General features: G+C 66.2%; 109 protein-coding genes and 1 riboswitch (1 of these 110 only partly in view). Of the genes, 42 read left to right on the forward strand and 67 right to left on the reverse strand.

Features of this window, described 5'->3' with window-relative positions; translation table 11 throughout:
• Positions 1–245 precede the first annotated feature (245 nt).
• Together KCG88_RS22980 and KCG88_RS22985 are read right to left on the reverse strand one after the other, a co-directional pair.
• Positions 246–548 carry a hypothetical protein gene (locus tag KCG88_RS22980; RefSeq protein WP_047336355.1) on the reverse strand — a complete coding sequence of 101 codons (303 nt, stop codon included), beginning with the start codon at positions 546–548 and terminating at the stop codon, positions 246–248.
• A gap of 193 nt (positions 549–741) precedes the next feature.
• A complete protein-coding gene (locus tag KCG88_RS22985; protein WP_047336354.1) occupies positions 742–1,686 on the reverse strand; it encodes a LysR family transcriptional regulator in 945 nt (314 codons plus the stop codon).
• A gap of 129 nt (positions 1,687–1,815) precedes the next feature.
• Here KCG88_RS22985 and lysA point away from each other — a divergent pair, with 129 nt between their 5' ends.
• Together lysA and KCG88_RS22995 are read left to right on the forward strand one after the other, a co-directional pair.
• Positions 1,816–3,048, forward strand: coding sequence for a diaminopimelate decarboxylase (lysA, locus tag KCG88_RS22990; protein ID WP_047336353.1), 1,233 nt, complete (start codon positions 1,816–1,818; stop codon positions 3,046–3,048).
• A 222-nt stretch (positions 3,049–3,270) separates the two neighbouring features.
• The gene (locus tag KCG88_RS22995) at positions 3,271–3,720 is read left to right on the forward strand and encodes a hypothetical protein (RefSeq protein WP_047285713.1); all 450 of its coding nucleotides are present in this window, start codon (positions 3,271–3,273) and stop codon (positions 3,718–3,720) included.
• Positions 3,721–3,794: 74 nt separating this feature from the next.
• Here KCG88_RS22995 and KCG88_RS23000 read toward each other — a convergent pair whose 3' ends face one another.
• The 9 genes from KCG88_RS23000 to KCG88_RS23045 form a co-directional block, all read right to left on the reverse strand.
• Positions 3,795–5,834 carry a methyl-accepting chemotaxis protein gene (locus KCG88_RS23000; RefSeq protein ID WP_241774827.1) on the reverse strand — a complete coding sequence of 680 codons (2,040 nt, stop codon included), beginning with the start codon at positions 5,832–5,834 and terminating at the stop codon, positions 3,795–3,797.
• Positions 5,835–6,091: 257 nt separating this feature from the next.
• The gene (locus KCG88_RS23005; RefSeq protein WP_047285711.1) at positions 6,092–6,508 is read right to left on the reverse strand and encodes a hypothetical protein; all 417 of its coding nucleotides are present in this window, start codon (positions 6,506–6,508) and stop codon (positions 6,092–6,094) included.
• 324 nt (positions 6,509–6,832) lie between these two features.
• A complete protein-coding gene (locus KCG88_RS23010; protein WP_047285710.1) occupies positions 6,833–7,126 on the reverse strand; it encodes a DUF3144 domain-containing protein in 294 nt (97 codons plus the stop codon).
• A gap of 425 nt (positions 7,127–7,551) precedes the next feature.
• A complete protein-coding gene (gene rtcA / locus KCG88_RS23020) occupies positions 7,552–8,580 on the reverse strand; it encodes an RNA 3'-terminal phosphate cyclase (protein WP_210713158.1) in 1,029 nt (342 codons plus the stop codon).
• A gap of 8 nt (positions 8,581–8,588) precedes the next feature.
• Positions 8,589–9,377 carry a nucleotidyltransferase domain-containing protein gene (locus KCG88_RS23025; protein WP_210713159.1) on the reverse strand — a complete coding sequence of 263 codons (789 nt, stop codon included), beginning with the start codon at positions 9,375–9,377 and terminating at the stop codon, positions 8,589–8,591.
• A gap of 16 nt (positions 9,378–9,393) precedes the next feature.
• Positions 9,394–10,023, reverse strand: a complete 630-nt coding sequence (locus tag KCG88_RS23030; RefSeq protein WP_210713160.1) for a hypothetical protein — start codon at positions 10,021–10,023, stop codon at positions 9,394–9,396.
• Between the two features lie 16 nt (positions 10,024–10,039).
• Positions 10,040–11,383 carry a HEAT repeat domain-containing protein gene (locus tag KCG88_RS23035; protein ID WP_210713161.1) on the reverse strand — a complete coding sequence of 448 codons (1,344 nt, stop codon included), beginning with the start codon at positions 11,381–11,383 and terminating at the stop codon, positions 10,040–10,042.
• Positions 11,384–11,387: 4 nt separating this feature from the next.
• Positions 11,388–12,614 (reverse strand): RtcB family protein, encoded by a 1,227-nt coding sequence (locus KCG88_RS23040; RefSeq protein ID WP_210713162.1) that lies wholly within the window; start codon positions 12,612–12,614, stop codon positions 11,388–11,390.
• A gap of 766 nt (positions 12,615–13,380) precedes the next feature.
• Positions 13,381–14,931, reverse strand: coding sequence for an RNA-binding protein (locus tag KCG88_RS23045; protein WP_210713163.1), 1,551 nt, complete (start codon positions 14,929–14,931; stop codon positions 13,381–13,383).
• Positions 14,932–15,135: 204 nt separating this feature from the next.
• On the opposite strand from KCG88_RS23045, the gene rtcR reads away from it, so the two are divergent.
• Positions 15,136–16,728 carry an RNA repair transcriptional activator RtcR gene (gene rtcR, locus KCG88_RS23050; RefSeq protein ID WP_047285696.1) on the forward strand — a complete coding sequence of 531 codons (1,593 nt, stop codon included), beginning with the start codon at positions 15,136–15,138 and terminating at the stop codon, positions 16,726–16,728.
• Between the two features lie 124 nt (positions 16,729–16,852).
• On the opposite strand, the gene KCG88_RS23055 is transcribed toward rtcR, so the two are convergent.
• Positions 16,853–17,272, reverse strand: a complete 420-nt coding sequence (locus KCG88_RS23055; protein WP_210713164.1) for a PaaI family thioesterase — start codon at positions 17,270–17,272, stop codon at positions 16,853–16,855.
• A gap of 195 nt (positions 17,273–17,467) precedes the next feature.
• On the opposite strand from KCG88_RS23055, the gene KCG88_RS23060 reads away from it, so the two are divergent.
• Positions 17,468–18,265 (forward strand): DUF4349 domain-containing protein, encoded by a 798-nt coding sequence (locus tag KCG88_RS23060; protein WP_047285690.1) that lies wholly within the window; start codon positions 17,468–17,470, stop codon positions 18,263–18,265.
• A 102-nt stretch (positions 18,266–18,367) separates the two neighbouring features.
• Here KCG88_RS23060 and KCG88_RS23065 read toward each other — a convergent pair whose 3' ends face one another.
• A complete protein-coding gene (locus KCG88_RS23065; protein WP_047285687.1) occupies positions 18,368–18,910 on the reverse strand; it encodes an ATP phosphoribosyltransferase regulatory subunit in 543 nt (180 codons plus the stop codon).
• A gap of 421 nt (positions 18,911–19,331) precedes the next feature.
• The gene (locus KCG88_RS23070; protein ID WP_047336343.1) at positions 19,332–20,423 is read right to left on the reverse strand and encodes a DUF1615 domain-containing protein; all 1,092 of its coding nucleotides are present in this window, start codon (positions 20,421–20,423) and stop codon (positions 19,332–19,334) included.
• A gap of 356 nt (positions 20,424–20,779) precedes the next feature.
• On the opposite strand from KCG88_RS23070, the gene KCG88_RS23075 reads away from it, so the two are divergent.
• Positions 20,780–21,394 (forward strand): LysE family translocator, encoded by a 615-nt coding sequence (locus KCG88_RS23075; protein ID WP_047285683.1) that lies wholly within the window; start codon positions 20,780–20,782, stop codon positions 21,392–21,394.
• Between the two features lie 51 nt (positions 21,395–21,445).
• On the forward strand, positions 21,446–22,996 hold the full coding sequence (locus KCG88_RS23080) for an FAD-dependent oxidoreductase (protein WP_210713165.1): 1,551 nt from the start codon (positions 21,446–21,448) through the stop codon (positions 22,994–22,996).
• Here KCG88_RS23080 and KCG88_RS23085 read toward each other — a convergent pair.
• On the reverse strand, positions 22,983–23,840 hold the full coding sequence (locus tag KCG88_RS23085) for an SDR family NAD(P)-dependent oxidoreductase (protein ID WP_210713166.1): 858 nt from the start codon (positions 23,838–23,840) through the stop codon (positions 22,983–22,985). The genes KCG88_RS23080 and KCG88_RS23085 overlap by 14 nt on opposite strands.
• A gap of 161 nt (positions 23,841–24,001) precedes the next feature.
• Here KCG88_RS23085 and KCG88_RS23090 point away from each other — a divergent pair, with 161 nt between their 5' ends.
• Complete coding sequence (locus tag KCG88_RS23090) at positions 24,002–24,907, forward strand: LysR substrate-binding domain-containing protein (RefSeq protein ID WP_210713167.1); 906 nt, start codon at positions 24,002–24,004, stop codon at positions 24,905–24,907.
• 39 nt (positions 24,908–24,946) lie between these two features.
• On the opposite strand, the gene KCG88_RS23095 is transcribed toward KCG88_RS23090, so the two are convergent.
• The 7 genes from KCG88_RS23095 to KCG88_RS23125 form a co-directional block, all read right to left on the reverse strand.
• Positions 24,947–27,421, reverse strand: a complete 2,475-nt coding sequence (locus KCG88_RS23095; protein WP_210713168.1) for a TonB-dependent siderophore receptor — start codon at positions 27,419–27,421, stop codon at positions 24,947–24,949.
• A 101-nt stretch (positions 27,422–27,522) separates the two neighbouring features.
• Positions 27,523–28,494: a FecR family protein gene (locus KCG88_RS23100; protein WP_210713169.1), complete on the reverse strand. Its 972-nt coding sequence runs from the start codon at positions 28,492–28,494 to the stop codon at positions 27,523–27,525.
• Entirely contained in the window at positions 28,491–29,012 is a 522-nt protein-coding gene (locus KCG88_RS23105) for a sigma-70 family RNA polymerase sigma factor (RefSeq protein ID WP_015635079.1), read from the reverse strand. The genes KCG88_RS23100 and KCG88_RS23105 overlap by 4 nt, the downstream gene beginning before the upstream one ends.
• Positions 29,013–29,123: 111 nt before the next feature.
• Positions 29,124–30,098 carry a porphobilinogen synthase gene (gene hemB, locus KCG88_RS23110; protein ID WP_047285672.1) on the reverse strand — a complete coding sequence of 325 codons (975 nt, stop codon included), beginning with the start codon at positions 30,096–30,098 and terminating at the stop codon, positions 29,124–29,126.
• Between the two features lie 280 nt (positions 30,099–30,378).
• Complete coding sequence (locus tag KCG88_RS23115; RefSeq protein WP_210713170.1) at positions 30,379–30,972, reverse strand: hypothetical protein; 594 nt, start codon at positions 30,970–30,972, stop codon at positions 30,379–30,381.
• Positions 30,969–31,871: a PhzF family phenazine biosynthesis protein gene (locus tag KCG88_RS23120; RefSeq protein ID WP_210713171.1), complete on the reverse strand. Its 903-nt coding sequence runs from the start codon at positions 31,869–31,871 to the stop codon at positions 30,969–30,971. The genes KCG88_RS23115 and KCG88_RS23120 overlap by 4 nt, the downstream gene beginning before the upstream one ends.
• Before the next feature lie 215 nt (positions 31,872–32,086).
• Entirely contained in the window at positions 32,087–32,791 is a 705-nt protein-coding gene (locus tag KCG88_RS23125; RefSeq protein ID WP_047285667.1) for a glutathione binding-like protein, read from the reverse strand.
• A gap of 226 nt (positions 32,792–33,017) precedes the next feature.
• Here KCG88_RS23125 and KCG88_RS23130 point away from each other — a divergent pair, with 226 nt between their 5' ends.
• Positions 33,018–33,692: a histidine phosphatase family protein gene (locus KCG88_RS23130; protein ID WP_210713172.1), complete on the forward strand. Its 675-nt coding sequence runs from the start codon at positions 33,018–33,020 to the stop codon at positions 33,690–33,692.
• On the opposite strand, the gene KCG88_RS23135 is transcribed toward KCG88_RS23130, so the two are convergent.
• From KCG88_RS23135 to KCG88_RS23150, 4 genes are read right to left on the reverse strand one after another with little or no spacing between them, the layout of a single operon-like run.
• The gene (locus tag KCG88_RS23135; protein WP_210713173.1) at positions 33,693–34,982 is read right to left on the reverse strand and encodes an FAD-binding oxidoreductase; all 1,290 of its coding nucleotides are present in this window, start codon (positions 34,980–34,982) and stop codon (positions 33,693–33,695) included.
• Positions 34,979–35,725 (reverse strand): amino acid ABC transporter ATP-binding protein, encoded by a 747-nt coding sequence (locus KCG88_RS23140; protein WP_011060582.1) that lies wholly within the window; start codon positions 35,723–35,725, stop codon positions 34,979–34,981. The genes KCG88_RS23135 and KCG88_RS23140 overlap by 4 nt, the downstream gene beginning before the upstream one ends.
• The gene (locus KCG88_RS23145) at positions 35,722–36,378 is read right to left on the reverse strand and encodes an amino acid ABC transporter permease (RefSeq protein ID WP_011060581.1); all 657 of its coding nucleotides are present in this window, start codon (positions 36,376–36,378) and stop codon (positions 35,722–35,724) included. Before KCG88_RS23145 ends, KCG88_RS23140 begins: the two co-directional genes overlap by 4 nt.
• A gap of 60 nt (positions 36,379–36,438) precedes the next feature.
• Positions 36,439–37,209 (reverse strand): ABC transporter substrate-binding protein, encoded by a 771-nt coding sequence (locus tag KCG88_RS23150; protein ID WP_183000119.1) that lies wholly within the window; start codon positions 37,207–37,209, stop codon positions 36,439–36,441.
• Between the two features lie 171 nt (positions 37,210–37,380).
• Between KCG88_RS23150 and KCG88_RS23155 the strand changes: the two genes are divergently transcribed.
• The 5 genes from KCG88_RS23155 to KCG88_RS23175 all read left to right on the forward strand — a co-directional run bounded on the left by KCG88_RS23155 (position 37,381) and on the right by KCG88_RS23175 (position 40,937).
• Entirely contained in the window at positions 37,381–38,157 is a 777-nt protein-coding gene (locus tag KCG88_RS23155; RefSeq protein WP_016964561.1) for an IclR family transcriptional regulator, read from the forward strand.
• Positions 38,158–38,397: 240 nt separating this feature from the next.
• Positions 38,398–39,453 carry a permease gene (locus tag KCG88_RS23160; protein ID WP_047336330.1) on the forward strand — a complete coding sequence of 352 codons (1,056 nt, stop codon included), beginning with the start codon at positions 38,398–38,400 and terminating at the stop codon, positions 39,451–39,453.
• An 87-nt stretch (positions 39,454–39,540) separates the two neighbouring features.
• Entirely contained in the window at positions 39,541–39,792 is a 252-nt protein-coding gene (locus KCG88_RS23165; protein ID WP_210713174.1) for a type II toxin-antitoxin system HicA family toxin, read from the forward strand.
• Positions 39,789–40,130 carry a type II toxin-antitoxin system HicB family antitoxin gene (locus KCG88_RS23170; protein ID WP_047285654.1) on the forward strand — a complete coding sequence of 114 codons (342 nt, stop codon included), beginning with the start codon at positions 39,789–39,791 and terminating at the stop codon, positions 40,128–40,130. The genes KCG88_RS23165 and KCG88_RS23170 overlap by 4 nt, the downstream gene beginning before the upstream one ends.
• A 465-nt stretch (positions 40,131–40,595) precedes the next feature.
• Positions 40,596–40,937 carry a DUF3077 domain-containing protein gene (locus tag KCG88_RS23175; protein WP_047336329.1) on the forward strand — a complete coding sequence of 114 codons (342 nt, stop codon included), beginning with the start codon at positions 40,596–40,598 and terminating at the stop codon, positions 40,935–40,937.
• Positions 40,938–40,990: 53 nt separating this feature from the next.
• Here KCG88_RS23175 and mnmH read toward each other — a convergent pair whose 3' ends face one another.
• Genes mnmH through KCG88_RS23190 form a run of 3 tightly spaced genes read right to left on the reverse strand, consistent with a single transcriptional unit; the run spans position 40,991 to position 43,573 of the window.
• On the reverse strand, positions 40,991–42,094 hold the full coding sequence (gene mnmH / locus KCG88_RS23180) for a tRNA 2-selenouridine(34) synthase MnmH (protein ID WP_047336328.1): 1,104 nt from the start codon (positions 42,092–42,094) through the stop codon (positions 40,991–40,993).
• A complete protein-coding gene (gene selD, locus KCG88_RS23185; protein ID WP_015635068.1) occupies positions 42,094–43,128 on the reverse strand; it encodes a selenide, water dikinase SelD in 1,035 nt (344 codons plus the stop codon). Before selD ends, mnmH begins: the two co-directional genes overlap by 1 nt.
• Before the next feature lie 43 nt (positions 43,129–43,171).
• On the reverse strand, positions 43,172–43,573 hold the full coding sequence (locus KCG88_RS23190; protein ID WP_241774824.1) for a nuclear transport factor 2 family protein: 402 nt from the start codon (positions 43,571–43,573) through the stop codon (positions 43,172–43,174).
• 261 nt (positions 43,574–43,834) lie between these two features.
• Between KCG88_RS23190 and KCG88_RS23195 the strand changes: the two genes are divergently transcribed.
• Both KCG88_RS23195 and KCG88_RS23200 read left to right on the forward strand, forming a co-directional pair.
• Positions 43,835–44,791: a nucleoside-specific channel-forming protein Tsx gene (locus KCG88_RS23195; protein ID WP_210713175.1), complete on the forward strand. Its 957-nt coding sequence runs from the start codon at positions 43,835–43,837 to the stop codon at positions 44,789–44,791.
• Between the two features lie 87 nt (positions 44,792–44,878).
• Positions 44,879–45,907 carry a purine nucleoside permease gene (locus KCG88_RS23200; RefSeq protein WP_210713176.1) on the forward strand — a complete coding sequence of 343 codons (1,029 nt, stop codon included), beginning with the start codon at positions 44,879–44,881 and terminating at the stop codon, positions 45,905–45,907.
• Between the two features lie 468 nt (positions 45,908–46,375).
• Here KCG88_RS23200 and KCG88_RS23205 read toward each other — a convergent pair whose 3' ends face one another.
• The 3 genes from KCG88_RS23205 to KCG88_RS23215 all read right to left on the reverse strand — a co-directional run bounded on the left by KCG88_RS23205 (position 46,376) and on the right by KCG88_RS23215 (position 48,730).
• The gene (locus KCG88_RS23205) at positions 46,376–47,332 is read right to left on the reverse strand and encodes a zinc-binding alcohol dehydrogenase family protein (protein WP_047285642.1); all 957 of its coding nucleotides are present in this window, start codon (positions 47,330–47,332) and stop codon (positions 46,376–46,378) included.
• A 41-nt stretch (positions 47,333–47,373) separates the two neighbouring features.
• Entirely contained in the window at positions 47,374–47,547 is a 174-nt protein-coding gene (locus tag KCG88_RS23210) for a DUF1427 family protein (protein WP_015635062.1), read from the reverse strand.
• Between the two features lie 409 nt (positions 47,548–47,956).
• Positions 47,957–48,730 (reverse strand): helix-turn-helix transcriptional regulator, encoded by a 774-nt coding sequence (locus KCG88_RS23215; RefSeq protein WP_041117284.1) that lies wholly within the window; start codon positions 48,728–48,730, stop codon positions 47,957–47,959.
• Positions 48,731–48,954: 224 nt separating this feature from the next.
• Here KCG88_RS23215 and KCG88_RS23220 point away from each other — a divergent pair, with 224 nt between their 5' ends.
• Positions 48,955–49,182: a DUF6555 family protein gene (locus KCG88_RS23220; protein ID WP_011060569.1), complete on the forward strand. Its 228-nt coding sequence runs from the start codon at positions 48,955–48,957 to the stop codon at positions 49,180–49,182.
• Positions 49,183–49,231: 49 nt separating this feature from the next.
• Here KCG88_RS23220 and KCG88_RS23225 read toward each other — a convergent pair whose 3' ends face one another.
• The gene (locus KCG88_RS23225) at positions 49,232–49,402 is read right to left on the reverse strand and encodes a metallothionein (RefSeq protein WP_041117282.1); all 171 of its coding nucleotides are present in this window, start codon (positions 49,400–49,402) and stop codon (positions 49,232–49,234) included.
• Between the two features lie 132 nt (positions 49,403–49,534).
• Positions 49,535–50,302: a transcriptional regulator GlcC gene (gene glcC, locus KCG88_RS23230; protein WP_210713177.1), complete on the reverse strand. Its 768-nt coding sequence runs from the start codon at positions 50,300–50,302 to the stop codon at positions 49,535–49,537.
• A 231-nt stretch (positions 50,303–50,533) separates the two neighbouring features.
• On the opposite strand from glcC, the gene glcD reads away from it, so the two are divergent.
• Genes glcD through KCG88_RS23250 form a run of 4 tightly spaced genes read left to right on the forward strand, consistent with a single transcriptional unit; the run spans position 50,534 to position 54,749 of the window.
• Positions 50,534–52,033: a glycolate oxidase subunit GlcD gene (gene glcD, locus KCG88_RS23235; RefSeq protein ID WP_210713178.1), complete on the forward strand. Its 1,500-nt coding sequence runs from the start codon at positions 50,534–50,536 to the stop codon at positions 52,031–52,033.
• The gene (glcE, locus tag KCG88_RS23240; RefSeq protein ID WP_210713179.1) at positions 52,033–53,097 is read left to right on the forward strand and encodes a glycolate oxidase subunit GlcE; all 1,065 of its coding nucleotides are present in this window, start codon (positions 52,033–52,035) and stop codon (positions 53,095–53,097) included. Before glcD ends, glcE begins: the two co-directional genes overlap by 1 nt.
• Positions 53,098–53,100: 3 nt before the next feature.
• Complete coding sequence (gene glcF / locus KCG88_RS23245) at positions 53,101–54,318, forward strand: glycolate oxidase subunit GlcF (RefSeq protein WP_210713180.1); 1,218 nt, start codon at positions 53,101–53,103, stop codon at positions 54,316–54,318.
• Positions 54,319–54,341: 23 nt separating this feature from the next.
• Positions 54,342–54,749 carry a heme-binding protein gene (locus KCG88_RS23250; protein ID WP_210713181.1) on the forward strand — a complete coding sequence of 136 codons (408 nt, stop codon included), beginning with the start codon at positions 54,342–54,344 and terminating at the stop codon, positions 54,747–54,749.
• A gap of 7 nt (positions 54,750–54,756) precedes the next feature.
• On the opposite strand, the gene KCG88_RS23255 is transcribed toward KCG88_RS23250, so the two are convergent.
• Both KCG88_RS23255 and KCG88_RS23260 read right to left on the reverse strand, forming a co-directional pair.
• Positions 54,757–55,209 carry a DMT family transporter gene (locus tag KCG88_RS23255; protein WP_210713182.1) on the reverse strand — a complete coding sequence of 151 codons (453 nt, stop codon included), beginning with the start codon at positions 55,207–55,209 and terminating at the stop codon, positions 54,757–54,759.
• A 2-nt stretch (positions 55,210–55,211) separates the two neighbouring features.
• Positions 55,212–55,637 (reverse strand): DMT family transporter, encoded by a 426-nt coding sequence (locus tag KCG88_RS23260; RefSeq protein ID WP_225368796.1) that lies wholly within the window; start codon positions 55,635–55,637, stop codon positions 55,212–55,214.
• 191 nt (positions 55,638–55,828) lie between these two features.
• Here KCG88_RS23260 and KCG88_RS23265 point away from each other — a divergent pair, with 191 nt between their 5' ends.
• Positions 55,829–56,773: a LysR family transcriptional regulator gene (locus tag KCG88_RS23265; protein WP_047336317.1), complete on the forward strand. Its 945-nt coding sequence runs from the start codon at positions 55,829–55,831 to the stop codon at positions 56,771–56,773.
• A 74-nt stretch (positions 56,774–56,847) separates the two neighbouring features.
• Here the strand turns inward: KCG88_RS23265 and KCG88_RS23270 are convergent, their stop codons facing one another.
• Positions 56,848–58,146 (reverse strand): Nramp family divalent metal transporter, encoded by a 1,299-nt coding sequence (locus KCG88_RS23270; protein WP_199521952.1) that lies wholly within the window; start codon positions 58,144–58,146, stop codon positions 56,848–56,850.
• A 178-nt stretch (positions 58,147–58,324) separates the two neighbouring features.
• Here KCG88_RS23270 and KCG88_RS23275 point away from each other — a divergent pair, with 178 nt between their 5' ends.
• Positions 58,325–58,780, forward strand: coding sequence for a thiol-disulfide oxidoreductase DCC family protein (locus KCG88_RS23275; RefSeq protein WP_047285722.1), 456 nt, complete (start codon positions 58,325–58,327; stop codon positions 58,778–58,780).
• An 18-nt stretch (positions 58,781–58,798) separates the two neighbouring features.
• On the opposite strand, the gene KCG88_RS23280 is transcribed toward KCG88_RS23275, so the two are convergent.
• Genes KCG88_RS23280 through folE form a run of 3 tightly spaced genes read right to left on the reverse strand, consistent with a single transcriptional unit; the run spans position 58,799 to position 60,439 of the window.
• Entirely contained in the window at positions 58,799–59,326 is a 528-nt protein-coding gene (locus tag KCG88_RS23280; protein ID WP_210713183.1) for a DUF3833 domain-containing protein, read from the reverse strand.
• 24 nt (positions 59,327–59,350) lie between these two features.
• Positions 59,351–59,878 carry a chalcone isomerase family protein gene (locus tag KCG88_RS23285; protein WP_210713184.1) on the reverse strand — a complete coding sequence of 176 codons (528 nt, stop codon included), beginning with the start codon at positions 59,876–59,878 and terminating at the stop codon, positions 59,351–59,353.
• The gene (gene folE, locus KCG88_RS23290; protein ID WP_015635048.1) at positions 59,879–60,439 is read right to left on the reverse strand and encodes a GTP cyclohydrolase I FolE; all 561 of its coding nucleotides are present in this window, start codon (positions 60,437–60,439) and stop codon (positions 59,879–59,881) included.
• 423 nt (positions 60,440–60,862) lie between these two features.
• Between folE and KCG88_RS23295 the strand changes: the two genes are divergently transcribed.
• Together KCG88_RS23295 and KCG88_RS23300 are read left to right on the forward strand one after the other, a co-directional pair.
• A complete protein-coding gene (locus KCG88_RS23295; protein WP_019093529.1) occupies positions 60,863–61,648 on the forward strand; it encodes a hypothetical protein in 786 nt (261 codons plus the stop codon).
• Between the two features lie 153 nt (positions 61,649–61,801).
• A complete protein-coding gene (locus tag KCG88_RS23300; protein ID WP_210713185.1) occupies positions 61,802–62,380 on the forward strand; it encodes a hypothetical protein in 579 nt (192 codons plus the stop codon).
• A 13-nt stretch (positions 62,381–62,393) separates the two neighbouring features.
• Here KCG88_RS23300 and KCG88_RS23305 read toward each other — a convergent pair whose 3' ends face one another.
• The 5 genes from KCG88_RS23305 to KCG88_RS23325 all read right to left on the reverse strand — a co-directional run bounded on the left by KCG88_RS23305 (position 62,394) and on the right by KCG88_RS23325 (position 66,370).
• Entirely contained in the window at positions 62,394–63,110 is a 717-nt protein-coding gene (locus tag KCG88_RS23305) for an alpha/beta fold hydrolase (protein WP_047285615.1), read from the reverse strand.
• Positions 63,111–63,172: 62 nt separating this feature from the next.
• Positions 63,173–63,547 (reverse strand): hypothetical protein, encoded by a 375-nt coding sequence (locus KCG88_RS23310; protein WP_199521950.1) that lies wholly within the window; start codon positions 63,545–63,547, stop codon positions 63,173–63,175.
• 118 nt (positions 63,548–63,665) lie between these two features.
• On the reverse strand, positions 63,666–64,778 hold the full coding sequence (locus tag KCG88_RS23315; protein ID WP_047336314.1) for a succinylglutamate desuccinylase/aspartoacylase family protein: 1,113 nt from the start codon (positions 64,776–64,778) through the stop codon (positions 63,666–63,668).
• Positions 64,779–64,881: 103 nt separating this feature from the next.
• On the reverse strand, positions 64,882–65,661 hold the full coding sequence (locus KCG88_RS23320) for an ABC transporter substrate-binding protein (RefSeq protein ID WP_011060550.1): 780 nt from the start codon (positions 65,659–65,661) through the stop codon (positions 64,882–64,884).
• Between the two features lie 274 nt (positions 65,662–65,935).
• Complete coding sequence (locus tag KCG88_RS23325) at positions 65,936–66,370, reverse strand: rhodanese-like domain-containing protein (protein ID WP_210713186.1); 435 nt, start codon at positions 66,368–66,370, stop codon at positions 65,936–65,938.
• Positions 66,371–66,473: 103 nt separating this feature from the next.
• Here KCG88_RS23325 and ftrA point away from each other — a divergent pair, with 103 nt between their 5' ends.
• On the forward strand, positions 66,474–67,460 hold the full coding sequence (gene ftrA / locus KCG88_RS23330) for a transcriptional regulator FtrA (RefSeq protein WP_210713187.1): 987 nt from the start codon (positions 66,474–66,476) through the stop codon (positions 67,458–67,460).
• A 232-nt stretch (positions 67,461–67,692) separates the two neighbouring features.
• Here the strand turns inward: ftrA and cobF are convergent, their stop codons facing one another.
• Positions 67,693–68,454, reverse strand: coding sequence for a precorrin-6A synthase (deacetylating) (gene cobF, locus KCG88_RS23335; protein ID WP_210713188.1), 762 nt, complete (start codon positions 68,452–68,454; stop codon positions 67,693–67,695).
• Between the two features lie 191 nt (positions 68,455–68,645).
• Positions 68,646–69,221 carry a histidine phosphatase family protein gene (locus tag KCG88_RS23340; RefSeq protein ID WP_047285602.1) on the reverse strand — a complete coding sequence of 192 codons (576 nt, stop codon included), beginning with the start codon at positions 69,219–69,221 and terminating at the stop codon, positions 68,646–68,648.
• A gap of 354 nt (positions 69,222–69,575) precedes the next feature.
• Here KCG88_RS23340 and KCG88_RS23345 point away from each other — a divergent pair, with 354 nt between their 5' ends.
• From KCG88_RS23345 to KCG88_RS23390, 10 genes are all read left to right on the forward strand, one after another.
• Complete coding sequence (locus KCG88_RS23345) at positions 69,576–70,430, forward strand: MurR/RpiR family transcriptional regulator (RefSeq protein ID WP_047285599.1); 855 nt, start codon at positions 69,576–69,578, stop codon at positions 70,428–70,430.
• Between the two features lie 2 nt (positions 70,431–70,432).
• A complete protein-coding gene (locus KCG88_RS23350) occupies positions 70,433–71,077 on the forward strand; it encodes an isochorismatase family cysteine hydrolase (RefSeq protein ID WP_011060544.1) in 645 nt (214 codons plus the stop codon).
• Positions 71,074–72,429: a glutamine synthetase family protein gene (locus KCG88_RS23355; protein ID WP_210713189.1), complete on the forward strand. Its 1,356-nt coding sequence runs from the start codon at positions 71,074–71,076 to the stop codon at positions 72,427–72,429. The genes KCG88_RS23350 and KCG88_RS23355 overlap by 4 nt, the downstream gene beginning before the upstream one ends.
• Positions 72,413–73,165 (forward strand): N-formylglutamate amidohydrolase, encoded by a 753-nt coding sequence (locus KCG88_RS23360; protein ID WP_011060542.1) that lies wholly within the window; start codon positions 72,413–72,415, stop codon positions 73,163–73,165. The genes KCG88_RS23355 and KCG88_RS23360 overlap by 17 nt, the downstream gene beginning before the upstream one ends.
• A 215-nt stretch (positions 73,166–73,380) precedes the next feature.
• Entirely contained in the window at positions 73,381–74,730 is a 1,350-nt protein-coding gene (locus KCG88_RS23365) for an APC family permease (protein ID WP_210713190.1), read from the forward strand.
• Between the two features lie 173 nt (positions 74,731–74,903).
• Positions 74,904–75,920 (forward strand): arginine N-succinyltransferase, encoded by a 1,017-nt coding sequence (locus tag KCG88_RS23370; protein ID WP_210713191.1) that lies wholly within the window; start codon positions 74,904–74,906, stop codon positions 75,918–75,920.
• A 49-nt stretch (positions 75,921–75,969) separates the two neighbouring features.
• Complete coding sequence (locus KCG88_RS23375) at positions 75,970–77,043, forward strand: arginine N-succinyltransferase (protein ID WP_210713192.1); 1,074 nt, start codon at positions 75,970–75,972, stop codon at positions 77,041–77,043.
• A gap of 210 nt (positions 77,044–77,253) precedes the next feature.
• A riboswitch (cobalamin riboswitch) is annotated at positions 77,254–77,458 on the forward strand.
• Between the two features lie 151 nt (positions 77,459–77,609).
• Complete coding sequence (locus KCG88_RS23380) at positions 77,610–79,532, forward strand: TonB-dependent receptor (protein WP_210713378.1); 1,923 nt, start codon at positions 77,610–77,612, stop codon at positions 79,530–79,532.
• 11 nt (positions 79,533–79,543) lie between these two features.
• On the forward strand, positions 79,544–80,296 hold the full coding sequence (locus tag KCG88_RS23385; RefSeq protein ID WP_210713193.1) for a (2Fe-2S) ferredoxin domain-containing protein: 753 nt from the start codon (positions 79,544–79,546) through the stop codon (positions 80,294–80,296).
• A complete protein-coding gene (locus KCG88_RS23390) occupies positions 80,289–81,206 on the forward strand; it encodes an ABC transporter substrate-binding protein (protein WP_210713194.1) in 918 nt (305 codons plus the stop codon). The genes KCG88_RS23385 and KCG88_RS23390 overlap by 8 nt, the downstream gene beginning before the upstream one ends.
• 409 nt (positions 81,207–81,615) lie before the next feature.
• Here the strand turns inward: KCG88_RS23390 and KCG88_RS23395 are convergent, their stop codons facing one another.
• Positions 81,616–82,698 (reverse strand): diguanylate cyclase, encoded by a 1,083-nt coding sequence (locus tag KCG88_RS23395; protein WP_047336357.1) that lies wholly within the window; start codon positions 82,696–82,698, stop codon positions 81,616–81,618.
• A gap of 236 nt (positions 82,699–82,934) precedes the next feature.
• On the opposite strand from KCG88_RS23395, the gene KCG88_RS23400 reads away from it, so the two are divergent.
• The 3 genes from KCG88_RS23400 (at position 82,935) to KCG88_RS23410 (ending at position 86,940) form a co-directional block, all read left to right on the forward strand.
• On the forward strand, positions 82,935–83,861 hold the full coding sequence (locus KCG88_RS23400) for an alpha/beta fold hydrolase (RefSeq protein WP_210713195.1): 927 nt from the start codon (positions 82,935–82,937) through the stop codon (positions 83,859–83,861).
• A gap of 134 nt (positions 83,862–83,995) precedes the next feature.
• Positions 83,996–85,390 (forward strand): VOC family protein, encoded by a 1,395-nt coding sequence (locus KCG88_RS23405; protein WP_210713196.1) that lies wholly within the window; start codon positions 83,996–83,998, stop codon positions 85,388–85,390.
• 128 nt (positions 85,391–85,518) lie between these two features.
• Entirely contained in the window at positions 85,519–86,940 is a 1,422-nt protein-coding gene (locus KCG88_RS23410) for an FAD-binding oxidoreductase (RefSeq protein ID WP_210713197.1), read from the forward strand.
• 12 nt (positions 86,941–86,952) lie between these two features.
• Here KCG88_RS23410 and KCG88_RS23415 read toward each other — a convergent pair whose 3' ends face one another.
• Positions 86,953–87,318 carry a hypothetical protein gene (locus tag KCG88_RS23415; RefSeq protein WP_047285580.1) on the reverse strand — a complete coding sequence of 122 codons (366 nt, stop codon included), beginning with the start codon at positions 87,316–87,318 and terminating at the stop codon, positions 86,953–86,955.
• Between the two features lie 182 nt (positions 87,319–87,500).
• On the opposite strand from KCG88_RS23415, the gene KCG88_RS23420 reads away from it, so the two are divergent.
• Positions 87,501–87,887 carry a hypothetical protein gene (locus tag KCG88_RS23420; protein ID WP_210713198.1) on the forward strand — a complete coding sequence of 129 codons (387 nt, stop codon included), beginning with the start codon at positions 87,501–87,503 and terminating at the stop codon, positions 87,885–87,887.
• Positions 87,888–88,155: 268 nt separating this feature from the next.
• On the opposite strand, the gene KCG88_RS23425 is transcribed toward KCG88_RS23420, so the two are convergent.
• The 4 genes from KCG88_RS23425 to KCG88_RS23440 all read right to left on the reverse strand — a co-directional run bounded on the left by KCG88_RS23425 (position 88,156) and on the right by KCG88_RS23440 (position 93,078).
• The gene (locus KCG88_RS23425; protein ID WP_047285577.1) at positions 88,156–88,743 is read right to left on the reverse strand and encodes a hypothetical protein; all 588 of its coding nucleotides are present in this window, start codon (positions 88,741–88,743) and stop codon (positions 88,156–88,158) included.
• A 109-nt stretch (positions 88,744–88,852) separates the two neighbouring features.
• Positions 88,853–89,938: a lipocalin-like domain-containing protein gene (locus KCG88_RS23430; protein WP_210713199.1), complete on the reverse strand. Its 1,086-nt coding sequence runs from the start codon at positions 89,936–89,938 to the stop codon at positions 88,853–88,855.
• The gene (locus KCG88_RS23435; protein ID WP_210713200.1) at positions 89,928–92,408 is read right to left on the reverse strand and encodes an FtsX-like permease family protein; all 2,481 of its coding nucleotides are present in this window, start codon (positions 92,406–92,408) and stop codon (positions 89,928–89,930) included. The genes KCG88_RS23430 and KCG88_RS23435 overlap by 11 nt, the downstream gene beginning before the upstream one ends.
• A gap of 1 nt (position 92,409) precedes the next feature.
• A complete protein-coding gene (locus tag KCG88_RS23440) occupies positions 92,410–93,078 on the reverse strand; it encodes an ABC transporter ATP-binding protein (RefSeq protein ID WP_047336301.1) in 669 nt (222 codons plus the stop codon).
• Positions 93,079–93,243: 165 nt separating this feature from the next.
• Between KCG88_RS23440 and KCG88_RS23445 the strand changes: the two genes are divergently transcribed.
• Positions 93,244–93,792, forward strand: coding sequence for a YniB family protein (locus tag KCG88_RS23445; RefSeq protein WP_041117234.1), 549 nt, complete (start codon positions 93,244–93,246; stop codon positions 93,790–93,792).
• A 43-nt stretch (positions 93,793–93,835) separates the two neighbouring features.
• Here the strand turns inward: KCG88_RS23445 and KCG88_RS23450 are convergent, their stop codons facing one another.
• From KCG88_RS23450 to pedF, 10 genes are all read right to left on the reverse strand, one after another.
• Positions 93,836–95,563, reverse strand: coding sequence for a NahK/ErcS family hybrid sensor histidine kinase/response regulator (locus tag KCG88_RS23450; protein WP_047285569.1), 1,728 nt, complete (start codon positions 95,561–95,563; stop codon positions 93,836–93,838).
• Positions 95,547–96,710, reverse strand: coding sequence for an alcohol dehydrogenase-like regulatory protein ErcA (ercA, locus tag KCG88_RS23455; RefSeq protein WP_047285567.1), 1,164 nt, complete (start codon positions 96,708–96,710; stop codon positions 95,547–95,549). Before ercA ends, KCG88_RS23450 begins: the two co-directional genes overlap by 17 nt.
• Before the next feature lie 260 nt (positions 96,711–96,970).
• The gene (pqqB, locus tag KCG88_RS23460) at positions 96,971–97,885 is read right to left on the reverse strand and encodes a pyrroloquinoline quinone biosynthesis protein PqqB (protein WP_210713201.1); all 915 of its coding nucleotides are present in this window, start codon (positions 97,883–97,885) and stop codon (positions 96,971–96,973) included.
• A gap of 61 nt (positions 97,886–97,946) precedes the next feature.
• On the reverse strand, positions 97,947–98,018 hold the full coding sequence (pqqA, locus tag KCG88_RS23465) for a pyrroloquinoline quinone precursor peptide PqqA (RefSeq protein ID WP_011060521.1): 72 nt from the start codon (positions 98,016–98,018) through the stop codon (positions 97,947–97,949).
• A gap of 275 nt (positions 98,019–98,293) precedes the next feature.
• A complete protein-coding gene (locus KCG88_RS23470) occupies positions 98,294–99,814 on the reverse strand; it encodes an aldehyde dehydrogenase family protein (RefSeq protein WP_210713202.1) in 1,521 nt (506 codons plus the stop codon).
• A 329-nt stretch (positions 99,815–100,143) separates the two neighbouring features.
• Positions 100,144–101,919, reverse strand: a complete 1,776-nt coding sequence (pedH, locus tag KCG88_RS23475; RefSeq protein WP_047285561.1) for a PQQ-dependent alcohol dehydrogenase PedH — start codon at positions 101,917–101,919, stop codon at positions 100,144–100,146.
• A gap of 323 nt (positions 101,920–102,242) precedes the next feature.
• Positions 102,243–103,172, reverse strand: a complete 930-nt coding sequence (locus tag KCG88_RS23480) for a quinoprotein relay system zinc metallohydrolase 1 (protein ID WP_210713203.1) — start codon at positions 103,170–103,172, stop codon at positions 102,243–102,245.
• A gap of 35 nt (positions 103,173–103,207) precedes the next feature.
• Positions 103,208–103,978 carry a quinoprotein dehydrogenase-associated SoxYZ-like carrier gene (locus KCG88_RS23485; protein ID WP_210713204.1) on the reverse strand — a complete coding sequence of 257 codons (771 nt, stop codon included), beginning with the start codon at positions 103,976–103,978 and terminating at the stop codon, positions 103,208–103,210.
• A gap of 8 nt (positions 103,979–103,986) precedes the next feature.
• Positions 103,987–104,862, reverse strand: a complete 876-nt coding sequence (locus KCG88_RS23490) for a transporter substrate-binding domain-containing protein (protein WP_210713205.1) — start codon at positions 104,860–104,862, stop codon at positions 103,987–103,989.
• Between the two features lie 5 nt (positions 104,863–104,867).
• A complete protein-coding gene (pedF, locus tag KCG88_RS23495; RefSeq protein WP_016967318.1) occupies positions 104,868–105,329 on the reverse strand; it encodes a cytochrome c-550 PedF in 462 nt (153 codons plus the stop codon).
• A gap of 254 nt (positions 105,330–105,583) precedes the next feature.
• On the opposite strand from pedF, the gene exaA reads away from it, so the two are divergent.
• Together exaA and KCG88_RS23505 are read left to right on the forward strand one after the other, a co-directional pair.
• Complete coding sequence (gene exaA / locus KCG88_RS23500; protein ID WP_210713206.1) at positions 105,584–107,479, forward strand: quinoprotein ethanol dehydrogenase; 1,896 nt, start codon at positions 105,584–105,586, stop codon at positions 107,477–107,479.
• 78 nt (positions 107,480–107,557) lie between these two features.
• Entirely contained in the window at positions 107,558–108,217 is a 660-nt protein-coding gene (locus tag KCG88_RS23505) for a pentapeptide repeat-containing protein (protein ID WP_210713207.1), read from the forward strand.
• Between the two features lie 662 nt (positions 108,218–108,879).
• On the opposite strand, the gene KCG88_RS23510 is transcribed toward KCG88_RS23505, so the two are convergent.
• The 4 genes from KCG88_RS23510 to KCG88_RS23525 form a co-directional block, all read right to left on the reverse strand.
• Positions 108,880–109,104 (reverse strand): type II toxin-antitoxin system RelE/ParE family toxin, encoded by a 225-nt coding sequence (locus KCG88_RS23510; protein ID WP_348984536.1) that lies wholly within the window; start codon positions 109,102–109,104, stop codon positions 108,880–108,882.
• A gap of 101 nt (positions 109,105–109,205) precedes the next feature.
• Positions 109,206–109,442: a type II toxin-antitoxin system ParD family antitoxin gene (locus tag KCG88_RS23515; protein ID WP_210713208.1), complete on the reverse strand. Its 237-nt coding sequence runs from the start codon at positions 109,440–109,442 to the stop codon at positions 109,206–109,208.
• A gap of 42 nt (positions 109,443–109,484) precedes the next feature.
• Positions 109,485–110,123 (reverse strand): response regulator transcription factor, encoded by a 639-nt coding sequence (locus tag KCG88_RS23520; protein ID WP_060838517.1) that lies wholly within the window; start codon positions 110,121–110,123, stop codon positions 109,485–109,487.
• Positions 110,123–110,364, reverse strand: partial view of a HAMP domain-containing sensor histidine kinase gene (locus tag KCG88_RS23525; protein WP_047336285.1) — the 3' portion only. 1,030 nt of this gene lie beyond the right edge of the window; 242 of the gene's 1,272 nt are visible here — the last part of the coding sequence; its start codon lies beyond the right edge, outside the window; the stop codon is at positions 110,123–110,125. Before KCG88_RS23525 ends, KCG88_RS23520 begins: the two co-directional genes overlap by 1 nt.

The following is a 110,364-nucleotide window of genomic DNA, read 5'->3' on the forward strand; positions in this document are numbered from 1 at the left end:
GGCCCTGGCGATCGAGCGCTAACCTCCCGAAACCGCCCCTTGTAGGAGCTGGCTTGCCAGCGAAGGCGCCCCTGAGAGCGCTTTCGCCAGCAAGCTGGCTCCTACAGGCAAGGCGTGCGCACGATCGCCTTCGCCAGCAAGCTGGCTCCTACAGGCAAGGCGCGTGCACGATCGCTTTCGCCAGCAAGCTGGCTCCTACGGGCAAGGCGTGCGCATGATCGTCTTTGCCAGCAAGTTCTCTCCCGCTACGCCAGGTCCAGCTGTACGCCATCCACGGCACCCTCCACCGTCCATTGGCGCGCCCAGTCGCTGTCTTGAACCACACTGCTATGGCCCTGGTAGACGACACTCAATTGGGCAGCCTGGGCAGCATTGGCATTGCAGATCAGATACAGGTCGGCACTGGCATCCGCTTGCAGGACATACAGAACCACGTTGCCTTGGGCAGGTATGTTGACGTTGGCCAGATTGTTGCCCTGGGCGGTATTCCTGATGGCAACTTGCTGCGCAGCGGCGGTGTTGTTGCGTGCGTGAATGGCAATAGGCATTTTATTTGACTCCAGAACTGGTCAGGGGGTTGAGTCGCTACGGTCCGGGCCTGCACCTGAGGCTTGCCACGAGATCAGCCGACCGCAGGGCTATCCTCGGTAACTGTCTGCCGCCATACGAGAGGGACATGTTTCCCTGAAACGCCGACACGCCCTCTTCACCAACAAGCTGAACATTGGGCCACGCCCCCCATCAGCCTGAGCAATTCACCCCTTGCCCTCCCTGGACTATCCGCCCGACCTGCTCTTGCAGTGCCTTGGCCTGGGTGCGCAGGGCTTCACTGAAACCCTCGACAAAACTCGACGAGGGCCGGTAATCCGGGCGGATCAGCATCACCCGATAGGGCACCGACAATTGCAACGGACGGATCGCCAGGCCGCGCCCGGCCTCTTCCATGGCACTCAAGGGATTGATGATCGCCACCCCGAGCCGCTGGCGCACCATGGCGCACACCGAAGCTGCGTTGGTGGTTTCCACCACTATCCGGCGATCCACCCCGGCCTGGCGAAAATGCTCGTCCAGGGTCTGCCGGTAGATATCCAGGCCCGAGAGGTTGATAAAGTCCTGGCCGCGAAAATCCGCAAGCGTCAGCCGTGGCCTGGCCAGCAGCGGATGGTCGTCCGCGAGGATACAGACCATGTCGGCGCAGAACAGCAGCTCGCCCTGGGTGCCCCGGGGCAAGTGCTCGCTTTCGGTCAGGCCCAGGTCATGGCGCTGGGCGCTGAGGGCCTCTTCCAGCAGCGGCGATTCCTGGGCGGTAATGCTCAGGCCGATCCCCGGGTGCTGCGCCTGGAACTGCTTGCACACCGGCGGCAGCAGCGTCTGGGAGAACAGCGGCAGGCAGCTCAGGCTCAACTGGCCATGCTCGAAACGGCGAATCGACTGGGCCACGCTGTTGATCCGCTCCAGCCCCACATAGGCCCGCTCGACTTCCTCCAGCAACAGCAGGGCCTGGGCCGTGGGCAGCAGGCGCCCGCCTTCACGATCGAACAGGCGCAAGCCGGACAGCGTTTCCAGCCGTGCCAGCTCGCGACTCACGGTGGGCTGCGAAGTCAACAGCAGGCGCGCGGCGCCGGTGACGCTGCCGGCCTGCATGATGGCGCGGAACACTTCGATGTGCCGCAGGGAGATGTCCATGGCGGGAAACTCGCTTAATCAACCAACCCATATCAGATATGAATATCTTGGCAAAGAATAGATATTTTCTTGAATAGCCGCCAACGGGCATGCTGCTTCCATTCCCACTGACCACAGATTGCATTCGCCATGGCCATTCCATTTTCCCCCGCTCAACTTGTCGCCGCCGCCCGCCAGTACGGCACTCCGCTGTGGTGCTATGACGCCGCCACCATCCAGGCGCGCATCGCCCAGTTGCAGGCGTTCGACGTGGTGCGCTACGCCCAGAAGGCCTCGTCCAACCTGCACCTGCTGCGCCTGATTCGCGAGGCCGGGGTACGGGTCGATGCGGTGTCCCTGGGGGAAATCGAACGCGCCCTGCTGGCCGGCTTCAGCCCGGTGGATGCCGGCATCGTCTTCACCTGCGACCTGTTCGACGAGGCCACCCTGGCCCGGGTGGTGGAACTGCAGGTGGAAGTCAACGCCGGCTCCATCGACATGCTCCGCCAGTTGGGGGAGAAATCCCCGGGGCACCGGGTCTGGCTGCGGATCAACCCGGGCTTCGGCCACGGCCATAGCCGCAAGACCAACACCGGTGGCGAAAACAGCAAGCACGGCATCTGGCACGACCAGATGAACGAAGCCCTGGCGGTGATCCGCCAGCATGGCCTGCACCTGGTGGGCCTGCACATGCACATCGGCTCCGGGGTCGACTACGACCACCTGGAACAGGTGGGCGCGGCCATGGTGGCGGCGGTGAAATCCCTGGACCACGACCTCGAGGCCTTCTCCATCGGCGGCGGCCTGTCCACCCCCTACCGCGAGGGCGACACCCCGGTGGACGTGCAGCGTTACGCCAATGCCTGGAAAGTGGCGCGCCAGGAGATCGAGGCCTACCTGGGCCACGGCGTGCGCATGGAGATCGAACCGGGGCGCTTCCTGGTGGCCGAGGCCGGCTGCCTGGTCAGCGAAGTACGGGTGGTGAAGACCGCCGGCCAGCATCACTTCGTACTGGTGGATACCGGGTTCAACGACCTGATGCGCCCGGCCATGTACGGCGCCTACCACGGCATGAGCCTGCTGGACGCCGCCGGCCACCCGGTGGAGCGCCCGCAACAGCTGACCGTGGTCGGCGGCCCGCTGTGCGAGTCCGGCGACATCTTCACCCAGGACGACGAATGCCTGACCCCGCGCCCCCTGCCCCAGGCTCGGGTCGGCGACCTGCTGGTACTGCACGACACCGGCGCCTATGGCGCCAGCATGTCCTCCAACTACAACAGCCGCCCGCTGCTGCCCGAGGTGCTGTTCGAGAACGGCCAGCCGAGACTGATCCGCCGCCGCCAGCCACTGGCGGACCTGCTGGCGCTGGAACTGGGGCTGTAAGCCGCCCCTGGGGACTGATTCGAAGGATGGCACAGGGCAGCAGCCTCCCTGTGTCGTCCAGCCAAGGGCTGCAACCGCCCTACGACACCGGCGTTGAAGCGCAGAAGAATCTCGCCCTGGCCAACTACTGGTTTCTAAGGGCGGCCGAGCTCTCCGTGCAACCCGCTCCCCTTCACAGCCGCGGTGACCGGCTGATCCCCGACTTCATTAGCGAGATCCTGCATGCCTTCCCGCTCCCTGCGCCTGCTCTCCCTGAATCACCTGCCCGCTGCCGCCGCGTTGCTCTGGGGGCTATCCCTGGCAATCGTCCGGGCCTGGCAACCGATGGATTATTTCTGGGAGAACTTCGCCGCCTACTGGCTGCCCCAGGGGCTGATTCTCGGCCTGCTGCTGTGCACCCGGCCCACGCCGGCGCTGTTCACCGGCGTGGCCCTGGCCCTGGCCGCGCACCTGCAACTGTTCTGCCTGTGGATCAGTTCCCCGGAGGGCGCCTTGGGCTGGCTGTTCTATCTGTTCGACTTTCCCGGCGCGCTGATCGGCGCCGCCACCGCCCGCTACCTGGCCACGCGCGTGGCTCCCGGCAAGCCGCTGATCAATGGTCTGCTGGGGCTCGGCTGGGTGTCGTTGGGGCTGTGGCTGAACTTCAAGCTGATGATGTACAGCCAGGTCTGAAACGGGCCGGCGAATGCGGCCCGGTGGGGGGCTGAAACCCGCCCAGGCCACCAACGGCCCGGGCAGGCAATGCCTCAGTGGTGGCCGTGACTGAGGTTCGACAAGCGCCCGGACAGGGCCTGCATGGCCTCGCTGACCTTGTCCAGGGCCTGGGCGTCCCGGGCGTTGTCCTCGCTGATGCCGTGGATGCGCACCGCCAGTTCGTTGATCTCCTGGGTCACGTGGCTCTGCTGCTGGGCCGCCACCGCAATCTGCTGCGCCCGCTGGGAAATATCGTCGAAGCTGGTTACCGTGCTGGACAGCGCATCCGACGCACCGGACGCCTCGCCCACCGCCTGGCGGGTTCGGGTTTCGCCAGCCTGGATCGCCTGCACCGCCTGACGTGAGGCCTGCTGCAAGTCGTTGATCATGCCGCTGATCTCGTTGGCCGAGGTCTGGGTGCGGCCGGCCAGGGTCCGCACTTCGTCCGCCACCACGGCAAAGCCCCGGCCCTGCTCCCCGGCCCGGGCCGCTTCGATGGCGGCGTTCAGCGCCAGCAGGTTGGTCTGCTCGGAGATCGCCTTGATCACATCCAGCACCGCGCCGACCTGCTGGCTGTCCTGCTCCAGGCGCTGGATCACTGCCGCCGCCTCGGCCATTTCCGCGGACAACTGCTGGATCGACTGGCTGTTGGCATCGACCTTGTACTGGCCCTCCTGCACCACCACCAGGGACTGGCGCGCGGTGTCGGCACAATTGTTGGTGTTCTGCGCCACTTCCAGGGCACTGGAGGACATCTCGGTGATGGCGGTGGCCAACTGGGTGTTTTCCTGGCGCTGCTGCTCGGCACGCTGGGCCAGGGTGCTGCTGAGTTGACCCAGGCGCCCGGCTTCGTTCTGCAACTGCCGGGCTTCACTGGCGATCTTCTGCAGCATTTGCCGCAACTGCCCGGCATAGCGGTTCACCGCGGCGCGCAGGGCGCCGATCTCGTCGGCCCGGGCGACGTGCAGCTCGGCGTTGTCGCTGGCCTGGCCACTGCCCAGGGCATCGATCTGCCGGGTGGTTTCTTCCAGCTGGGCAATCAGCTTGTGCCCGGCCAGCCAGGCAAAGAACAGCAGCAGCGCCAGCAACGGCAGGAGGAACAGCAGGATCTCGGTGGTCATGGCCCGGGCCAGGCCGGTGACCTTCCGCTCCGGGGTCACCAGGCCGATGGTCCAGCCACTGCCGGGCATGCTGAACAAGCTGACCCGCGCCGCTTCCTGCAAGCGCCCATCCTCGTCCAGGTCCAGGCTGCGCACCTGCCCGGCCGGTGCCGGCTTGGCCAGGGCCCCCGCCACCGGAAGCAACCAGGGTTGCTGCTTGCTCAGGGCGTCGAAGCTGAGCATCTGGCCCCCGCTACCGGCCTGGGCATCAGGGAAATACAGCACGTTGCCGGCCTGGTCCAGGGCGAAGGCATAGCCGCCGGTGACCGCCCCCTGCTCCTTGAGGAAGCGCGCCAGGTCGTCCAGGCGCAGGTCGATGGTGGCGACCCCGGCAAAGGCACCGTCCTGGCGATAGGGCACGCTGCAGGTGGTCATCGGCACCTGGGTCACCGGGTCCTGATAGGCCTCGGACCACAGGCAACGCCCCGGCGCGCTGTTGCGGGCGCCGGTGTACCAGGCTTCATGGTGATAACCGGCGCTGCCGGCGGCGTTGTAGTCATCGGAAAATGCCAAGGGCCCGGCATCGCTGCGGGCCCAGAAGAAACTGCGGCGTTCCACGCCCGGGGTGAAGGCATTGGGTTCTGGCCAGATGCCGCCCCCGGCGATCGCCTTGTCGCCTTCATGGTCGATCACCTTGGGCAGGGTGGCCATGACCAGCGCCTGCTCCTTGGGCAGCCCTTCCAGCAGGTGGGCCATGCTCGCGGTCACCCCTTCGATGCCCGCCAACTGCAACGCCAGCTGGCGAACGATGGCGCTGCCGGTCTGCTCGATCAGTGCCGAGCTTGCCTCCACCACTTTGGGCTGCCCCCGTAAGGTCATCACGGCAAATACCGCCAGCGCCGTGAACAGCAATAGCAACACACTGCCGAGGGTCAAACGATGAGACAGACGAACCGGTAGCAAGGCCATGACGAACTCCATATCAATAGGCATTCAGAGCTTATCGACCAGGGTCATGGATCACTTGAGAAAAGAGTGACGCCGATCACGTTTTGTGTGACCAGAATGTGTGTGTGTGTGTGAATACCCGCGACCGGCTCGGCAACGGCGCTGATGACAGCACAGGCGCTCGACAGAGCGTGTCCGGCCCTGCACCAAGGGTTCAATCGGTGGACGAATGCTCGCAGCTGCGAATGACCGTCACCGCCTTGCCCCGGCCGGCGCCAGGGAGCTACTCGATCACCCGGGCATCAACCTTCCAGAACCAGCATGAACTGGCTGAACCGGTCGATCCCGTCCTTGGACAACTGGAGCCCGGTCTCGCCCATCCGCGACATCCACTTGCCGTTGTCGCCGCGCAGGGAAACCTGCCCGCTGGCGGTATCGATGGCATAGGCGAATTGGCAATACTGGTCGATGCTGTCCTTGGACAACTCCAGCCCCGTCGCCCCCATGCGCGACATGAACTTGCCAGTGTCGCCCTGCAGCGCAAGTTTCTTGTCGGTGCCGATTTGCACCAGCACCACCCGGAACTTGCAGTATTGGTCGATGGAGCCCTTGGACAGCTCAAGCCCGGTTGCGCCCATCCGCGACATATAGTTGCCCGAGTCGCCGCGCAGCGAGATGACACTACCGTTTTCAATGACACGTTGTGGAATGACGATCATGGTTGGCACTCCTTGCTGATTGAATGTGTTCCTGTCTGTCGCGGGGCCTGAAGCCACCGTGCCATTGGCCTCCCTGAGGAGGAGGTACGACGACCGGCAAGACTTGCCGCAGGCGCAGTGTAGTTGAGCCCCTGGCGGCGCTCGGGATGGCCGCAAGACAACAGGACCAACGGTTGCCGTGGCCCTGGAACACTCAGATCAAAGAGTTATGCAAGGTGGGCGGCAGACAACCCGAAGCGATAAGTGCACCGATTGCAGCGGGGCAGCAAGCGACTGCCCGACAGTCTCACGAAAGCGGCCCAGGCAAGACCGCGTCGACTGTTTTCAATCCGGATTGGCGTTCATGTAGCGCGAGTAGTTCTCGACGTAGTCGGTGAGGTTCTCCTCCAGCATCAGGCGGAACTCCTCAAGGAAATAGTCCACCGCCTGCTGCTTGGACGCTGCCAGTTCCTCGGCATTACGGCAGCCGCAGGCGCTGACCCAGGCGCTGAAGCGCGCGTTGGCATACATCAGCGAGGCGCTGGCCTTGCCGCGGCTGCTGTCGGCGATGTGGGAGTTGGTCAACTCGATGATGGCGTCGGCGCGGTTGAAGAAATCCTGATCGGGTTCGTTGGCCACGGTGCGTTCCTCTGGCTGGCTAGGGAAAATAAAGCGCCGGAGTATAAGAGTTTTGCCCTCCCGCACCGACTACTTTCATCCCCAGGCCGCAGAAGCCGGGCTGCCGGCGAAGGGGCCCGCGAGCCTTGCACCCGGCTGGCGGCCGCTTTCGCTGGCAAGCCAGCTCCTACGACGCCGGGCAAAGTGCCCCGCTCCCATCAATATCAAAACCCACCGTAGGAGCCGGCTTGCCGGCGAAGGGGCCCTTGAGCCCTGCATACGGCTGGCGGTCGCTTTCGCTGGCAAGCCAGCTCCTACGAGAATGCGCGGTAGGCCAGTTGGCAGTACTCAAGGGCGATCTCGACGATGGTCGAGCCGGTGCCCTGGCTTCCATACAGGTGATACATGGCGACAACCTCCTTGATGACCCGGGCCCATTAGCCCTTTCACGACAGGGCGTGGCATTGCACCTGCAGCACTTGCTCGCTCAGTGGCCGCGCCTCGATCCGCACCGGTAAAAATGCCTCGATCACCCGGATATTGCTCTGCAGGTGCTCGGTCATGCGCGGCGTGGTGAAGCTGCCACCACCGGCCAGGGCCATGGGCAACAGCAGTTGATCGGCCAGGTGCTCGGCCACCGCCGCGCCGGAATCCAGCCAGTCCCGGGCCTGATCGATGGCAATGTCGGCGACCTTTTCCGCCCGCAGGCTGTTCTGGCCGAAACCGCTGAACAGCTCGGTCAGGTGTTCAAAGGTAAACTCCAGCAGCAGTACATTGCCCGGACCGTATTGTTCATCCAGCTGCACCGGGGTGAGGTGCTCCCGAGGCAGTTCCAGGCGATTGTGCACCCGGCGCAACTCGCGCTCGGCCACATGCTCGGGCAAGCCCGCGCTCAGCGCCCAGGCCCGACTCCCCAGCAGTGCGCCACGCGCCTCAAGGTGCAGGGGCTGCAGCACCGACGGTTGAACAAAGGCCTCCAGCTCGCCACCGCCGGCCGGGACAAAGCCGTGGCGCAGCAGTTGCAGCTCGACCCGCCCGCCCATGCGCCGCAGTTGCGGCAGCCAGGCCTGCTGGAGGAAATCCACCGGCGGCGCCAGGGGGTTGTGGGTGCCGCCGCTGATGCTCACGCGGCTCGGCTGCGGCGCGTGCATCAAGGCCGGCAGCAGGGTCTGCAGCACCAGGGTGCAACTGCCGGCGGTGCCGATGGCGAAGCGGTAGTCGCCGCCGCGGATCGGCCCCGGCTCGAAGCTCAGGACCCGGGAGCCAAGCTCGGCCCCAGTGACTCTGGCGCCACACACCTCGGCCGCCGCCAGCACCGCGGTCAGGTGCTGGCGCAACAGCCCCGGGCGGCTGCGCCGGGCGCGAATATTATGGATACGCAGGGTCTTGCCGCTGAGCATCGACAGGCTCAGGGCGCTGCGCAGTACCTGGCCGCCGCCGATGGCGCCGTCCAGTTCGATTACATCCTGTTTCATCACATTCCTCAGGCGTAGTGCCGGACGGTTTCCCGCAGGTAAGCGTCCAGCAACGCATTGTCTTCATGGGTACGCGCCAGTTTCGGCACCGGGCGTTCCAGCTCGGCGGCGATAAAGGCGTGCAGCGCCGGTAGTCGTGGCCCACAAGCGGCCTCGTCGGCATTGCGCTTGCGCGCCAGCAGCGCCTCGACTTCATCGAGCAATGGCCGATGCTCGACCGTGGTCAACAGATCGGCAAAGGTCATCGGTGGACGGCCGCGCCCCTGATCTATCCAGCGCACCGCCAACAGCGGCCGCAATGCATAAAAATACTTCTTGAAACGCAACGTCTCATCCTGCAGATGGGCCATAAAGGTCTTTCGAGCCATCGACAGATAATGATTGCGCGCCGCCGGCGGGCTGTAGAACGCCTCGGCCAGCTCGCGCAGGCGCGCGGCGGCGGTCGGTTCGCTGCGGTACACCAGGGGCGAGTCCAGCCATTCCAGCAGGGTCGGGTTGGACTTGCGCAACAGCCCCAGGGTCTTGCGCAGTTCCCAGCCGCTGATGTCCAGCTCGTCGTCCAGGGGCCGCTCGATCACGTCGCGCCCGGCATCCACCTGGATGAACCATTCGGGCTTTTCCACATAGATAAAACGCACGTCGTAATCGCTGTCGGTGGAGGCAAAGCCCCAGGCCCGACTGCCGGATTCGCAGGCATACAGCACCTGCACATTGCGCTCGCGCTCGATCCGCGCCAGCTCGGCCAATACCCGTTCGCGCATGGCGCTGCTCAGGGGATGGCGCTCCAGGTGTTCCATGATTCTTTTTCCTTGTTCAATCGGTGGCGCTGGCGGCCAGCACACTCAGGGTCCGGCGCACGGGGTTCCACACCGTCAGGCACCAGACGCCCCACCACTCCAGGCCTTCGTCGAAATAGTCACTCCAGGGCAGCAGATGCGGGCCCATGGCCGGGGCCTGACAATCCAGCTCCAGGTCGCCCACCCAGTTGATCACCTGGGGCTGCTGCTGGAGATCGAGCCCCAGCAGGTCCAGCCATTGGCCGTACACCTGCCGGGCCTGCTCGGCCCCACCCGGGAAATGCAGCCCGTACGGTGGCTGGCAAAACGCCCGGTACAAGGCCCAGTCCTGCTGCTCCGGGTCTTCGCAAACCAGTTGCCGGACCTGCTGCGGGCTGAGCCACTCAGGCAGTGCCCGCTCCGGTTCCCAGCGCATCTGCGGTTCACCAACGTCGGCGTAGCGCGGGTCCTGGCGCAGCTTTTTCCAGGCCTCACGGCGCCTGGCCATCAGGTGCTGATACAGGTGCTGCAAGCCCTGGCGATGCAAGGCCTGATTCACCTCGACACCCGGCTCCACCGCCAGCCGCACAAAATCGAACACGCAAAACGCCGCTTCCAGCTGTTGGCGCAGCGCCTGGCTGTGCTCATCTTCAACCAGGGTCAACATGGCGGTTCTCCTTTCCTCACAACAGCCGCTGGACCGAACCGACAGGTAATTCCCCGGCGGCTTCCATCGCCTGCAAGCGCTGCACCATGGCCTCGCGCAGGGGCTTGGGGGTCACCGGGTCGAACATCCCGTAGCGGCTGTCGCACCAGCGTGCCAGGGCCTCGCGCCAATAGGCGGCTTCGCTGCCGCCCTGCCCCAGGCGCCACAGCAGGTACTCCAACTGACGCCAACCCGGCTTGAGGGCCAGCATGGCCAAGCGTCGCGCCTTGGGCAGATCGTGCCAATGCTGGTCCAGACGCTGCTCCAGGGCCTCGTCGAATACCGCCCACGGCTGCTGGCGCAACAGGCCCAGGGCGCAGTCGAAGACTTTGTCCGAGGCATCGTCCAGGGCCGCCAGTTGCTCGGCCATGCCACGTTCGCCCAGGGTTTGCAGGGCCTGCAGGCGCACGCTCAGCGCCGGCGAAGCCAGGGCCTGGCGCACCATGGCATCGGCCTGTGGCTCCTGCAGCTCCCTGACCAACCCCAGTAGCCCCAGCCACTGGCGCTTGTTGCCCGGGGCCGGCTGCTGCAAGCGGGCCAGCAGCACTGCCCGCGGGTCCAGCCTATGGCGCGGCGCGGCCCAATGGGCCAGGCAACGCAAGGCCCCCGAAGGGTCGAGCAGGGCCTGCGCCAGATACTCGCGACAATCGGCCTGGCGCGACAGCAGCAGCCGCAGGGCCTTGACCCGCACACTGGCGCCGCAGCTGCGCATCACCTCTGCCAGCAAGGGCAGCGCCTGCTCATCGGGCAGTTCGGCGCAGGCGTCCACCGCCATCTGCCGCACGCTGACCTCCGGGTGGCGCAGGGCCATGGCCAGCAGCGCCGGTCGGTCCTCGACGCCCTTGAGCAACAGCTCGAAGACAAAGCGCGCAGCCTTGCCCCGGCAAGCGCCAAAGGCCCCTTGCACCTGGTCGCGCACCTGGGCCAGTTGCAACACGGCGCTGGCCCGCTCCAGGGTCGCGCCGTGGTCGGCGCGCTGCTTGCCGGCCAGGGCCAGCAGCGGTGCCAGGGTCTGCAACAGCAGCCCGGCATGCTCCGGCGCCCAATAGGCCTCGACCGCCGCGGCCGCCTCCTGGCGAACCTGGGGCACCCAGTCGTTGAGGCGCTCCAGCAAAGCCACCAGGGCCTCTGCCGAAGGCTGTGCGGCCAGCCCGCGCACCGCAGCCTGACGCACGAAGCCGTTGCCGAAGCGGCTCAGCTCCAGCCAGGCGCTGTGCCTGTCCAACTCGTCCATCACCTCCCGCACGCGGCGGGCTTCGTAGTCGCTCAGCTGGTACTGCCAGCCGGGCGGGGTTGCTATCAATGCATCCATGTCGTCCATTGTTCTACCCCTTAACGCACACCACCTGACGCAGGGTGTGCAGCACTTGCACCAGCTCGCGCTGGGCGTGCATCACTTGGTCGATGTCCTTGTAGGCCATCGGGATTTCGTCGATCACCGCTTCGTCCTTACGGCACTCCACATGGGCGGTCGCGCGGATCTGGTCGGCCAGGGTGAAGGTGTTCTTGGCCTTGGTGCGGCTCATGGTACGCCCCGCGCCGTGGCTGCAGGAGCAGAACGCCTCCTCGTTACCCAATCCGCGGACAATGAAGCTCTTGGCCCCCATTGAACCCGGAATGATCCCCAGCTCGCCCTTCTTCGCCGACACCGCCCCCTTGCGGGTCACCAGCACCTCTTCACCGAAGTGGCGCTCCTTCTGCACGTAGTTGTGGTGGCAGTTGACGGCCTCCAGCGCCACTTCGAAGGGTTTGCTGATCACCTGGCGGGTGGCCTGGATCACCAGTTGCATCATCAGCTCACGGTTCTGCCGGGCGAAATCCTGGGCCCAGGCCACGGCTTCCAAGTAATCGTTGAAGTGCTGGCTGCCTTCCTCGAAGTAGGCCAGGTCGCGGTCCGGCAGGTTGGCGATGTGCTGGCGCATATCGGCCTGGGCCAGGTGAATGAACAGGTTGCCGATGGCGTTACCTACGCCACGGGAACCGCTGTGGAGCATGAACCAGACCCGGTTGGCCTCATCCAGGCAGACCTCGATGAAGTGGTTACCCCCGCCGAGGGTTCCCAGGTGCTTGCGGTTGTTGCTGTTGGCCAGGGCCGGGTACTTATCGGTGATCGCCTTGAAGCGCGGCTGCAACGCCGCCCACGCCTGGTCGGCCTGATTCGGCACGTCGCCCCAGGCGCCCTTATCGCGACCGCTACGGGGCGAGGTACGACCGTGAGGCACCGCCGCCTCGATGGCGCTACGCAATCCGGCCAGGTTGTCCGGCAGGTCGGAGGCGGTCAGCGAGGTACGGGCGGCGATCATTCCGCAGCCGATATCCACCCCGACCGCCGCCGGGATGATCGCGCCCACCGTGGGGATCACGCTACCGATGGTCGAACCCTTACCCAGGTGCACGTCGGGCATCACCGCCAGGTGCTTGAAGATGAACGGCATCTTCGCGGTGTTAATCAATTGCTGGCGGGCTTCGTTTTCCACCGGCACGCCCTGGGTCCACATCTTGATCGGCTTGCCGTTGGCGACTTCCAGCAGTTGGTAGGTCTTGTGTTCCATGTCCTTGACTCTTTTTCCTGTGGCCGCTGATGCGGCCTTGTTCAATAGGGTGTGCAGGAGCCGGGTCGCAGAAGACGATCTCGATGGCCTCTTCGCTGGCAAGCCAGCTCCTACGCAATTGCGGTGTTCGGTGCAAACGGCGACAAGTGGAGGTGAAACATGCAGCGCGCTCTGCCTCTGAGCTAGCACCTTGCGGTGAGCGGGACTCGAACCCGCGACCACGCTGTCCTGTAGTTCCACCGGCATTCGCCGGGTCAATCGGTGCAGGCCGGGCCTGCGGGCAGCGACAAGGGAACGGGCACATTTGCTCTACCAACTGAGCTACAGCCTTGCGGCTGGCGGGGTTCGAACCCGCGACACGATGTAGTACCCGTGGCATTCGCTGCCATCCCGCCGAGGCGGGGGGAAAAGATGCGACGACAAGGAGTCGATGAAACGGTGCACTCGCGTTCTGACCATTGAACCACGGCGCCGTTTTCCGGCACCGGCGGGAATCGAACCCGCATCTCGAACCTTGGATGTAGTTCCATCAGCATTCGTCGCAAAAACTGCAAAAAAGGTGGCACGACAAAAGTAGTGACTGATCGCCGGATTCGAACCGGCTTAACCAATATGTACAGCCACTGGCATTCGTGCCGTCACCGGCCCTGACAAGAGTTGCTGAGACGCCTTTGGATGTAGTCACAGCGGCATTCAGGGCCAATGAGCAAAAAATCTGTGGTGTGCGCCGGCAGGCCGGCGCACGGTTTATCTCATGTTCCAGCGATCAGAGCGGCATCGCCTCAATCGCATTGACCCAGTGCTGCGCACCGTAGTTGCCCGCGGTGAACTGCTCGATCACATCGAACACCGCGTCACTGAAGCCGCCGACGTTGAGGATGTCCTCGCGGTCCGGTGCCTGGGTCGTGGCGCCGGGTTGCATATCGATGCACACCAGCTTCGCCTGCGGGTTGATGGCCCGGATCCGCTCCCACTGGCGCATGGTTTCCGTGGCGCCGTGGCGCCGCGCATCGATCCATGACTCGTTGTCCGAGACCAGGATCAGCGTGTCCACGCGGCTCTTGGCGTTGGCCAGTTGTGCCAGGGGCGCCGAGCAGTTGGTGCCGCCCCCGCCGATGTTCGCCAGCTTCTGTGCATTGCTCATCACGCTGTCTCGCGGGTTGAGGTGGATGTTCACCACCCCACGCTCGAACGGCATGACCCGCGCCGCCGGCTGCTTGCGCAACACCGCGGCCGCCACCAGTGCCGCCACATCGATGCAGCGCACCGCGGTGGTGGCGCCCTGGCGATAGCCAGTGACCGGGCTGTGCATCGAGCCCGAGACATCCGGGCAGACCACCACGTTGCCGGCCAGCGCCGGCACGTTGGCCAGGGACAGCTCCAGAGCATCCTGCAGCGCCTCGCGGACCGGCTGCGGTACCTCGTCACCGGCCATGCGGTAGGCCGCCAGCAACTGGTACGGATAGACCCGGGCCTTGGCCACCTCCCCCGCATCCGCCAGCCGCGCCGCCACGTACTCGGTGCAACCCGGCACCTGGAACGCGCCGTGGCGGGCCAGGGTATTGAGGTTCATGCGCAGCCCCTGCCAGCCCATGTTGCGGGCCTGCCCGGCCCATTGTTCGGCGCTCAGTGTCTCGTTGCCGAGCAACTGGAACGGCACCTGGGGCACTTCCCGGGTCGCTCCGCTGCGAAACGCCAACAGGTCCCGGGTCAGCTCAGGCAGCGCCTGCACATCCACCGGCTTGCCGATCAACCAGGCAAAGAAGGCTTCACGCCAGGCCTCGCTTGGCTTGGGGTGAACCATCTTCACCACGTCCGCCAGGGACGGCTGGTTGCCGACCGAGGCCTGCAACAGCTGGCGCTCGGTGGCGCTGTTCAACCAGTTCTGCACCAGGCGCTTGGGCTGCGACCCCAGGGATTTGCGCCCGGTCACGCCGCTGCGCAGGATCTGCACGAAGTTGCGCAGCATCTTGCCGTTGTCCACCACCTGGGCGAACAGCTCCGGCACCAGGGCCGAGCGTTGCGCGGTCAGCGCCGCCAGCAGCAGCGCCGGCATGTCCTTCATATGGCCTTGCTGGCGAGCGTAACGGGCGGCCTGGGCGACGAAGCGGCTGTCCAGCTCGCTCACCAGTTGCAGCACCGCTTCCAGCTGGCCTTCAGGCGAGGTGTAGAAGGTCGAGTTCAGGCAACCGGTAACCGCCAGCTGGGCCAGGCGATGCTTGGCGTTGTAGGCATAGGCCGGTGCCTTGGAAGCGTTCAGGGTGGTGCTCGCTGGCGCTTTTGCCTGTTGGGTGTTGAACAGCTGGAAGTTGGCCATCTTGGCGTCTCGCTCTGTTGTCTCGTTCGTTGCCAGACATATTGCAGCCGCTGTGCCAGGTTTTGTTTTTCTAACAAATTATTTTTTAACTTATTGATTTACAACGATTTTATTTTTTATCTCTTTTTCATCAAGTATTCGACAAGACAAACGCCTCGATAATTTTATATCTTCTCTTATCGTTTTTTATCTCCAGGTATAAACATGTCGAACAAGCCCACGGTCGCCATAGGTTTTGTCGGTTCCACCCTCGATCGCGTCGGCAAGGGTGCCAACCGCTGGAGCCATTGGCGCCCCACGGTCGGTCTGTGCCAGCAGCAGGATGTGCTGATCAACCGCCTGGAGCTGATCCATGGCCTGGACGCGCGGGATGTCAGCCTGGCCGAACGGGTGGCCAACGACGTGCGCCAGGTGTCGCCGGAAACCGAGGTGCGCCTGCACCCCATGGGCCTGAACAATCCCTGGGATTTCGAGGAGGTGTACGGCGCCCTGCACGACTTCACCAGCGCCTACCCGTTCGACACCGAGCGCGAGGACTACCTGGTGCACATCACCACCGGCACCCACGTGGCGCAGATCTGCTGGTTCCTGCTGACCGAGGCGCGCTACCTCCCTGCCCGGCTGATCCAGACCTCGCCGGCGCGGCGCCGCGACCCGGACCAGCACGCCACCGGCACCCACGCCCTGATCGACCTCGACCTGTCGCGCTACGACCGCATCGCCTCGCGTTTTGCCCACAAGCGCCTGGAAGGCCTGGCCTTCCTCAAGTCCGGGATCGCCACCCGCAACCCCGCATTCAACCGCTCCATCGAGCAGATCGAACGGGTCGCCGTGCGCTCCAGGGCACCGATGCTGCTGATCGGCCCCACCGGTGCCGGCAAGTCGTTCCTGGCCCGGCGCATCTATGAGCTCAAGCGTGGCCGGCACCAGGTGCAGGGGCGCTTTGTCGAGGTCAACTGCGCCACCCTGCGCGGCGACGGTGCCATGTCGGCACTGTTCGGCCATATCAAGGGCGCCTTCACCGGCGCCCAGAATGCCCGCGAAGGCCTGCTGCGGGCGGCCGATGGCGGCATGCTGTTTCTCGATGAGATCGGTGAACTGGGGCTGGACGAACAGGCCATGCTGCTCAAGGCCATCGAGGAGAAGCGCTTCTTTCCCATGGGTTCGGACCAGGAGGTGCAGAGCGACTTCCTGATCATCGCCGGCACCCACCGCGACCTGCGTGGCCGGGTGGCCCAGGGCCTGTTCCGCGAGGACCTGTATGCGCGGATCAACCTCTGGACCTTCAACCTGCCGGGGCTGGCGGGGCGCCGCGAAGACATCGAACCGAACATCGATTTCGAGCTGGAACGTCACGCCCGGGAACAAGGGCAACTGGTGCGCTTCAACCTTGAAGCGCGGCGCCGCTACCTGGCCTTTGCCAGCTCCAGCGAAGCGGCGTGGCTGGGCAACTTTCGCGAGCTGTCGGCATCCATCACCCGCATGGCCACCCTGGCCGACAGCGGGCGCATCGACCAGGCCCAGGCCGAGGAAGAGATCCAGCGCCTGCGTCACGCCTGGGGGCTGGAGAACCCAGAGGACGAACTGCAGAAACTGCTGGGCGACGATGTGGAGCTGGACCTGTTCGACCGCTTGCAACTCAAGGCAGTGATTGCCGAGTGCCGCCGCGCCGACAGCCTGTCGGAGGCCGGACGCCGGCTGTTCGGCGTGTCACGCCTGGGCAAGGCCAACCCCAACGACGCCGACCGCCTGCGCAAATACCTGGCGCGTTTCGGCCTGGATTGGAAACAGCTGTAGCCGCTGCCGCAGGCTGCGCACGGCCCGAAGGGACGCAGGGTTTTCAAGATCGATAGAGGTTCGGCTGGCGATCGCCAGGCAAGGTCCTGCGGACCTTCGCGCAGCTTCGCAGGCTCAGCAGCGGCTACAGGGCGGCGGTTGGGACGGCGAAGACGCCGCTGGCCCGGGCCACTTCCCGTTCGCCGACCCGCAGCACCACGGTGGCAAAGGCGATCTGCCGGCCACGCTTGGCATGCTCCAGGCGCACCTCGATCCAATCCCCGACCTGCACCGCGCCCAGGTAGTCGAGGGTCATGCTAGCGGTGATCAACGGCAAGGGCGGATCGCTGGAAAACGCCATGGCGTAGCCCATGCCGATGTCCGCCAGGGTGGCGATGATGCCGCCATGCACCGTGCCCCGGCCGTTGGCGTGCCGGGCATCGGCCCGCAGGCCGACGCGCAGTTCACTGCCACTGCCGCAGCCGTAGACCGGGCCGATCAGCTCCAACAGCGGGCTGCTGCGGGGCAAGGGGGCAAAGCCTGGGGGGATAGCCGACTCGCGCATGACGCGCTCCTTGATCTGCGCCGAAACACCGGCGTCCCGGCTGCCAAGATGTAGCCCTGAAAGCGCGCCGCGCCTATCAGCATCAGCCAGGAAAATTGTCGTCGATAAGCCAAGCCGGGATCGTGGTCTTTACCCGAACGACGGTAAGATGCGCACCTGCGACCCTGTCGCCGATTCATCCCTCAAGGAGCCCCCATGCAGCATCAGGACGATCACCCTGCGAAATTCCGTCGACTGGCCCTGGCCCTGTTCGGCGCCCTGGCCCTCAGCGCCTGCTCTCCCGCAGACCACAACAGCAGCGCCGAGGCCTTGGGCGGGGCCCAGGGCAAGGCCGGCGCACAATTGGCCTATGAGCATGAGCTGACCCTGTCACTGCCGGCCGCGCAGATCGGGCCGCGCCTGGCGCAAACCCGCGAAGCCTGCGAGAAAGCCCAGTTCGGCCCGTGCAATATCCTGCGCCTGGAACAGGGCAAGTACCGCGCCCAGGTCGTACTGCGCATCGTCCCGGACGGTGTGGAGCCCATCGTCCAGCAGGCCTCCCAGGGCGCGGAACTGGGCGAGCGCATCACCAGCGCCGAAGACCTGGCCGATGCCGTGGCCGACGTGCAGCGCCAGCAGCAGCGGCTCAAGGCCCAGCAGCAGCGCCTGGACGAACTGGCAGCGCGCAAGGACATCAGCGTCAGCGACCTGATTGCCCTGAGCCGGGAACAGGCCGGCATCGAGAATGACCTGCAGGCCCTGGCCCAGACCGCCGCCGGCCAGCAACGCCGCCTGGACACCAACCTCCTGACCCTGAAGTTCCTGCCCAGCGACGGCGTCCAGCGCGAATCCAACCTCAAGCGTGCCTTCAGCAACCTGCTGGACAACCTGGCCGACGGTACCGCCGAGGCCCTGGAGAAAGGCAGCTACGTACTGCCCTTCGTGATCCTGGCCTTCCCCCTGGTGCTGCTGTGGGTCTGGCTGTGGCGCAAATTCGTACGCCGGCGCCCCTGACCCCACCGTAGGAGCCGGCTTGCCGGCGAAGAGGCCCTCAAGCCTTGCACCGCCCTGGCGAACGCCTTCGCTGGCAAGCCAGCTCCTACCGCACGCAGGCGGTCAGGCTTGCAGCGCCAGTTGCAGGCGCTCCAGGCCAATGCCGAAGCCGGCTCCCTGGCGATAGGCGCCTGCCCCCACCACTTGCTGCTGCGCCCCCAGGCGCGGGCAGCGCACTTCGAAACCCTCGCCATTGAGGTAGTAGGTCAGGCCGCGCTTGACCCCGAGGTTGAGCTGGTACTCCAGGCCCAAGGCGTCGAGAAAGCCCACGCACAGCACCCGCGCCTGCTCCAGGGCGCGCTGCGGATCGGGGCCGAGAATCTCCAGGCCCAACTGGGTGAACTCGCGGTAGCGCCCGGCTTGCGGCCGCTCGTAGCGATAGCAGCGGGCAACGTAGAAAAAGGCCGCCTGCTCGCGCCCCGCCAGCAGCTCGCCGGCGGTTTCCTGGAACAGCGCGGTGGCTTCCGGGATCAGGCAGCAAGGCCGCCCGGCCTTGTCGTTGAAGGCCCACATCTGGCCGATGACTTCGCTGCCGCCGGCCTTCTCGATAAAGGTGTCCTGGCCCCACAGCGCCGGGACAATGACTTCTTCAGCGCCCGCTTCGATGAAGCCAGCTCCGGAAGCGTCCTTCCAGGGTGCGCAGGGTGGCGGCTTGTTCGCCGGTGATCATTCGAGTGCCACGTAACATGGTCATGGGTCATTCCTCTGGTTTTTTGACAGGCAATAAAAAAGGCGCCTTGTGGGGCGCCTTGGTCTTTTTCATCGAAGGTCAGTGATCGCGATTGCTCGATGACTGACGGCTCGACGCGCACAAGCGACCACCGCCCCGGAGATGAGGTCGATGGTGATGAAGGCGGGAGACGAGCCGGGAAAAATTCATGGCGCATCCTGCCACGCCGCCCCCGGGCCTGACAAGCAAGCACCTGCGCCCCGCACAACAATCCCCCCTGTGGGAGCCGGCTTGCCGGCGAAGAGGCCCTCAGGCCCTGCATCGCCCTGGCGGCCGCCTTCGCTGGCAAGCCAGCTCCTACAGTGGGCGTTGCAGGCAGCGCTGGTAGCGTTCGTCCACCCGTTTGGCGAACCAGGCGGTGGTCAGCTGGCGGGTGATCTTCGGGCTCTTGAGTTCGATGCCCGGCAGTTGCTGGCGCGGTACGGGCTTGCCCGCCGTGCGATCGGCCAGGGCGAACACCTGACGGTACAGCTCGGTTTCTTCGAAGTCCTGGCGGTCGCCCTTCTCCAACTGGGCGCGGATCTGCGGGTTGCGCAGCCCCAGCTGCTTGCCCAGGGTACGCACCGCCAGTTCGGTGCTGCCGGGCATGATGGAGCCGTAGCGGATCAGGTCGCCATCCAGCGCCAGCCGGATCCCGCTGGCCCGGCTCACAGCGCTCTGGAACGCCGCGTTGCGGCTGGCGTACCAGCCGGCGTTGAAATCGGCGAAACGGTACAACGGCTGCGGGTAGTCCACCGGGTAGCCCAACAGGTGGGCGATGCCGAAGTACAGGCCGCCGCGGCGGCTGAAGACCTCATGACGGATGGAGTCCTGCACCGGGTAGGGATAGCCCTGGGCATGCTGCTGGGCGAACTCGATGCTGACCTGCATCGGGCCCCCGGTGTGCACCGGGTTGAAGCCGCCGAACAGGGTCTTGCCCAGGGGCACCATGCCGATGAAGTCATCGAAGATCGCACTCAATTCCTTCTCGGTACGGGCCCTGGCCAGGCGCTGGCCGTAGGACTGGCCGTCAGCCCCGCGCACCTGCAGGGCCGCACTGACCAGCAGCGCCGGCACATGCACCTTGGCCGCGCGGCGGTCGATTTCCTCCCGGGCAATGCGCCCCAGGCCCGGCACCGTCGGGTCGACCTGGAAGGTGGATTCCTGCTCGGTCACCGCCAGCACCGCGCACAGGTTGCTCTGGCTCGGCTCAAGGCCCTGGGCGCTGAAGGCCACCTGGATGTCCCGGGCCCAGCCCGGGCGGTCCGCCACCTGGGCCGGCAGCAGGCGCAGGATGCGCGCTTGGGTCTGCTCCGGGGTCAGCGTCGGCGCCTGGGGGCCGCGCTGGCTGGCGCAACCGGCCAGCAGCGACAGGCCCAGGCAGCAACTGAGAAGACGAGAGGAAATCATGGGGCTCCGCGAAATGGCTGGGCGAGGGCCGTGCAAGTAAAGCAGCGGCTGGGGCGTTCGACCAAGGAATGCGAGCGCTGTTCCCGCCGCGACCCTTGTAGCCGCTGCCGCAGGCTGCGAACGGCTTGGGCGGCACTCCGTCGTAGCAGACGCCGCGATCCTGGGGCCTCTACACGTTCGGCGGGAGATCGCCAGGCAAGGTCCTGCGGACCTTTACGCAGCTTCGCGGGCTCAGCAGCGGCTACAGGCTAAAATCCTTCTATTGGCGGTGTGGCTGGGTGTATTTTGATGACCCCCGACTTCGGTGTGGCGCCCAGCCCTGAACCCGCGCCTGCCCTCAATGGAGTGATGCCCGGATGTTGACCCTGGATTTCCTGATCACCAGCCTGATCGTCGTGCTGATTCCCGGCAGCGGCGTGATCCTGACCATTTCCACCGCCCTGGTGGCCGGCAAGCGCGCCAGCCTGTTCACCGCCATCGGCTGCACCGCCGGGATTGTCCCGCACCTGCTGGCCTCGATCCTCGGCCTGTCGGCCATCCTGCACTCCAGCGCGCTGGCCTTCCAGGGCCTGAAGTTCGCCGGCGTCGCCTACCTGCTGTACCTGGCCTACGCCACCTGGCGCGACCGCTCGGCCTTCGCCGTGGACAGCAACGCCGTCAGCCATGGCGCCGGCACGCTGATGCTCAAGGCCTGCCTGCTGAATATCCTCAACCCCAAGCTGACCCTCTTCTTCCTGGCCTTCCTGCCCCAGTTCATCGCCCATGACGGCAGCGACCCGATCCCGCAGATGCTGCTCCTGAGCGGCGTGTTCATGGCCATGACCTTCTTCGTGTTCGTGCTCTATGGCCTGCTGGCCAACCTGTTCCGCACCGCGGTGATCGAATCGCCCCAGGTGCAGAACTGGCTGCGCCGCAGCTTTGCCGCAAGCTTCGCCGGGCTCGGCCTGAACCTGGCCTTCGCCCAGCGCTGAGCCCGGCGGCAGCCGCCTGCATGACCTTGATCGTCTACCGAGGGCAAGCCCATGAATTGCAGCGACGTACTGATCATCGGCGCCGGCCCCACCGGCCTGGTCCTGGCGCTCTGGCTGCGCCAGCAGGGGGTCAAGGTGCGGATCATCGACAAGACCCCGGGCCCGGGCACTACCTCCCGGGCCCTGGCAGTGCAGGCGCGAACCCTTGAGCTGTACCGCCAGTTGGACCTGACCCGGGCCATCGTCGAGCGCGGCCACCATGTGCCAGCGGTGAACCTCTGGGTCAAGGGCGAGCGCGCCGCCCACCTGCCGTTCAATGCCATCGGCGAAGACCTGACGCCCTACCCCTTCCTGCAGATCTTTCCTCAGGACGAACACGAACAACTGCTGATCGAACGCCTGGCGCTGCAGGGGGTGGAGGTCGAACGCAACACCGAGCTGCTGGCCTTCACCGACCACGGCCACCTGATCAACGCCCGCCTGCGCGGCCCCGACGGGCGCGAAGAACACTGCCAGGCGTTCTACCTGGCCGGCTGCGACGGCGCCCGCTCCACGGTGCGCAAGACCCTGGGCACCGGCTTTCCCGGCGGCACCTATCAGCAGGTGTTCTACGTCGCGGATGTGCAGGCCAGCGGCCCGAGCATCGACGGCCAGTTGCACGTGGACCTGGACGACGCCGACTTTCTCGCGGTGTTCCCCCTGGCCCAGAGCGGCCGCGCACGGCTGATCGGCACGGTGCGCGACGAACGTGCCGAGCACCCGGAGAACCTGCGCTTCGAGGATGTCAGCCAGCGCGCCATGCGCCAGCTCAAGGTCGAGGTGGCCCAGGTCAACTGGTTCTCCACCTACAAGGTGCATCACCGGGTGGCCGAGCAATTTCGCACCGGCCGGGTGTTCCTCCTCGGGGACGCCGCCCACGTGCACAGCCCGGCCGGCGGCCAGGGCATGAACACCGGGATCGGCGACGCCATCAACCTGGCCTGGAAACTGGCAGCGGTACTGAGCGGCAAGAGTGCCGAACGCCTGCTGGAAACCTACGCCACCGAACGCATGGAGTTCGCGCGGCGCCTGGTGGCCACCACCGACCGGGTGTTCAGCTTCGCCACCGCCGACGGCCCGGTGGCCTACCTGGCGCGCACCCGCCTGGCGCCCCTGCTGCTGCCGAAGATCGCCGCCTTCGACAGCGCCCGGGAGTTTCTCTTCCGTACCGTGTCGCAGATCACCCTGAACTACCGCGGCATGCCCCTGAGCGCTGGCGGCGTCGGCCCGGTGCACGGCGGCGACCGCCTGCCCTGGGTGCACGACGGTGAACACGACAACTTCGACAGCCTGGAGTACCTGGGCTGGCAGGTGCATGTCTACGGCGTCACCAGCGACGCCGTGCGCGACTGGTGCAGCGCGCACCGGATGCCGTTGCGCACCTTCGACTGGCGCCCGGCCCATGCCGCCGCGGGGCTGGCGCGCAACGCCTTCTACCTGCTGCGCCCGGACACCTACGTGGCCCTGGCCGAGCGCTCGGCCGACCCGCGCGTGCTGGAGCGCTACTTCCGCGAACGGGAGATTTCCCCGCAGAGCGCCGCCCCCTCCCTCATCCCCCGATGAAAGGCTGCTTGATCTGCCCCCAGCGCCGGGCGAACTGCTCCGGCGTGGCCGCCGTGATCCGCTTCAGGTCCCGGGGGTAATCCACACCGGGGGCCTCCTGGGGGCGCCAGGCACTGAACTGGCCATTGCTGGCCCGCAGGATGTAGCCGCTGTCCTGGCACTGCTCGCTGACCAGAAACAGCACCCCCGGCGTCACCCAGTCCGGCTTGAGCTCCGGCGGCTCCTCGCTGACGCCCCACATGCGGGTCTTGGCCACCGGCGACACCGCGTTGACCCGGATCCCGTGCTCCGCCCCTTCCTGGCCCAGGGCATTCATGATCCCGACCTGGGCCATCTTGCCCGCGCAGTAGGCCAGCAGCCCCGGCTGGGCATATTCCGGGTACAGCGCACGGTCAGAGGTGGTCAACAGCAGCCGCGGTGCGGCGGACTGCCGCAGATGGGGCCAGGCATGCCTGGCCAGCCAGATGGGCGCATACAGGTTGACCCCCAGCATGCGCTCGAGAAACCCGGCGTCGGTCTGCTCCAGCGCCTGGTAGCCAACCCAGCCGGCGTTGTGAATCAGGATATCCAGGCTGCCAAAGGCCTCCAGGGTGCGCTGCACCAGCCCCTGGCAACCGGCCTCGGTGCCCAGGTCGGCGGTGTCGGCCAGCGCCCTGGCACCGCTGGCCCGCAAGGCCCGCACCGCATCATGGGCGACACTGTCATCCGCCCCGCTACCGCTGCCGTCGCTGCCGCAATCGCTGATCACCACCTGGGCACCACGACGGGCCAGGGCCCGTGCATAACTCAAGCCCAGGCCGCGCCCTGCACCGGTGACAATCGCCGTTCTGCCGCTGAAATCCATGCTCTTCACTCCTGTGTGAATTCCAGGGTAACAGCATGAAAATCAGTGACTTAATACTAAATTCCAGGCTCTGTGAGAGGTTTTTGATATCAATGAATTCGCTGTGAAACCATGGGCCTTGGGGTTTACAGTCCCACAGCCCCCAGCCAGGAAGCATCGCCATGATCGAAACGCGCCTGTTGCGCCAGTTCATCGCCGTCGCCGAGGAACTGCACTTTCACAAGGCCGCCACGCGCCTGCACATGGCCCAGCCACCCCTGAGCCAGGCCATCGCCCGCCTGGAGGAAAAACTCGGTTTCAGCCTGCTGCGGCGCAATCGTCGAGGCGTAGCCCTGACGCCGGCCGGGGCGGACTTTCTGCACAGCGCCCGGCGCACCCTGGCCACCCTGGAACAGGGCATCGAGCAGGCGCGCCATATTGCCCAGGGCCTGGCCGGCAGCCTGCGCGTCAGTAGCCTGTCACTGGCCGGCTACCCCAGCTTGCTCGCCAGCCTGCGGGGCTTTCGCCAGGCCTTGCCCGAAGTGCGCCTGGAACTGCGGGAACTGCCTTCGGCCGAGCAGCTCAAGGGCTTGCTCGGCGGCGACATCGACCTGGCGTTCATGCGTGAGCTGCCGCTGCCCGAAGGGCAGATAGCCTCGCGCTTGATCCTCGATGAACCGATTCTCATCGCCCTGCCCCACGACCACCCCCAGGCCCAGGCGCCAGAGGTAGACCTGCGGGAGCTGGCCAACGACGACTTCGTGTTCACGCCCCAGGCCCTGGGCAGCGGCTATCACAACCAGCTGATGGCGCTGTGCAGCGCGGCCGGGTTCACCCCGAAGGTGGTCCAGGAAGTGGCCCGGGTCCACACCCAGCTGGGCCTGGTGGGCTGCGGTTTCGGCGTGGCCCTGGTGCCCCGCTCGATGGCCGATGCGGTACTGCAGGGCTGCGTCGCCTACCGCCCGCTGCGGGCCATGGGCACGCAGCCCAGGCCAAGCATCGGGCTGTACATGAACTGGCACCGGGACAACCCTTCGCCACAGCTGCAGCGTTTCATGGCCTTGCTCGACGCCGGGCCCGGGGCCTGAAGCGGCCGTGCAGAAGGCCTGAGCGGCCGCCACCGGGCCTTAGAAGTCGGCCTTGACCGACAGGGTGAAGTTGCGCGGATCACCGTAGAAATTGCCGAAGCCTTCGGTGCCGATGGTGGTGTAGTAGCGCTTGTCCAGCAGGTTGTTGCCGTTGAGCGCCAGGGACCAGGTGTCGTCGATGCGATAACCGATGCGCCCGTTCCAGATCGCATAGCCGGCCTGGCGGATGTGCTTGCCGCTGGTAGGCGAGACCCGGTAGTTGTCACTCTGGGCGTTGACCCCGGCCCCCACGGTGAAGCGCTCCAGGGCACCGCCCAGCTGGTAGTCGCCCCAGACCCGCAGCAGGTGCCGCGGCACGTAGCTGTTGTACGCCAGGCCGGTGTTGGCGCCGTCGGCATCCTCCAGGATCTTGGTCTGGGTGTAGGTGTAGCCAGCCAGCACTTGCAGGCGCTCGATCACCTCACCGCTGACTTCGGCTTCAACGCCCTGGGCGCGGACCTTGCCCGAGTTCAGCGAGCAGGTGCTGTCGGGGCACAACGGATCGTCCTGGGCAGCGTCTTGCTGAATCGTGCGGAACAGGCTCAAGGCGCTGTTGAGGCGGCCGTCGAACCACTCGCCCTTGATCCCCGCTTCGTAGCTCTTGCCTATCAGGGGCTTGAGGGAGGCGCCGTCCAGGGTCCGATAGCTGCCCTGGGGGGTGAAGATGCTGGAGTAGCTGGCGTAGGCCGTGAGGTTGTCGTTGAGGTCGTACAGCACCCCGGCGAACGGCGTGACCTCGCCGGTTTCCTTGGATCGGGCACTGCTGGGGGTGCGGGTATCGCGCCAGTAGGCCACCGAATCGTTCTGCGACTTGTACCAGCTCACCCGGCTGCCCATGACCAGGGTCAGCGGGTCGGCGAGCTTCAGGCGCAGGGTGGAATACAGCCCTTGCTGCTGGATCTGCAGATCAGTGGGGCCGCCCCGGGTGGAGTTGCTTTGGTAGTAGCTGTCATCGGGCTTGGGCAGGTGGTGATCGGGGTCCAGCACGTTCTGGCGCTGCGGCAACACGGCCACGGCGTAGAAGTCGTCCTTGATCGAGCGGCTGGCGTTGGCGCCGAAGGTCAGCTCGTGCTCCTGGCCAAAGGCCTGGAAGTGCCCGTCGACATAGGCGTCGAAGCCGTAGTCCACCTGGTCGTAGTCGTAGATGCTGCCCAGCATCAGGGTGCTGGAGCGGCTGGCGCCCACCGGCACCGAACCGCTGGGGAAGGCGTACTCGATGTCCTGGGTATTGCGGCTGTAGACCCCGGCCACCTTCAGCGCCCAGTCGTCGTTGAGTTGCTGGCGCAGGTCGGCGAAATAGGTCGCGCGCTTGCTGCGCGAGTTGTTCCAGGCGGTGTTCAGGCAGGTGGAACGGCCCAGCTTGAGGTCGCTGCCGTCGCTGTAGCGCGGCAGGCCGCCCCAGCACGGGCGCGAGTCGACGTCTTCATAGGCCATGCCCAGGCCCAGGGTGGTGGCGTCGCTGAGGTCGAAATCCAGGGCGCCGTAGTAGACCTGATCCTTGCGATCCCCCAGGTCGTAGAAGTACTGCCGGGTCTGCTGGGTCACCACGGCCCGGCCACGGACGGTACCGGCATCGTTCAACGGCCCGCCGGTGTCCACCTGGGCCCGGTAGTTGTCCCAGCTGCCGGCGGACATCGTCAGTTCGGTGTGGGGCGTGGCCTGGCCGCGCTTGCGCACGAAGTTCACCGAGCCGGCAGTGCCGCCCGCGCCCTTGAGCATGCCGGCAGCGCCGCGCAGGATCTCCACCCGGTCATAGAAGGCCATGTCGCTGCTGAAGCTGTCGGCCTGTACGTAGCTGCTCCCCATGTCCAGGGGCACGCCGTCGTACTGGTACTGGCCGGTCATGCGAAAGCCCCGGGAGTAGAAATACTTGCCACCCATGGGCGAGTCGTAAAGGGTGATGCCCGGGGTCTTCTCCATCACCTGGTCAATGGTGTTGAGGTTCTGGTCATCGAGCATCTTGCGGGTGATCACGGTCACCGACTGCGGGGTTTCCTTGAGCGAATGCTGGCCCTTGCCGATGGTGACCGCGCCGGTGGTGTAGGAACCGGAATACTCGGTGGTGGCCCCCAGCTCCTGGCCCTGCACCTGGGTGGTGCCCAGCTCCAGAGCGCCGCTGCCCTGGGGCACGGGGCGCAGCACGAAGCTGCCGTTGCTCTGGGGCTCGGCCTGCCAGCCGCTGCCGGCGAGAATCCGCGCAAAGCCTTCCTGTACCCCGTATTCACCCTTGAGCCCCGCCGAACGCAGGCCGGCGGTCTGCCGGGCATCGAAGGAAATGGCCGCGCCGGCCGCGCTGGCGTAACGGCTCAGCACCTCGGTCAGGTCACCGGCGGCAATATCGAAGCGGCGCACCGCGGTCTGTTCGCTGGCCGCCACCGCGGTCAACGGCAGCAGTGCCGCCCCGTAGACCGCCAGTGCCCCCCAGAGCCCGACCTTGATTGCCTGGGCCAACTTCGACTTGTGAACATCAGACATGCTTTGCCTTCCCCGCTAACGAAAATGAATCCACTGGGGGATAAGCCGGACCAGGAAGGGCAAACATGCAAAGACCCTTGAATTTTTTTCGCCCCGCGGATTCAACCCACGCGGCTATCGGAAACCCGTACCCAGTAGCGGGTGTAGCGCTTGATCTGCAGGGAGAAACCGCTTTCCAGCGCCGCCAGGGCGCGGTCGGTGTCATCGATGGGAAAAGCCCCGGAGATCTTCAGCCCGGCAATCTGCGGATCGCACTGCACAACCCCGCGGCGGTAGCGCGACAGGTCGGCCAGCAATTCCCCCAGGGGCCGGTCGATGGCGATGATGCTGCCCTGGCGCCAGGCACCCACCGCGGCATCGTTGGGCCGCAGCGCGGCAAAGCCCCTGGCGCTGAACGCCAGTTGCTGGCCGGCCTCGACCCGGCGCGGCGCGCTGCCTGCGCCCAGGCTGACCTGCACCGCGTGTTCCAGTACCGCCACCTGCTCCTCACGCTCATCGCTGCGCAACACGAAGCGAGTGCCCAGGGCCAGCACCTCGGCGTCCCGGGTGAAGACCCGGAACGGCCGCTGCAAGGGATCGGCAGCGGTGCTGACCAGCATCTCGCCCCACAACAGCTGCACCTCGCGTTGCTGGCTGTCGAACTGCACGTTGATCGAGGTGTTGGTATTGAGCAGCAGCGAAGTGCCGTCCGCCAGGCGCACTTGCCGGCGCTCGCCGATCTGGGTCCGATAATCGGCCAGCAGTTGCTGGGCACTGTCGCTGCGCCAGCCCAGCCAACCCAGGGAACCGGCCGAGGCCAGCACCACCAGGTTGCGCATCAGCTCGCGGCGCGAGCGCCCTGCCCCGCGCAAGGTGGAACCGGCCAGGCCACCGGGCAGCGCCGACATCTGCTCGCCCAGTTGCTGCATGCGCTCCCACGCCTGGCGGTGCAAGGGGTCGGCGGCCAGCCATTCGCGCCAGGCAGCCTGCTCCTGCTCGCTGGCGCTGCCGGAGCGCAATTGCGCGTACCAGCGTGCCGCGCCGCTGATGGCCTGGCGCTCGCCGACGCTCAGTTGCAGGCCGGCGAAACTCATGACAGCTGCATCCGCATCTGCATCAGGCAGCAATGCTCCATGGCCTTGGCCATGTAGTTGCTCACGCTGCGCACGGAAATCTGCAGGCGCTCGGCGATCTGTTCGTAGGTCAGGCCATCGCACTGGGATAGCAGGAAAGCCTGTTTCACCTTGGGCCCCAGGCCATCCAGCAGACGGTCGATTTCCATCAACGCCTGGAACAGCACGCTCTGCTCCTCCGGCGACGGGTGCTCGCCCTCGGGCACCAGGGCCAGGGCTTCGAGGTAGGCCTGCTCCAGGGAACGCCGGCGAAACAGATCGATCAGCAGGCCCCGGGCAATGCGCGACAGGTAGGGCCGCGGCTCACGGATCTCCACTGCGTTGCGCGCCTTGAGCACCCGCACGAAGGTGTCCTGGGCCAGGTCGGCGGCATCGAAGGCGTTGCCCAGGCGCTGGCGCAACCAGCCCTGCAACCAGCCATGGTGATGGGTGTAGAGGTCGGTGACGGCACAGCGCAGGGATAAGTCGTCGGCGGGCATGACAGTAAGGATTCATATTTGATAATGAATCGCATTGTCATGTAGAGACGGAAGTCTTGGCAATAGCCACGAACGCCGGGCGACGTTCGTGGCGGTACTGCGGGGGCCTGGTCAGATCCCGGCCAGGGCCAGGTCCATGGCGAAGTAGGTGAAGATCAGATCGGCGCCGGCGCGCTTGATCGAACCCAGGGTTTCGCGCACCACCCGCTGCTCGTCGATGGCGCCGGCCTGGGCGCCGAACTTGATCATCGCGTACTCGCCGCTGACCTGGTATGCCGCCACCGGCAGGCGCGAGGCCTCGCGGATGTCGCGGATGATGTCCAGGTAGGCCCCGGCGGGCTTGACCATCAGCGAGTCGGCGCCTTCCTGCTCGTCCAACAAGGACTCGCGCACCGCTTCGCGGCGGTTCATCGGGTTCATCTGGTAGCTCTTGCGATCGCCCTTGAGCGCGCTGCCGCCGGCTTCACGGAACGGGCCATAGAGCGCCGAAGCGAACTTGGTGGAATAGGCCATGATCGGCGTCTGGGTGAAGCCGGCGGCGTCCAGGGCGCGGCGGATGGCCTGGACCTGACCGTCCATGGCCGCCGACGGCGCGATCACATCGGCGCCAGCACGGGCCGCGGCCACCGCCTGCTTGCCGAGGTTGATCAGGGTCTGGTCGTTGTCCACTTCATGGCCGTGCATCACGCCACAGTGGCCGTGCTCGGTGTATTCGCAGAAGCAGGTGTCGGACATCACGATCATTTCCGGCACAGCGTCCTTGGCGATGCGCGACATGCGCGACACCAGGCCGTTTTCCTTCCAGGTGTCGCTGCCGTCGCAGTCCAGGTGGTGGGAGACACCGAAGGTCATCACCGACTTGATCCCGGCGCGGGCGTAGCGCTCGATCTCCCCGGCCAGCCTGGATTCGGGAATGCGCATCACCCCGGGCATGCTCTTGATCGGCACGAAATCGTCGATTTCTTCCTCGACGAAAATCGGCAGCACCAGGTCGTTGAGGGTGAATTCGGTTTCCTGGAACAGGCTGCGCAGTTGTTCGGAGCGACGCAGGCGGCGGGGACGGGCTTCTGGGAACTGGCTGGACATGATTTTTCCTAAGGCTGAGCGCGAAACAACACGAGCTATGGCGAAAAAAGGCTGAAAGCTTATGCCCAGAGACGCCCCGGTACAAACCCGCACGGCTCAAGAGAGTCTTGCCCAAGCCGTAACAATGCCCTTAAGGCCCGGCGATCCACGGGTGTCGGCCACGCGATGCGGCCAGCCTGCGACCATCTGACGCAACAGCAGCAGCCATTGAAAAACCTGCGCGCGACCACTCTTGCGGTGGGCCGCTGACAGCGGCGCTTGTTTCTCGCACGGTTGCGCACTACGGCTCGCTGCCCTGCAAATTGAGGGTGTAGTCCTTCAGAGGCGTTTTGAAGTAGGCCAGGCCGGTTTCGTCAACCTTTCCCCTGAGCACGATTTTCTTGACCGAGTCTGCAATTTCATCGGCAGCATTTTCGGACTGAATCGTCGCTTCGATGCACTCGCCAGGCCGGTAACCCACAGTTTTAACGATCAGATTGAGATCGACGTAATGGTCAGCCTCGCGGCCCACAACGCGACGATTTTCCGGGCCCTGGGTCCAATAAATTTCCACGACTTTGCCGGCCGATGGCTTGACTGGCAGGTTGCACGTGGCATTCACCGCCACGCCCTTGTTCCCTGGCGTGGCCGCCACGCTGGCAGATGCCGCGGATTCGCTCCCCGGTGCCTTGCCAGGCAAGGTTGCCGGGCCGGGCTGTTGTTTGACTGCCGTGGTTTCTGCGCTGCAAAGCAGGGGCTCAAGGGCCAGCAAACTCACCAGGCCGGCCCGCAGCAGCCCCCCCTTCCAGGGCCCAAACTGGGCCCAGGCGCACAGGCGCCGTGCCGGTTTGTGCGTGCCGGTGCCTGCAAAATCGCCAGGTGTCAGCGCGCTCATGGATGACTCGGTCCAGTGGGCGAAGGTGTGTTCTCGCACGTTTGCTCACTGCTTGGGGAAAGCCGTAGGTGCCCTTCGATGCAGGTTCGCGCCGTGCCGCCGATCCAGATTTCATCGCCGATCTGTTCCACGTCAATCCGCCCTGCCCGCCCCATGCTCAGGCCCTGGCTGACCCGGTAGCGCGCCGGTGCCAGCCCGGCGCCCAGCAACCACTGGGCGATGCCGGCATTGAGGCTGCCGGTGGCGGGGTCTTCGGGCATGCCATCACCGGCGATAAAGGCCCGTACCTCGAACTGCGCGTCGCTGTCATCGCGCTCGGGGTCACAGGGCGCGATCACCCCGACCGCCAGACCGATCAGCGCCGGGTAGTCAGGTTGCAGGTCCAGCACCTGCTGGCGTTCGCCGAGCATCACCGCTAGCCAGCCGGCGCCGTTGTCGACCCACTGCGCCTGCACGATGTCCCCGGGCGTAAGGCGCAGACCACGGCGCACCTGCTCCAGCACCTCGGGCTCCACAGGGCCGGCCTTGAGCAGCGGCGGCGCGAGAAAGGCCAGCTGATTGCCCTGGCGGCGGATGCGCACCAGGCCCACTTCGCACTCCTGGATGATCTCCTCGCCCCGGGGCACGCCGCCGGCTTCGAGCCAGGCGTGGCAACTGCCCAGGGTCGGGTGGCCGGCGAAGGGCAATTCCTGGTTGGTGGTGAAGATCCGCAGGCGGTAGTCGGCCCGGGGATCGCGGGGCTGGAGCAGAAAGGTGGTTTCGCTGAGGTTGGTCCAGGTGGCGAAGGTGGCCATGCGCTCGGTGCTGAGCTCGTCGGCGTTGAATACCACGGCCAAGGGGTTGCCTTTGAGGGGCGCCGAGCTGAAGACATCGACTTGCTTGAAACTTAAGGGGCGCATGCAACAATTCCTGTTTCTTGATAAGGCCCAGCGTTATAAGGCGCAACGTTGGCTGTAGCCGCAGCCGAGCCAGGGCCAGGCTGCGAAAGAGCGGGCTGCGTTCGGTATGCAGGCCCTGGCTTGGCGCCCCCAGACACACCCCTGGCGTTCTTGGGATAACCGCGACCGCTGCGCTTGTGCGCAGCCTGCGGCAGCGGCTACAGGGCGTGCGTGCGTCAAGAAACCTTGGGAATCTCCAACCCGCGGATCACCGCCGGGCGCGCCACGAATTTGGCCAGCACTCGCTTGACCTCGGGAAAGTTGTCGAAGCCCACCAACTCACCCGCCTCATAGAACCCGATCAGATTGCGAATCCACGGAAAGGTCGCGATATCGGCAATGGTGTAGCGCTCGCCCATGATCCACTCGCGCCCCCCCAGGTGCTTGTCCAGCACCCCCAGCAGACGCTTGGCCTCGTTCACGTAGCGCTCCAGCGGCCGCTTGTCCTCGTACTCCCTGCCGGCAAACTTGTTGAAGAACCCCACCTGCCCGAACATCGGGCCGATGCCACCCATCTGGAACATCAGCCACTGGATGGTTTCATAACGCGCCGCCGACTCCTGGGCCAGCAGTTGCCCGCTCTTGTCCGCCAGGTAGATCAGGATCGCTCCCGACTCGAACAGCGCCAGCGGCTGGTCCCCCGGGCCGTGGGGGTCGAGAATCGCCGGGATCTTGTTGTTCGGGCTGACACTGAGGAACTCCGGGGTCATCTGGTCCTGGGTCTCGAAGCTGACCCGGTGCGCCTCGTAGGGCAGGCCGATCTCTTCGAGCATGATCGAGACCTTGACCCCGTTGGGGGTCGGCAAGGAATACAACTGAATCCACTCAGGGAACTGCGCAGGCCATTTCTGGGTGACGGCAAAGGCGGAAAGATCGCTCATGACAGGCTTCCAGTCTCAATCAAAGGGGGCGGCGCCCCGGATGGGCAACGGCAGGGAATTATCCGCCGGGTTTTCTTAAATCGGCAACATGCAGCGCCTAAGCTGCCTGCAATCGAACCAAAAGCCGTTCAGGGACTCATAAGCCACGGCCCGATCAGGCCACGAGCAACGACAGGGAACATGGGTTTGTCAGCCTCACGCATTGCACTTGAAGAATGACCGCACCATGAACCTGCCCCGCCGCCTTGCCCGCCACTTCAAGCACCGCCGCTACCTGCCGTTGCCGGCCCTGTTGCTGGGCAGCGCCCTGTGCCTGTCCCTGGAATCCAGCGCCAGCCGCGCGCAACCGGTGGACGGCACCCAGACCCTGGTGTTCCTGCGCCACGCGGAAAAACCTGCCGGCGGCCTCGGCCAGCTCAACTGCCAGGGCCTGAACCGGGCCATCGACCTGGCCTCGCTGCTGCCGGAGAAATTCGGCAAGGCGCAGTACGTGTTCGCCGCCGACCCCACGCGCAACGTCGAGGAAGGCGAGCTGGACAACTCCTACAGCTACATCCGCCCGCTGATGACCATCAGCCCCAGCGCCATCAAGCTCGGCCTGCCGGTGAACATCGACTTTGCCGCCAATGACACCAGCGACCTGGCGGACGAGCTGCTGCATGACCGCTACCACAACGCGACCATCTACACCGCCTGGTCCCACGGCTACCTGCCGGAGCTGATCAACAAGGTCGCCGAAGAAGCCGTGGGCCAACAGCAGCCGATCACCGAAGACTGGGCCTCCAGCGACTTCGACTCGCTGTACGTGCTGACCCTGACCTGGCGCAACGGCAAGGCCAGCCTGCGCAGCCAGAGCTATAAGCAGGGCCTGGACGGCGGCGAGCAGGATTGTCCGAGCTGATCAGCCCAGGGCGTCGAGCAACCGGTACCAGGCAATCCCCGCCCCCAGGTAGAGGCGTTGCAGGCCGTGCAGCGGAATCGGCCGCAACGGCGTGACCGGGAACGGAAAACCCTGCCCCGCTCCCGTCAGCCGCGCCGCCAGGTGCCTGCCCAGCAGGGTCGACAAGGCAATGCCGCGCCCGTTGTAGCCCAGCAGGATCGACAGCCCCGGCGCCGGCTCGTGCAACTGCGGCAGAAAACTCGGGGTCAGGGCCACGCGCCCGCTCCAGCGATACTCGATGGGGACCCCCGCCAATTGCGGAAACAGGTTCAGCAACGAGCGCTCCAGGTGGTTCCAGTCGGCATCCCGGCGCGGCTCGGAAAACGGCCCGCGCCCGCCCAGCAGCAGGCGCCCCTGGGCGTCCTGCTTGAAATACAGCAGCAGGCGCCGGGCATCGGAACACACCTCGCCGCCCGGCAGGATGCTCTGGCGCAGCTCGGCCGGCAGCGGCCGGGTGGCGATGATGAAACTGTTGGCGGCGATCACCGTCTGGCGCAACCCCGGCCACAAGTCGTCGGTGTAGCCATTGGTGGCCAGCAGCACCTTCGAGGCGCGCACCCGCGCGCCGCGGTCGGTCTCCAGGGTCCAGCGCCCGCCGTCGCGCCGCAGTTGCCGCACCCGGCTCTGGCCGTGAATGCTCACCCCCAGCCCCATCGCCACCCGGGCCAGGCCCCGGGCGTAGTTCAGCGGGTGCAGGCTGCCGGCCCGCGGGTCGACCCAGCCGCCCAGGTATTGCGAGCTGCCGATGCGCTGGCTCACCGCCGCCTTGTCCAGCAACTCCACGGCCACGCCGCGCTGGCGCCACTGCTCGGCGCGCTGCTCCAGGGTGTGCATCGCGGCGCCGGAAAACGCCGGCTGGATCCAGCCCTTGCGGGTGGCGTCGCAGCGAATGCCGTGTTCCTTGATCAGCTCGAACACTTCATCGGCCGCGCCCCCCACGGCATCGACCAGCGCCTGGCCCTGCACCGGGCCGAACTTGGCCAGCAGTGGCTCGGGGTCGAACTTGAGCCCGGGGATCACCTGCCCACCGTTGCGCCCGGAGGCGCCCCAGCCGGGCTCGCCGGCATCCAGCACACAGACGCTGGCACCGCTCTGGGCCAGGCGCAGGGCACTCACCAACCCGGTGTAGCCGGCGCCGACAATCGCCACATCGACCTCCCGGTCCTCGGCCAGGGCCGGGGTGTGCTCGGCCGGCATGGCCGTGGCCGCCCACAGCGAGGGCGGCATGCGCAGGAGCTGGGACGCGCTCATGCCTGCACCTCCGCGCCCTGGTTGAGCAAGCGCCGCAGAAAATCCTGGGTGCGCGGGTGGCTCGGGGTGCTGAGCACGGTTCGGGCCGGGCCGGCCTCGACGATGCGCCCGCTGTGGAGGAAGCACACCTGATCCGCCACGTCCTGGGCAAAGCCCATTTCATGGGTGACCACAATCATGGTCATGCCCTCGTCGGCCAGCTTGCGCATCACCGCCAGCACCTCGCCCACCAGTTCCGGGTCCAGGGCCGAGGTCGGCTCGTCAAAGAGGATCGCCTCCGGGTCCATGGCCAGTGCCCGGGCGATGGCCACCCGCTGCTGCTGGCCGCCGGAGAGCTCGTCCGGGTAGGCGTGCATGCGATGGGCCAGGCCGACCTTTTCCAGCAGGGCCTCGGCCCGCAGGCGTGCTTGGCGGGGGTCCTGTTTCTTGACGTAGATCGGCCCCTCGGTGACGTTCTGCAAGGCCGTGCGATGGGGAAACAGGTTGAAGCGCTGGAACACCATGGCCACCCGGGTACGCAGTTCATGGATGCTCTTGGCCTGCCGGTCGACCCGCGCCCCGCTCACCAGGATGTCGCCCTGCTCGTAGCTTTCCAGGCCGTTGATGCAGCGCAGCAGGGTCGACTTGCCGGACCCGGAAGGCCCGATCAGGCACACCACTTCACCGCTGTGCACCTGTAGGTCGATGCCTTCGAGCACCGCCACGTTGCCAAAGCTCTTGTGTACGCCCTTGATCTGGATCATGGCTTTCTCCGGGTGCTGATGCGCGCCTCCAGGCGGCGCAGGGCAAAGGACAGCGGCAGGCTCAGGGCCAGGTAGAGCAAGGCCACCAGGGTGTAGACGGTCATGTTCTCGAAGGTCGAGGAAGCGATCAGTTGCCCGGCCCGGGTCATCTCGGCCACGGTGATGGTGGACACCAGGGACGAGTCCTTGAGCATCATCACCAGGGTGTTGCCATAGGGCGGCAAGGCGATGCGCAGGGCCTGGGGCAGCACCACCCGACGCATGATCATCGGCCCGCGCATGCCGATGGATTCGGCGGCCTCGATCTGCCCCTGGTGAATGGCCTGGATACCGGCGCGGAAGTTTTCCGCCTGGTACGCCGAGTAGGCGATGCCCAGGCCGATCACCCCGGCCTGCATGGCGGTGAGCTGGATGCCGAAATCCGGCAGCACGAAGTAGATGTAAAACAGCTGGACGATGATCGGCAGCCCGCGAATGACGTTGACCACGCCGATGGCGAACAACGCCACCGAGCGCACCTTGGACACCATCATCAAGGCGAAGACCAGGCCGATCAGCGAGCTGAGCACGAAGGAGCCAACGGTGACCTGCAGGGTGACCACTGCGCCTTTCAACAGAATGGGCAGGAAGTCCAGAGCGTTCTGGAGAAACATGGAGAGACCCGTTTAATCAGCTGGAAAGGGACCCGGGCCAGGCGCCGGGTCGCGACTGGATCAGTTGAGCTTCCAGTGCTCGATGATGCGCTCCAGGGTGCCGTCGGCCTTGATCGCGGCGATCCCGCGATTGACCTCGGCCAGGGTCTGGGCATCGCCCTTGCGCACGATCAGGCAGACATCGCCCATGACCACCGGCTGGTAGCCCTTGACCAGCCGCACCTTGTTCTGGGTGCCCTGGGCCAGTTGGTAGGCGAGGATCGGCCGGTCGGCGAAACCGGCCTTGATCCGTCCCAGGGCCAGGTCGCGCATCAGGTCGGGAATCGAGTCGTAGCCGCGCACTTCCTTGAAGATCCCGCGCTTGTTCAACTCGTCGATAAACACCGTGCCGACCTGGGCGCCGACGGTTTCCCCGGCCAGGTCCTCCATGCGGCGGTAGTCGCTGGCGTCATCGGCCTTGACGATCAGGCCCTCGCCGTAGCTGAACACCGGGTCGGAGTACTGCACCACTTTCTCGCGCACCGGGGTGCGCAGCATCGCCGCGGAGATGATGTCGATCTTGTTCGAGGTCAGGGACGGGATCAGTGCGGCGAAGGTGGTCTGCTGGATGTCCACAGCGAAACCACCGGCCTTGCCCACGGCCCGGGCGGCATCGATCATCATGCCCTCGATGCTCTGGCTCTTGACGTCAAGGAAGGTAAAGGGAATGCCGGTGGCGGTGGCCCCGACCTTGTACAGCGGCTCGGCCTGGGCCGACGCCGAAAGGCCCAGGCCAAGGGCGCAACAGAATGCGAAAACAGCGGGTGCAAGGACGCGAGTGCGGGTGTGCATGGCGGATCTCCCATTGGACGGTTTTATTGTTTGAAGTCCGTGATGGATAGCCTCTGGTGTGGAAGGCAGGAGGCATGAGCCCGACTATAAACAATTTACAAAAATCGTAAAGAGATTTATAAATATCGAATATCGATATTTAAAACACAAAATAGCCTGAAAGGACTGGTCATGAGCGATAACAACAACTCCCTTTTCAACCAGTCACTGGAGAAGGGCCTGGCAGTGCTGCGGGCCTTCAACGCCGCGCAACGGACCATGAACCTGGCGGAAATCGCCGCGGCCGCCGACATCAACAAAAGCTCGGCGCAGCGCATGATCCACACCCTGGAACAGCTGGGCTACGTGCGTAAGCACCCGCAGACCAAGCGCTTCCAGCTGACCCCGCGGGTGATGGAGATCGGCTACAACTACCTGGCCGCCGACACCCTGGTGGACGTGGCCAACCCCTTCCTCGCCGAGCTGGCTCAGGTCACCGGAGAAACCACCAACCTCACCGAGCCCGATGGCCTGGACATGGTCTATGTGGCGCGCTTCGTGGCGCCCAAGTTCATCCCCATCCACATGCCCATCGGCAGCCGTATCCCGATGTACTGCACCGGCTCGGGCCGCGCCTACCTCAGCGCCCTGCCCGCCGCCGAGGCCACCCAGATTCTCGAAGCCAGCGAGCGCAAGGCCCACACCCGGCACACCCTGACCGAACTGGCGGACATCCAGCGCGAGATCGACGCCACCCAACGCCGCGGCTACGCCCTGAACCCCGAGGAGCTGTTCCTGGGGGACATGAGCATTGCCGCGCCGATCCTCGGCAGCCAGGGCCTGCCGGTGGCCGCGGTGCACGTGGTGGTGCCCAGCAGCCGCTGGACCCTGGAAGAAGCCGAACGCAAGCTCGCGCCCTCGGTGATCGAATGCGCCCGGGCCATCCGTACCTCGATTCGCACCCTCTGAAAATCGCTCCCCGCTGACGCTCGGCAGCGGCTACAGGGCCAGTGCCGATCCGAAATTGGTGTAGCCGCTGCCGCAGGCTCGGGCCGCGTTCGGACGAATGGCCCGTAGGGACGCGGCGTTCTCAAGGCCGATGAGCTCCCGACGGGGTATCGCCAGGCAAGGCCGGACGAGATCGGTTCGCGGCGCGCCGGCGCCAACGGCTACAATTCGCGCTTATTGTCCTCGTGCGGAATACCTTTCATGTCCAACCTCGCCTCCACCCAGCCCAACCGCGGCTGGGCGTTCTGGTGCAAACCCCTGCTGTTCCTGCTGGTCGCCGCCATCGGCCTGTATTACGTGAAGTGGTCGCCCTACTACCTCAAGGCCTTTGTCGCCGCCGACAGCCACAGCATCGGCGCGTCGATCCTCAACGATCAGCAAAGCTCGCCCTGGAGCGCCGCCCTGGCCTATTCCCAGGTGTACTTCCTGGCCATCTGGAAAGCCGCGGTGCTGGCGGTGATCCTGGGTTCCCTGTTGCAGGTATTGATTCCCCGGGATTGGCTGCTGCGCCTGTTCGGCCGCGCCGGTTTCGGCTCGACCCTGCGCGGCGGGCTGTTCGCCCTGCCAGGCATGATGTGTTCCTGCTGCGCCGCGCCGGTGGCCGCTGGGTTGCGACGGCAGAAGGTTTCGGTAGGCGCGGCGCTGGCGTTCTGGATCGCCAACCCGGTGCTCAACCCGGCCACCCTGGTGTTCATGGGCTTTGTTTTGGGCTGGGGCTTTTCCGCCCTGCGCCTGGTGGCGGGCATTGTCCTGGTGCTCGGCGTGTCCCTGGTGGCGCAACGGGTCGCCGGCCCCGAGCAACTGCCCGAAGCCGCGGTGGATGCGGTGGTGGAAGCCAGCACGCTGAACGACCAGCCGTTCCTCAGCCGCTGGGGCAAGACCCTGTGGCAACTGTTCTGGAGCACCATTCCGATCTACGTGCTGGCGGTACTGGTGCTGGGCGCGGCGCGGGTCTGGCTGTTCCCCCATATCGACGGCGCCATGGGTGACAGCCTGTGGTGGCTGGTGCCGCTGGCGATTGCCGGGACCCTGTTCGTGATCCCCACGGCGGCAGAGATCCCCATCGTCCAGACCATGATGACCCTGGGCCTGGGCACCGGGCCGGCGGTGGCGCTACTGATGACCCTGCCGAGCATCAGCCTGCCGTCGCTGCTGATGCTGCGCAAAGACTTCGATGCCCGGGTGCTGGTGACCGTGGCCGTGCTGACCATGCTGGTGGGGATTGTTTGCGGGTTGATTGGTGCGGTGTTGTTGTAGAACCCTGGTGGTCGAAGCTTATAAGTGACTCACATTGACACTCTTGAATTATGCAACTAAATTTAGTCGCAAAAAAAAGAGGATGCCGTGTCCAAGAACGATAAGCTTCTCGCCAAGTTACTCAACGACCGAGGGACCTTTTCCTGGCAGGAACTGGTCACTCTCCTCAAGCGCCTGGGCTACACACCGTTGGAGGGCTCAGGCAGCCGGGTAAAATTCGACAATGGCGATCCAGGCGCAATAATCAACCTGCACAAACCGCACCCCGGTAATGAGCTTAAGGCCTACATACGCCGCCAAGTGATCGAGCAACTGAAATCGGGAGGTCTCATACCGTGAACAACTTACTGCAGTACAAGGGCTATTTCGGCTCTATCGAAGTCAGTACCGAGGACAATTGCCTCTTTGGCAAACTTCAGTTCATAAGGGCCCTGGTTAGCTATGAAGGGCAGACCGTGGCTGAACTCGAAGCGGCCTTCAAAGAGGCAGTAGACGACTATCTGGATACCTGTGAACAATCGGGTACAGCACCCGAAATCCCTTGCAAAGGCTCGTTCAACGTTCGGGTAGGCCACGACCTTCATCTAGCGGCTGCCGTGGCCGCCACCCGGCAGAATGTATCGTTGAACGATCTGACCCGTCAGGCCCTGAACGAATACCTGCAACATCACCACTGATCGGTATCTCGTGGAGGCTCTGGCGTTCGTTGAGTGCTGGCCTCCAATGGAAATTCCCGCACGCGCCCCCCCCCCGCATCGTCTTGAAACAAACAGGTCAGGGAATGCCGCTCCCGAAACAAGAATTTTCGCTTTGTTTTGTAAGGCTTGTCCGAGAGAATCGCCAACGCCTTTGAGCGGCTTGTGCCCTTGGTGTTCGTCAGGCAGTCTCCCCCGGTCGCTGCGCAATCAGCGACTCGGATGTGGAAGTCCGGAAGGGTCATAGGTACAACGCTTCAACGCGCCTGCCGACGCTTTGCGCCTGCGGATACGTGTTATGGCGGCCATGCGTGGGGCACCTTCGGGTGCGCCGGGTTTTGGGTACCAAAAGACTCCCCGGTCTTCCACACCCACGCACGGCTGCCACCCTCTCGTGTGGAAGCGAGACCGGCGGCTCTACTTAACCTTAGAGTCGTAGGTACCCCAATGAAAAAGCTCGTCCCCGCTCCACCCCGCCCACTGCGCGATCCCGAACTGGATCGCGCCAACGCCAACCTGCTCAGCGCACTGAAACCGACCCAGGCACGCCCGTTCGGCCTGCGCGATGCCCAGGGCAATACCCTGTTCAGCGTGCAAGCCGGGGTCAGCGCCGAAGAGGCCCTGAGGCACGTCGCCCTGCTGCTCAAATGCGCCGAGGAGGTGTCCGATGAAATCACCGAGCGCGCCAGCGGCATCGAACGCGGCCTGATCTGGTCCATGGTGCATTCCGTGGAAATGGCCAGGGCCGTGGTCGAGGCCTTGCTCGACCGTCCACGCCCTGCCGGCTGACGCCTGCGAACACCGCGCGCTCAGGTACTGCGAGCGCGCGGTTTTTTTGAGCGCTAGCGCGATGGCGGCTGGCGCTGGCGCAGGTAATCGAGCACGGCGCCGTGCTCGCCGCTGAACTCGATCCGCGCGCCCTTGCTCTCGCGCTGGAAGGCGTACATCGGGTCGTAGTATTCGCCCAGCAAGCCTTCGATCCAGGCTCGGTGCAGTTCCACGTCACCGCTGCGGGCCTGTTCGGCCAGGGCCGCTTCCATCAGCAGGAACAGGCGCTGGTGACGCTCGCCACCGAGGCGTTTGTGGATCTTGTTCAGGCTTTCCAGCAGGCGTTCGGCAAACAGGGCAAAACCTTCTTCGCCATGCACGGCTACGAACTCGGCGCTGAGGTTGACCACGTAATCGTCGAGGATGCGCTGCACCCGGCTGTCGAGGCGGTCCTCCAGCCAGACCATGGGCAGGCCCTGCATGCTCTGGTACAGCGGCAGCGGCAAGGCGCAGCTGCCGATCATGCGGTTCTCGTCTTCCAGGACAAAGCTCTGCACGCCGCGCTCACGCTTTTTCAGCAGGTCCACCGCCAGGCGGTTTTCGAAGTCGATGTTGCTCGGCTGGCCGGTGGCGCGGCGGCCGAAGCTGGAGCCGCGGTGGTTGGCGTGGCCTTCCAGGTCCAGGGCGTTGTCCAGCTGGCCCAGCACTTGGGTCTTGCCGGTGCCGGTCATGCCCCCCAGGAGGACGAAATCACACTGCTGCAGGGCCTGTTCAGTGGTGTCCAGGAGGAAGGTACGCATGGCCTTGTAGCCGCCGCCGACCCGCGGGTAAGCGATGCCTGCTTCGTCCTTGAGCCACTGCTGGACGATCTGCGAGCGCAGGCCGCCACGGAAGCAGTACAGCAGGCCGTCGGGGTGGGCCCGGGCGAAATCGGCCCAGGCCTGGATGCGCTGGGCCTTGATGTCGCCGGACACCAGTTGATGCCCGAGCACAATGGCCGCCTGCTGCCCCTGCTGCTTGTAGCAGGTGCCGACCCGTTGGCGCTCCTGGTCGGTCATCAGGGGCAGGTTGAGCACCCCGGGAAAGGCGCCCTTGGTGAATTCGATCGGCGCCCGGGTATCCATCATTGGCCGGTCGTTGAGGAAGATCTCGCGGTAGTCGGTGCAGTCCAGAGACATCAGAACACCTCGACCGCGTGGCTCTGTCGCTCCACCAGCTCGCCAATCGGCGCCAGTTCCAGGCCCAGTTCCGCCGCCAGGGCCAGGAATTCGGCATTGCCTTGCGGGGTCACCGCCACCAGCAGCCCGCCACTGGTCTGCGGGTCGCAGAGCACGCGCTTGTGCAGTTCCTGCACCCGACCGACCTTGTCGGCGTAGCTGCTGTAGTTGCGCAAGGTGCCGCCGGGCACGCAGCCCTGGTCCAGGTAGTACTCGACCCCCGGCAGGCGCGGTACGCGGTCGTAGTGAATGCGCGCGGTCAGGCCGCTGCCGTCGGCCATTTCCACCAGGTGCCCGAGCAGGCCGAAACCGGTGACGTCGGTCATCGCGGTCACCCCTTCGAGCTTGCCGAAACGGCTGCCGGGCTTGTTCAGGGTGCACATCCAGTCCCGGGCCAGGCCGATATCGGCGCTGCGCAGCTTGCCCTTTTTCTCGGCGGTGGTGAGCACGCCGATCCCCAGGGGCTTGGTCAGGTACAGCAGGCAGCCGGCGGTGGCGGTGTCGTTGCGTTTCATGAAGCGTTTTTCCACCAGCCCGGTGACCGCCAGGCCGAAGATCGGCTCCGGCGCGTCGATGGAGTGGCCGCCGGCCAGGGGAATGCCCGCCGCGTCGCACACGGCGCGGCCGCCGCGGATCACTTCCCGGGCGATTTCCGGGGCCAGCACGTTCACCGGCCAACCGAGAATGGCAATCGCCATCAGCGGGTCGCCGCCCATGGCGTAGATGTCGCTGATGGCGTTGGTGGCGGCGATGCGGCCGAAATCAAAGGGGTCGTCGACGATGGGCATGAAGAAGTCGGTGGTGGAGACCACGCCGCGCTCTTCATCGATGGCGTACACCGCCGCGTCATCGCGCGAGGCGTTGCCGACCCAGAGCTTGGGGTCGAGGTTCTGCGCCCCGCTGCCGGCCAGGATCACCTCCAGCACCTGGGGGGAAATCTTGCAGCCGCAGCCGGCTCCGTGGCTGTACTGGGTCAGGCGAATCGGCTCGCTCATGGGGCACCTCGTCAAGTCTGGGACCGGGATTCTAGCAGAGCCCTCAGGCACTTGGCCGCGGCGTGCCCTGATGGAACAGCATCTGCCAGCGCCCCTCCTGGCAGCGCCACAGCGAGCTGCGCCAGGCGCTGCTGGCCGCCCGCCCCGGCGCTGCGGCGTTATGGCACAGGTAGGTGACCTGGGCCAGGTCGGGCCCCAGGCACTGCACGGCGAACTCGCTGATGCGCCGTTCGATGAACACCTGCTGCGGCAGGCTGGCCAGCACCTGGGCCTTGTCCCAGCGCCCGCCGCTGGCGCCGAACTCAAGGAAGTCATCGGCCAGCAAGGCCTCCAGCGCCTGGCGATCGGCACGCACTTCGGCCTGTTGCAACTGGCATTCAAGCATCAGCAGGTGGTCGGACAGCTCCATGGTCACTCCCGAGGTGGTGGCGGGTAAGCGGCGCACTCTAGCATTGCACGCCTGCACCAGCGCCGGGCCTGGGGGCCGGGCATTGCCCAGGCCTGCAGCGTCCGGCCCTCCCCGCCATCGGCACGCACCCCGCCCCAAGCGCCAATCCAGCGGCCATTCACGCCTTTGTCGCAAGCCACTGTTTCAAGTTGGTACGCCATATGCAAACGTTTGCGAGTTGTAATTTTGTGGGTGTTCGCCGCCTTCTTTCGAAGTGCGAGCACAAGGGACTTCACACTGCAAAAACAGGGACTTTCCATGCTCAACCCTCTGCGACGCCATGCGTCCTGCCGTACCCTGGCTGTTTCGTTGTGGCTGGCCGGCGTTACGGGTCTACCCAGCGCCTTCGCCCAGCCCCCCGCCACCCTGGCGGACGACTCGGCCCAGGGCGAAAGCCTGAGCGCCGATGTGCAAGCGGCCAAACAGGGCGCTTACCTCTCCGACTGGTACAACCAGGACCTGATGCTCATCGGCAGCAAGGACATCAGCTTCGGCCCGCGCCCGGCAGACGACATCTACCTGGAATACGAATACTTCGGGCGCAAGGGCCCCTTCGAGCTGTACGGCTACATCGACCTGCCGAAGATCCTCGACATCGGCAACAGCCACGACAAGGGCATCTGGGACCACGGCTCGCCGCTGTTCATGGAGCACGAGCCGCGAATCTCCATCGACTACCTGGCCGGCCGCAGCCTGGCCATCGGCCCGTTCAAGGAATGGTACGTGGCCTTCGACTGGATCTACGACCACGGCAGCCGCACCGCCAACCGCGCCAACACCCTGTACAGCGGCCTGGGCACCGACATCGACACCCATTCGCGGGTCAACCTCTCGGCCAACTTCTACGGCCGCTACCAGTGGGAAAACTACGGCGCCAGCAACGAATACTCCTGGGACGGCTACCGCGCCCAGCTGAAATACATCGTGCCCATCGACAGCTTCAGCAACGGCGCCTCGCTGACCTACATCGGCTTCACCAACTTCGATTTCGGCTCCGACCTGCACAAGGACAACCCGGCCCGCACCGCCAACGCCACGGTGGCCACCAACGTGCTGCTCTATTCCTTCACCCACCTGCGCTTCACCCTGGTGGGCCGCTACTTCCATAACGGCGGCAACTGGGAGGATGGCAGCGTGCTGAATTTCGGTGATGGCCAGTTCCGTGCCCGCTCCAATGGCTGGGGCTATTACGCAGGGGTGGGCTATCAGTTCTAGAGCAGTGCCAAGACCGAACAGGTTGCGCTGAGTTGCAACCTGGATCAGGCAGGATAAGCGCCAATTAACGGCAGTCATGGAGGTTGTATGCGTGGGATTCAAAAGGTTTCGTGGGCAATGGGCTTGAGTGCACTGGTGGCTAGCGGCGCCTGGGCCAGTGAGGCACCGATCAAGCCCAAGGTGGTGCTGATCAGCATGTTCGCGCCGGAAGCGCAGCACTGGATCGAGCGCCTGGAGCTCAAGCGCGAGATCCGCGTGCCGGGGCTGGCGGCGGAGTATCCGGTGATTCGCTGCAACGACCGGGACGTGTGCCTGTTGACCACCGGCATGGGCCAGACCAATGCCGCGGCGTCGACCCTGGCCCTGGCCCTGTCGCCCAAATTCGACCTGCGCAAGAGCTATTTCCTGATTGCCGGGATCGCCGGCATCAGCCCCCGGCACGGCACCATTGGCACCGCCGCCTGGGCCCATTACCTGGTGGAGTTCGGCACCCAGTGGGAAATCGACTCCCGGGATGCGCCCAAGGGCTGGCCCACCGGCTACCTGGGGATCAACACCAAAGGCCCCAACGAAAAACCGCCCCTGGACTACAAGACCGAAGTCTTCGAGCTGAACCCCAAGCTCCAGGCCAAGGCCTTCGCCCTGAGCCGCAACGTGGCCCTGAGCGAGAGCAAGGAATCGGCGGCCTGGCGCCTGAAATACCCCCAGGCCCCGGCCAACCAGCCACCGGTGGTGACCCGTTGCGACACCCTGGCGGGCAACACCTGGTTTTCCGGCACCCGCCTGAGCGAACGGGCTGAGGTCTGGACCCGCTTGCTGACCGACAACAAAGGCACCTATTGCACTACCCAGCAGGAAGACAATTCCACCTACGAAGCCTTGCTGCGGGCCAGCCGCGAGGGCCTGCTGGACATCCAGCGCCTGGCGGTAGTGCGCGCCGGTTCCGACTTCGACCGCCCGGCCCCGGGGGCCAGCGAAGTGGACAACCTGCTCAAGTACGCCGACCAGGGCGGCTTTGTCCCGGCCCTGGAAAACCTCTACCGGGCGGGCAACCCCCTGGTGCAGGACATCCTCGGCAACTGGTCGGCCTGGGAAAAGGGCGTGCCCGAGACCTGATTTCTCTCCCGGGAGCGGCCAGGCGGCGTTCCGCTTGCCGGCGATGGAGGTCTCAAGGCCCTCTTCGCCAGCAAGCTGGCTCATACACAGAACACACAGCGCACGCATCCCCCGTAGGAGCCGGCTTGCCGGCGAAAGCGATCTCAAGGGCCCCTTCGCCAGCAAGCTGGCTCCTACACAGAGCACACAACACACGCATCCCCCGTAGGAGCCGGCTTGCCGGCGAAGGCGATCTCAAGGCCTCTTCGCCAGCAAGCTGGCTCCTACACAGAACACACAGCGCACGCATCCCCCGTAGGAGCCGGCTTGCCGGCGAAAGCGATCTCAAGGGCCCCTTCGCCAGCAAGCTGGCTCCTACACAGAACACACAGCGCACGCATCCCCCGTAGGAACCGGCTTGCCGGCGAAGGCGATCTCAGAGCCCTCTTCGCCAGCAAGCGGGCTCCTACGCAGGGATGGCCGCTGCGCTCAGGGGATGAGGATGATTTTTTCGCCGCGCCCCTGGTTCACTTCGGCATAACGTTCCAGCCCCCGCTCCAGCGGCGATTCCACCAGGCCTTCCGGCAGCGGTAGCAGGCCTTCATCGAAATAGCGGCCGAACTGCTCCAGCATCGCCGCGCACGCCTCTACGCCATACAACAGCGAGTTGATCCCCACCACCGAGCCACCCTTGCGGTACAGCGCCAGGGCCGGCAGTTGCACATGGCCGTCCACCGGGGCGGCGATGATGGCGATGCGGCCAAAGGTGGCCAGGGCCGGCACCGAGGCCGGCAGCCAGAAGCCAGTGGTGTCGAAGATCACCTCGGCACCGCCGGCATAGACTTCGGCCACCTGGGCCGCCAGGGTTTCCGGCTGTTGCAGGTGCAGGGTCGGGTAGCCCTGGGCTTCAAGCGCCTGGACCTGCTCCGCCCGACGCGCCGCCGCCAGCACCCGGGCCCCGCGCACCTTGGCCAGGGCCAGGGCCGCCGAGGCCACCGCGCCGCCGCCGATCACCAGCAGCCGGGTGCCACGGGCTACGCCACTGCGCTCCAGGGCATCCCAGGCCGTGGTGTAGGGCACCCCGAGGCTCGCGGCCTGGGCAAAGCTCAGGTGCCGTGGCTTGCGGGCCACGCCCTGGGCGGACAGCACCACGTACTGGGCATGGCTGCCGTCGGCGAAGAAGCCCAGCTCCTTGCCGGTGCCCCAGACTTCCTGGCCCAGCAGTTGCGCCGGCCCCTGCTCCACCACCCCGGCAAAGTCCCGCCCGGGCACCCGCGGCAGTGTGGTGTAGGGAAAGCGCCCGAGGACGTTCTTCACATCACTGGGGTTGAGGCCCGCGGCCTTGATGCGCACCAGCACCTGGCCAGCACCCGGCACCGGGGTGGGCAGGTCCACTACGTGCAGGGCCGCGAGGTCGCCGGTGGCGGAAAATTGCAGTGCTTTCATCGTCGGTTCCATGAGTCGGGGAAGAAAGGAAAAATGCCTGTTCAGGACAGCCAGCTGCCGAGCAACTGGCGCCCCAGGGGCCACAACTGCTCACCGCCGAGCATGCCCAAGAGGCCGACCAGGGCGATTGCCGGCGGTGCCGGAGAGCGCACCTGCAAGGCGCCGTAAAGCAGGCCGACCAACAGGCCGGCGGCCAGGGAAATCAGGTAGTTCATGCTGCGCTCCAGAGGCCGTGCGGCTCATGCCGGGGTGAAGTGGCGTGTGCGGCACAGTCTAGGTGGCACGGTCCCGCGGCATCGGCCAAGTGCTTCAGGATTTCGGCCAAGGCCGAAACCCTGGCGGTCGCTTGGCGGGCGTGCGCCTGATGCACAGCGGGAACTCTGGGGATCTTCACGTCTCCTGCGACGGAGTGCCGCCCAGAGCGTTCGTCCGAACGCGGCCCGAGCCTGCGGCAGCGGCTACACGACGCCAGGCAGCCCTGTAGCCGCTGCTGAGCCTGCGAAGCTGCGAAAAGGACCGAAGGGCCTTGCTTGGCGATATCCCGAGGAACCTATGGCGGCTTTGAGATCGCCGCGTCTGCTTCGCAGCCGTTCGTCCGAACGCGGCCCGAGCCTGTGGTAGCGACTACACCTGGCTGGCGCTGGCGTACTGGGAAGGCGCGACACCCAGTTCCCGGCGGAACATGTCGCTGAAGCTGCTGGGGGAATAGCCCAGCTCCCGGGCAATGCGGCTCACCGGTACGCCCTGGATCAGTTCCGCGGCAGCGGTGGCCAGTTGCACCTGGCGCCGCCATTCGGCAAAGCCCACGCCCAACTGCTCCTTGAACAGCCGCGCCAGGGTACGCACGCTGGCCCCCGCCGCGTCGGCGTGCTGTTCAAAGGAGATGGCCAGGGACGGCGCCGCCATCACCGCCTGGCACAGGCTGCCCAGGCGCCGGTCGGAGGCGTCCGGCAGGGCTATCTTCAATTGCGAGCGGCGAGCCCGGCGCAGCTCCAGCAGGGCCAGCCCCACCAGCGCCTCGTAGTACTCCGGCTGCGGCGGGTCGAGTTCCACCAGGCGCACGATCAACTCGCGCAGCAGGTTGTCCACCTGCAGCACCTGGACGCTGGGGTCCAGGGTCGCCGCCAGGGACGGGCGCAGGTAGATGTTGCGCATCTGCAGGTCGCTGACCACGCGAATCCCGTGGCTCACCCCCGGCGGCAACCACACCGCGCGCTGGGGCGGCACCACCAGGGCTTCATGGGGCGTCTCGACCCACATCACCCCGCTCATGGCATAGAGCAACTGGCCCCAATCGTGTTCATGGGGCTCGATGAACAAGCCCCGCGGATAGGTGCGGGCCAGGGGTTGCACCGGGATCGCGGGGTCGCTGAGGTCGGGAGGGGCGGCTAGGGCCATGGCAAGGTCGCGGCAGGTCGGCGGGCGCCCATGGTAACCAGCCGCCCGGTGCGCCGCCAACCGCTGCCGCGCCCATCCATATGAAGGCCTGGGCGCCGCCGGGAAATCCATTCGGATAGAACGATTGGCGGCCCATGACCGTCGGTAGCCCGGGCGCAGAATTCGAGTGAATTTTTCCGTCGCGCCAGGATCACTAAAAGATCACAGGGAGGAACCAAGGCTTTATGAACAACGCAAAACTTTTCGTCATCGAATACACCCTCCACGGCGCCCCCAAGTCCTTCATTATCCGCCAGGAAAAGATGGACAACGCCGAGGCCTGGCACTGGGCCAGTTGCGACGCTGGAGTGGGTCGGATAGGACGTTTCGGCCGCGAACGGGTGAAGAAGACCAGCAAGCCCATGGCCGAAAAGTTCGGTATCGAAAACGTCACCTGGCGCCCGTCGGTCTAGGGCGCAGCAACGCGGGTGGAGCCGCCCGGCCCCACCCGCCAATCCCCCCTCAGCCGTGGGCGCCCTTGGCGCATTTGCAGCCTTCGGTGGAAGCGCAAGGCTCGCCGTGGGCGTGATGGTCGGCGCACGCCTGGCAGCAGTAGTGCTTGCCGTGACGGACGATGGCATGGGCGCCCAGCTTGCAGGTGCAGGCCGGGCAGGCACAGGTTTCAGTAGACATGGCATGGCTCCTCGGGTTCAAGGCTCGGCCCTTTGGGCAGGCGCTTGATCGAGCGTCCCGCTCGGGCCGAGTCCCCACAGGTTAGGCCAAGACACCGCCCGGCCAGGGCGCACGCGACTGATGGTCGGCCCCTCACTCCCAGCCCTGCAAACGCAACGTAGCGCGCACCAGCCGCTGTTCTTCGCCCTCGATGTCCCTGAGGTTGCGGGCAATGCCTTGGATATGCGCCAGCGCCGCCTTGCGCGCCTGTTCCGGCAGGCGCCCGGTGACTGCGTTGTACAGCCGCGCATGCTGGCGGTCGATCTGGCGCTTGGGCGCCGGGCGGTGATAGAGGTTGTTGACCGAGGCGAACACCGAGTTCAGCAGCAGGTCGGTGAGCGAGGCCAGGGTCTGCACCAGCACCGGGTTGTGCGAGGCCTCGCAGATCGCCAGGTGAAAGGCGTGGTCCAGGCGCGCCAGGGCGGCGGGCTCCAGGGCCTGTTCATGGGCCTGCAGCAGGGCCTGGTAGGCGCGCTCGATCAGCACGAAATCCGCTTCGGTGCCGCGCAGGGCCGCCAGCCGCGCCGACTCGCCTTCAAGCAGGCTGCGCACTTCCAGCAGGTCGTAGAGGGTACGGGGCTGGGAGCTGAACAGATGCATCAGCGGCGACTGCGCTGCCGGGGCCGACAGTTGCGCCACCTGGGAGCCGCGGCCCTGTCGAGTGTCGATGATGCCCCGCGCCCGCAGCAGTTTCAGGCCCTCGCGCAGGGCCGTGCGCGAAACCCCGAGTTTGGCCGTCAGGCGCCGTTCCGAGGGCAGCAACTGGCCGGTCTTGAATACCCCGTCGACGATCAGCCGCTCGATCCGCGCGCAGACCAGGTCCGCCACCTGGGGCCGACGCCCCGCTTGCGTGTCCTGCATGCTTCCTCCCACTGGTATGACCAGCCCTGTGCCATTTGCCCGGCTATTCCTGCGCGCCCGCCAAGCTTTTGAAAAACCTTGTTTTTTTGAAAAACCCCGGCCTGCCCTGGAAAACAAAGTGGTTCGACCACTGCCAACGCACATGGACACTAAGGCCCGCCGGGCCAATCATGCAAGGCAGCCGTACAGCATTCGCGACCTGATAAAAACCACACAAGGTCCTTACCCGCCATGACGATTCTCTACGACGAACGCCTCGATGGCGCCCTGCCCGACGTCGACCGCCAGGCCCTGATCCAGGCCCTGCGCCAGCAGCTACCGGAGCTGGAGCTGCTGGACCAGGAGCAACAGCTCAAACCCTACGAATGCGATGGCCTGAGCGCCTACCGCAGCACGCCGATGCTGGTGGCCTTGCCCCGGCACCTGGACCAGGTGCAGCGCATCCTGCAGATCTGCCACGCCCACCGGGTGCCGGTGGTGGCCCGGGGCGCCGGCACCGGCCTGTCCGGTGGCGCCCTACCCCTGGAAAAGGGCCTGCTGCTGGTGATGGCGCGCTTCAAGGACATCCTGCAGATCGACCCCGCCGCCCGTTGCGCCCGGCTCCAGCCCGGGGTGCGCAACCTGGCGATCTCCCAGGCCGCCGCGCCCTTCGGCCTGTACTACGCCCCCGACCCCTCTTCGCAGATCGCCTGTTCGATTGGCGGCAATGTCGCGGAAAACGCCGGCGGCGTGCATTGCCTGAAATACGGCCTGACCGTGCACAACCTGCTCAAGGTCCAGATGCTCAGCGTCGAGGGCCAGCCCCTGACCCTGGGCAGCGAGGCCCTGGACGCGCCGGGCTTCGACCTGCTGGCGCTGTTCACCGGCTCCGAAGGCCTGCTGGGGGTGATCACCGAAGTCACGGTCAAGCTGCTGCCCAAGCCGCAGATCGCCAAGGTGCTGCTGGCGGCCTTCGACTCGGTGGAGGCCGCCGGCCGCGCCGTGGCCGACATCATTGCCGCGGGCATCATCCCCGGCGGCCTGGAGATGATGGACAACCTGGCGATCCGCGCCGCCGAGGACTTCATCCATGCCGGCTACCCGGTGGACGCCGAGGCCATCCTGCTGTGCGAGCTGGACGGCGTGGAAGCCGATGTCCACGACGATTGCGAACGGGTGCGCCAGGTGCTGGAACGGGCCGGCGCCAGCCAGGTGCGCCTGGCCCGGGACGAGGCCGAGCGCGTGCGTTTCTGGGCCGGGCGCAAGAACGCCTTCCCGGCGGTGGGGCGCTTGTCCCCGGACTACTACTGCATGGACGGCACCATTCCCCGCCGCGAGCTGCCGGGGGTGCTGCGGGGCATCGGCCGCCTGGCCGACGAACACCAGCTGCGGGTGGCCAACGTGTTCCATGCCGGCGACGGCAACATGCACCCCTTGATCCTGTTCGACGCCAACCAGCCCGGCGAGCTTGAGCGGGCCGAGGCCCTGGGGGGCAAGATCCTCGAACTGTGCGTGGCGGTGGGCGGCAGCATCACCGGCGAACACGGGGTGGGCCGGGAGAAAATCAACCAGATGTGCGCCCAGTTCAACCACCACGAGCTGACCCTGTTCCACGCCATCAAGGCGGCCTTCGACCCCAGCGGCCTGCTCAACCCGGGGAAAAACATCCCAACCCTGCACCGCTGCGCCGAATTTGGCGCCATGCACATCCACCACGGGCAACTGCCCTTCCCCGAACTGGAGCGATTCTGATGAACGTGGCCAGCGATTTCGACGCCGCCGAGGCCTTGCTGGAACAGGTGCGCGATGCCTTGGCGAGCAACACCGCGCTGCGCATCCAGGGCTCCAACAGCAAGGCCTTTCTCGGCCGCGAGAGTGCCGGGGAAATCCTCGATACCCGCAGCCATCGCGGCATCGTCAGCTACGACCCCACGGAGCTGGTGATCAGCGCCCGGGCCGGCACGCCGCTCGCCGAGCTGCACGCCACCCTGGACGCCGCCGGGCAGATGCTGCCCTGCGAACCGCCGTCCTTCGGCGCCGGCGCGACCCTGGGCGGCATGCTCGCCAGCGGCCTGTCCGGGCCGCGCCGGCCCTGGGCCGGGGCGGTGCGCGATTTCGTCCTCGGCACCCGGGTCATCAGCGGCAGCGGCCAGCACCTGCGCTTTGGCGGCGAGGTGATGAAGAACGTCGCCGGCTATGACCTGTCGCGGTTGATGGCCGGCAGCTACGGCTGCCTGGGGCTGGTCACCGAGGTCTCGCTGAAGGTCCTGCCCAAGCCCCGGCAATGCCTGAGCCTGAGCCTGGAAATGGACCGCCAGCGGGCCCTCGCTCAGCTTGCCGAATGGGGCCAGCAGCCCTTGCCCATCAGCGCCGCCTGCCATGATGGCGAACGCCTGCACCTGCGCCTGGAGGGTGGTGAAGGCTCGGTGGCGGCGGCCCATGACCGGCTCGGCGGCGAGCCCCTGGACCCGGGCTACTGGAGCCAGCTCAACGAACAGCAACTGGATTTTTTCAACCCCGGCCTGCCGCTGTGGCGCCTGTCGCTGCCGCACAACACGCCGCTGCTGCCCCTGCCCGGCGAACAACTGCTGGACTGGGGCGGCGCCCAGCGCTGGCTGAAGACCGATGCCACGGCCGACGATATCCGCGCCGCCGCCAGTGCCGTCGGCGGTCACGCCAGTTGCTACAGCCACGGCCTGCTGGACAGCCCGTTCCAGCCCCTGGCGCCGACCCTGCTGCACTACCACCAGCGCCTCAAGGCCCAGCTGGACCCGCAAGGGATCTTCAACCCCGGCCGACTCTACGCGGAGCTCTAGACCATGCAGACCACCCTCAGCCCCGAGGCCCGGCAACTGCCCCGGGCCGCCGAAGCCGAGCGCATCCTGCGCAGTTGCGTGCATTGCGGCTTCTGCAACGCCACCTGCCCCACCTACCAGTTGCAGGGCGATGAGCTGGACGGCCCGCGGGGGCGCATCTACCTGATCAAGCAGGTGCTCGAAGGCGCACCGGCCACCGCCCAGACGCAGCAGCACCTGGACCGCTGCCTGTCGTGCCGCAACTGCGAAAGCACCTGCCCTTCCGGGGTCGACTACCACAACCTGCTGGACATCGGCCGCGCCGCGGTGGATGCCGCCCTGCCCCGGCCCGCCGGCCAGCAATTGTTGCGCCGCGGCCTGCGGGCGCTGAGCGCCAACCCGCTGCTGTTCAAGGCCCTGATCCATGGCGGCAGCCGCCTGCGCCCGCTGCTGCCCCAGGCCCTGCAGGACAAGCTGCCGCGCCAGGTGCCCAGCGCCAAACCGCGTCCGCCCCTGCTTCATGCACGGCGCGTGCTGCTGCTCGAAGGCTGCGTGCAGCCGGGGCTGTCACCCAATACCAACGCCGCCGCAGCGCGGGTCCTGGATCGCCTGGGCATCAGCGTGCAACCGGTCAGCGAGGCCGGCTGCTGCGGCGCGGTGGACTATCACCTGGATGCCCAGCAAGCCGGTCTGCAGCGCGCCCGGCGCAATATCGACGCCTGGTGGCCGCACCTGCAACTGGGGGCCGAAGCCATCGTCCAGACCGCCAGCGGCTGCGGCGCCTTCATCAAGGACTACCAGCACCTGCTGGCCCATGACCCGGCCTACCGCGACAAGGCCCAGCGGGTCAGTGCCCTGGCCCGGGACCTGGTGGAAGTGCTGCGGGACGAACCTTTGGAACAGCTCGGCGCCCACAGCGACCAGCGCCTGGCCTTCCACTGCCCCTGCACCCTGCAGCACGCGCAAAAACTCGGCGGCGCCGTGGAAAGCCTGCTGCAACGCCTGGGCTTTCACCTCACCGCGGTGCCCGACAGCCACCTGTGCTGCGGTTCGGCGGGCACCTATTCGCTGACCCAGCCGGCGCTGGCGCGACAACTGCGGGACGACAAGCTGCAGGCCCTGGAAAGCGGCCAGCCGGACCTCATTGCCACCGCCAACATCGGCTGCCAGAGCCACCTCGACGGCGCCGGCCGGACCCCGGTACGGCACTGGATCGAAGTGCTGGAAGCCGCCCTGCCCTGAACCTCACGCCCCTGGAGATCGCCATGCAGCACAAAGCCGTACTGGGTCAAGACGAAGCCCGCCGCATCCTCGCCGCCGCCCGCGCCGAGGCCCAGCGCCACCGGTGGGCGGTGAGCATCGCCGTGGTCGACGATGGCGGCCATCCCCTGGCCCTGGAGCGCCTCGACGGCTGCGCGCCGATCAGTGCCTATATCGCCACCGAAAAGGCCCGCACCGCGGCCCTCGGCCGGCGCGAATCCAAGGCCTACGAGGACATGGTCAATGGCGGGCGCAGCGCCTTTCTCTCGGCGCCGCTGCTCACCTCCCTGGAAGGCGGCGTGCCGATCCGCGTCGGCGGCCAGGTGGTCGGTGCGGTGGGGGTTTCCGGGGTCAAGTCCGGTGAAGACGCCCAGGTGGCACTGGCTGGCGCCGCGTGCCTGGAGGGCGACTGAAGCGGGTTCAGGCGCGGCGCACGCTGCTGCGGTACATGAACAGCAGCGCCAGGGCCAGGCACAGCATCGCCAGCAGGCGGCTGGGCGACAGCTCGATGGCCGGGTTGCCGAACCAGCCGAAGTGGTCGATCAACATGCCCATGCCCAACTGCCCGAGAATCACCGCCACCGTGGCCACCGCAGTGCCGACCCGGGGCACGGCCCCCACCATCACCAGCATGTAGACCACGCCGAACAGCGCGCCAGTCAGTTGCCATTTCGGCGCCTGCAGCAGGGTCATGGCCTGGAGCGGCTGGAAAAACACAATCAGCAGCCCGGTGATCAGGGCGCCCACGGCAAAGGTCAGCAGGCTGCTGCGCAACACACCGACGCTTTCCCCCAGGCGGCCATTGATCGCCGCCTGCACACTCAGCACCGCACCGGCGGCCACCACCACAACCAGCAATAGAAACAGATTCATCTTCAACCTCGGGCGATCAGGATCAGGGCCAGCACAATCAGCGCCAGGGCCAGCCAGCGTTCGGCATTGACCGGCTTGCGGGCGCTGCCGAACCAGCCGAAATGGTCGATCAGCACGCTTTTGCCCACCTGCCCGGAAAGGATCGCGATCATGGTCATGGCAATGCCGATATGGGGCGTGGCCAACGTCAGCACCACCACGTAGATCGGCCCCAGCACCCCGCCCAGCAACTGCCAGCGCGGCAGCTGGCTGAAGGCCGGGCCGGGCTGCGGGCCGCTGAACAACAGCAGCAGCAACAGCAGCGCCGTGCCCACGCCGAAGATGCTCAGGGTTGCCCACAGATGGCCCACCTGGCTCCCCAGCGGGCCCAGCAGACCGGCCTCCACCGACAGGCCCATGCCCGCCAGGATCACCAGCGGCAACAGCATCAGGCCCTGCCAGCCGGCAGCGGGTACAGCGCTCGCCACCGGGTTGGGCAGCGGTACTTCTATCGTTTCAGAGGACATGCAACACCTGCTCGACATCAAGGAATGGGCGGCATTATCGATTGCGCAAGCTTTGCGATAAATGGGAGCATGCCGACAACACCTTTGCGTAAAACGCACAGCAGGATCGACCCATGCACGGCTTCAACGACCTCGGTTTCAAGGCCCTGCGCCTGTTTATCGCCGTGCTCGACCAGGGCAGTTTTTCTGCCGTGGCGCGCCGCGAGGGGCTGGCGCCCTCGTCCATTTCACGGCAGATCCAACTGATGGAACAGGCCCTGGGCCAGCAGTTGCTCTACCGCCACACCCGCGCCGTCAGCCCCACCGAGGCCGGGCGCCTGTTGGGGCACCACGCGCGGCGGGTGCTGGCGCAGTGGGAGGAAGCCGAACAGGCGCTGCAGGAACAGCAGGACGAACCGGCCGGGCTGGTGCGGATCAACGCCCCGGTGGTCTTTGGCCAGCGCCACCTGTCGCCCTGGCTCGGTGAACTGCACGGGCGCTACCCGAAGCTGCAGCTGGATATCCAGCAGACCGACAGCTACATCGACCCCTTGCAGGACGGCACTGACCTGCTGTTTCGCATCGGCACCCTGGAAGACTCCTCGATGCAGGCGCGCCTGCTGGCCCCGCAGCGCTACCGGGTAGCGGCCAGCCCGGCGTACCTGGCCCGACACGGCGTCCCAGACCACCCGGAGCAACTGCACCGGCACCAATGCCTGGCCTACAAGGGCGAGACCGGCCAGCAGCGCTGGTTCTTCCGCCAGGGCCGGGCAGACTGGACGCCCTACAGCGTCAAGGGCCCGCTGACCGGCAACCACGCCGACACCCTGACCCAGGCCGCCGAACAGGGCCTGGGGCTGGTGATGTTCCCTTCCTGGCTGATTGGCGAAGCCCTGCACCAGGGCCGGCTGGTGGCGCTGTTCGAAGACTTCGAGGTGGCCACCAGCCTCGAACCGCAACAGATCGCCGCCCTCTGGCCCGGCAGCCGCCGGCTGTCAGTGAAAGTGCGCACGGTGATCGACTTCTTCGTCGAGAAATTCGGCCCAGAGCCCTACTGGGACCGCCGCCCCGCCCCGTAGGAACTGGCTTGCCAGCGAAGGCGGCAGCAAGGCTTGGGCAGGATCCGAAGGCCCCTTCGCCGGCAAGCCGGCTCCTACAGGGCCATTTGCAGGATCAGCCAGGCATTGGCCGCGCTGATGATGGCGAACAGGCTCCAGGCGAGGATCCGGGTCGGCCAGCGGTTGACGAACTCGCCCATCAGGCGCCGGTCGTTGGTCATGCGGATCAGCGGGTACAGGGCGAATGGCAGTTGCAGGCTGAGCACCACCTGGCTCAGCACCAGCAACTGGCCCACGGCGCCGTCACCCAGCAGCCAGACGCCGATGAACGCCGGGATCAGGGCCAGCCCACGGGTGATCAGGCGCCGCTGCCAGCAGGGAATCCGCAGGTTCAGGTAACCCTCCATGATCACTTGCCCGGCAATGGTCCCGGTAAAGGTCGAGCTCTGCCCCGAAGCCAGCAGCGCCACGCCGAACAGCACGCTGGCCAGGGCCCCGCCCACCAGCGGGTCGAGCAGGTGGTAGGCGTCCTGGATCTCCACCACATCGCTGTGGCCGGTGTTGTGGAAGGCCGCGGCGGCGAGGATCAGGATCGCCGCGTTCACCAGCAGCGCCAGGGCCAGCGAGCCGATGGTGTCGATCCGCGCCAGCTTGATGGCATCGGCGCGGCTGGCGCGGTCGTTGCCCACCAGCCGGGTTTGCACGATGGAGGTGTGCAGGTAGAGGTTGTGGGGCATGACCGTGGCGCCGAGAATGCCGATGGCCAGGTACAGCGGCGCGGCGTCGCTGATGGCCGAAAGCGAGGGGACAAAGCCCCGGGCCACGTCCGGCCAGTAGGGTTTGATCAGCAACAGCTCGATGAAGAAGCACACGCCAATGGTCGCCACCAGCGCCAGCATGATCGCCTCCAGCCGGCGGAAGCCGCGGTTCTGCAGGGCCAGCACCAACAGGGTGTCGAAGGCGGTGATGACGATCCCGGTGCTCAGGGACACCCCCAGCAGCAGGTGGAACGCCAAGGCGCAGCCCAGCACTTCGGCCAGGTCGGTGGCGATGATCGAAACCTCTGCCAGCAGCCACTGGGTGCGCGCCGAGCGGGTGCTGTAGCGCTCGCGGCAGAGCTGGGCCAGGTCGCGCCCGGTGGCGATCCCCAGGCGGGAACACAGGCACTGCACCGCCATCCCCGCCAGGCTCGCCAGCAGCACCACGAACAGCAGGTTGTAGCCGTAGCGCGAGCCGGCCTCGATGGCCGTGGCCCAGTTGCCGGGGTCCATGTAGCCGATGGAAACCAGCAGCCCGGGGCCGGCAAAGCGCAGCAGGCGGCGCCACAGGGAAGCGCCGGCGTCGACGGCAACGGAACCTGCGACCTCCGGCGGGCAGAAGGGCGCGGTGGCGATTTTCGGCAAGCTGAATTTCACGGATAGTTCCCAGGCAGATTGACGCAGGGGCCCAGCTTAGACGTTTCAAAGCGGGCACCCAAGCCTGAATTTACCCCGCCAAGGCGAGTATGCTGCGCAGGTTGTGCCCTGCGCCGAAACCTTCGGCAGCGAGTATTTTCTGGCCCAAGGTAGCCCAGTGAACAGCCCTGCGACGCCCCCCGAACCTCTGCCCCCTTTCCTGCAACCCGGCGACCGGGTGCTGCTGTTCGATGGCGTGTGCAAGCTGTGCAATGCCTCGGTGCGCTTCGTCATCCGCCACGACAGCCAGCGGCGGATCAAGCTGGCCTCGGTGCAATCGCCCCAGGGCCAGGCGCTGCTGGCCTGGTTCGGCCTGCCCACCGCGCAGTTCGACAGCGTGGTGCTGATCGAGGAAGGCCGGCTGTCCCAGCGCTCCGATGCGTTTATCCGCCTGATGGCGCAACTGCCGGCGCCCTGGCGCTGGCTGCGGCTGCTGCGCGGGGTTCCCCGGCCGCTGCGGGATGGGGTCTACAACCTTATTGCGCGCAATCGCTATCGGTTGTTCGGCCGTCTCGACGTCTGTTTACTGCCGAGCCCGGACCACCAGGGGCGCTTTCTCGACGACCCGCCCTGAGGCGCGGACCGGGCCCAATCAGCCGGGCTGACGCCGGAAGAACAGCGTCACCTGCCCGAGTTCGAAGCCGAACTTGGTCATGTAGGAACGATTGGCCAGGGTGTTTTCATCCAACAGGTACATCCAGTCATCGAAGTGCACCTGGTAGGTCTTGCCGTCCACCGGCAGGTTGAGCACGTAGCGCCAGCGCAGGGCATTGCCGGCGACTTCACCCAGGGCCTCGCCGACCACATCGTCGGCGGTGCCGCGCCACAGCCCGGGCCCCGCGGAGACCAGGGTCCAGACCCGGGTCTGGCGGGTGCCGTCGCTGTAGGTGAAGTCTTCGTGCATGATGAATTTCTCGCCTTCGCTGCGGCTGTCGATCTGCACGTGAAAGCGCTTGATCACCTCGCCGGAGCGCTTCTGGAACAGCCCCCAGGCCTCGACCCGGCCACTGAAGAACTGGCGCAGCTCCAGTTCGGGCTTCTGGTCACGGTATTGCTTGACGTCGAGGTCGCTGCACGCAACCAGGCCAAGGCACAGCAACAGCAAGTATTTCTTCAACATGCAACCTCTCCTGTGCTGCGCCCGCTATTGGCCCAGCAGTTGTGCGCGCAACTGCGGATTGCGGGTGCGCGGGTCGAGCCAGATGGCGAAAAACGCTCGGGCGAAGGCTTCGTCCTCGACGCTGTGCTGCAAGCGCTGGTCGACAAAGAACTGCACCCCGCGCCCGGGCAGGAACACCCCGGTGATGCGCTGGCCCGGTTCGACATCGACGAAGGCGCGCTGCATCTGCGCCTGCCAGTCCTTGAGTTGCGCCGGGCTCACCGCGCTGCCGGACAGGCGCTGGATCTCGTCGAGGCTGGTCTGCACCAGATCGTCGCGGCTGATCGTGCGCCGGTAGGTCAGTTCCAGGGCGAAGGGGCTATCGGCCGTCAATGGCAACGTCGTGCCCCAGAGCCGCGCGGTGTAGACCTTGAAGCCGAACCAGCTGAACTCGCCGCTGCCCAGCAGCCGCGCATGGGGCAACGACTCTTGCCAACCGGCACTGGCCGTAGCGCTGAGCAGCACCAGCAGCCACCACCACCGGGCCACGCCCACTCGCCGCATGCGTTTCATTCAAGGCTGCCTGCGCAACAGTTGGAGAAACTCCTGGCGGGTGCTGGCCGACTCGCGAAAGGCCCCCAGCATTACCGAGGTGTTCATCAGCGAGTTCTGCTTCTCGACCCCGCGCATCATCATGCACATGTGCCGCGCTTCGATGACCACTGCCACCCCGGCCGCCCGGGTCACTTCCTGGATCGCCTCGGCAATCTGCCGCGTGAGGTTCTCCTGGATCTGCAGGCGTCGCGCATACATGTCGACGATCCGCGCCACCTTGGACAGGCCCAGTACTTTGCCGGTGGGGATGTAAGCCACATGGGCCTGACCAATGAACGGCAGCAAATGGTGCTCGCACAGGGAATACAACTCGATGTTCTGGACCATCACCATCTCGTCGCTGGTGGAGCTGAACAACGCACCGTTGACCAGTTCTTCGAGGCTGGTTTCGTAACCGTGGCATAGATAACGCAAGGCTTTTGAGGCTCGCTGCGGGGTGTCCCGCAAGCCCTCGCGGGTCGGGTCTTCACCCAACCCCTGCAAAATGCCGTGAAAGTGCTGGGAGAGAGGATCGTGCATGGCGCATGGCTTCCGAAAGGCTGGCGGGGCGGGCAATTCCTTGCACGTGCCAAGGAAAAAAGGCCTCCGAGGTGGTCGACCACCTAACTGACCCAGCCCCGGTTCCACCCGGGCCTGACCTCGGAGCCCAAAAAGCGTGGGCAGCGACCGCCGCCCCTTGAAAAAACTGAGCCGCTATCAGCACATCCCACACCTTAAAAACCTATACGACAATTTAATTTTTGTACAATTTTTATCGTCAAAAAATGCCTTTAAAGCCAAAATACTTATACAAATAAGCCTTTAATCGATTCAATACCTTTTCGCTGTACAAGAAAAAAACGACCCTGCACTTCACTCCCGACCACTTCCCTGCGTGCAGATACGCGCCAATCGCTGCGTTGGATGCTAGCGTGGCGCACCGTTCATCCGCCGAGTGCGCCCATGCTGCTGTTGAAACTGCTGACCGTTCCCGGATTTCTGTGGTTGATCTCCCTGGCGAGCAAGCGCTGGGGCCCGAATGTCGCCGGCTGGCTGGCGGGGTTTCCCGTAGTGGTGGGGCCGATCCTGCTGTTCCTGGCCCTGGAGCAGGGCCAGGTGTTCGCCACCCATGCCGCGGTGGCGGCCCTGTCGGCGGTATTCGCGATGATCGCCTTCAGCGTCGCCTATACCCATGCCGCGCAGCGCTTCTCCTGGCCCGGGGCCCTGGCCATTGCGACCCTGGTGTGGGCCTTGCTGGCCACGGTCATCGCCCAGGTGCCGCCATCCCTGGGTTTTTCCAGCCTCTGCGCCGCCAGCGCCCTGCTCCTGGCCCCGCGGCTGTTTCCGCCGGTGGGCGAACTGCCCGCCAGCCCTGGGCCGCGCTCCGACAAACTGCCCTACCGGATGCTCGCCGGGGCCCTGCTGACCCTGGCCGTGACCTTGCTGGCCAGCACCGTCGGCGAACGCTGGAGCGGCATGCTCGCGGTGTTCCCGGTGCTTGGCAGTGTCCTTGCGGTGTTCTCCCATCAGAGTCGCGGTGTGGCCTTCACCACCGTCCTGCTGCGCTCCCTGACCACCGGCCTGTACGCCTTTGCCGCCTTCTGCCTGGCCCTGGCACTGGCCCTGCCCCCGCTGGGCATGCTCGCCTTCGCGGTGGCGCTGGCAGCGTCGATGCTGGTCCTGGGGCTGAGCAAGCGGCTGTTGCGAGCCACTGTGCAGGAGCCGGCTGGCCGGCGCAGGGGCCCTTAGCGTTGCACCGGGCTGGCGGACGCCTTCGCTGGCCAGCCAGCGCCTACGAGCCTTGGCTGGCCGTCATCGGAGCCGCGCTGAAAAATCCTTGTGGAGCAGGCCGCGACGGCCGTGGGATGATGCGCGCCTTTGATCACTGCCCGGAGATTGCCCATGTCATCTTTCGCTAGAAAAGCCCTGGTCCTGGTGTTCGCCGCCGTGGCGGGCCTGGGCGCGCTGAACGCGGTCGCCGCCAGCAAATCCACGGCTAGGCAGGCCTCGGGGGAGAAGGTCGCAGTCCTCGACGGCAAGCTTGCCTTCACCCTGCCCAAGGGGTTCAGCGCTTCGGTACTGCCGGCCGGCAGCGAGGCCAATGGTACCGAGGGCGCCAGCGGCACCCTGTATTCCAACGCCACCACCCGTACCGTGGTGATCGCGGCGCAGAACACCATTCCCCAGGGGGCCAAGGTCCAGGACAACGACGCCGCCTTTCTCGATGACGCGGTCAGCGGCTTTCTCGCGCAACAGGCCGCGGCGCTGCCGGATTTCAGCAAGCAGAGCGAAAAGAACATGACCCTCAAGGGCCTTGGCGTGCGCCAGATCGACAGCACCGCCACCATGGGCGGCGGCCTGACCCTGAACTCCACCCTGATTGCCGGCTCCGGCACACGCATGGCGGTGATCCAGATAATTTCCCGGGCCACCGACAAGGCCGGCCACGCCGCGCTGATGAAGCAGATCCTCGGTCAGTAGGCCCCGTGCCGGCTCAGAGATTGAGCCCCTGCAGCCAGCCCTTGAGGTCGTCGATCTCCGCTTCGCTGATGCTGTGCCCCAGGCCCGGGTAGGCATGGAACTGCGGTTGCAGTGACAACCCCTGCAGCAAGCGCCGGGCATCCACCGCATCGCTGTAGGGCAGGCGCTGGTCAAGGGTGCCATGGCCGATGAAGATGCCCAGGCGCTGCAGGCTCGGGTTGTTCTTCACCTGCGCTGCCAGCACCGGCAGGATCTTCCCGCTCAACGCGGCGATGCCCCGCACCGACTGCGGATGGCGCAAGCCCACTTCATAGGCCATCACTGCGCCCTGGCTGAACCCCACCAGCACCACCTTGTCCGGCTGGGTCTGGTACTTGGCCAGCGCCGCGCGGACAAACTGGCCGATCAGCTCGGCGCCGCTGGCCAGCTCGCTGGTCACACCGTCGTAGGGGCCCTGGCCCTTGCGGTGGAACCACTGGTAGCTGCCCTCCTCCAGGGTCTGCGGTGCCCGCACCGACACATAGGTGTAGCTCGCCGGCAGGCGCTGGCGAAGGCCGAACAGATCGGCCTCGTTGCTGCCGTAGCCATGCAGGAAAATCACCAGCGGCTGGTTGCGCGGCTCGGCCGGGGCCTGCTCCAGGTACTTGAGCGGCAGGTCATCGTGCAGTGCATCGGCGGCCTGCACCCAAGGCGCGGCGAGCAGCGCCAACAGCGCCAGGTAGCGGATCATGTGTAGCTCCTTGAAGGGATAAAAACGGGTCGCCAGAGCCTAGCACCGCCAGCCCCGAGCGCTCATCTGCCCAGCCCGCGCCAGGCCAGCGGCAAGCACAGCAGCACCGCCAGCGCAAACCCCACCTGGGACAGGTAGAAAGTCTCCAGCCACTGGTGGTGGGCCGCCACGTAGAGGCTGTTGTGCAGCACATCCAGCAGGATGATTGCCAGGGTCAGCAGCAGGCCCCAGCGCGGGCGCACCACCAGCAGCAGCGCCGCCAGCGGATCGAACAGCGTCAGGGAGCCCCAGAAGGCCCGGCTGAGCAGGGGCGTGGCGGCGCCGTAGCCATAATCCCAGAGCAGGCCATGCTCGAAGGCGGCACGCAGGTGATTGAACGTCGCCGCCAGCAGACACAGGGCGAACAGCAGGCGGATACACAGCGACACTCGGGGCATGGGCACATCTGTCGTAGGAGCCGGCTGGCCGGCGCAGGGCGTGACGCCGGATCAAGGGGTGGGCGCGCTGCAGCTTGCGCTGGCCAGCCAACGCCCGATCGAACTCTGCGGTGGCGGTTCAGTCGTTGATCAGCTTGCCTTCACGAATCGCCTCGCGGCCGGCCACCTTGGCCAGCCAGATGCCCGGCTGGGTATAGCGCCCACGGTCCAGGGCAAAGAGCACGCCGCTGGTGCCGGCACACACGGTGCTGACGCGATCGCTCAAGGGGTCCACCACTTCGAACAGGGCATCGCCACGCTCCACCCACTCTCCGGCATCGCGCAGGAAACTGACCACGCCATGGTGGGGGGCGAACAGGTACTGGGTGCCTTCGAAGGGCATGCCTTCACAGCACTGCTGCGCAGCGGCCGGCCACTGGCCGCTGATCAGCCCCTGTTCGGCGAGAAACCCCAGGATGGCTTCGCAGTTGGCCCGGGCCTGCTGCACCCGGGTGTCGCCCATGCTGCCCAGCTCCAGGGTGGCGGCCAGGTTTGCCGGGGGAATCGCCGCCCGGGGAAAGTCCCGGGCCAGGCGCAGCCAGGGCGCGGAACAGGATTCATCAAAAGAGCTGCCGCCGGAGTCTTCGCACAACAGCGCCACCCCGGCCTTGAGCCGCGCCGCCAGGGACTGCCAGCGAGGCCAGTGCTGGGGCAAGGCATAGAGGTGGATCGCCGCTTCGAAATCGCAGTGCAGGTCGAGGGTGATGTCGGCGTCGCAGGCATGGCGCAACAGCAAGCGATGCAGGGCCTGCAGCTGCGAATCAGCCGCTGGCAGCTCATCCAGTACCTGGACCATGGCCCGGCGGATCAGGGCGATATTGGCCGTGGCGTCGTCCCCCAATTGCTTGCCGATCAAGTCGCCCACCGGGCCGCTGAGCTCGACGAAGGCGCGATTGAAATTCTTGCCGCTGCCCAGCTCGAAACGCCCCAGGTGGCTGCCCTGCACCTGCTGGTCGAGACCGATGGGATTGGCCACCGGCACCAGCTCGACCACTGCCTGCAGGCGCCCCTGGTTCTCCAGCTGCGCCAGGCGCTGCTTGAGCTCCCAGGCAGTGCGCATGCCGGGCAGCTCGTCGGCGTGCAGGCTGGCCTGGATGTACACCTTGCGCGGGCCGCTGCCAAAGCGGAACACACTGAGCTGGCGCTGGGTGCCCAGGTGGCCCCAGGGCAAGGAATGGTCGATGCGTTGCATGGCAACTCCGGAGATCAGAAAAAGGCGTGGCGCAGAATAAAACAGTGGCGCACAAAAAAGGTGGCTGCCGGCCCCCGGCAACCACCTTTTTCAACGCCCGGGCTTACTCGCCGTAGACGTCGAAATCGAAGTACTTGTCCTGCACTTGCTTGTACTTGCCGTTGGCACGGATCTCGGTGATGGCCTTGTTGAATTTCCCGGCCAGTTCCTGATCCCCCTTGCGCACGGCAATGCCGGCACCGCCGCCGAAGTATTTCGGATCGTTGTACTCAGGGCCCACGAAGGCGAAGCCCTTGCCAGCGTCGGTTTTCAGGAAGCCATCGTCCAGGTTCACCGAATCCGCCAGCAGCGCGTCGACGCGGCCGGAGACCATGTCCAGGTTGGCTTCCTGCTGGGAGCCATAGCGCACCAGGTCGATGCCAGCCGGCACCAGCACTTCGGTGGCGAAGCGGTCATGGGTACTGGCCCGCAGCACGCCGACTTTCTTGCCCTTGAGCTCGGTCAACGGGTCCTTGATGCTGGTGCCGGCCTTCATCACGAAGCGCGCCGGGGTGTGGTAGTACTTGATGGTGAAATCGACGTTCTTCTTGCGGTCGTCGGTGATGGTCATGGACGACAGGATGGCGTCGATCTTCTTCACCTTCAGCGCCGGAATCAGGCCGTCGAACTCCTGCTCGACCCAGGTGCACTTGGCCTGCATCTGCTCGCACAGGGCATTGCCCAGGTCGACATCGAAACCGGTGAGCTTGCCGTCGGGGGTCTTCATCGAGAACGGCGGGTAGCCGGCTTCGATACCGATACGGATCGGCTTGGCCTCGTCGGCCGAAGCGGTGAAGGAAAACAGCGACAGTGCCAGGGCACCGAACAGCGCAAACTTGTTCATTTATAACTCCAGGAGACGGAGGCTTTTATTGGCTGGTTTCGATTGGGGGGCAAATCGAAGTGGCCAGCAGTCTAGAGCGGCTCCCGGGATGCAAATTGTGTTTATGCGACAAATACTTATAAAAAATATGCGCCCGCGATCCTCTGCCTCCTCCCTCGCCCCGGCATGATGCGTTTGCCCCTGAAAATCCCGACGTTCGCCTCAGAATGGGTCATTTTTACCGACACATCCCCGCTAGCTGCAGCCCAAGGCCGCTACCAGCGGAGTCAGCCCTTCAGCAGGCGCAGGACAGATCCGCTCCCTCGCGGCGCGGTTGCCCGGTGCTGAGCTCGAAGCCCTCATCGAGCCAGCCGGTGACGCCGCCGATCATCTCCTTGACCGGGTATTCCAGGGCCGCCAGCTTGACCGCCGCCTTGTTCGCGCCATTGCAGTGAGGGCCGGCGCAATACACCACGAACAGGGTGTCGCGAGGATAACCGGCCAGGTGTTCGGCGCTGAGCAAGCGCCCGGGCAGATTGATCGCCCCGGGGACATGGCCACGGGCAAAGGCTTCAGGACCACGCACATCCACCAGGACAAAATCCACTTCACCGGCCTCCTGGCTGCTGTGGACGTCGGAACAGTCGGTTTCAAAGGTCAGGCGGTTGCAAAAATGCATCAGGGCAATGGCCGAAGGGGCGGCGGCAGTGCTGCGGACCAGGCTGGTCATGGGCGTCTCCAGAAACTCGCGATTAAGGTGGGAAGGACTTTATAGGCCCTGCCCCACCACGCTAAAGTGGCGACCCGGACACTGACTGGTAACTTTCCGCCAAATGCACAATCCTCCCGGTGTGGTCGCGATCCTGGCCTACGACGGCCTTTGCACCTTCGAATTCGGCATTGCCGTGGAAATCTTCGGCCTGGAACGGCCGGAGTTCGATTTCCCCTGGTACCGGCAAACCATCGCCGCGGTGGACCCCGGCCCGATGCGTGCCCTGGGCGGAATCCAGGTGCTGGCCGACGGGGGCCTGGAGCTGCTGGAGCAGGCGCGGACCATCATCATTCCCGGCTGGCGCAGCCGCGAGCAGGCGCCGCCGCCGAAGTTGCTGGAAGCGCTGCGCCAGGCCCACCAACGCGGTGCGCGGCTGCTGTCGATCTGCTCCGGGGTGTTCGTTCTGGCCGCGACCGGACTGCTGGATGGTTGTAGCGCTACCACTCACTGGCGCTACGCCCGCGAGCTGGCCGATCGTTTCCCGAATATCCGGGTGGACCCGGACGTGCTCTATGTGGACGCCGGCCAACTGATCACGTCTGCCGGCAGCGCCGCCGGTATCGATGCCTGCCTGCACCTGGTGGCCCGGGATTTCGGTACCCAGGTGGCCAACAGCGTGGCCCGGCGCCTGGTGATGTCGCCGCAACGCACCGGCGGCCAGGCGCAGTTCATTCCCGCACCGGTCAGCCGCACCCCGCGCAGCGACCTGTCGCGGGTCATGCAATGGGCCCGGGAGCGCCTGCATCAACCGCTGAGCGTGAGCGAACTGGCGGCCCGGGCGCTGATGAGCGAACGCACCTTCCTGCGGCGCTTCCACGACGCCACTGGCGCCTCGCCCAAGGCCTGGCTGCAGCATGAACGGCTGGCCCGGGCCAAGGAACTGCTGGAAAGCGGCAGCGAGAGTACCGAAAGCATTGCCCTGCGCTGCGGTTATCGCTCGGTGGAGAGCTTTCGCGTGGCCTTTCGCGGCCTGGTGGGCGTACCGCCATCGGTGTACCGCGAGCGCTTCGGCCGCGGCCTGGAAAGCCCCCCACCACCGCGCCCGTAGGAGCCAGCTTGCCGGCGAAGGGAACGACGCTGATCCGGCGGCGTCCATCACGACGCCTTCGCGGGCAAGCCCGCTCCTACAGAAGATTGGGGATGTAGGAGCCGGCTTGCCGGCGATGGGGGCGACGCTGATCCGGCGGCGTCCATTCCGGCGCCTTCGCGGGCAAGCCCGCTCCTACAGAAGAGACGTGCAGGAGCGGGATGCAATCGGTCGACGCAGGTTCGGCGGGGCGTCAGTCCTGGGGTTTGCGCAGCAGGTAGGTGTCCATGATCCAGCCATGGGTCTGGCGGGCCTGCAGGCGCACACGGCGGATTTCGTCGGCCACCTGGTCCAAGGGGCCGCTGATGAGGATTTCATCCGCGGTACCCAGGTAGGCCCCCCAGTAGATGTCCAGGCCCTGGTTGCGCAGGTGGCGGTAGGAATCCTCGGCGTCGAGCATCACCACCAGGCTGTCGGCGGAGCCGGCCTGCCCCGCTGCCAGGCGGCGTCCGGTGGTGATTTCCACGGAACGGCCAATGCGGTTCAGCGGCACTTTGTGCCGGGCCGTCAGGGCCTGGACACTGGTGACGCCGGGGATCACTTCGTACTCGAACGACGCCGTGCCGCTGGCCAGGATCTGCTGCAGGATGCGCAGGGTGCTGTCGTACAGCGCCGGATCGCCCCAGGCCAGAAAAGCGCCGGTTTCACCGTCCGCCAGTTCCTGATTGATCAGCCGCTCGAAGACCTGCTGCTTGTCGCGGTTCAGGGCTTGCACACTGGCCTGGTAGTCCACGTCGCGGCGCTCACGCTCAGGGTTCTGCGCCTCGACGTAACGAAAGGGCCGCTCGGTGAGGTAGCGCTCGCACAGCTCGCGCCGCAGGTCGATCAGGGAATCCTTGCTTGGCCCCTTGTCCATGAGAAACACCACGTCGCTGCGGTTCAGCGCCTTGATCGCCTGGATCGTGATGTAGTCGGGGTTGCCGGCGCCGATGCCGATCACCAGGAGGGTTTTCATGGGCTTGCTCTCGCTGTTTTGCCAGCGGGCCAGTATGCGGCGCTTTGGCCTGATGAGAAATGCCTCTGTGGCCCCCTGGGGCGGCGGGCATCGGCGCGGCGATGCTGGCCTGGAGGCCGTTGCATGTCCGGCGGGAGATGGCCAGGCAAGCCCCCCCGGGCCTTTGCGCAGCCTCGCGGGCTCGGCAGCGGCTACCGGGATGGCGTCGGGGCCCCGGGCAGGCGCAGGCGCCAGCGACCGGCGTGGCTCAGGTCGAGCCGGGACAGGGGCTCGATGTCGATCAGGTTGAAGCTGGCCAGCGGCGCCTGCAGCACCTGCACCAGCCCGGCGCGGATGACGAAGGGATGGGTCACCGCCAGCCAGTGGCCCGGGCGCTGCGCCATGACCTCCAGCCAATGCGCCACGCGCTGGCACAGCTGGGCCAGGGATTCGCCTCCCGGTGGCGCCAGCTGCGGGTCCCTGAGCCAGGCCTGCAGCGCCTCGGGTTCACGCTCTTGCAGTTCATCGATACGCAGCCCCTGCCAGGCGCCGAAATCACAGTCACGCAAGGCGTCCTGCACCTCATGCTCGGCGCTGAACAGCTGGGCGCTCTGGCGGGTGCGCAACTCGGGCCCGCACAGCACCCGGACGCTGCGCTTGAAATCACCGGCGCGGCTCAAGGCCTGGGCTTGCCAGTCCAGTTCCAGGGGTTCGTCCCGGGGAAAGCGCGCCAGCTTCTGGGCGGCGGTGCGGGCGTGGCAGATCAGGGTCAGACGGGTGGCCTGCACGGTGTTTACTCTGGCGTTAACGATTGGCAAACCTACACGGGCCGGGCAGATGCAACCTCTTTGCTGCAACCGCCTCCAAGGTTCATAGCAAAACAGCACGCCGGTGGCTGTCCGGGGCGGTCGCGCCACTGTATTCGGCCTGCTCGGTGTAAGCCAGCCCCTGTTTCGATCGCTCCCCTATGTGCCGCAACGCGGCTTCCCGCCCCGCCAACAACAGATTCCCACCTGAAAACGCCCCATTTCAGGGCAATTTGATATCAGCGGAAAATTCACTAGACATGTAGCGTCTATTACATAAATATCCATTTCGCCATTTTATGAAATAAAAACGACATCATTTTCCAAGGCACCCCGATGCCCTCTCTCAGAGACCTGATCACCGACCCCGCCCTCGACCTCACGCCCTCCGAGCGCAAGGTCGTGCGGGCCCTGCTCGATCACTACCCGCGCAACGGGCTGGGGCCGATGTCACGCCTGGCGGAACACGCCGGGGTCAGCGATCCGACCATCGTGCGCCTGGTGAAGAAGCTCGGTTTCAGCGGCTACGGCGAATTCCAGGAAGCGCTGCTCAGTGACATGGACGACCGCCTGCGCTCCCCCAGCACCCTGCTGCGCCCGCGCTCGCAAGTGGCCCAGGGCGATACCTGGGGCCGCTACCTGGCCCACAGCCAGCGCGTACTGCAGGACACCCAGGCCCTGACCCAGCCCGAAGACATCCGCGTGCTCATGGACTGGCTGCTGGACAGCCGGCATTCGGTGTACTGCTTCGGCGGCCGCTTCAGCAGCTTCCTCGCCCTCTACCTGTTCAACCACCTGCGGCTGATGCGCCCGGGCTGTTTCTTCCTTGACGACAACGCCCAACTGCCGGACCGCCTGTTCGATATCCAGCGCCAGGACCTGGTGCTGCTGTTCGACTACCGCCGCTACCAGTCCCAGGCCATGCGCGTGGCCAGTGCGGTCAAGGCACGCAACGCCCGGGTGGTGCTGTTCACCGATATCTATGCCTCGCCGCTGCGGGAGCTGGCGGACCTGGTCATCAGTGCACCGGTGGAATCCTTGTCGCCCTTCGACACCCTGGTGCCGGCGCTGGCCCAGGTCGAGGCGCTGGTGGCCTGCCTGACCCCGCGCAGCCCTCATCTTGATCAACGCCTGGAGGGCATCGATGCCCTGCGGGCGGAATTTGCTACCCATGTGCTGGAGGAAAAATAAGGATGTTCAGCCTGCCCCACCGTTCGCCCCGGGACCTGCCCTTCGTCGTCGACCACACCGCCTTGTTGCTGGTGGACATGCAGCGGGCGTGGCTTGAACCGCAGTTCGACCCGCACCTGCAAGGGCCCGAGGGCGAGGCCTTTCTCAAGCGCGCACGAGAGCGGGTGATCCCCAACCAGCAACGGCTGCTGGCGGCGGTGCGCGAGGCGCGGCAGAACGTGCTGCACACCATTATCGAAAGCCTGACCGCCGATGGCCGTGACCGCTCCCTGGACCACAAGCTGTCGGACATGCACCTGCCCAAGGGCAGCCCCCAGGCGGCGATCATTGCCGAGCTCGAACCGGTGGAAAACGAGATCGTGCTGCCCAAGACCTCCTCCGGGGTGTTCAACTCCACCAACATCGACTACGTGCTGCGCAACCTGGAAACCCGCCACCTGATCATCGCTGGGATCGTCACCGACCAGTGCGTGGACATGGCCGTGCGCGACGCCGCCGACCGCGGCTACCTGGTAACCCTGGTGGAAGATGCCTGCGCCACCTACGGCGATACCCGGCACCAGGCCTGCCTCAACGCAATCAAGGGCTACTGCTGGATCACCGACACCGACACCGTACTCGGCCGCCTGCGGGAGATCCGCGGATGAGCCGCGGCCAGGGCATCGAGGCCCTGACCCCGGTGGCCATGACCAGCATCGTCACCACCGACCTGATCGGCGTCACCCGTGGCCGTTCCTTTCCCAGCGACGAACTGGAGCGCTACAAGGCCGGCGGCTGCGGCTGGGTGCCGGCCAACAGCGCGCTGACGCCCCAGGACCTGATCGCCGAGGACAACCCCTGGGGCGCCTATGGCGACCTGCGGCTGATCCCCGACCTGGACAGCCGGGTCAGTGTCGGCGCCGGGCCGGATGCCAGCGCGGCCCCGCTGGATTTCATCCACGCCGACATCTGCGAGACCGACGGCAAGCCCTGGGCGGCCTGCCCGCGCACCCTGCTGCGCAAGGAAATCGAGCGCTACCGCGAGCTGGGCATCCAGATCACCGCGGCCTTCGAGCATGAATTCAACCTCGACACCGGCACCGGCCAGCGCGAGCACCTGGCCTTCTCCCTGGAAGCCCAGCGCCAGGGCGCGGCCTTCGGTGGCTGGCTGCTGGCGGCGTTGCGGGCCGCCGGCGCCGAACCGGAAATGTTCCTCCCCGAATACGGCAAGCAGCAGTACGAGATCACCTGCCGCCCAACCCAGGGCCTGGCCGCTGCCGACCGGGCGGTGAACGTGCGCGAGATCACCCGGGAAATCGCCCGGCAAATGGGGCACCGGGTCAGCTTCGCGCCCAAGACCGCCGATGACGCGGTGTGCAACGGGGTGCACCTGCACCTGAGCCTGCAAAACCTGGACGGCGAGCCACTGCTCTACGACCCCCACGCGGTCAGTGGCGACGACCTGTCGAGCCTGGGCCAGCACTGGGCCGCCGGGGTGCTCAGGCACCTGCCGGCGCTGTGCGCCTTCACCGCGCCCACGCCGATTTCCTACCAGCGCCTGCAGCCCCATCACTGGAGCGCCTCCTACGCCTGCCTGGGCCTGCGCAACCGCGAAGCCTCGCTGCGCATCTGCCCGACCCTGAGCCTGGGCGGCAAGCCGGTGGCGCCGCAGTACAACCTGGAATTCCGCGCCCTGGATGCCACCGCCTCGCCGCACCTGGCCATGGCGGTCATCCTGATGGCCGGGCGCCTGGGCCTCGAACAGCAACGGGTGCTCAATGCGGTGACCGACAAGGCCCCCTCGGACCTGAGCGCCGAGCAACGCCTGGCCAGTGGCATCGTGCCGCTGCCGGGCTCCCTGCCCCAGGCCCTGGAATGCCTGCGCGGCAACACTGAACTGCTGCAGTTCCTGCCCCAGGACCTGCTGGCCACCTACTTCGCCGTCAAACAAAAGGAAGTGTCCCTGACCGAGCACCTGACCGCTGCCCAACTCTGTGAGCACTATGGACACCTGTACTAAATCCGCCGAGCTGGGGTTCTACACCGAGCCGGCCTACCGCCTGATCCGTGAAGACTCCGAGCATCCGCTGATTCTGGTGTGCGAACACGCCAGCCACTACATTCCACCGGCCCTGCACGACCTGGGCCTGGATCCGCTGGCGGCCCGCGAACACATCGCCTGGGACCCGGGCGCCCTGGAACTGGCCCAAAGCCTGTCCCAGGCCCTGGGCGCGACCCTGATCGCGGCCAATTATTCGCGCCTGCTGATCGACCTCAACCGGCCGCGCCACGCCCCCGACAGCATCCCGCTGCAAAGCGAGATCTATCAGGTGCCGGGCAACCAGCAGCTGGACGAGGCCACTCGCGAGTACCGCCGCCAGCAGCTGTTCACGCCCTTTCACCAGCGCCTGCAACGGATCATCGACCGGCGCCTGGCCCAGGGCCGTGAAGTGCGGGTGGTGGGGATCCACAGCTTCACCCCGGTCTACTACGGGCAGCCGCGCGCGCTGGAAATCGGCGTGCTGTATGGCAGCGCCACCGACTACGCGGCGCGGATCCTCGAAGGGCTGTGGAGGCTGCCGATCAAGGTGGCGGGCAACCAGCCCTACGAGATCGACCCGTTGAGCGACATGACCGTGCCGGTGCACGGCGACGCCCGAGGCCTGGCGTCGGTATTGATCGAGGTGCGCAACGATCTGCTGCGTACCCCTGAAGCGGTGCAGCACTGGAGCGATACACTGGCGCCGCTGCTGTAGCCGCGGCGAGAGAAAGGTTTGACCGGCGCGCCCCGAAGGACTCACCCGGCGCGCCAAAACGCTGTTTGCAGGACCGGTACAACAACTAGAAAAACCGCTGTGGTGTGTCTTTAAACCCTGCCAGGTTCAAACACGAAAGCGCGGCCCGAGGTGTCAATGACGACCCGCAGGGCCCCGCCTTTACCCACTTACACAGGCTCAAGGAGAACGGCTTCATGGAGATTGAAGAATTCGGCTACAAACAGGAACTCAAGCGCGGGCTGAGCCTGCGTGACCTGGTGGTCTACGGGATGATTTTCATGATTCCCATCGCCCCGTTCGGGGTCTACGGCTACGTCAACCAGGAAGCCCCGGGCATGGTGCCCCTGGCCTACATCATCGGCATGGTGGCGATGGTCTTCACCGCCCTGAGCTACGGCGCCATGGCCCGCGCCTTTCCCATCGCCGGCTCGGTGTATTCCTACGCCCAGCGCGGCCTCAACCCCCATGTGGGCTTTCTTGCCGGCTGGCTGATGCTCCTGGACTACCTGCTGATCCCGCCGCTGCTCTACGTCTACGCGGCCATGGCGCTCAACCACCTGTACCCGCAAGTGCCCAAGGTCGGCTTCATCCTGGCGTTCCTGGTCAGCGCCACCTTCGTCAACCTGCGCGGCATCACCTTCACCGCGCGGATGAACATCCTGTTCCTGCTGGCGCAACTGGCGGTCCTGGGGATCTTCCTGTTCTACGCCTGGAATGCCCTGCACGGGGGCGCCGGCAACGGCCAGCTGACCCTGGCGCCGCTGTACAACCCGGAGAACTTCCACTTCGGCATGCTGATGCAGGGCGTCTCGATCGCGGTGCTGTCGTTCCTCGGCTTCGATGCCATCTCCACGCTCGCCGAAGAGGTCAAGGGCGACCCGGGCCGCAGCGTCGGCCGCGCCGCGCTGATCACCCTGGTGGTGATGGGCGCGATCTTCGTGGTACAGACCTGGATCGCCACCGACCTGGCCGCCGGCATGGGCTTCAAGTCCGCCGACACCGCCTTCTATGAAATCGCCGAACTGGCCGCCGGCAGCTGGCTGGCTATCCTCACCGGAGTGGCCACGGCGCTGGCCTGGGGCGTGGCGGTGGCCATCACCTCGCAGGCCGCGGTGTCGCGCCTGCTGTTCGGCATGGCCCGCGACGGCAAGCTGCCCAAGGTGCTGGCCAAGGTCCACCCCAAGCACAACACCCCGCACATCAGCATCTACCTGGTGGCGGTGCTGTCGCTGCTGATCTGCTACCTGTTCATCAACTCGGTGGACACCCTGACCTCCCTGGTCAACTTCGGCGCCTTGAGCGGCTTCATGCTGCTGCACATCACCGTGATCAATTTCTACTGGCGCCGGCAGAAGTCCGGCCAGGTGGTGCGCCACCTGATCTGCCCGGTGATCGGCTTCGTGATCGTCAGCGCCATCATGTACAACATGGGCGTGGATGCGCAGAAACTCGGCGCCATCTGGATCCTCGCCGGGCTGGTCTACCTGTTCCTGCTGAACAAGCTGGGCAGCGGCGCCGCCCTGCCCGACCCGCTCAAGCAATAGTTGCACCCGCGCGGCGCCCCAGGGCGTCGCGCCAACCCCGGTGCCGCCAGCAAGAGCGGCCCGGGGACTGGCCGCCGGATGCCGCGGCCATGGAACTGCGTGGTAACCGACAGTGATGTCTGGCCAGTGCCTGCCCCCCTGGGGCAAGCGGCCCTTGATACAGGAGTACACCCATGCTGGCCTTGCGTCCGGTGGCGTTATCCGATCTGCCCCAACTGCGGCGCCTGGCCCGCGAACGCCTGCTGGGCGTGACCTCCCTGGTGGATGACGAAACCTGCCTGCGGGACAAGATCCTCGACTCCCTGGCCTCCTTCGCCAAGAGCGATGCCAGCCAGGGCCCGGAGAACTATTTCCTGGTGCTCGAGGACCTCGACAGCGGCCAGTTGCGCGGCTGCTCGGACATCCTCGCCACTGCCGGTTTTGCCAGCCCCTTCTACAGCCTGCGCAACCGCCCGTTCTTCAGCCGTTCCCGGGAGCTGAACATCCAGCACGGGGTGCCCACCCTGTCGCTGTGCCACGACCTCAGCGAACAAACCCTGCTGCGCAGCTTCCATGTCGACCCACAACTGGGCGGTACGCCACTGGCCCAGCTCACCTCCCGCGGGCGGTTGCTGTTCATCGCCGCCCACCCCCAGCGCTTCGCCGACAGTTGCATCAGCGAGATCGTCGGCTACAGCGACGCCAACGGCGAGTCACCGTTCTGGCAAGCCGTGGGCCAGCACTTCTTCGACCTGCCCTATGTCGAGGCCGAGCGCCTGTGCGCCCTGCAGGGCCGCGGCTTTCTCGCCGAACTGATGCCCCAGTACCCGCTGTACATCCCGATGCTGGCGCAGGCGGCCCAGGACTGCATCGGCCAGGTTCACCCGGATGCCCGGGAGGCCTGCCAGATCCTGATCGACGAAGGCTTCGCGCCGACCCAGTACGTCGACCTGTTCGATGCCGGGCCGACCCTGCAGGGGCGCAGCCAACAACTGCGCTCGATCGCCCAGAGCCGGGTCGCCACCAGTTGCCCCAGCCCCCAGAGCGGCCAGGGCCAACAGTGGTTGCTGAGCAACGAGCGGCTGCAGGGCTTTCGCGCCATAGTCGCAGCGCTGGACAGCGCCCCGGGCGATGAAATCGGCCTCGACCCGGCCATGTTCCAGGCCCTGCAACTGGCGCCGGGCGAGCCGGTACGGAGCGTGGCCTTATGAACCGGCCCCTGTTGCCCCCCTGCCCGGCGTCATTGCCAGGAGCCCGCCAATGATCGTCCGTCCGATCCGCGTCACCGATCTGCCGGCGGTCTTGAGCCTGCTCGAAGGCAGTTGTCGCGAACTGAACAACCTGTCCACCGACCCCGAGCGCCTGGCCCATCGGGTGCGCTGGGCGCAGCGGGCCTTCGCCAACCAGGTGGAGCGGGCCGATGCCGACTACCTGTTCGTCATGGAAGATGACGAGCAGCAGGTGATCGGGGTCTGCGGCCTGAGCGGCGCCATCGGCCTGCGCGAGCCCTGCTACAACTACCGGGTCGGCACTACCCACGGCAGCGCCCCGGTGCTGGGCATCGAAAAGCACATCCCGACCCTGTTCCTGTGCAACGAGATGACCGGGCAGTCGCTGCTGTGCTCGCTGTTCCTGCGCCGCGATCACCGCCAGGGCTACACCGGCCGCCTGCTGTCCACCGCGCGCCTGCTGTTTGTCGCCGAATTCCCCCGGCTGTTCGGCGACAAGCTGGTGGCCGAACTGCGCGGCCAGCTCGACAGCCAGGGCCGCTCGCCGTTCTGGGACAGCCTGGGGCGGCACTTCTTCAAGATGGGTTTCCAGCAGGCCAATCGCCTGTCCAGCCACGGCAGCAAATCCTTCATCGCCGAACTGATGCCGCGCCAGCCGCTGTACACCTGCCTGCTCAGCCCCCAGGCGCAGGCCGCCATCGGCCAGGCCCACGCCAGCACCGAACAGGCGGTGAGCATCCTGCGCGACGAAGGCTTCAGCCATCAGGGCTGCATCGACATCTTCGATGGCGGGCCGCTGATCGAGGCCGAGGTGGCGAAGATCCGCAGCGTGCGCGAAAGCCAGACCCTGCCCCTGCTGGCAGGCACTCCGGACGCACAGGCACCGGTGTGGCTGATCCACAACCGGCGCCTGGAAAGCTGCCGCATCACCGCCGCCCCCGGGCGCCTGGTTTCGGGTTGCCTGCTGGTGGACCGGCTGACCGCCAAACGCCTGCAACTGCAACCGGGCGACTCGGTACGGGCGGTGCCGCTGCAGGCCTGCGAGTCACGCACGGCCCTGCACGCACAGCGGCACCTGGCCCCGCAAAGCGCCCTGTTCCTGTAGCCGCAGGCTCGGGCCGCGTTCGGAAGAACGGCCCGCAGGGGCGCGAAATCTCAAGACCGCTGAGGCGCTCGACATGAGACTGCCAAGCAAGGCCCTGCGGGCCTTTGCGCAGCCTCGCGGGCTCGGCAGCGGCTACAGAAGCGTCGGGGCGATGAATCCGGTAACACCTGGCGGCAGGCGCAACGTTGACGAACGCCGGGGCGGATGTTCATATGCCGCCCAGTTTCAGGTGCCTCCTGCCGCCGTGCAGGAGGTGAAACGGGAAACCGGTGCGCCCCTTTTCGGGCAAGTCCGGTGCTGCCCCCGCAACGGTAAGCGAGTGCTGCATTCAACAGGCCACTGTACCCAAGGTATGGGAAGGCGAATGCCGCCAGACTCGCAAGCCCGGAGACCGGCCTGAGACGTCTGTTTGGCAATCCTGCGGTGGGCGGGCATGGGCCGGTATGGTCGCGTGCCCGTGGCCGATACCCTCTCCTGCGTGCTTCCCGAAGACACTTTCGAGAAGACCAACAATGACAACTCCTGACACTTTCCTTGCACGCGACTGGCGTGCCCCTCGCCGCACCATGAGCGGCGCCCTGCTCGGCTGCCTGTTCAGCCCCCTGCTGCTGGCGGACGACAGCCCCCTGACGCTGGACCGGCAATTTGTTTCCGCCCCCTCGGTGGAGTCCACCACGGTGGCCGAAATGGCCCGGTACGGCAGCAAGGTGGAGATCATCGACCGCCAGCAGATCGAACGCGCCGGCCCCAGCAGCGACATCACCCGGGTCCTGCAGATGTACGTGCCGGGGCTGTATGTGGCGCCCAAGAATGGCCCCTTCGACTACGGCACCTATTCCCTGCTGGGCGGGCGCAACGACGACACCCTGATCCTGCTGGACGGCGTGCGCCTGAACAACCGCCTGTACGGCGGCCTGTACCTCGATACCCTGCCGGCCAACGCGATCGAACGCATCGAGGTGCTCAAGGGTGGCCAGAGCCTGCTGTTCGGTACACAGGCGGTGTCCGGGGTGATCAACATCGTCACCCGCAGCCCGCAGACCCGCGACGTCTCCGGCGAGGTCAACCTGGGCCTGGACAGTTTCATGGGCCAGAGCGGCGACGCCCGCGCCGAACGCATCATCAGCAACGGCCTGGGCGAGCTGGGGCTGTTGGCCTATGTCAGCCACAACGTCTCCGATGGCTACCAGCCATTTCGCAACAGCGCCTACAACGCCAACACCCGGGACAAGAAACGCAGCTATGAAGTGACCACCTTCGGCGCCAAGGCGATCCAGGGCCTTGGCGACGCTTCGCGGCTGGAACTGTTCTACCAGTACAGCGACGCCAACCTGGATTTCGCCCGCCCGGTGAACAACCGGAAAACCACCAACGACCGCATCCAGCAGATCGCCACCGCGACCTTCGAGCAGCGCCTGGGCGAAGGCTTCAGCTACTTCGTCAAGGGCCATGTCAACGACTGGGACACCCGCTACACCAAGATCGACAGCCTCGACGACGCCAGCCTCAAGGTGCGCAACCACAACGACTACTGGGGCTTCACCGACTGGGGCCTGCAGGCCGAGGGCAAGGCCGAGCTGGACGGCGGCCACGTGCTGGTATTGGGCACCGACAACCAGTGGTTCAAGGGCCAGGACGACGTGCTCAAGATCGACGACAACAGCGCCCGGGCCAATGCCCTCTACGCTCAGTTGCGCCCGGTATTCGCAGCCCTGCCCGACTGGCACCCGAGCCTGGGCGTGCGCCACGAGAAAATCAGCGGCGGCGAGAGCGCCACTGTGGGCATGCTCACCTCGCTGTATGACCTCTCGCCCCACTGGCAACTGCGCGGCCAGTTCGGCAGCGCCTTCAAGCTGCCCAATGCCGAGCAGCTGTTCGCCAATGAAGAGGATGAAAAGGGCAACCGCAACCTCAAGCCGGAAAAGAGCGTGAATGCCGAGCTGGGCCTGGACTACAAGGGCAGCCTGCTGGCCGGCGACTTCAATGCCAGCACCACGGTGTTCCAGCGCAAGATCGACGACCTGATCGCCCTCGACGGCATCGACTGGGTCAATGGCCAAGGCCGGATCAAGGTACGTGGCATCGAACTCGACGGGCGCTGGCAGTTCAGCCCGCAGTGGACCCTGCAGGCGGACATGACCCGCAACCTGGTGGAGTCGCGCAACGGCGTGACCCTGAGCAACATCCCCGGTTTCTTCGCCCGTTCGCGGCTGGGCTTCGAAGCCCCGGACCGGATGTGGGGCGTGGGTGGTGCGGTCCGCTACATCGGCCAGATCGACAGCCCGAAGAACGTCGACTACGGCCACTATTCGGTGGTCGACGCCGATGCCTATCGCTACCTGGATACGGCCCAGCAGCACCGCCTGAGCCTGCTGGTGGAGAACCTGTTCGACCGCGACTACAGCACCAGCATGACCAGCACCTCGCCCTCGGTGGACAACCTGGGGCGCCCCTTCACCACCGAAGTGCGCTACACCTACCGCTTCTGAGGCCGACCGACATGCATGAGAACTATCAACGGGTGCTGTTCGTCGGCCCCGGCCTGCACGGCGGCGCCCTCGGCGAAGCCTTTGGCAAGGAGCTCGAGGCCCTGCGCGGCGACGGCGCCGACACCCGGGTGATCGACACCCTGGACGGCTTCGACAGCCTCTGGGCGGCCCTGGGCGAAGCCCTGCCCGAGGACGGCGCGAAGCTGCTGGTGGTGGACCTGGAACCCAGCTCCGACAGTGCCTACCTGGACTGGCTGCGCGATGAGCTGGGGCGCCTGGCCCAGGCCCACCCCCAGGCACCGCGGCTGTGGATCACCGCCCAGGCCCTGGGCCGGCGCGGGCTGGACGCGGCCCTGGCCTGCGCCAGCATCGGCCAGCGCGAGCGCCACCTGGCCTGCGACAACGTCAACGCGGTGCAGAGCGACCCGGACTGGTCGCGGGTGCCGCCCCATGCCCGCCAGGTGTTCCTGTGCACCGGCCCGCGCTGCGTGCGGCGCGGCGCCCTGGCGCTGTGGAAGACCCTGCGCCGCGAACTGCTGCGCCTGGAGCACATGGAGACGCCCGGTGGCGTGCTGCTGACCCGCACCGCCTGCCAGTTCCCGTGCAACCTGGGGCCGGTACTCACCGTGCACCCGGACGGCTGCTGGTACCGGGTGCGCGATGACGGCGAGGTGCTGCGCCTGGTGCAGCAGCACCTGGTCCAGGGCGAGCCGGTGGCGGATCTACGGATTCCCGCACCCTACGGAGGACCGGCGGATGCCTAGCAGACTGCTCGGCCTGCTGCTGTGGCTGGCGGCCCTGCCGGCCCTGGCGCACAGCTACCAGAACTGTGGCCGGACCTGGACGGTAGACGGCCCGCCCCAGCGCATCGTCGCCCTCAACCAGCACAGCGCCGACCTGCTGCTGGCCCTGGGTGCCGGGCCGTTGATGATCGGCGTCGCCTATCTGGACGACGATGGCCAGGCCCAGGCCGAAGGGCGTTACCACGGCGTGCCGGTCATCGCCCGCCAGTACCCGTCGGCAGAAGTGCTCTACAGCCTCAAACCCGACCTGGTGGTGGGCGGCTTCGCCTCGGCCTTCCCGGAAAACTTCAGCTCCCGGCAACGCCTGGGGGCCATAGGCGTAGGCAGCTACCTGCTGGAATCGGCCTGCGCCGGGCATGACCAGGACTACTTCGGGCATATCCGCCGCGACCTGCTGACCCTGGGCCGGCTGCTGCGCCAGGAAGCTCGCGCGCAGCAACTGGTGGGCCAGATGGATGCCGACCTGGAGGCCGCCGCAGCCCTGTACCGCGGGCGCCCGACCCCTTCGGTGTTCTACCTGGACAGCGAAGTCAACGGCCTGGCCAGCCAGGGCCAGCAAGGGTTTGTCGGCGTGCTGCTGCAAGCGGCCGGTGCGCGCAACAGTTTTGCCGCCATCGACCGCCCGCGCCTGACCGTGGACAGCGAGACCCTGCTGGCCAACGACCCGGACGCCATGCTCCTGGCCGACGCCCTGTGGTCGCCCGCCCGGCGCAAACGCCAGTTGCTGCACAGCGACCCTGTGCTGTCGCGATTGCGCGCGGTGCGCGAAGACCGGCTGATCGACATCCCCTTCGCCCGACTGGTGCCGGGCATCGCCAGCGGCCGCACCGCCCTGGAACTGGCCCGGCGCCTGCACCCCACCCACGACTGACCCCCACCCCCGTAGGAGCCGGCTTGCCGGCGAAGGGAACACCCCCGACCCCGAGGCGTACCCACAGACGCCTTCGCGGGCAAGCCCGCTCCTACAACCACCAGCAAGCCCCCCTGTAGGAGCCGGCTTGCCGGTGAAGGAAACACCCCCACCCTCGCGGCGTACCCACAGGCGCCTTCGCGGGCAAGCCCGCTCCTACAACCACCAGCAAGCCCCCCTGTAGGAGCCGGCTTGCCGGCGAAGGGAACACCCCCGCCCTCGCGGCGTCCCCACAGACGCCTTCGCGGGCAAGCCCGCTCCTACAACCACCAGCGAGCCCCCCCTGTAGGAGCCGGCTTGCCGGCGAAGGGAGCGCCCCCGCCCTCGCGGCGTACCCACAGACGCCTTCGCGGGGCACAAGGAACGGCGGCTACAACGAATTCAGCAGACGCCTGGACGGCTGCTCCGGTGGATGGCAGGTGACGTTGTTGCGGCCGCAGGTCTTGGCCGCATACAGGGCCTGGTCGGCATCGTTGAGCCAGCCCATGGCGTCGTCGTGCAGGGGGTTGAAGGCCGCCAGGCCGATGCTCAGGCTGACCTGCAGCGCCGGGCTCTGTTCATAGCCCAGGGCGCCGAAACGACCGCGCAGGGCCTCCATCAGTTCGGCGGCATGGGCCAGGGGCACGTCCGGCAGGATCACGCAGAACTCGTCGCCGCCATAACGCCCGGCCTGGTCGCTGACCCGCAGGTTCTGCCGCAGCAGCTTGCTCAACTGGCGCAGCACCACATCCCCGGCCACATGGCCGTAGGTGTCATTGATGGCCTTGAAGTGGTCAATGTCGATCAGGGCGATGGCGCCACCATGGGCCTGGCGCTTGCAGCGCTGGAACTCGATCTCCAACTGGTCCTTCCAGGCGCCATGGTTGAGCAGCCCGGTCAGGCTGTCGGTGCGGCTCAGGGCCAGCAGCTCGCGCTTGTGCCGGCCCAGGGTCACCGCCTGCTGATAGCAGATGTAGCCCAGGGCCAGCGGGTACAGGGTCAGCATCGGCAGGCAGGCATACACCTGCTCGGGGGTGGTCTGGGCGACAAACGCCGGCCCGAACAGCCACAGGGCAACGCCCATGCCCAGCACTTGGGCCGCACTGCCGGCGAGGAAGAAACGTAACCCGCCCAGGGCCATGTTGTTCATGGCCATCATCCCCAGGGTGGTGGCCAGCGGCAGCGGATTGAAATGCATGGCGCCGACCCAGAAGCCCCCCAGCAGCGAATCCACCAGCAGGTTGCGGTACTCGGCACGAAACGGCACCCGGGCCAGCCGCGCCCATTGGTAGGCCAGGTGCGGCCAGGCAAATGCATTGAACAACATCAAGCCCCAGACCCAGGGCGCCGGTTGCAGCGGCGCCATCCCCGCGGCGACGCAGAAAAAACCCAGGGCCAGGCCCAGGGTCCGTGACCGATAAAGCCTCCTGGCCAATGACAGTCCCTTCCCTCTGGTGTCCTGCGCAGGGAGCAAGTCGCCTCCGATCAGCAATGGGTAAAGGTGGAACGAGCGGGTGGCAAGCAGCTGCAGAAAGTCTATCAGTCGCGTTTCAAATCGCCATGACTGCCAACGCCCAGTTTCGGCCTGCCAGCGCCAGCAGGTGGGGATTATTTGGCTATAACCGAGGGGCGGCCGATAACCGACTTCGCAGTGGCGAGCGCGGCGCGCGCCGCCCCTGAGCCGATCCACCCTGCCCCTGGAGGCCGCCGATGCTGGTGATCCTGGTCCTGCTGCTACTTGCCGCACTCTGGTGCTACCGCACCTACCCGCGCATCGGCCACCTGCTGTACGACGCCAGCGTGGCCCTGGAGGCACGCCTGTACCGGCTGCAGAAAGTCCCGGTGCAGATCGGCGAAGAAACCCTGATGACCTACCAGGGCGGCCCGGCCCAGGCGCCGGTGATCCTGCTGCTGCACGGCCTGAGCGCGGACAAGAGCATCTGGCTGCGTTTTGCCCGGCACTTCAACCGCGACTACCGGCTGCTGATCCCGGACCTGGGCGGCCATGGCGAAACCGCCTATGCCGCCCACCAGGACTACCGCGTTCCGGCCCAGGCCCAGCGCCTTTTGCGCTTGCTCGACGCCTGTGGCATCCAGCGGGTGCAGGTGATCGGCAACTCCATGGGCGGCTATATCGCCGCCTGGCTGGCCGCCCACGCCCCGCAACGGATCAGCGGCCTGGCGCTATTCGACCCGGCCGGGGTCGAAGCCCCCGAGACCAGCGACCTGCAGCACCTGCTGGAACAGGGCAAGAACCCCTTCCTGGTGCGCTCCCGCGCCGACTTCCAGCACTTCTACAGCCTGACCATGGCCGCCCCGCCCCGGGTGCCCGAAGCGGTGTTGGCGGCCATCGCCGAACGCTATCAGGCGCGCCGCGGACAACTGGCGCGGATCTTCGCCGAGCTCCAGGCCAGCCCGCCCATGGAGCCCGAGCTGGCGAAGATCCAGGCCCCGACCCTGTTGCTCTGGGGCCGCGAGGACCGCCTGCTGCACCCCAGCAGCGCCCAGGTCTGGGCCAAGGGCGTGCCCCAGGCCCAGGTGCAACTCTGGGAGGGCATCGGGCACATGCCCATGGTCGAACGCCCGGTGCGCAGTGCCCGGCTGTACCAGCAGTTCCTGGAACGCCAGCGGCACTGACAGCGGCCCGCCCATGCATTCATTTGCAGAATGAAGTTCAGAGGAAACTTCGTTTGTCAGCCTCGGGCGGGCCCAGCAGAATCGAGGCCGACCCGCCCTTTCACGCCTCGCCCTCTGCCACGGGAAGCCTGTTCATGAGCAACCAGCACTTCGTCAGCCCGGACCTGATCCGCCAGGGATTTTCCCGGGCGATGTCGGACATGTACCGCGAGGAGGTGCCGCTCTACGGCGCCCTGATGGAGCTGGTGGCCGAAGTCAACGCCCAGGTCCTGGAGCGGCAACCGGCGCTTGCCCGGCACCTGCAGAGCAGCGGTGAGTTGCAGCGCCTGGACCTGGAGCGCCACGGCGCGATCCGCGTCGGCAGCGCCGCCGAGCTGGCGACCCTGGCCCGGCTGTTCGCGGTGATGGGCATGCAGCCGGTGGGCTACTACGACCTGACCCCCGCCGGGGTGCCGGTGCATTCCACGGCCTTTCGCGCGGTGCACGAAGCGGCCCTGCAAGTCAGCCCGTTCCGGGTCTTCACCTCGCTGCTGCGCCTGGAGCTGATCGACAACCCCGAGCTGCGCAGCTTTGCCGAACAGGTCCTGGCCCGGCGCCAGATCTTTACCCCCCAGGTGCTGGAACTGATCCAGCAGGCCGAGGCTGCCGGAGGCCTGGGCGCCGAAGACGCCGAGCGCTTTATCCGCCAGGCCCTGGAAACCTTCCGCTGGCACCACCACGCCACGGTGACCGCCGCCCAGTACGCCAGCCTCAGCGCCCAGCACCGGCTGATCGCCGACGTGGTGGCCTTCAAGGGCCCGCACATCAACCACCTGACCCCGCGCACCCTGGACATCGATGAAGTGCAACGGCTGATGCCTGCCCGCGGCATCACCCCCAAGGCGGTGATCGAAGGCCCGCCGCGCCGGGAATGCCCGATCCTGCTGCGCCAGACCAGCTTCAAGGCCCTGGAGGAATCCGTGGCCTTCACCGACCAGGCCCAGAGCCAGGGCAGCCACAGCGCGCGTTTCGGCGAGATCGAACAGCGCGGCGCGGCGCTGACCCCCAAGGGCCGCGAGCTCTACGACCGCCTGCTGAACGCCGCCCGCGACGCCCTGGGCGACTTCCCCAACGAAGCCAATGCCCAACGCTACAACCAACTGATGCAAGAGCACTTCAGGGAATTTCCCGACAGCCACCCGGCCATGCGCGAACAGGGCCTGGCCTACTTTCGCTACTTCGTCAGCGAAACCGGGCTGGCCGCGCGCAACCAGCCCCAGCGCCCCACCACCCTGGCAGCGCTGCTGGCGGCCGGGCACCTGAGCGCCGAACCCCTGGTGTATGAAGATTTCCTGCCGGTCAGCGCCGCCGGGATCTTCCAGTCCAACCTGGGGGACAACAGCCAGAGCCACTACGCCGGGCAGTCCAACCGCCAGGCGTTCGAAGCCGCCCTGGGCCGCCCCACCCTCGACGAACTGCAGCTCTACGCCCAGACCCAGCAGCGCTCCCTGGAGCAGTGCGCCGCCACCCTGGGCCTGCCGGCGCTCTAAGGCCCGCGGGTCGATGCCGGCCTTGCAGCCGGTGCGCGCCCCCCATGGTCATGGCCCCGTCGCGGCGTTATTCTGCCGCCACTTGCGCCCCATCAGCGGCGCGCCACCACCAGGGATGGACACGGCGAATGAGATTCGCGATCGGCCTGTTTTTATGCGCGGCACTCGGCGGCGCACTCACCACCCACGCCGCAGAAACCGTCAACGACATCACCCAACTCAACCCCATAGTGGTGGACCAGGTGGTGCGCCCCACCCGCCTGGAGCAGATCGTCCAGCTGGTGGCCGGGCACCCCGGCCCCATCGCCATTGGCGGCGGGCGCTACAGCATGGGCGGCCAGACCGCCACCGAGCACGCCCTGCAGATCGACATGCGCGGCTTCAACCAAGTGCTCGACTTCTCCAAGGAGCGCAAGGAAATCACCGTGCAGCCGGGCATCACCTGGCGCGCCGTGCAGGACTACATCGACCCCCACGACCTGTCCGTGAGCATCATGCAGAGCTACGCCAACTTCACCGTCGGCGGCGCCCTGAGCGTCAACGCCCACGGCCGCTACATCGGCTACGGCCCGCTGGTGAGCTCGGTGAAATCCATCAAGCTGGTGCTGGCCGACGGCCAAGTGGTGGACGCCAGCCCGCAGCACAACCGCGACCTGTTCTACGGCGCCATCGGCGGCTACGGCGGCCTGGGGGTGATCGTCCAAGCCACCCTGCAACTGAGCGACAACGTGCGCCTGCTGCGCAGCGTCGACGAGATGCCCCTGGGGGACTACCGCCCTTACTTCCAGGCCCGGATCCAGAACAACCCCAAGGTCATCCTGCACAACGCCGTGCTCTACCCCGACCAGTACCAGACCCTGCGCGCGGTTTCCTACAGCCAGACCGACCTGCCGGTCACGGTCAAGGAACGCCTCACGCCCCTGGACCAGAACTACTGGAAAGAACAGAAGGCCCTGAAAGTGGTGAGCCAGTGGCCCGGCGGCAAGACCCTGCGCCAGGAAGTGATCGACCCCCTGGTGCTGAAAAAACCGCAAGTGTCCTGGCGCAACCACGAAGCCAGCCTCGACGTGCGCGAACTGGAACCCGACTCCCGGGCCAAGCGCACCTACGTGCTGCAGGAATACTTCGTGCCCCCCGACCAGCTGGAAAGCTTCGTCCAGGAGATGGGCGCGACCCTGCGAGCGCACAAGGTCAACGTGATCAACCTGTCGATCCGCCACGCCAAGGCCGACCCCGGTACCCTGCTGGCCTGGGCCAAGACCGAGGTCTTCGCCCTGGTGCTGTACTACCAGCAGAGCACCGCGCCAGAGGAGCGGGAGAAAGTCGGCGTATGGACCCGGTCCCTGGTGGACAGCGCGATCAAGCGCGGCGGCAGCTACTACCTGCCGTACCAGATCCACGCCACGGCCCAGCAGTTTCGCGCGGCCTATCCACGGGCCGGGGAGTTCCTGGCCCTCAAGGCCCGGGTCGATCCGCAGAACAAGTTCCGCAACAAGTTGTGGGATGCCTATGGGCTGGGGGCCGCAGGAGATGGGGCTGCACCACCTTAAGGCTCGGTGCCATCAATGGGCCGCGGAGCGCAGTGGCGCCAGTACCTTGCGTTGCTGCAGGTAAATCACTCCGTCACCGTCGAAGGCCAGCACCTTGTCGGTGGTCAGGGCGCTGGCGTCGCCGTCCTCGTACTTGAGCCAGCCCTCATCCCACAAGTCGCCACTTTCATGACGCACCTGCACAAAGAAATAAGGCGGCTCGGAGCGGGTGATTTCAATGTAATGCCCACCATCGGGGCCGCCCTGCCACTGCGCATCAGGGTGCTCGGCCAATACATGGGCCGGCGTCGTGGAGAAGCCATTCTTGAACACGACCGCCGCCAGCAATACCAGCGCCACCACGCCCACCGACATGAGCAAACGTTTTAACCAGATCAATCCAGGATCTCCGCTATCATTCACCGCCCTCGACCTGTCCCGGTCGGGCAATCGCGCATTCTGTTGAAGGCCTGCGCACTGTGCAATAACAAGCGCAGTGGCCGCTTGCCATCCAGCCCGGCCGCCTCCCGGAAAGCCGGCTGAACGCCTCTTGAACCCGCAGCACCAAGGAAGGATTGGCCATGCGTATCACCCTCAACACCCTTTATGTCGAAGCCGACCATAGCCTGTGGGTCAATTTCAGCAGTGCGTTCGGCGAAGGCCGGGGCCAATGGCTGGGCACGCCGCCACAGATGGGCCAGGTGCATGAGGTGGAGTTGAGCCTGGAGGACGATTTTGTCTGGGATCACAACCTGTGGGCCGCGACCCAGGACAGGCCACGCATCAGCCGGGAACAGGCAGGGCTGCGAGTCACCGGGCAGTTGCTGCCCAGGGCAGACGAAGCTGTCGCGGCGCTGGCCATAGGTCCGAACATCGTCCTGCTGTCACTGCAGGGTGACCACGCGCAGCCAGGCGGCTTCGTCAGCCTGCTTGCACGCCAGGTCAGCTTGAGTCCGGTGGCGCTGTAGAGGGAGCACGGCAGGCTTGCGCCGGAGCATCCAGCCAGGGTCGATTCAGGGTGATGTACAGCGGGAAAGTCGCAGGACGCGACAGGGAAAGGTGTTCGCCCAGTGCTCTGGCCTTGGCAATCCTTGCACCGGTAAAGAGCCCTTGCACCGGGCGAACGGTTGGCATTCTAGTGCAACTGGCGGGGAAAGTCCGTGGGCAGATTCTGAATAAAACTGCACGGTGCAGTTAACCCGATTGCCCATTGCCTCCCCCCTCAGTCCTGCCCCTTCAGCCTTCGTGGGCAGTGCTGACCTGCAGGATGTCGGTGTAGGTCACCAGCACGCTCTGGCCCACCTTGAGGTCCTTGAGGCGCTGCTGGACTTCGGGTTTCTCCACGCTCACCACTTTCTTGTTGCCCGCCGGGCCTTCGAAGGTCAGCTGGTTTTTCTTCAAGTCGATGGCGGTGATCTTCAACTGCACCTGCACCTGGCGATAGGCTGCGCCGCCGGGGTTGGGGTTGTCTGCGGTAGCGCGGACCACGCCGCTGGCTTCGCTGGAATCGGGCTTGCCCTTTTCAACGTCGGTGTCGAGCACCGCCACCACCGAGTGGGTGACCGTGACCTTGACCTGATCGCCGACCTTGAGGTGGCCCAGGTCCTTGGCCTGATCGCTCAATTGCACATGCACCGGCTTGCCCCCGGCGCCTTCGAGCACCACCTGGTGCTTGGCGGCGTCCACCGACAGGACCTTGGTCACCACCTGATCGGCCTCGACGGCCCCGGACAGCGGGATATCGGCGGCGTGTGCGGCAAGGCTGGCGCTGCCCAGCACGGTGGCCAGGGCGATGGCGCGGGCCAGGGTATTGAGGGTTTTCATCATGAACATTCCTTGTGGTTGAGAAACACACTGACTTACGGTCAGGCCCTTGAGCATAGACGCCCTGCCAGCTTTCACCGGGGGGATGGGTGCAAGCGTCGCGGCGCCCTCAATAACCGGTCATCTCCAGGTAGCCGCTGCCACTGTGGCTGCCAGCGAATTGCAGTGGCCCTTCCCAGTAGGGAATGCTCAGGTTCATCCAGGCCTGGGGGTTCAGGGCCCGGGTGGTGATATCCAGGCCCTTGGCGGGGATCTTCAGTTGCCAGGTGGTGGGCAGGCTGCGGCCCTGGACCCTGGACTGAGCCAGCGGCAGCAACTGGATCTGCTCCTTGCCCAGGGTCTGGGCGTGGCCATCGGTGCTGATCCAGGTGCCGGTGATATAGGGCGCCTTGTCCCGCTCGCGGACCCGGAACAGCATCAGCCGTTCGCCGCTGTCCAGGTGCAGCGAGAACCAGTCCCAGCCGCTCTGGTCGGCGCCCAGGGGCTGGCTGCTCCATTCCCGGTCGAGCCAGGCCGGGCCGCTGACCTGATAGCGCTGGCCATCGATCTGCAACTCCCCCGCGGCCTGGAAGAACGGCTGGCTGTAGTAGTAGGAGGCCTGCCCCTGGTCGGACTTGCGGCTGTAGCCGCCCTCGCCCTGCAGCACCAGCGGCCGGCTGCTGGAAAGCTGCAGGCGATAGGCAAACCCCGGCCCCGTGGCCTGCACCTGCATCCGCGCCAGGGGGTCGCCGGCGCTGTTCAGGGTGCTCAGTTGCCAATCGTCGATCCAGGCCTGGAACGGCTGCGCGATCACCCCGGCCTGGCCGACGCCACCCCGGGCATACCGTTCCGCAGCGTGGTGGCTCTGGGCCGAAGTGGCCGCTGCATGGCCCAGCCAGACCAGCGGCGCGCCCCAGCCCGGTTGATCGGGACCGGCCCGCAGGGCGCTGCGAAACAGCGTCCACTGCACGCCGAAGTGGCGGCCCTGGGCGTCGCTCAGGTCTGCCGTGAGGTACCACCATTCGATGCGAAACCCGTCATGGGCACCGTGGTCGGCAGGAAAACTGAAACTGCGCCCCGGCAGCACCGGGGTGAAAGCCGCGGCCTCGCTGCCCAGGCCGGCAAAACCCTGGGGCGGCTCGGCGGGCTGTTCACAACCGGCCAGCAGCGCCAGCAGCAACCCCGCCAGGGCCCGGCCCAACACATCAGTCTTCATGGGCAAAAGTCCTCAGCAGGTCCGCCGGTTGCGCGCGGTACAAACGCAGCAGCGGCCAGGCCGATGCCAACAGAGTCGCCAGCATGGCCAGGCCCAAAAGTTGCAGAAGCTGCCCGGGGAACACCCGCAACGGCAGGCGCCAACCAAAGGCCTGGACATTGATCACGCTGTCCAGGCACCAGGCCAGGAGGATGCCCAGCGGCAGCGCCAGGACTAGGGTGAGCAAGGCCAGCAGCCAGGTCTGCCCGAGGTTCAGCAGCATCAGTTGACGCCGCCCCACCCCCAGGGCCCAGAGCGGCGCCAGCTGGCCCAGCCGGCTCTGGCTCTGGGTCAGCAGGCTGATGAACAGCGCCACTCCGGACACCCCCAGGGTCAGGCTGTTGAGGGCGGCGGTGGCGGCGAAGGTGCGTTCGAAGACCTGCTGCGACCAGCCCTTGAGCCGGGCCTGATCGATGATCCGGCTGTCGTCCAGGGCGAACCGCTGTTGCAAGGCGCCGACCAGCCCGGGCATCGCTCCCGGCGCCAGGCGCAGGTTGAAACGGCTCGGCGTCAGCGCTGGCCAATGCGCCAGCAAGTGCCCGGCATTCACCAGCAAATGGCCCTTGGGGTTGCCATAGTCAGCGTAGATCCCCACTACTCGGGGCGCCCACTGGCCGGCAGGCACCGGCAGGCTCAAGCGATCGCCGGGGCGTACCTTGAGGCGCCGCGCCAGTTGTTCGCTGAGCATCAGGGTGTCCTGGCTCGCCAGTTGCGCCCAGGGCTCGGCGCCGTCGGCTTCCAGCAGCGGCCAGTGCTCGCGGTAGCTGGGATGGTCGATCACCCCGTACAGGTCCGCCGGCCAGCCCTGCACCTGCAACGACACCTGCCAACTGGGTAGCACGGCTGTCACTTGCGCCTGTTGCGGCAACCAGTCCAGCAACTGCCGGGCCTGCTCCGGGCTTTGCGGATTGACGTACAGCTCGGCGCTCAGCCGTTGCTCCAGCCAGTCGTTGAAGGTTTCGCGAAACCCTGCCGTCATGCTGCCGGCGCCGATATTCGCCGCCAGCGCCAGCAGCAGCGCCATCAGGGCCAGGCTCAGGGCCGGCAGTTGCTGGCGGCAATCGGCAAGAAACCACTGCCCCAGCACCCCTCGCCGGTGCCTCAGCAAGGCCCCCAGCACCGCATCGAGCAGCACCGGCAGGCCCAGGGCCGCCGCCAGCAGCAAGGCCGCCATCAGCACAAAGCCGCTGGCCAGGCTGTCACCCCACTGCCACGCCACCAGGGCCAGCAGCAGCGCCACTACGGCCACCACACCCTGGCGGCGCAGCCAGCGGGCATGGGCCTGATGCCAGGCCTGGGGGTTGGCCAGGGCCAGCAGCGGCAGGCGCGCCGCCCGCAGCAGGCTGGCGGCGCCGGCCAGCAAGGCCCCCAAGAGGCTCAGGCCGATACCGCTGAACCACCACCCGGGGCTGAGGCTCAACTGCCCCGCCACCTCGGCGCCGTACAAGCCGCGCAGGCTGGCAGCCACGTCCGGCAGCAGCAGCCCGGCCAACAGGTAGCCGCTGATGACCCCCGCCACTCCACCCAGCAGCGCCAGGGCCCCCAGTTCCAGAATCAGGCTGAAGATCAGCAGCCGCGCACTGACCCCGCAGGCGCGCAAGGTCCGCAACAGGCCACGACGCTGCTCCAGGGCCAGGCCGATGGCGGCATGCACGATAAACAGCCCGACCACGAAGGACAGGAAGCCCAAGGCATCCAGGTTCAGGTGAAAGCTCTCGGTCAGGCGCGCCAGGGTGTTTTCCGATTCGCCCGAATGCAGCACCAGTTGCCCCGCCAGCTGCGCCGGCAAGGGCGGCGCCTGGGCGGCAAAGTCCCGGGGCAGCAGCAGGCGGCTCAGTTGCCCCGGTTGGTCGAGCACTTGCTGGGCAAAGCCGATGTCCATCAGCAGCAGCCCCGGGGCCATGTCCGCCTGCGCCTGCAACGGCGGCAGCAGCCGGCCATTGCTGGCCAAAGGCTGCTGGCCCTCGCGGTAGCCGAGGCTGGCCAGGGTCTCTGGGGCAACCCAGGTGCGCCCCGGCGGGCTGAAGAATTCCACCACCTGCTGCATCGCCAGGGCCTTGCCAGCGATCGCGGAACCGGCGGGCAAGGACAAAGGCTCGATACCCATCAGTTGCAGGCGCAGGTCGTCGTGGCCCTGCAACTGCACCCGCCCTTGCAGCACCGGCGACACCGGCCAGCCGGCCCGGCGCAGCTCGACGAACCATTGCTGGGCAAAGCTTGCGCCAGTGGCCGTGCCCAGGCTGGCTTGGGGTTCACCGCCAATCAGTTGGCTGGCCCGGGCATAGCTGTCCCGGGCCTGGCTGTTGAGGGCCAGGACCCCGGTCAGCAGGCTGGTGGCCAGCCACAAACCGGTGAGCACACTGAAGAACTGCACCGGGTGCTGGCGCCAGTGGCTCAACAGCGCCTGCAAGGTGCCACGCAGCACCCGCATCTCAGGCCCCGCCCGCTGCGGCCAGGCGGCCACGCTGCAGGACCACGGTGTGTTGCAAACGGCTGGCCACGCGCTGGCTGTGGGTCACCATCAGCAAACTGGTGGGGCTGTCGGCCAGCAGTTCCAGCAGCAAATCCAGCACCTGGTCACTGGTGGTTTCATCGAGGCTGCCGGTGGGTTCATCAGCCAGCAACAGCCCCGGCCTCGACGCCAGGGCCCGGCCCAAAGCGACCCGCTGCTGCTGGCCGCCGGACAGCTGCTCGGGGTAGCGGCGCAGCAAGTCCCCCAGGCCCAGGCGCTCCACCAACTGCGCCTGCCAGCGCGGATCGAAGCGCCCGGCCAGGCGCGCCTGGAAGCCCAGGTTGTCCTCGACCCGCAAGCTGCCGATCAGGTTGAACTGCTGGAACACCAGGCCGACTTCGGTGCGGCGCCAGTTGGCCAACTGGCTTTCGCTCATGCGCTCCAGGCGCTGGGCGCCGATGCGAATGCTGCCGGCATCCACCCTGTCCAGCCCGGCCACCAGGTGCAGCAAGGTGCTCTTGCCGCTGCCGGATTCGCCCATCAGCGCCAGGCTGCTGCCCTGCCCCAGGTGCAAGTCGACACCCTGCAGCACCGCCAGCGGCCCCTGGGGGGTGGCATAGCTCTTGAACACTCCTTGTACTTCCAGCATGGGCTGACTCGTCCGACCTGAAGGGGGGCTCAAGGATAACCCGTGTCGCCCATGGCACCAGCGCAAACCTGCAGCGCGGCAACCGGTGAGCCAGGGCACGCCCCTATCGCCCAGCGGCCACGGAATATAGTATTGCGGCCCTTTTGTTCATTGCAGGAAGCACCCATGACCTACACCAGGGCCCAATTGCAGTACCGGCTGTACATCGCCGCAGGCGCACTGTTGTTTACCGGTGCCTTGATCTCGACCTTTTTCTCGACCCTGAAAATGCTCTACTGGCGCCTGGACAGCTACACCACCATGGCCTCGACCATCAATCGCCCGATCAAGTACTTCGTGTACCAGGTCAATGCCAACACCCAGCCTTTGAACTGGTTCTGGGACAACAGCCCGACGCCCAGCTTCCTCGACCTGAGTTACTCCTCCCACTGGAAATTCCTGGTGATCTACCTGCTGATCTTCGTCGGCGCGGCGCTGTTCGCCACGGGCCGGGGGATGATACGCAAGGTCGAAGAAGTCGAGCCGCTGATCGAGGCCCAGCTCCAGGCTCCGGTGGAGGAAGGCGTCCCCGCCAAGACCCTGCAACAACTGGAGGACTCGACCCTGGTGGGCAAAGCGCCGTCGTTCTTCAGCCAGACCCGCCTGCTGGTGGTCTGGCCCCTGGGCTGTGCGGCGGTCTACCTGGGCCTGTTGTGGATGCTGGGCATCATCTGAGCCCCGCGCCGGCGCATCGATTTGGCCGCCCCCCCTGCCACCACTAGCCCAGCAACTGGCTGAGCACGGCCCGCAACTTGCCCGGCTTCACCGGTTTGTTGAGCAGCGGCGCCCCCAGTTGCTGCAAGGCGCGGCGGCACTGGTCGCTGCGGTCGGCGGTGATGATCACCGCCGGCAGCGGTTGTTGGAAATGCTCGCGCAAGCGCCTGACCACCTGGCAGCCGGTGACCCCGTGATCCAGGTGGAAGTCCGCCAGGATCAACTCCGGCGCCCGGCCCTGCAGCACCTCCAGGGCCGCAGCCTGATCGGTGGCGGTCAGCACCTCGCAGCCCCACTGGCCGAGCAGCGCGGCCATGCTTTCAAGAATGCTCAACTCGTTGTCCAGCACCAGCAGGCGCCGCCCCGGCAGCGGGTTGCCGGTGCCCGGCTGCGGCGCCTGCTGGCTCAAGGGCAAGGGCACCCGGGCCGCCAATGGCACCTCGATGCTGAACCGCGAACCGTGCCCCGGGCGCGACGCTACCTGCACCCGGTAGCCGAGGATCTTGGCGATGCGCTCGACAATCGCCAGCCCCAGGCCCACCCCTTTGCGGTCGGCGGCGCGGCCCACATCCAGCTGGTTGAATTCCAGGAAAATCGACTCCAGGCGGTCGGCGGCAATGCCGCGCCCGGTGTCCCACACCTCCAGCCGCAACTGGTCGCCGCGACGGCGCGCCGCCAGCAGGATGCTGCCGCGCTCGGTGTAGCGGCAGGCATTGCTGAGCAAGTTGCGCAGGATCCGCGTCATCAGCCGCAAGTCGGTGAACAGGGCAAAGTCACCGAAGCGCACCCGCAGCCCCAGCCCCGCCGCCTCGGCCACCGACTGGAACTCGGAGACCAGGGGCGCGAGCATTTCATCCAGGCGGTAGGTGGCCAGGTCCGGCTTCACCGCCGCCTGATCGAGCCTGGAAATATCCAGCAGGTCGGTGAGCAGGTCCTCGGCGCCTTCCAGGGCCTGGTGGGTGCGTTCCACCAGCAGTTGCTCCGGGGCCGGAAGGCTGCGCTCGCGCAGGGTGGAAATCAGCAGGCGTGCGGCATTCAGAGGTTGCAGCAGGTCGTGGCTGGCGGCAGCCAGGTACTTGTCCTTGCTGCGGTTGGCCGCCTCGGCGGCGTCCCGGGCCTCGCGCAGGTCGCGCTCGATGCGCTCGCGCCGGGCGATCTGCTGCTGCAGGTTGCGGTTGGCGTCCAGCAACTCATCGGTGCGCGCCGCCACCCGCTGCTCCAGCTGGTCGTTGAGCTGTTCCAGGTGCTGCTGGGCCAGCTTGCGCTCGGTGATGTCGGCGACGAACCCTTCCACCAGCCCGTCCTGGTCGGGCTTGAGCAACAGGTTCATCAGCACATCGATGCTGCTGCCGTCCTTGCGCCGCAGCTGGGTTTCGTAACCCAGCAGGCTGCGCTGGTTCTGCAACTGCTCGCCGATGGCCGCCAGTTCCCCGGCGCCGCCCACGAACAGGTTGCCCGCCAGGTCGGCCAGGGAAAACAGCACTTCCTGGGGGTCCTGATACCCCAGCATGCGCGCCAGGGCCGGGTTGGCGGCACGCATGCCGGCCTGCAGGCTGGCCTGGAAGATGCCGTGCACCGCGTGCTCGAACAGCCACTTGTAGCGGTTGCGCTCGGTTTCCAGGTCTTCCAGGCGCGCCGCCAGTTCCGGGTAATGGCTCTTGCGCGCCGAGTGGTTGCCCAACCCCAAGAGCCCGGCCAGGGCCCGTTGCTGTTCGTCAGAGGGCCTCGCCATACACCACCTCGACATCACGCTGGCTGGATTCACGAGGGTTGGTGAGGATGCATGGGTCGCCCATTGCGTGCTGCGAGAGGAACGGAATATCGCTGCTGCTGACCCCATGCAGGCCCAGGGTCTCGTGGAAGCCGATGGCACGCTTGAGGGCGATCAGGTGCTCCACCAGGCGCCCGCAGATCTGCCGCTGGTTGAGCCCGCGGCAGTCGATGCCGAAAGTCTCGGCAATCACCTTGAAGCGCTCCGGCGCCGCGCTGTAGTTGAAGGCCACCACATGCTCCACCAGCACCGCGTTGCACAGCCCGTGAGGCAGGTCGAGAAAGCCCCCCAGGCTGTGGGACATGGCATGCACCGCGCCGAGGATCGCGTTGGAGAACGCCAGCCCGGCCTGCATGCTGCCGAGCATGATCTTCTCGCGCAGGGCGATGTCCGCGGGGTTGGCAATCATCTGCACCAGGTTGCCGTTGATCAGGCGCATGGCTTCCAGGGCGTGAGGATCGGTCAGCGGCCCGTGGCCGGTGGAAACGAAAGCCTCGATGGCGTGCACCAGGGCGTCGATGCCGGTGCAGGCGGAAAGGAAAGGGTCCATGTCCTGGGTGGTTTCCGGGTCGATCAGCGACACATCCGGGACCACCGCCTTGCTGACGATGGAGAACTTCATCCGCTCCTGCTGGTTGGAGATGATCACGAACTGCGAGACATCCGCCGAGGTGCCGGCGGTGGTAGGGATCATGATCAGCGGGGGGCTGGGCATGCGGATGGTGTCCACCCCCTCGAACTCAAGGATGCTGCGCCCGTGAGCGACGACGATGCCGATGCCCTTGCCGCAATCCATGGGGCTGCCGCCACCGACCGCGACGATCACATCGCAGGCGTTTTCCCGGTAGATCTGCGCGCCGTGCATCACCTCCTCCACCCGCGGGTTGGGCGACACCGCGCTGTACAGGCAGTACTCGACGCCCTGGGCCAGCAGGCTGGCCTCGACATCGGCGACCCAGCCGGCGGCGATCACCCCGGGGTCGGTGACCACCAGCACCTTGCGCGCACCGAAGGTCTTCGCATAGTTGCCGACGTTGTGCCGGCAACCGGCGCCAAAGATGATTTCCGGAGAGACGAACTTGCGCAGCAGACTGAGATTCTGGCCCATGGGGGAAGCCTGTTTTCTTATTGTTCTGAAAGGAGAACGCCAGCCTAAAGCATCCGTTGCTGAAAGCAATCCGACCATTGGGTGGTGGTGATCCGGCCCCTGCCCGCCTCTCCCCTGTAGGAGCCGGCTTGCCGGCGAAAGCGATCTGGCGGCCCCCTTCATGCTGTAGGAGCCGGCTTGCCGGCGAAGGCGATCTGGCGGCCCCCTTCGCCAGCAAGCTGGCTCCTACGGTGTGCGTTGTGCGGTATGCAGCGCACAGGTCAGAGCTGGATGTCCATGCCGTCATGCGCCACTTCGATGCCGCGGCGGGTCAGTTCGGCGCGTTCGGCGGAGTCTTCGTCGAGGATCGGGTTGGTGTTGTTGATGTGGATCAGCACCTTGCGCGCCCGAGGAAAGCGCTCCAGCACCTCAAGCATGCCGCCGGGGCCGCTTTGCGCCAGGTGGCCCATGTCGCTGCCCAGCTTGTCGCCGACGCCACAGACGCGCATTTCATCGTCGCGCCACAAGGTGCCGTCCACCAGCAGGCAATCGGCGCGCTCCATCCACCCCAGCAGGGCCTCATCCACCTGCCCCAACCCCGGGGCGTAGAACAGGCTGGCGCCGCTGCGCCGGTCCTCGATGAACAGGCCGATATTGTCCCCCGGGTGCGGGTTGCCGCGATGGGGCGAATACGGCGGCGCGCTGCTGCGCAGGGCAATCGCCCGCAGCGCGATGTCCGGGCAGGCCGGCAGGCTGAACTCGCGGCCATCGAGGTGGATGGGCTGCCACTGCAAGCCGCCGTTCCAGTGGCTGAGCATGTTGAACAGGGGGAAGCCGCTGCACAGGTCCTGGCGGACCATCTCGGTGCACCAGACCTGATGCGGGCAGCCTTCGCGCAGGCTGAGCAGGCCGGTGCAATGGTCGATCTGGCTGTCCAGCAGGATCACCCCGGCCAAGGCAGTGTCCCGAAGCTGTCGGGCCGGTTGCAGCACCGGAAAGGACTCCAGCTGCTGGCGAATGTCCGGGGAGGCGTTGCACAGAATCCACTCGCTGCCGTGGTCGCTCAGGGCGATGGACGACTGGGTGCGGCGCTGGGCGCGCAGGCTGCCGTCGCGCACCCCGGCGCAGTTGCGGCAGTTGCAGTTCCACTGGGGAAAACCGCCGCCCGCCGCGGACCCGAGAATGCGGATATGCATGAGGTGCTCCTGAAGGGCAAAGGGCTCCGGTCGACACCCGTGCCGGCCGGAGCAGGACGGCTCAGCGGTTGGCGAAGTACATGGTCACTTCAAAGCCGATACGCAGGTCGGTGTACGCGGGTTTATGCCACATGGGGTCAAGCCTCTTGTTGTGCCGGGGGATTCCGGTAGAGGCATTAATGCACGGGGCGCGCGGCGGCCGAATGCTACTTTGGGACGAGTTGGCGGGGTGCGTTGGTAGGGGGAAATGGGGGTGGTCTTGCGGGCCTCTTCGCCAGCAAGCTGGCTCCTGCAGGGATGGCGGTGCTGCGCCCACAACGCACACGGGGAGGTGCCCACCCATGAGCCCTCCCCGTGTCCGTCCCGCACAAGCGCGGCGGCACCCAACCACCGCGCCTGTTGTTGCCCTTAGAAGAAGCCCAGGGGGTTGATGTCGTAGCTCACCAGCAGGTTCTTGGTCTGCTGGTAGTGGTCGAGCATCATCTTGTGGGTCTCGCGGCCCACCCCGGATTTCTTGTAGCCACCGAACGCGGCGTGCGCCGGGTACAGGTGGTAGCAGTTGGTCCACACGCGGCCGGCCTTGATCGCCCGGCCCATGCGGTAGGCGCGGTTGATGTCGCGGGTCCAGAGCCCGGCGCCCAGGCCGAACTCGCTGTCGTTGGCAATCGCCAGGGCCTCGGCTTCGTCCTTGAAGGTGGTCACGCCCACCACCGGGCCGAAGATCTCTTCCTGGAACACGCGCATCTTGTTGTGGCCCTTGAGCAGGGTCGGCTGGATGTAATAGCCGCTGGCCAGGTCACCTTCCAACAGCTCGGCGGCGCCACCGGTGAGCAGCTCGGCGCCCTCCTCCTGGGCGATCTGCAGGTAGGAGAGGATCTTCTCGTACTGCTGCTGCGATGCCTGGGCGCCGACCATGGTCTCGGTGTCCAGCGGGTTGCCGCGCTTGATCTTGACGATCTTCTTCATCACCTCGGCCATGAACGGCTCGTAGATCGACTCCTGGACCAGGGCGCGGGATGGGCAGGTGCAGACTTCACCCTGGTTGAAGAACGCCAGCACCAGGCCCTCGGCGGCCTTTTCGATGAATTTCGGTTCAGCCTGCATGATGTCTTCGAAGAAGATGTTCGGCGACTTGCCGCCCAGTTCCACGGTGGAGGGAATGATGTTCTCGGCGGCGCATTTCATGATGTGCGAGCCCACCGGCGTGGAGCCGGTGAAGGCGATCTTGGCGATGCGCTTGCTGGTGGCCAGGGCCTCACCGGCTTCGCGGCCAAAGCCCTGGACGATGTTCAGCACACCGGCTGGCAGCAAGTCGGCGATCAGCTCGGCGAAGACCATGATCGACAGCGGGGTCTGCTCGGCGGGCTTGAGCACCACGCAGTTGCCGGCGGCCAGGGCCGGGGCCAGTTTCCAGGCGGCCATCAGCAGCGGGAAGTTCCACGGGATGATCTGCCCGACCACGCCCAGGGGTTCGTGGAAATGGTAGGCGGTGGTCAGTTCGTTGATCTCCGCGGTGCCGCCTTCCTGGGCGCGGATGCAACCGGCGAAGTAGCGGAAGTGGTCAGCGGCCAGGGGCACGTCGGCGTTGAGGGTTTCGCGCACCGCCTTGCCGTTGTCCCAGGTTTCGCTGACCGCGAGGATCTCCAGGTTCTGCTCGATGCGGTCGGCGATCTTCAGCAGCACCAGCGAGCGGTCCTGGGCGCTGGTCTTGCCCCAGGCCTCGGCGGCGGCATGGGCGGCGTCCAGGGCCTTGTCGATATCGGCGGCGCTGGAACGGGGGAATTCGGCGATCACTTCGCCGTTCACCGGCGAGGTGTTGGTGAAGTACTGGCCTTCCACCGGTGGCACGAACTGGCCGCCGATGAAATTGCCGTAGCGTGGCTTGAAGGACACGACGGCGCCTGGGGTTCCGGGTTGTGCGTAGATCATGCTGGGCCTCTGCTGGTCGATGCCTGTCCACGACAGGCGATGAACCGATGGTAGAGAGCCCCGCGTGCCGGACGAATGCATCGTTGGCAGGGGGGCTCTCGTCATTTGGTCGTAGGTTGATTGCCCCCGCCCACCCCGCACCGAGGCGGGAATGGAGCGGCAGATCGGCCTTGTAGGAGCCGGCTTGCCGGCGAAGGCGGTCTTGCGGGCCTCTTCGCCAGCAAGCTGGCTCCTACGGTCGGCAGGGACATTGCGGTGGCCTTGTAGGAGCCGGCTTGCCGGCGAAAGCGGTCGTGCGGGCGCCTTCGCCGGCAAGCTGGCGCCTAGGGTCAGCGTTTGCTCACCAGGTCCTTGGGCAGCTTGAAGGTCCAGAGCATGCCGCCCTGGTTGAAGTCCTTGACTCGCTTGGCCACTTCGCCGCCCCACAGCGGCACCGCGCCGCCCCAGCCGGAGAGCACCGAGACATACTGCTCGCCGTCCATTTCCCAGGTCACGGGCGAGCCCAGGACCCCGGAGCCGGTCTGGAATTCCCAGACCTTCTCGCCGGTCTTGGCGTTGAAGGCCTGGAGGAAGCCCTCAGGCGTGCCGGTGAACACCAGGTTGCCCTTGGTGGTCAGTACCCCGCCCCACAGCGGCGCGAAGTTCTTGTGGCGCCAGACTTCCTTGCCGCTGATGGGGTCGATGGCCCGCAGCACGCCGATGTAGTCCTCGTTCAGCGGCTTGATGGTGAAGCCCGCGCCGAGGAACGCCGCGCCCTTCTTGTAGGCGATGCCTTCGTTCCAGATGTCCATGCCCCATTCGTTGGACGGCACATAGAACAGCCCGGTGTCGCGGTTGTAGGCCATGGGCATCCAGTTCTTGGCGCCGAGGAAGGCCGGGGCGACGAACACCGAGCTGCCCTTGGCTTCGCTGCCCGGGGCGCCGGGACGGCTGGCCTCGTTGTAGATCGGCCGGCCGTTCTTATCCAGGCCGGTGGCCCAGGTGATCTTGTCCACAAACGGGAAGCCGCGGATGAACTTGCCGTTGGTGCGATCGAGCACGTAGAAGAAGCCGTTGCGGTCGGCGGTGGCAGCGGCCTTGATCTCCTTGCCGCCCTCCTTGTAGTTGAAGGAGATCAGCTCGTTGACGCCGTCGAAGTCCCAGCCGTCGTGGGGGGTGCTCTGGAAGTGCCACTTGATGGTGCCGTCGTCCGGGTTCAGGGCCAGGCGCGACGAGGAATACAGGTTGTCGCCAGGGCGCAGGTGGGAGTTCCACGGCGCCGGGTTGCCGGTGCCGAACAGCAGCAGGTTGGTTTCCGGGTCGTAGTAGCCGCCCAGCCACGGCGCCGCGCCGCCGGTCTTCCACAGGTCGCCCGGCCAGGTCTTGCCCGCCTCGCCGCCGGAAATGCCGTTCTCGATGGCCTTGCCGTCCTTGTACACGTAGCCCATGTGGCCTTCCACGGTGGGACGCATCCACAGCAGCTCGCCGTTTTTCGGGTCGTAGGCCTGGATCTTGCCGACCACGCCGAACTCGCCGCCGGCGACCCCGGTGATCAGCTTGCCGTTGACGATCATCGGCGCCGCGCTGATGGAATAACCCTCTTTGTGGTCGGCGACCTTCTTGCTCCACACCACCTTGCCGGTGTCCTTGTTCAGGGCCACCAGCTTGGCGTCCAGGGTGCCGAAGAACACCAGGTCGCCGTACAGCGCCACGCCGCGGTTGATCACGTCGCAGCACGGGCGGATGTCGTCCGGCAGGCGCGCATCGTACTGCCAGAGCTTCTTGCCGGTACGCGCGTCCACCGCGAACACCCGCGAGTAGGAACCGGTCATGTACATCACCCCGTCCTTGATCAGCGGCTGGGCCTGCTGGCCGCGCTGCTTCTCGCCGCCGAAGGAGAAGGCCCAGACCGGCCGCAGTTCCTTGACGTTATCGACGTTGAGCATATCCAGCGGGCTGTAGCGCTGGCCCTGGACGCCCAGGCCGTTGGTGACGATCTGCTGCGGGTTCTTGGGGTCCTGGAGGATCTCTTCATCGGTGACGGCGGCCAGGGCCGCGCTGGACAGCAGCATGGCGCTGAGCACCAGGCTCACGGCGAAAAAGGGACGACGTGGGGGTTGGGTCATGACGGCTACCTCGGCGGTTATTGTTGTTCCCGGGAAATTTTCCCGGTCTGCCGGGAATTCTTGGTCCCGGCCTGTTTGCCAACAATTGCCCGCAGTGCGGAGTTTTCTAGTTCCTTGGTACAGGAGCGGCCGCCAACGCCGACAAAACCCCACCCGCTCTCCCTGCCCACCGTAGGAGCTGGCTTGCCAGCGAAGAGGCCCGCAAGACCGCCATCGCCGGCAAGCCGGCCCCTACAAAGCCCCACGCGCTCTCCCTGCCCACCGTAGGAGCTGGCTTGCCAGCGAAGGGGCCCGCAAGATCACCTTCGCCGGCAAGCCGGCGCCTACAGGCCGTCGATACGCTGCAGGCGCTGGCGCTCGTAGCGCGGATACAGGTGGCTGACGCTGCGGATCAGCTCATAGCGGGTCAGGCTGATGCCAGCAAAACGCTCGGGGATCGGGCGGCGGATCATCTCCGCCATGTCGTCGCCCTGGGCCGCGCCGTCGCGCATCAACCCGTCCAGCCAGCCCAGGTAGTCACGCATCTGGGCAAAGGGCGCCGTATCGCTGGCCACCGGGCCATGGCCAGGCACGATCAATTTCCACGGCAAGGCCTGCAAGGTGTCCAGGTCCTTGAGCCAGACCCCGAGCCCCGGGCTGTTGGGGGTGGTCAGCGCGCGCTCGTAGAACACCAGGTCACCGGCAAACAGCACCCCGGTACTCTCATCCAGAATCGCCAGATCAGCGCCGGTGTGCCCGCTCAGGCCCAGCAGGCGCAAGCGATGCCCGCCCACCTCAAGCACCCCGGGCTCAAGCACCTGGGTCGGCAGCACCACCTCGGTGCCGCGCATCCAGTCGCCAACCATGCGGTACATGTTCTCGGCCATGGCCTCGCCCTGCTGGCGCAGCAGATCGCTGGTGCCAGCCAGAGCGCCGATGGGCACGTCGCCAAAGGCCTGGTTGCCCAGCACATGGTCGGGGTGATGGTGGGTCAGCAACAGCTGGATCACCGGCTTGTCGGTGGTGGCGGCAATCGCCCGGCGCAGGGCTTCGCCGTAGCGCTTGGACGGCCCGCTGTCGATCACCACCACCCCGCTGTCGGTGACGATGAACCCGGTGTTGACGATGTTGCCGCCATTGGCCTTGGCGAAGTTGTCGGTGCTGCCTTCCAGCAGCCAGGTGCCCGCGGCGATCTGCCGGGGCTTGAGTTGATAGTCCAGGTCGGCCCGGGCCGGCAGGCCCAGGCACAGCAGCAACAGCAGGATCCAACGCATGGCGCGCCTCGGCTCGGGTGGGTCAAAGGATGCGGTCAGGGCAGCCTGGCCTCGAACTGGTTGCCGCTGTTGTCGCGCAACAGCAAGCGGGTCTGCCCCGGCCCCTGGATATCGAACCCCAGGTTGGGGTTTTCGCTGACCGCCGGGAACAGTTCGAGGCTGGCCAGGCGCTGATCGTTCTGGTCGCGCAATTCGGCGTGGTTGAGAAAGAACTCGGGGACGCCGCTGACCAGGCCGTTGTCCATCGGGTGGGAGATCTGCAGGCGCAGGCGGCTGGCCTCCCCACGGGGATAACGCCCGCCCAGCACCTCGCCGATGTGCTCTTCCCAGCCGGGCTGGGTGCGCACCACGCTGGGCGCGGTACAGCCACCGCCCGCGGCATCGATCAGGGCCGAACCCACGTGCCACAGGCCATCGCGGGTCAGCACCGCGGCGCGCAGCGGCGTGGCCTGCTCGATGCGGATGCGGATCGACAGCCAGGGCAGCACCCGCTCCCCCGGTTCGAAATCGACGATGCGCGGCAAGGGGTTGAGCTCGGCCCAGGCGAGGATGCGCACCACCTCGCCGGTGAAGGCCCGGGCGTCGATCTCCAGCGGCACCTGCCGCGCATCCTCGGCAAAGGGCGGCGCCAGCAGCTTGACCCGGTCATCGAAGACGAACGCCGCCTCCCCCAGCAATTGCTTGTGGTAGAAGGCCCACATCACCGAGGGCACCGGGTCCGCGCCCGGGCCTTGCGGATCGGCGGCCAGCGCCGGGGTCGCCAAGGGCAGCCAGCACGCCAGCAGACAGGTCGCTCGCCAGTTCATCGCAGCTCCTATTGATACATCTGTGGGACCTCGTAACGCAGGCCATAACGGGCGTACAGCGCCTGCAGGCGACCGTCGCGGATCAGCCCTTCCAGGGCCTCTTCCACGGCATAGGCCAGCTGGCGGTTGCTTTCATGCACCGCCATGCCGATCTCCCACACCTGCTTGCCCATGTTCGGGTAGGCGTTTTCCGCCAGGGCCAACTGCGGATCAGCGGCCTTGTGCAACTGCCAGTCGATCTCGCCGCGCATGGCCATCACCGCGTCCACCTGCCCGGCCCGCAAGGCGCCGAACGCCTGTTGCACGCTGGGGTAATGGTGGGTCTTGGCACTGAGCATGCCGTTGAACACCGAGGTCAGGTAGAACGACGGCACGCTGTCCACCTCGACGCCAATGGGGTGCTCCTGGAACACCGCGACACTGGCCACCGAAGCCAGCCGGCGGCGGTCGAATGCCACCTGCCAGCGCTCCTCCTGATAGGGGCCGAACATCACCACGTGATCGTTGGCCAGCTCCCCCAGTTCGTTGCGCTTTTGCGCGTAGTCGTGGTCGTAGGGCACGCGCATCATCAGGTCGGCCAACTGCTGGTGGCGCAGCGGGCTGCCGCGCCAGATGTAGTCCCGCAGGTCGTCGTCGAGCTTCTCCCCCGGCGGCGCCCAGATCAGTTGCAGGCGCACCCCCAGGGCCTCGGCCAGGGCTTGCGCCAGCTCCACGTCGACGCCTCGGGGCTGGCCCTGGTCCTCGAAGCTGTAGGGGGCAAAATCCTGGTACACCGCCACCCTCAGTTCACCGGAGGCGATCATCGTGTCGTAGTTGCGCACCCCGGCCTGGGCCGTGGCGCAACACAGCAGCAGGCCAGCCAGGAACAGGGCGAAGCGGCCCATGGCGATCACTCCTCGACGCGCACGCTGTCCAGGTAGGTGCGCACCGCCCACAGGGCTTCCTGGCTCAGGTAGTCGGCCATCTTCGGCATGTACACCCGGCCATCGCGCACCGCGCCGTGGCGCACCCGCTCGACGAACCATTCATCCCCGGCTTCGCCGGCATCGAGCATGCGCAGGTCTGGAGCGATACCGCCGGACTTGGCTTCCAGGCCATGGCAGGCGGCGCAGTTCTGGTTGTAGGCCGAGGCGCCGATTTCCACCGCCTTGTCGTGCTCGGGCGAGGTGCGGTACGGGTTGACCGAAGCCCAGCCGTCGCCATCGACGCTCACCCCGGCGTCCTTGATCGGCGTCAGGCCCTTGGTTTCCACCGCCTGGGGCACCACGTTGCCATGGGCCCATACAGCGCCGGTGGCCAAGGCACCGGTCAGCAGCCCTACCGCGAGCAAGGCGTTGCGTTTTGTTGTCATTGTTATGCCCTCAAGATTGCACGCAAGACCTCAGCTACAGAGGCCATGGCGCCATCTTAGAAACAGCCGGCGGGCGGCCGTATGCTGCTTTGGTGGTCGCGCTCTACTCCCTTGGTAGTAGGGCTTGTGGCGCGGGCCTAAATCAGGTGCCGCCCGGGAACTATTCCCGGCAAGGGCGGGACTTTTTCCGTATCTCAAAACGCCTCGCGCGGCAGACCCTAGTCAGGCCAAAACCTCCACTGGGAACTGCAACCATGACAATAAGATCGCTACCCGCCCTCTCCCCCCTGAGCCTTGCCGTCCAGGCCCTGCTGCTGGCCGGCAGCCTGTCCCTGGGCGCGGCGGCCACAGCGGCCACCGCCCCGGCGGCACCTGCCAGCCAGAACGTGACCTGGGAAGACATCGCCAACGACCACCTGACCACCAAGGACGTGCTGCAGTACGGCATGGGCACCAACGCCCAGCGCTGGAGCCCCCTGGCCCAGGTCAACGACAAGAACGTGTTCAAGCTGACCCCGGCCTGGTCCTACTCCTTCGGCGACGAGAAGCAGCGCGGCCAGGAATCCCAGGCCATTGTCAGCAACGGCGTGGTCTACGTCACCGGCTCCTACTCCCGGGTGTTCGCCCTGGACGCCAAGACCGGCAAGCGCCTGTGGACCTACAACCATCGCCTGCCGGACAACATTCGCCCGTGCTGCGACGTGGTCAACCGCGGCGCGGCGATCTACGGCGACAAGATCTACTTCGGCACCCTCGACGCCCGGGTCATCGCCCTGGACAAGAACACCGGCAAGGTGGTGTGGAACAAGAAGTTCGGCGACCACAGCGCCGGCTACACCATGACCGGCGCCCCGGTGCTGATCAAGGACAAGACCAGCGGCAAGGTGCTGCTGATCCACGGCAGCTCGGGCGATGAATTCGGCGTGGTCGGCCAGCTGTTCGCCCGCGATCCGGAGACCGGCGAAGAAGTGTGGATGCGGCCCTTCGTCGAAGGCCACATGGGCCGCCTCAACGGCAAGGACAGCACCCCCACCGGCGACGTCAAGGCGCCGTCCTGGCCCGACGACAAGACCACCGAAACCGGCAAGGTCGAAGCCTGGAGCCACGGCGGCGGCGCCCCTTGGCAGAGCGCCAGCTTCGATGCCGAAACCAACACCATCATCGTCGGCGCCGGCAACCCGGGCCCTTGGAACACCTGGGCGCGCACCGCCAAAGACGGCAACCCCCACGACTACGACAGCCTGTACACCTCGGGCCAGGTCGGCGTCGACCCAAGCACCGGCGAAGTGAAATGGTTCTACCAGCACACGCCGAACGACGCCTGGGACTTCTCCGGCAACAACGAACTGGTGCTGTTCGACTACAAGGGCAAGGACGGCAAGGTGGTCAAGGCCACCGGCCACGCCGACCGCAACGGCTTCTTCTACGTGGTGGACCGCAACAACGGCAAATTGCAGAACGCCTTCCCCTTCGTCGACAACATCACCTGGGCCAGCCACATCGACCTCAAGACCGGGCGCCCGGTGGAAAACGAAGGCCAGCGTCCGGCCAAGCCGCTGCCGGGGGAAACCAAGGGCAAGCCGGTGGAAGTCTCGCCGCCGTTCCTCGGTGGCAAGAACTGGAACCCCATGGCCTACAGCCAGGACACCGGGCTGTTCTACATCCCCGGCAACCAGTGGAAGGAGGAGTACTGGACCGAGGAAGTGAACTACAAAAAAGGCTCGGCCTACCTGGGCATGGGCTTCCGCATCAAGCGCATGTACGACGACCACGTCGGCACCCTGCGCGCCATGGACCCGACCACCGGCAAGCTGGTCTGGGAGCACAAGGAACACCTGCCGCTGTGGGCCGGCGTCCTGGCGACCAAGGGCAACCTGGTGTTCACCGGCACCGGCGACGGTTTCTTCAAAGCCTTCGACGCCAAGACCGGCAAGGAGCTGTGGAAATTCCAGACCGGCAGCGGCATCGTCTCGCCGCCCATCACCTGGGAACAGGATGGCGAGCAGTACATCGGCGTGACCGTGGGCTACGGCGGCGCGGTGCCGCTGTGGGGCGGCGACATGGCCGAGCTGACCAAGCCGGTGGCCCAAGGCGGCTCGTTCTGGGTGTTCAAGATTCCGAGCTGGGATAACAAGACCGCCCAGCGCTGATCATCCCCGCCTTGTCTGTGGCGAGGGAGCCTGCTTCCTCGCCACACCCGCCTTCACTCCCGCCTGGAGAACCGCACCATGAACTACCTGCCCCTGGCCCTGCTGTTGGGCCTCTCCCCCGCCTTGGCCATGAACGTCGACGACGACGGCAACGACGTCCCGCTGACCGTCAACGGCTGCCTGATCGCCGAATCCAGCCAATGCCCCGGCGCCAACCTGCGTGGCGCCAACCTGGCCAACCAGGACCTGCGCAAGATGAACCTGGCCGGCGCCGACCTCTCTGGCGCCGACCTGCGCCATGCCCAGCTGGACCTGGCCAACCTGGAAAAAGCCCGCCTGCAAGGCGCCAACCTGACCCGCGCCAGCCTGCAACAGAGCAACCTGCGGCTGGCGGACTTTACCGACGCCAAGCTGATGGCGATCCAGGGCTGGGGCCTGTTTGCCCAGGGCGCGCAATTCGAAAAAGCCGACCTCAGCGCGGCCTACCTGCAATTTGCCCGGCTGTCCGGGGCCAAGCTGCACCAGGCCAACCTGCGGGCGGCGGACCTGGAGATGGCCTGGTTGAGCAAGGCGGATCTGCAAGGGGCTGACCTGAGCGATGCCAATCTGCAGGAAGCGAAGTTTGGCGAGAGCAATCTGGAACGCGCCGACCTGCGCGGGGCGCGGCAGCACTATGGGAATTTTCAGGATGCCAATATGGAGGGGTGTGTGGGGTGTCCGGGAAGTTGGGATAAGTGAGGGGGCTGTGTACATATCCGTTGCTGTGGGTGGGGCCACTGGCGATTTCGCTCTTACAGCGAGTCACCTTGAAGCCCGGAATGCCGGCCAGCCCAAAGTAACCAAAGGCTCTTGCCCCTCCACTCGGTGCCTCGCCTAGGCTCGGCATGCCCTCACTCCGGCCATCGTGGTTAACGGGGCGTTCAGATCAAGAGCCAGACGGCGGCCTTGCGGCCGGCCTGAAGATGGAATGGGGCGTCCCTCCCACCACCTCCTGTAGGAGCTGGCTCGCCAGCGAAGACGTCCGCCCAGACGCTGCATGACTCACGGGCCTCTTCGCCGGCAAGCCGGCTCCTACGAAAAGCGCGTAAAACGCGCTTGGCTTTTGCTCTTGATCTTGATCTTCAGGCCCCTTCCCAGCCGGCCGAAGCGAGGGAACACCGAGCCTCAGCGAGGGGCCCATGGAGGCGCAAGCGTTTTTGCTTACTTTTTGCTGGGCCGGCACTCCGGCGTTTGAAAAAAGTGAGTCGCCGTAAGGGCGAAACCCTAAGTGGCCGTTACCGCAGCAATGGATATGTACCCAAACCCCAAACCATCAAGACGAAACCACCAGCAGCCACACCCACAGCAACGGATATACACCCCACCCCCTCACCACAAAAAGCCCCCAACATCCCCCACCACTACCGGAAAACACCTTCAGCCAACCACTCAGGAAAGTCCCGCATACCATGCAAAACCAGCCATACGTCGATGTAGTCATCGCGTTCAACGTAGAACACCAGATAGGGATAGCGCTTCAACGGCCAGCAAAGCCCCCCCGGCAGATCCAGCTCGTGGGCGTAGAGAGACATACCCGAGGCCGGATGGCGGCCGATATGAAGATAGGCCTTTTCCAAAGCATCGATAAAACCGAGCGCAGCCTGCTCGGCCTGTTGGTCAAGCTAGTCGCTGATAGCGCCTCCCACGTCCTGGCTGGCAAGGGCACGTGGCATGACCGGCTTGGCTTTCATCCTCGCGCCTTGCGAACCCTGGCACGCAGGGATTCGAAATAGTCACCCTGCACAGCAGTGCCCGGCGCCGATTGAGCACCGGCCAACAACAGGCCACGCAGATGTTGCCGATCCTGATCCTTGCGAATCAGCTCACGCACATATTCACTGCTGGTGCTGTAGCCGCGCTGGCTGACTTGATCATCGACAAAGGACTTGAGAGCGTCCGGCAGGGAAATGTTCATGGTGCTCATGGCTTTGTCCGCTTTTGACAAAATTTGCCAAACCATACCCCCTCACCCCGCCACCCGCACCACCCCCATATCAATCCCCAGATGCACCAACTCCGCATGGGAGCTGACCTGCAGCTTGCTCTTGAGCAAGGTCAAATGGTTGGACACGGTCTTGGCGCTGATGCACAGCTGCTCGGCAATCACCCGCGCCGGGGTGCCCTTGGCCAGCATCACGAAGATCTCCAGCTCGCGCTGGGTCATGCTCTGCAAGCGTGGGTCGCTGGCGTTCTGCGCCGGGGTGCAGGCCAGTTGCGTGGCCAGGGGCTGTTCGATGTAGGCGTGCCCGGCCAGTACTCGGTGCACCGCTTCGATCAGCACCTGAGGCGCGGAGTTCTTGGTCAGGTAGCCCGAGGCACCCGCCTCCAGGGCCTGGCGCACCAGGGGCAGTTCGTCGTGCATGCTGAAAAACAGCACCCGCAGCTGCGGCAGGCGCTGGCGCAGGCGGCGGGTGGTCTCCAGGCCGCTGATGCCCGGCAGGCCGAAATCCATGATCACCAGGTTCGGCACTTCTTCGGCAACCCGGGTCAGGGCCTCTTCGCCGCTGGCCGCTTCACGCACCTGCATCGCCGGCAATACCGCGCGCAGCAGGCTGGCGTAACCCTGGCGGACCACGGCGTGGTCATCCACCAACAAGATGTTCATCAGGCCTCCATGGGCATGTTCAGGGGCATGTTCAAGGCCAGCGCCCAACCGGCGCCGGGACGGCTGAGGATGTGCAGTTCGCCGCCCAGGCTGCGGGCCCGTTCGGCCATTGAGTGCAGGCCGACGCCGGGGCGCTGGGGCTGGTGCGCGCCGCAACCGTTGTCGCGCACCAGCAGGCGCAGGCCCCGGGCGCTGCGTTGCAGGCGCACCCGTACCTGGCTGGCATCGGCGTGCCGGGCGA

The organism is Pseudomonas sp. MWU349 (assembly GCF_017947325.1).
Lineage (GTDB): Bacteria > Pseudomonadota > Gammaproteobacteria > Pseudomonadales > Pseudomonadaceae > Aquipseudomonas > Aquipseudomonas protegens.

Excerpts from the sequence above, each read along its gene's own strand:
- KCG88_RS23030 (WP_210713160.1), bottom strand. The coding sequence starts at position 10,023 with ATGTTGACCCTGGTTGAAGATGAGCACAGCCAGGCGCTGCGCCAACAG.
- KCG88_RS23430 (WP_210713199.1), bottom strand. The coding sequence starts at position 89,938 with ATGAAGACTGATGTGTTGGGCCGGGCCCTGGCGGGGTTGCTGCTGGCG.
- KCG88_RS23480 (WP_210713203.1), bottom strand. The coding sequence starts at position 103,172 with ATGCGTTGGATCCTGCTGTTGCTGCTGTGCCTGGGCCTGCCGGCCCGG.
- pedF (WP_016967318.1), bottom strand. The coding sequence starts at position 105,329 with ATGACAACAAAACGCAACGCCTTGCTCGCGGTAGGGCTGCTGACCGGT.
- KCG88_RS23260 (WP_225368796.1), bottom strand. The coding sequence starts at position 55,637 with ATGCTGTTGCCGCTGGTGATCCTGGCGGGCATGGGCCTGTCGGTGGAG.
- pedH (WP_047285561.1), bottom strand. The coding sequence starts at position 101,919 with ATGACCCAACCCCCACGTCGTCCCTTTTTCGCCGTGAGCCTGGTGCTC.
- KCG88_RS23320 (WP_011060550.1), bottom strand. The coding sequence starts at position 65,661 with ATGAACAAGTTTGCGCTGTTCGGTGCCCTGGCACTGTCGCTGTTTTCC.
- KCG88_RS23125 (WP_047285667.1), bottom strand. The coding sequence starts at position 32,791 with ATGAGCGATCTTTCCGCCTTTGCCGTCACCCAGAAATGGCCTGCGCAG.
- KCG88_RS23300 (WP_210713185.1), top strand. The coding sequence starts at position 61,802 with ATGTCATCTTTCGCTAGAAAAGCCCTGGTCCTGGTGTTCGCCGCCGTG.
- KCG88_RS23490 (WP_210713205.1), bottom strand. The coding sequence starts at position 104,862 with ATGGGCCGCTTCGCCCTGTTCCTGGCTGGCCTGCTGCTGTGTTGCGCC.
- KCG88_RS23405 (WP_210713196.1), top strand. The coding sequence starts at position 83,996 with ATGAGCAACCAGCACTTCGTCAGCCCGGACCTGATCCGCCAGGGATTT.
- KCG88_RS23060 (WP_047285690.1), top strand. The coding sequence starts at position 17,468 with ATGCAGCATCAGGACGATCACCCTGCGAAATTCCGTCGACTGGCCCTG.
- KCG88_RS23145 (WP_011060581.1), bottom strand. The coding sequence starts at position 36,378 with ATGTTTCTCCAGAACGCTCTGGACTTCCTGCCCATTCTGTTGAAAGGC.
- KCG88_RS23520 (WP_060838517.1), bottom strand. The coding sequence starts at position 110,123 with ATGAACATCTTGTTGGTGGATGACCACGCCGTGGTCCGCCAGGGTTAC.
- KCG88_RS23380 (WP_210713378.1), top strand. The coding sequence starts at position 77,610 with ATGAGCGGCGCCCTGCTCGGCTGCCTGTTCAGCCCCCTGCTGCTGGCG.
- KCG88_RS23150 (WP_183000119.1), bottom strand. The coding sequence starts at position 37,209 with ATGCACACCCGCACTCGCGTCCTTGCACCCGCTGTTTTCGCATTCTGT.
- lysA (WP_047336353.1), top strand. The coding sequence starts at position 1,816 with ATGGCCATTCCATTTTCCCCCGCTCAACTTGTCGCCGCCGCCCGCCAG.
- KCG88_RS23085 (WP_210713166.1), bottom strand. The coding sequence starts at position 23,840 with ATGGATTTCAGCGGCAGAACGGCGATTGTCACCGGTGCAGGGCGCGGC.
- KCG88_RS23070 (WP_047336343.1), bottom strand. The coding sequence starts at position 20,423 with ATGATTTCCTCTCGTCTTCTCAGTTGCTGCCTGGGCCTGTCGCTGCTG.
- folE (WP_015635048.1), bottom strand. The coding sequence starts at position 60,439 with ATGCACGATCCTCTCTCCCAGCACTTTCACGGCATTTTGCAGGGGTTG.
- KCG88_RS23080 (WP_210713165.1), top strand. The coding sequence starts at position 21,446 with ATGAATTGCAGCGACGTACTGATCATCGGCGCCGGCCCCACCGGCCTG.
- KCG88_RS23485 (WP_210713204.1), bottom strand. The coding sequence starts at position 103,978 with ATGAACTGGCGAGCGACCTGTCTGCTGGCGTGCTGGCTGCCCTTGGCG.
- KCG88_RS23100 (WP_210713169.1), bottom strand. The coding sequence starts at position 28,494 with ATGAGTTTCGCCGGCCTGCAACTGAGCGTCGGCGAGCGCCAGGCCATC.
- KCG88_RS23295 (WP_019093529.1), top strand. The coding sequence starts at position 60,863 with ATGCTGCTGTTGAAACTGCTGACCGTTCCCGGATTTCTGTGGTTGATC.
- KCG88_RS22985 (WP_047336354.1), bottom strand. The coding sequence starts at position 1,686 with ATGGACATCTCCCTGCGGCACATCGAAGTGTTCCGCGCCATCATGCAG.
- KCG88_RS23025 (WP_210713159.1), bottom strand. The coding sequence starts at position 9,377 with ATGGAACACCTGGAGCGCCATCCCCTGAGCAGCGCCATGCGCGAACGG.
- glcC (WP_210713177.1), bottom strand. The coding sequence starts at position 50,302 with ATGCAGGACACGCAAGCGGGGCGTCGGCCCCAGGTGGCGGACCTGGTC.
- KCG88_RS23390 (WP_210713194.1), top strand. The coding sequence starts at position 80,289 with ATGCCTAGCAGACTGCTCGGCCTGCTGCTGTGGCTGGCGGCCCTGCCG.
- KCG88_RS23420 (WP_210713198.1), top strand. The coding sequence starts at position 87,501 with ATGCGTATCACCCTCAACACCCTTTATGTCGAAGCCGACCATAGCCTG.
- KCG88_RS23450 (WP_047285569.1), bottom strand. The coding sequence starts at position 95,563 with ATGGCGAGGCCCTCTGACGAACAGCAACGGGCCCTGGCCGGGCTCTTG.
- KCG88_RS23445 (WP_041117234.1), top strand. The coding sequence starts at position 93,244 with ATGACCTACACCAGGGCCCAATTGCAGTACCGGCTGTACATCGCCGCA.
- KCG88_RS23135 (WP_210713173.1), bottom strand. The coding sequence starts at position 34,982 with ATGAGCGCGTCCCAGCTCCTGCGCATGCCGCCCTCGCTGTGGGCGGCC.
- KCG88_RS23035 (WP_210713161.1), bottom strand. The coding sequence starts at position 11,383 with ATGGACGACATGGATGCATTGATAGCAACCCCGCCCGGCTGGCAGTAC.
- KCG88_RS23345 (WP_047285599.1), top strand. The coding sequence starts at position 69,576 with ATGCCCTCTCTCAGAGACCTGATCACCGACCCCGCCCTCGACCTCACG.
- KCG88_RS23140 (WP_011060582.1), bottom strand. The coding sequence starts at position 35,725 with ATGATCCAGATCAAGGGCGTACACAAGAGCTTTGGCAACGTGGCGGTG.
- rtcR (WP_047285696.1), top strand. The coding sequence starts at position 15,136 with ATGTCGAACAAGCCCACGGTCGCCATAGGTTTTGTCGGTTCCACCCTC.
- KCG88_RS23375 (WP_210713192.1), top strand. The coding sequence starts at position 75,970 with ATGATCGTCCGTCCGATCCGCGTCACCGATCTGCCGGCGGTCTTGAGC.
- KCG88_RS23220 (WP_011060569.1), top strand. The coding sequence starts at position 48,955 with ATGAACAACGCAAAACTTTTCGTCATCGAATACACCCTCCACGGCGCC.
- KCG88_RS23160 (WP_047336330.1), top strand. The coding sequence starts at position 38,398 with ATGTCCAACCTCGCCTCCACCCAGCCCAACCGCGGCTGGGCGTTCTGG.
- KCG88_RS23315 (WP_047336314.1), bottom strand. The coding sequence starts at position 64,778 with ATGCAACGCATCGACCATTCCTTGCCCTGGGGCCACCTGGGCACCCAG.
- KCG88_RS23255 (WP_210713182.1), bottom strand. The coding sequence starts at position 55,209 with ATGAATCTGTTTCTATTGCTGGTTGTGGTGGTGGCCGCCGGTGCGGTG.
- KCG88_RS23370 (WP_210713191.1), top strand. The coding sequence starts at position 74,904 with ATGCTGGCCTTGCGTCCGGTGGCGTTATCCGATCTGCCCCAACTGCGG.
- KCG88_RS23175 (WP_047336329.1), top strand. The coding sequence starts at position 40,596 with ATGAAAAAGCTCGTCCCCGCTCCACCCCGCCCACTGCGCGATCCCGAA.
- KCG88_RS23265 (WP_047336317.1), top strand. The coding sequence starts at position 55,829 with ATGCACGGCTTCAACGACCTCGGTTTCAAGGCCCTGCGCCTGTTTATC.
- KCG88_RS23055 (WP_210713164.1), bottom strand. The coding sequence starts at position 17,272 with ATGCGCGAGTCGGCTATCCCCCCAGGCTTTGCCCCCTTGCCCCGCAGC.
- exaA (WP_210713206.1), top strand. The coding sequence starts at position 105,584 with ATGACAATAAGATCGCTACCCGCCCTCTCCCCCCTGAGCCTTGCCGTC.
- KCG88_RS23195 (WP_210713175.1), top strand. The coding sequence starts at position 43,835 with ATGCTCAACCCTCTGCGACGCCATGCGTCCTGCCGTACCCTGGCTGTT.
- KCG88_RS23105 (WP_015635079.1), bottom strand. The coding sequence starts at position 29,012 with ATGCCCGCCGACGACTTATCCCTGCGCTGTGCCGTCACCGACCTCTAC.
- KCG88_RS23210 (WP_015635062.1), bottom strand. The coding sequence starts at position 47,547 with ATGAACTACCTGATTTCCCTGGCCGCCGGCCTGTTGGTCGGCCTGCTT.
- KCG88_RS23355 (WP_210713189.1), top strand. The coding sequence starts at position 71,074 with ATGAGCCGCGGCCAGGGCATCGAGGCCCTGACCCCGGTGGCCATGACC.
- KCG88_RS23215 (WP_041117284.1), bottom strand. The coding sequence starts at position 48,730 with ATGGCCCTAGCCGCCCCTCCCGACCTCAGCGACCCCGCGATCCCGGTG.
- KCG88_RS22995 (WP_047285713.1), top strand. The coding sequence starts at position 3,271 with ATGCCTTCCCGCTCCCTGCGCCTGCTCTCCCTGAATCACCTGCCCGCT.
- ftrA (WP_210713187.1), top strand. The coding sequence starts at position 66,474 with ATGCACAATCCTCCCGGTGTGGTCGCGATCCTGGCCTACGACGGCCTT.
- glcE (WP_210713179.1), top strand. The coding sequence starts at position 52,033 with ATGAACGTGGCCAGCGATTTCGACGCCGCCGAGGCCTTGCTGGAACAG.
- KCG88_RS23250 (WP_210713181.1), top strand. The coding sequence starts at position 54,342 with ATGCAGCACAAAGCCGTACTGGGTCAAGACGAAGCCCGCCGCATCCTC.
- hemB (WP_047285672.1), bottom strand. The coding sequence starts at position 30,098 with ATGTCCAGCCAGTTCCCAGAAGCCCGTCCCCGCCGCCTGCGTCGCTCC.
- KCG88_RS23435 (WP_210713200.1), bottom strand. The coding sequence starts at position 92,408 with ATGCGGGTGCTGCGTGGCACCTTGCAGGCGCTGTTGAGCCACTGGCGC.
- KCG88_RS23305 (WP_047285615.1), bottom strand. The coding sequence starts at position 63,110 with ATGATCCGCTACCTGGCGCTGTTGGCGCTGCTCGCCGCGCCTTGGGTG.
- KCG88_RS23365 (WP_210713190.1), top strand. The coding sequence starts at position 73,381 with ATGGAGATTGAAGAATTCGGCTACAAACAGGAACTCAAGCGCGGGCTG.
- glcD (WP_210713178.1), top strand. The coding sequence starts at position 50,534 with ATGACGATTCTCTACGACGAACGCCTCGATGGCGCCCTGCCCGACGTC.
- KCG88_RS23385 (WP_210713193.1), top strand. The coding sequence starts at position 79,544 with ATGCATGAGAACTATCAACGGGTGCTGTTCGTCGGCCCCGGCCTGCAC.
- KCG88_RS23360 (WP_011060542.1), top strand. The coding sequence starts at position 72,413 with ATGGACACCTGTACTAAATCCGCCGAGCTGGGGTTCTACACCGAGCCG.
- KCG88_RS23440 (WP_047336301.1), bottom strand. The coding sequence starts at position 93,078 with ATGCTGGAAGTACAAGGAGTGTTCAAGAGCTATGCCACCCCCCAGGGG.
- KCG88_RS23130 (WP_210713172.1), top strand. The coding sequence starts at position 33,018 with ATGAACCTGCCCCGCCGCCTTGCCCGCCACTTCAAGCACCGCCGCTAC.
- KCG88_RS23120 (WP_210713171.1), bottom strand. The coding sequence starts at position 31,871 with ATGCGCCCCTTAAGTTTCAAGCAAGTCGATGTCTTCAGCTCGGCGCCC.
- selD (WP_015635068.1), bottom strand. The coding sequence starts at position 43,128 with ATGAGCGAGCCGATTCGCCTGACCCAGTACAGCCACGGAGCCGGCTGC.
- ercA (WP_047285567.1), bottom strand. The coding sequence starts at position 96,710 with ATGGGCCAGAATCTCAGTCTGCTGCGCAAGTTCGTCTCTCCGGAAATC.
- rtcA (WP_210713158.1), bottom strand. The coding sequence starts at position 8,580 with ATGAAACAGGATGTAATCGAACTGGACGGCGCCATCGGCGGCGGCCAG.
- KCG88_RS23045 (WP_210713163.1), bottom strand. The coding sequence starts at position 14,931 with ATGGCCAACTTCCAGCTGTTCAACACCCAACAGGCAAAAGCGCCAGCG.
- KCG88_RS23205 (WP_047285642.1), bottom strand. The coding sequence starts at position 47,332 with ATGAAAGCACTGCAATTTTCCGCCACCGGCGACCTCGCGGCCCTGCAC.
- KCG88_RS23000 (WP_241774827.1), bottom strand. The coding sequence starts at position 5,834 with ATGCCTATTGATATGGAGTTCGTCATGGCCTTGCTACCGGTTCGTCTG.
- KCG88_RS23115 (WP_210713170.1), bottom strand. The coding sequence starts at position 30,972 with ATGAGCGCGCTGACACCTGGCGATTTTGCAGGCACCGGCACGCACAAA.
- KCG88_RS23280 (WP_210713183.1), bottom strand. The coding sequence starts at position 59,326 with ATGTTGAAGAAATACTTGCTGTTGCTGTGCCTTGGCCTGGTTGCGTGC.
- KCG88_RS23505 (WP_210713207.1), top strand. The coding sequence starts at position 107,558 with ATGAACTACCTGCCCCTGGCCCTGCTGTTGGGCCTCTCCCCCGCCTTG.
- KCG88_RS23515 (WP_210713208.1), bottom strand. The coding sequence starts at position 109,442 with ATGAGCACCATGAACATTTCCCTGCCGGACGCTCTCAAGTCCTTTGTC.
- KCG88_RS23470 (WP_210713202.1), bottom strand. The coding sequence starts at position 99,814 with ATGATCTACGCACAACCCGGAACCCCAGGCGCCGTCGTGTCCTTCAAG.
- KCG88_RS23350 (WP_011060544.1), top strand. The coding sequence starts at position 70,433 with ATGTTCAGCCTGCCCCACCGTTCGCCCCGGGACCTGCCCTTCGTCGTC.
- KCG88_RS23285 (WP_210713184.1), bottom strand. The coding sequence starts at position 59,878 with ATGAAACGCATGCGGCGAGTGGGCGTGGCCCGGTGGTGGTGGCTGCTG.
- KCG88_RS23310 (WP_199521950.1), bottom strand. The coding sequence starts at position 63,547 with ATGCCCCGAGTGTCGCTGTGTATCCGCCTGCTGTTCGCCCTGTGTCTG.
- KCG88_RS23410 (WP_210713197.1), top strand. The coding sequence starts at position 85,519 with ATGAGATTCGCGATCGGCCTGTTTTTATGCGCGGCACTCGGCGGCGCA.
- mnmH (WP_047336328.1), bottom strand. The coding sequence starts at position 42,094 with ATGTCTCTGGACTGCACCGACTACCGCGAGATCTTCCTCAACGACCGG.
- cobF (WP_210713188.1), bottom strand. The coding sequence starts at position 68,454 with ATGAAAACCCTCCTGGTGATCGGCATCGGCGCCGGCAACCCCGACTAC.
- KCG88_RS23155 (WP_016964561.1), top strand. The coding sequence starts at position 37,381 with ATGAGCGATAACAACAACTCCCTTTTCAACCAGTCACTGGAGAAGGGC.
- KCG88_RS23400 (WP_210713195.1), top strand. The coding sequence starts at position 82,935 with ATGCTGGTGATCCTGGTCCTGCTGCTACTTGCCGCACTCTGGTGCTAC.
- pqqB (WP_210713201.1), bottom strand. The coding sequence starts at position 97,885 with ATGCATATCCGCATTCTCGGGTCCGCGGCGGGCGGCGGTTTTCCCCAG.
- glcF (WP_210713180.1), top strand. The coding sequence starts at position 53,101 with ATGCAGACCACCCTCAGCCCCGAGGCCCGGCAACTGCCCCGGGCCGCC.
- KCG88_RS23040 (WP_210713162.1), bottom strand. The coding sequence starts at position 12,614 with ATGGAACACAAGACCTACCAACTGCTGGAAGTCGCCAACGGCAAGCCG.
- KCG88_RS23200 (WP_210713176.1), top strand. The coding sequence starts at position 44,879 with ATGCGTGGGATTCAAAAGGTTTCGTGGGCAATGGGCTTGAGTGCACTG.
- KCG88_RS23325 (WP_210713186.1), bottom strand. The coding sequence starts at position 66,370 with ATGACCAGCCTGGTCCGCAGCACTGCCGCCGCCCCTTCGGCCATTGCC.
- KCG88_RS22980 (WP_047336355.1), bottom strand. The coding sequence starts at position 548 with ATGCCTATTGCCATTCACGCACGCAACAACACCGCCGCTGCGCAGCAA.
- KCG88_RS23075 (WP_047285683.1), top strand. The coding sequence starts at position 20,780 with ATGTTGACCCTGGATTTCCTGATCACCAGCCTGATCGTCGTGCTGATT.
- KCG88_RS23005 (WP_047285711.1), bottom strand. The coding sequence starts at position 6,508 with ATGATCGTCATTCCACAACGTGTCATTGAAAACGGTAGTGTCATCTCG.
- KCG88_RS23095 (WP_210713168.1), bottom strand. The coding sequence starts at position 27,421 with ATGTCTGATGTTCACAAGTCGAAGTTGGCCCAGGCAATCAAGGTCGGG.
- KCG88_RS23090 (WP_210713167.1), top strand. The coding sequence starts at position 24,002 with ATGATCGAAACGCGCCTGTTGCGCCAGTTCATCGCCGTCGCCGAGGAA.
- KCG88_RS23225 (WP_041117282.1), bottom strand. The coding sequence starts at position 49,402 with ATGTCTACTGAAACCTGTGCCTGCCCGGCCTGCACCTGCAAGCTGGGC.
- KCG88_RS23425 (WP_047285577.1), bottom strand. The coding sequence starts at position 88,743 with ATGAAAACCCTCAATACCCTGGCCCGCGCCATCGCCCTGGCCACCGTG.